The organism is Saccharothrix sp. CB00851, assembly GCF_001905065.1.
In the GTDB taxonomy this organism is placed as follows: domain Bacteria; phylum Actinomycetota; class Actinomycetes; order Mycobacteriales; family Pseudonocardiaceae; genus Actinosynnema.
Map to the genome: position 1 here is coordinate 1 of NZ_LWLC01000026.1, position 111,813 is coordinate 111,813.

Annotated in this window: 68 protein-coding genes and 1 pseudogene; 35 read left to right on the forward strand and 34 right to left on the reverse strand. The window is 72.7% G+C overall.

The window, feature by feature from the left end; all coding sequences use genetic code 11:
* Together A6A25_RS24760 and A6A25_RS24765 are read right to left on the reverse strand one after the other, a co-directional pair.
* Positions 1-1,455 (reverse strand): annotated as a pseudogene (locus tag A6A25_RS24760) (hypothetical protein); the annotation flags it as partial.
* Between the two features lie 37 nt (positions 1,456-1,492).
* Positions 1,493-2,710, reverse strand: coding sequence for an erythromycin esterase family protein (locus A6A25_RS24765; protein WP_073893864.1), 1,218 nt, complete (start codon positions 2,708-2,710; stop codon positions 1,493-1,495).
* A gap of 113 nt (positions 2,711-2,823) precedes the next feature.
* Between A6A25_RS24765 and A6A25_RS24770 the strand changes: the two genes are divergently transcribed.
* The 3 genes from A6A25_RS24770 to A6A25_RS24780 all read left to right on the forward strand — a co-directional run bounded on the left by A6A25_RS24770 (position 2,824) and on the right by A6A25_RS24780 (position 6,624).
* On the forward strand, positions 2,824-3,525 hold the full coding sequence (locus A6A25_RS24770; RefSeq protein WP_073893867.1) for a MerR family transcriptional regulator: 702 nt from the start codon (positions 2,824-2,826) through the stop codon (positions 3,523-3,525).
* Between the two features lie 297 nt (positions 3,526-3,822).
* Entirely contained in the window at positions 3,823-4,821 is a 999-nt protein-coding gene (locus tag A6A25_RS24775; RefSeq protein ID WP_198932852.1) for a 3-oxoacyl-ACP synthase III family protein, read from the forward strand.
* A 9-nt stretch (positions 4,822-4,830) separates the two neighbouring features.
* Positions 4,831-6,624 carry a thiamine pyrophosphate-binding protein gene (locus A6A25_RS24780; protein ID WP_073893742.1) on the forward strand — a complete coding sequence of 598 codons (1,794 nt, stop codon included), beginning with the start codon at positions 4,831-4,833 and terminating at the stop codon, positions 6,622-6,624.
* Between the two features lie 157 nt (positions 6,625-6,781).
* Here A6A25_RS24780 and A6A25_RS24785 read toward each other — a convergent pair whose 3' ends face one another.
* The 5 genes from A6A25_RS24785 to A6A25_RS24805 all read right to left on the reverse strand — a co-directional run bounded on the left by A6A25_RS24785 (position 6,782) and on the right by A6A25_RS24805 (position 11,121).
* Positions 6,782-7,492 (reverse strand): hypothetical protein, encoded by a 711-nt coding sequence (locus tag A6A25_RS24785; protein ID WP_073893745.1) that lies wholly within the window; start codon positions 7,490-7,492, stop codon positions 6,782-6,784.
* Between the two features lie 75 nt (positions 7,493-7,567).
* Positions 7,568-8,071 carry an ester cyclase gene (locus tag A6A25_RS24790; RefSeq protein ID WP_083668638.1) on the reverse strand — a complete coding sequence of 168 codons (504 nt, stop codon included), beginning with the start codon at positions 8,069-8,071 and terminating at the stop codon, positions 7,568-7,570.
* 35 nt (positions 8,072-8,106) lie between these two features.
* Positions 8,107-9,042, reverse strand: coding sequence for an SDR family oxidoreductase (locus A6A25_RS24795; RefSeq protein ID WP_073893748.1), 936 nt, complete (start codon positions 9,040-9,042; stop codon positions 8,107-8,109).
* A gap of 28 nt (positions 9,043-9,070) precedes the next feature.
* Positions 9,071-10,111, reverse strand: a complete 1,041-nt coding sequence (locus A6A25_RS24800) for a histidinol-phosphate transaminase (protein ID WP_073893751.1) — start codon at positions 10,109-10,111, stop codon at positions 9,071-9,073.
* A 56-nt stretch (positions 10,112-10,167) separates the two neighbouring features.
* Positions 10,168-11,121, reverse strand: a complete 954-nt coding sequence (locus A6A25_RS24805) for an AraC family transcriptional regulator (RefSeq protein WP_143193373.1) — start codon at positions 11,119-11,121, stop codon at positions 10,168-10,170.
* Between the two features lie 244 nt (positions 11,122-11,365).
* Between A6A25_RS24805 and A6A25_RS24810 the strand changes: the two genes are divergently transcribed.
* Complete coding sequence (locus A6A25_RS24810; protein ID WP_073893754.1) at positions 11,366-12,364, forward strand: hypothetical protein; 999 nt, start codon at positions 11,366-11,368, stop codon at positions 12,362-12,364.
* Positions 12,365-12,409: 45 nt separating this feature from the next.
* Here the strand turns inward: A6A25_RS24810 and A6A25_RS24815 are convergent, their stop codons facing one another.
* The gene (locus A6A25_RS24815; protein WP_073893757.1) at positions 12,410-13,516 is read right to left on the reverse strand and encodes a sugar ABC transporter substrate-binding protein; all 1,107 of its coding nucleotides are present in this window, start codon (positions 13,514-13,516) and stop codon (positions 12,410-12,412) included.
* Positions 13,517-13,908: 392 nt separating this feature from the next.
* Between A6A25_RS24815 and A6A25_RS24820 the strand changes: the two genes are divergently transcribed.
* Together A6A25_RS24820 and A6A25_RS24825 are read left to right on the forward strand one after the other, a co-directional pair.
* A complete protein-coding gene (locus A6A25_RS24820; RefSeq protein WP_073893759.1) occupies positions 13,909-14,367 on the forward strand; it encodes a DUF4383 domain-containing protein in 459 nt (152 codons plus the stop codon).
* A 10-nt stretch (positions 14,368-14,377) separates the two neighbouring features.
* On the forward strand, positions 14,378-14,785 hold the full coding sequence (locus tag A6A25_RS24825; protein ID WP_073893762.1) for a DUF6292 family protein: 408 nt from the start codon (positions 14,378-14,380) through the stop codon (positions 14,783-14,785).
* 306 nt (positions 14,786-15,091) lie between these two features.
* Here A6A25_RS24825 and A6A25_RS24830 read toward each other — a convergent pair whose 3' ends face one another.
* The gene (locus A6A25_RS24830) at positions 15,092-16,264 is read right to left on the reverse strand and encodes a glycosyltransferase (RefSeq protein WP_073893764.1); all 1,173 of its coding nucleotides are present in this window, start codon (positions 16,262-16,264) and stop codon (positions 15,092-15,094) included.
* 176 nt (positions 16,265-16,440) lie between these two features.
* On the opposite strand from A6A25_RS24830, the gene A6A25_RS24835 reads away from it, so the two are divergent.
* Both A6A25_RS24835 and A6A25_RS24840 read left to right on the forward strand, forming a co-directional pair.
* The gene (locus A6A25_RS24835; protein ID WP_073893766.1) at positions 16,441-16,683 is read left to right on the forward strand and encodes an acyl carrier protein; all 243 of its coding nucleotides are present in this window, start codon (positions 16,441-16,443) and stop codon (positions 16,681-16,683) included.
* 25 nt (positions 16,684-16,708) lie between these two features.
* Positions 16,709-17,200, forward strand: a complete 492-nt coding sequence (locus A6A25_RS24840) for a metallophosphoesterase family protein (protein WP_073893769.1) — start codon at positions 16,709-16,711, stop codon at positions 17,198-17,200.
* A 266-nt stretch (positions 17,201-17,466) separates the two neighbouring features.
* On the opposite strand, the gene A6A25_RS24845 is transcribed toward A6A25_RS24840, so the two are convergent.
* The gene (locus tag A6A25_RS24845) at positions 17,467-18,114 is read right to left on the reverse strand and encodes a class I SAM-dependent methyltransferase (protein ID WP_073893771.1); all 648 of its coding nucleotides are present in this window, start codon (positions 18,112-18,114) and stop codon (positions 17,467-17,469) included.
* A 46-nt stretch (positions 18,115-18,160) separates the two neighbouring features.
* Between A6A25_RS24845 and chrA the strand changes: the two genes are divergently transcribed.
* Complete coding sequence (gene chrA / locus A6A25_RS24850) at positions 18,161-19,309, forward strand: chromate efflux transporter (protein ID WP_073893773.1); 1,149 nt, start codon at positions 18,161-18,163, stop codon at positions 19,307-19,309.
* 52 nt (positions 19,310-19,361) lie between these two features.
* On the opposite strand, the gene A6A25_RS24855 is transcribed toward chrA, so the two are convergent.
* The 6 genes from A6A25_RS24855 to A6A25_RS24880 form a co-directional block, all read right to left on the reverse strand.
* Positions 19,362-19,553 (reverse strand): MbtH family protein, encoded by a 192-nt coding sequence (locus A6A25_RS24855; RefSeq protein ID WP_053721198.1) that lies wholly within the window; start codon positions 19,551-19,553, stop codon positions 19,362-19,364.
* Positions 19,550-20,770, reverse strand: coding sequence for an MFS transporter (locus tag A6A25_RS24860; protein ID WP_073893775.1), 1,221 nt, complete (start codon positions 20,768-20,770; stop codon positions 19,550-19,552). Before A6A25_RS24860 ends, A6A25_RS24855 begins: the two co-directional genes overlap by 4 nt.
* On the reverse strand, positions 20,767-39,621 hold the full coding sequence (locus A6A25_RS24865; protein ID WP_073893777.1) for a non-ribosomal peptide synthetase: 18,855 nt from the start codon (positions 39,619-39,621) through the stop codon (positions 20,767-20,769). The genes A6A25_RS24860 and A6A25_RS24865 overlap by 4 nt, the downstream gene beginning before the upstream one ends.
* Positions 39,622-39,627: 6 nt before the next feature.
* The gene (locus A6A25_RS24870; protein WP_158073808.1) at positions 39,628-47,274 is read right to left on the reverse strand and encodes a non-ribosomal peptide synthetase; all 7,647 of its coding nucleotides are present in this window, start codon (positions 47,272-47,274) and stop codon (positions 39,628-39,630) included.
* A gap of 93 nt (positions 47,275-47,367) precedes the next feature.
* Complete coding sequence (locus A6A25_RS24875) at positions 47,368-48,636, reverse strand: serine hydrolase domain-containing protein (RefSeq protein WP_073893781.1); 1,269 nt, start codon at positions 48,634-48,636, stop codon at positions 47,368-47,370.
* A gap of 662 nt (positions 48,637-49,298) precedes the next feature.
* Positions 49,299-49,913 (reverse strand): GTP pyrophosphokinase, encoded by a 615-nt coding sequence (locus A6A25_RS24880; RefSeq protein WP_073893873.1) that lies wholly within the window; start codon positions 49,911-49,913, stop codon positions 49,299-49,301.
* Between the two features lie 204 nt (positions 49,914-50,117).
* Between A6A25_RS24880 and A6A25_RS24885 the strand changes: the two genes are divergently transcribed.
* The gene (locus A6A25_RS24885; protein WP_143193374.1) at positions 50,118-50,960 is read left to right on the forward strand and encodes an EamA family transporter; all 843 of its coding nucleotides are present in this window, start codon (positions 50,118-50,120) and stop codon (positions 50,958-50,960) included.
* A 137-nt stretch (positions 50,961-51,097) separates the two neighbouring features.
* Here A6A25_RS24885 and A6A25_RS24890 read toward each other — a convergent pair whose 3' ends face one another.
* A complete protein-coding gene (locus A6A25_RS24890) occupies positions 51,098-51,598 on the reverse strand; it encodes a histidine kinase (RefSeq protein ID WP_073893785.1) in 501 nt (166 codons plus the stop codon).
* Positions 51,599-52,017: 419 nt separating this feature from the next.
* Positions 52,018-52,563 (reverse strand): YceI family protein, encoded by a 546-nt coding sequence (locus tag A6A25_RS24895; RefSeq protein WP_073893787.1) that lies wholly within the window; start codon positions 52,561-52,563, stop codon positions 52,018-52,020.
* A gap of 91 nt (positions 52,564-52,654) precedes the next feature.
* On the opposite strand from A6A25_RS24895, the gene A6A25_RS24900 reads away from it, so the two are divergent.
* The 5 genes from A6A25_RS24900 (at position 52,655) to A6A25_RS24920 (ending at position 60,159) form a co-directional block, all read left to right on the forward strand.
* Positions 52,655-53,149, forward strand: coding sequence for a MarR family winged helix-turn-helix transcriptional regulator (locus A6A25_RS24900; RefSeq protein ID WP_073893789.1), 495 nt, complete (start codon positions 52,655-52,657; stop codon positions 53,147-53,149).
* A gap of 121 nt (positions 53,150-53,270) precedes the next feature.
* A complete protein-coding gene (locus A6A25_RS24905; protein ID WP_073893791.1) occupies positions 53,271-55,448 on the forward strand; it encodes a hypothetical protein in 2,178 nt (725 codons plus the stop codon).
* 13 nt (positions 55,449-55,461) lie between these two features.
* On the forward strand, positions 55,462-56,448 hold the full coding sequence (locus A6A25_RS24910; RefSeq protein WP_073893792.1) for an AAA family ATPase: 987 nt from the start codon (positions 55,462-55,464) through the stop codon (positions 56,446-56,448).
* A complete protein-coding gene (locus tag A6A25_RS24915) occupies positions 56,445-57,608 on the forward strand; it encodes a DUF58 domain-containing protein (protein ID WP_083668640.1) in 1,164 nt (387 codons plus the stop codon). Before A6A25_RS24910 ends, A6A25_RS24915 begins: the two co-directional genes overlap by 4 nt.
* Positions 57,609-58,089: 481 nt before the next feature.
* A complete protein-coding gene (locus A6A25_RS24920) occupies positions 58,090-60,159 on the forward strand; it encodes a DUF3488 and transglutaminase-like domain-containing protein (RefSeq protein WP_073893794.1) in 2,070 nt (689 codons plus the stop codon).
* Here A6A25_RS24920 and A6A25_RS24925 read toward each other — a convergent pair.
* Positions 60,156-61,763 (reverse strand): serine/threonine-protein kinase, encoded by a 1,608-nt coding sequence (locus A6A25_RS24925; protein ID WP_158073809.1) that lies wholly within the window; start codon positions 61,761-61,763, stop codon positions 60,156-60,158. The two genes, A6A25_RS24920 and A6A25_RS24925, sit on opposite strands and share 4 nt — an antisense overlap.
* Before the next feature lie 133 nt (positions 61,764-61,896).
* On the opposite strand from A6A25_RS24925, the gene A6A25_RS24930 reads away from it, so the two are divergent.
* Positions 61,897-62,754, forward strand: coding sequence for a universal stress protein (locus tag A6A25_RS24930; protein ID WP_073893879.1), 858 nt, complete (start codon positions 61,897-61,899; stop codon positions 62,752-62,754).
* Positions 62,755-62,848: 94 nt separating this feature from the next.
* The gene (locus tag A6A25_RS24935; protein ID WP_158073810.1) at positions 62,849-64,075 is read left to right on the forward strand and encodes an MFS transporter; all 1,227 of its coding nucleotides are present in this window, start codon (positions 62,849-62,851) and stop codon (positions 64,073-64,075) included.
* Between the two features lie 50 nt (positions 64,076-64,125).
* Here A6A25_RS24935 and A6A25_RS24940 read toward each other — a convergent pair whose 3' ends face one another.
* The 3 genes from A6A25_RS24940 to A6A25_RS24950 form a co-directional block, all read right to left on the reverse strand.
* Entirely contained in the window at positions 64,126-64,341 is a 216-nt protein-coding gene (locus A6A25_RS24940) for an IMP dehydrogenase (protein ID WP_083668642.1), read from the reverse strand.
* Positions 64,342-64,416: 75 nt separating this feature from the next.
* On the reverse strand, positions 64,417-66,189 hold the full coding sequence (locus tag A6A25_RS24945) for a hypothetical protein (protein ID WP_073893800.1): 1,773 nt from the start codon (positions 66,187-66,189) through the stop codon (positions 64,417-64,419).
* Between the two features lie 72 nt (positions 66,190-66,261).
* Positions 66,262-67,542 carry a hypothetical protein gene (locus A6A25_RS24950; RefSeq protein ID WP_073893802.1) on the reverse strand — a complete coding sequence of 427 codons (1,281 nt, stop codon included), beginning with the start codon at positions 67,540-67,542 and terminating at the stop codon, positions 66,262-66,264.
* 308 nt (positions 67,543-67,850) lie between these two features.
* On the opposite strand from A6A25_RS24950, the gene A6A25_RS24955 reads away from it, so the two are divergent.
* Both A6A25_RS24955 and A6A25_RS24960 read left to right on the forward strand, forming a co-directional pair.
* A complete protein-coding gene (locus A6A25_RS24955; RefSeq protein ID WP_073893804.1) occupies positions 67,851-68,942 on the forward strand; it encodes a polysaccharide deacetylase family protein in 1,092 nt (363 codons plus the stop codon).
* A gap of 105 nt (positions 68,943-69,047) precedes the next feature.
* Entirely contained in the window at positions 69,048-71,777 is a 2,730-nt protein-coding gene (locus A6A25_RS24960) for an nSTAND1 domain-containing NTPase (protein WP_143193376.1), read from the forward strand.
* A gap of 37 nt (positions 71,778-71,814) precedes the next feature.
* On the opposite strand, the gene A6A25_RS24965 is transcribed toward A6A25_RS24960, so the two are convergent.
* Positions 71,815-74,970, reverse strand: a complete 3,156-nt coding sequence (locus tag A6A25_RS24965) for a S8 family peptidase (RefSeq protein WP_073893810.1) — start codon at positions 74,968-74,970, stop codon at positions 71,815-71,817.
* Between the two features lie 283 nt (positions 74,971-75,253).
* Between A6A25_RS24965 and A6A25_RS24970 the strand changes: the two genes are divergently transcribed.
* The 5 genes from A6A25_RS24970 to A6A25_RS24990 all read left to right on the forward strand — a co-directional run bounded on the left by A6A25_RS24970 (position 75,254) and on the right by A6A25_RS24990 (position 84,385).
* Positions 75,254-79,528, forward strand: coding sequence for a S8 family serine peptidase (locus A6A25_RS24970; RefSeq protein ID WP_083668643.1), 4,275 nt, complete (start codon positions 75,254-75,256; stop codon positions 79,526-79,528).
* Between the two features lie 340 nt (positions 79,529-79,868).
* Positions 79,869-80,408 carry a DUF1062 domain-containing protein gene (locus A6A25_RS24975; protein WP_241828898.1) on the forward strand — a complete coding sequence of 180 codons (540 nt, stop codon included), beginning with the start codon at positions 79,869-79,871 and terminating at the stop codon, positions 80,406-80,408.
* A 605-nt stretch (positions 80,409-81,013) separates the two neighbouring features.
* On the forward strand, positions 81,014-82,087 hold the full coding sequence (locus A6A25_RS24980) for a hypothetical protein (RefSeq protein WP_143193377.1): 1,074 nt from the start codon (positions 81,014-81,016) through the stop codon (positions 82,085-82,087).
* 389 nt (positions 82,088-82,476) lie between these two features.
* Positions 82,477-82,728 carry a hypothetical protein gene (locus tag A6A25_RS24985; protein WP_073893819.1) on the forward strand — a complete coding sequence of 84 codons (252 nt, stop codon included), beginning with the start codon at positions 82,477-82,479 and terminating at the stop codon, positions 82,726-82,728.
* A 457-nt stretch (positions 82,729-83,185) separates the two neighbouring features.
* Complete coding sequence (locus A6A25_RS24990; protein ID WP_073893822.1) at positions 83,186-84,385, forward strand: cytochrome P450 family protein; 1,200 nt, start codon at positions 83,186-83,188, stop codon at positions 84,383-84,385.
* 12 nt (positions 84,386-84,397) lie between these two features.
* On the opposite strand, the gene A6A25_RS24995 is transcribed toward A6A25_RS24990, so the two are convergent.
* The 3 genes from A6A25_RS24995 to A6A25_RS25005 all read right to left on the reverse strand — a co-directional run bounded on the left by A6A25_RS24995 (position 84,398) and on the right by A6A25_RS25005 (position 86,207).
* Positions 84,398-84,610 (reverse strand): hypothetical protein, encoded by a 213-nt coding sequence (locus A6A25_RS24995; RefSeq protein WP_143193378.1) that lies wholly within the window; start codon positions 84,608-84,610, stop codon positions 84,398-84,400.
* A 17-nt stretch (positions 84,611-84,627) separates the two neighbouring features.
* Positions 84,628-84,888: a hypothetical protein gene (locus A6A25_RS25000; protein ID WP_073893827.1), complete on the reverse strand. Its 261-nt coding sequence runs from the start codon at positions 84,886-84,888 to the stop codon at positions 84,628-84,630.
* Positions 84,889-85,103: 215 nt separating this feature from the next.
* Positions 85,104-86,207 carry a serine hydrolase domain-containing protein gene (locus A6A25_RS25005; RefSeq protein ID WP_073893830.1) on the reverse strand — a complete coding sequence of 368 codons (1,104 nt, stop codon included), beginning with the start codon at positions 86,205-86,207 and terminating at the stop codon, positions 85,104-85,106.
* A 145-nt stretch (positions 86,208-86,352) separates the two neighbouring features.
* On the opposite strand from A6A25_RS25005, the gene A6A25_RS25010 reads away from it, so the two are divergent.
* On the forward strand, positions 86,353-88,050 hold the full coding sequence (locus A6A25_RS25010) for a cholesterol oxidase substrate-binding domain-containing protein (protein WP_073893831.1): 1,698 nt from the start codon (positions 86,353-86,355) through the stop codon (positions 88,048-88,050).
* An 18-nt stretch (positions 88,051-88,068) separates the two neighbouring features.
* Here the strand turns inward: A6A25_RS25010 and A6A25_RS43310 are convergent, their stop codons facing one another.
* From A6A25_RS43310 to A6A25_RS25030, 4 genes are all read right to left on the reverse strand, one after another.
* The gene (locus tag A6A25_RS43310) at positions 88,069-89,157 is read right to left on the reverse strand and encodes a hypothetical protein (RefSeq protein ID WP_143193379.1); all 1,089 of its coding nucleotides are present in this window, start codon (positions 89,155-89,157) and stop codon (positions 88,069-88,071) included.
* Between the two features lie 65 nt (positions 89,158-89,222).
* Positions 89,223-91,307: a xanthine dehydrogenase family protein molybdopterin-binding subunit gene (locus A6A25_RS25020; RefSeq protein WP_073893835.1), complete on the reverse strand. Its 2,085-nt coding sequence runs from the start codon at positions 91,305-91,307 to the stop codon at positions 89,223-89,225.
* Positions 91,304-92,293 (reverse strand): FAD binding domain-containing protein, encoded by a 990-nt coding sequence (locus tag A6A25_RS25025; RefSeq protein ID WP_073893837.1) that lies wholly within the window; start codon positions 92,291-92,293, stop codon positions 91,304-91,306. The genes A6A25_RS25020 and A6A25_RS25025 overlap by 4 nt, the downstream gene beginning before the upstream one ends.
* A complete protein-coding gene (locus tag A6A25_RS25030) occupies positions 92,290-92,793 on the reverse strand; it encodes a 2Fe-2S iron-sulfur cluster-binding protein (RefSeq protein ID WP_073893839.1) in 504 nt (167 codons plus the stop codon). Before A6A25_RS25030 ends, A6A25_RS25025 begins: the two co-directional genes overlap by 4 nt.
* Positions 92,794-93,142: 349 nt before the next feature.
* On the opposite strand from A6A25_RS25030, the gene A6A25_RS25035 reads away from it, so the two are divergent.
* From A6A25_RS25035 to rhaS, 7 genes are all read left to right on the forward strand, one after another.
* Positions 93,143-93,988 carry a patatin-like phospholipase family protein gene (locus A6A25_RS25035; RefSeq protein ID WP_073893841.1) on the forward strand — a complete coding sequence of 282 codons (846 nt, stop codon included), beginning with the start codon at positions 93,143-93,145 and terminating at the stop codon, positions 93,986-93,988.
* Positions 93,901-94,806, forward strand: a complete 906-nt coding sequence (locus tag A6A25_RS25040) for a hypothetical protein (RefSeq protein ID WP_073893843.1) — start codon at positions 93,901-93,903, stop codon at positions 94,804-94,806. Before A6A25_RS25035 ends, A6A25_RS25040 begins: the two co-directional genes overlap by 88 nt.
* A gap of 134 nt (positions 94,807-94,940) precedes the next feature.
* Positions 94,941-97,259: a glycoside hydrolase family 95 protein gene (locus A6A25_RS25045; RefSeq protein ID WP_241828899.1), complete on the forward strand. Its 2,319-nt coding sequence runs from the start codon at positions 94,941-94,943 to the stop codon at positions 97,257-97,259.
* Between the two features lie 316 nt (positions 97,260-97,575).
* Positions 97,576-99,090, forward strand: a complete 1,515-nt coding sequence (locus tag A6A25_RS25050; protein ID WP_073893845.1) for a sugar ABC transporter ATP-binding protein — start codon at positions 97,576-97,578, stop codon at positions 99,088-99,090.
* Complete coding sequence (locus tag A6A25_RS25055) at positions 99,087-100,133, forward strand: ABC transporter permease (RefSeq protein ID WP_073893847.1); 1,047 nt, start codon at positions 99,087-99,089, stop codon at positions 100,131-100,133. The genes A6A25_RS25050 and A6A25_RS25055 overlap by 4 nt, the downstream gene beginning before the upstream one ends.
* Positions 100,123-101,157, forward strand: coding sequence for an ABC transporter permease (locus A6A25_RS25060; protein ID WP_083668645.1), 1,035 nt, complete (start codon positions 100,123-100,125; stop codon positions 101,155-101,157). The genes A6A25_RS25055 and A6A25_RS25060 overlap by 11 nt, the downstream gene beginning before the upstream one ends.
* 45 nt (positions 101,158-101,202) lie before the next feature.
* Positions 101,203-102,285 (forward strand): rhamnose ABC transporter substrate-binding protein, encoded by a 1,083-nt coding sequence (rhaS, locus tag A6A25_RS25065; protein ID WP_073893850.1) that lies wholly within the window; start codon positions 101,203-101,205, stop codon positions 102,283-102,285.
* Positions 102,286-102,297: 12 nt separating this feature from the next.
* Here rhaS and A6A25_RS25070 read toward each other — a convergent pair whose 3' ends face one another.
* Positions 102,298-102,861, reverse strand: a complete 564-nt coding sequence (locus A6A25_RS25070; RefSeq protein ID WP_073893891.1) for a TetR/AcrR family transcriptional regulator — start codon at positions 102,859-102,861, stop codon at positions 102,298-102,300.
* Positions 102,854-103,690, reverse strand: coding sequence for an alpha/beta fold hydrolase (locus tag A6A25_RS25075; protein ID WP_073893888.1), 837 nt, complete (start codon positions 103,688-103,690; stop codon positions 102,854-102,856). The genes A6A25_RS25070 and A6A25_RS25075 overlap by 8 nt, the downstream gene beginning before the upstream one ends.
* A 232-nt stretch (positions 103,691-103,922) precedes the next feature.
* Here A6A25_RS25075 and A6A25_RS25080 point away from each other — a divergent pair, with 232 nt between their 5' ends.
* Both A6A25_RS25080 and A6A25_RS25085 read left to right on the forward strand, forming a co-directional pair.
* Entirely contained in the window at positions 103,923-105,923 is a 2,001-nt protein-coding gene (locus tag A6A25_RS25080; protein ID WP_073893853.1) for a hypothetical protein, read from the forward strand.
* Positions 105,924-105,966: 43 nt separating this feature from the next.
* Positions 105,967-107,826, forward strand: a complete 1,860-nt coding sequence (locus tag A6A25_RS25085) for a HEAT repeat domain-containing protein (RefSeq protein WP_143193381.1) — start codon at positions 105,967-105,969, stop codon at positions 107,824-107,826.
* On the opposite strand, the gene A6A25_RS25090 is transcribed toward A6A25_RS25085, so the two are convergent.
* Entirely contained in the window at positions 107,823-108,140 is a 318-nt protein-coding gene (locus tag A6A25_RS25090) for a hypothetical protein (protein ID WP_073893859.1), read from the reverse strand. The two genes, A6A25_RS25085 and A6A25_RS25090, sit on opposite strands and share 4 nt — an antisense overlap.
* A 105-nt stretch (positions 108,141-108,245) precedes the next feature.
* Positions 108,246-110,336, reverse strand: coding sequence for a cellulase family glycosylhydrolase (locus A6A25_RS25095; protein WP_274534338.1), 2,091 nt, complete (start codon positions 110,334-110,336; stop codon positions 108,246-108,248).
* 389 nt (positions 110,337-110,725) lie between these two features.
* Here A6A25_RS25095 and A6A25_RS25100 point away from each other — a divergent pair, with 389 nt between their 5' ends.
* Complete coding sequence (locus A6A25_RS25100) at positions 110,726-111,772, forward strand: ABC transporter substrate-binding protein (RefSeq protein WP_083668646.1); 1,047 nt, start codon at positions 110,726-110,728, stop codon at positions 111,770-111,772.
* The last annotated feature ends 41 nt before the right edge of the window (positions 111,773-111,813 follow it).

A 111,813-nucleotide genomic window follows, 5' to 3' on the forward strand; every position in this document is an offset into this window, starting at 1 on the left:
CACCACAAGAAGGGCACCAAACCCCGCCGAACAGCTTAAACGGCAAGCTAAGAGCAGTTCGTGCACGGCCTGCAGGTCGTCGTCCCGCTCTTCCCTGGTCAAGTAAGCCAGCAGCGGCAGGGCCAAGCCGACGGCGGCGTCCACGCGGCGGGTCGCCGCGCTCTCCAGCAGGGACCGCAGGTTCTCCGCTTCACCGAGGAAGAATCCGCGACTGGTCCGCCGGACCACCTCGGACACCCGTACGTCGGTGCCCGGCGGGTGCTCGCCCAGCCACGCCGCCAGGGCCGACTCGGCGGCGTCGGCGTAGTGGTCCAGGACCCGGTCGAGGACCTGATCGGCCGGGCCGTCGGCATCGGTGAGCCACTCCCGCGCCGTCGACCGGAACGGCGCGGGCAGTTCGGTGGTGCCGCCGCGCCAGTGCTCGACCAGCAGGCCCTCGGCGATCATCGCCCGCTTGACGCCGTCGGGGTCCCGGTCACCGGTGACGGCTTGGACGGCCCGGTCGTTGACCGTCGCACCGGGGAAGACGCCGAGCCTGCGGAACGCCTGCCGCGCTCGTTCCGGCAACCGGCGGTAGGACACCGCCAGCGAGTCACCCAGCGACATCCCGTTGGCGGACAACGACGACAGCGGTACGCGGCCGTCCTCCACGAGGCCCGCGAGCCCTCGCGGTGAGTACGCGGTGCGGCGGAGGTGATCGGCCACGGCGATCAGCGGCAGTGGCAGGCCGCCGCACAGCCGGGCGAGCCGCTCGGCATCGTCCCCGTGCCAGTGGACGTCGGAGTCCGCCTCACGGCGCAGCAGGGCGATCGCGTCCGGCAGGTCGAGCGGGCGCACGTGCAGCTTGGCGACACCGCGCGGGAACAGCGGCGCACCACGGCCGGTGGCCAGCACCAGACCGGCGGGCGTGGTGAACACGTCGACCGTGGTCTCGTCCACGACGTTGTCGAGCACGACGAGCACCCGCCGGTCGGCGAGCGCGCTGCGGTAGGCGGACGCGAGGTGTGACGGATCGTCCGGGATGTCCTCCGCGGCCAGTCCCGACGAGCGCAACGCCCACCGCAGCGCTTCCTCCTGCGACACGGGGTTGTGCCGGTTGCCCCTGAGGTCCAGGTAGAGTTGACCGTCCGGGTAGCGGTCCGCGATCTCGTGCGCGAACGCGACGGCCAGCGCGCTCTTGCCGACCCACCGCGGCCCGCCGACACCGATCGCGGCCGGTGCGGTGTCGGCCAGCGAACGCAGTTCCGCGAGCTCGGTGCCGCGGCCGACCAGCTCGACCACGGGCGGCAGCTGCCTCAGGTGGGTGGCGGGCGGCCGGTAGTGCACCTCGAGGTGGTCGATGTGCCCGGCCTGCACGACAGGACCGTGCGCGGTACCCGAGAACTCGTTCACCATCCGGCGAACTACCTCCTGCGACCCCAAGGCGTTGACCGGCTCGCCGCACTGGTCCGCCATCCTCCCACGCGGGCCGCTGCCGCCGCGGCGAGAGCGGCTACCAGTACCGGTGCCGCTTCCCGTCGGTGTCGGCGACGAAGACGACCGCGTCGGCGCCCTCCAGGTCCGCCGGGGTGAGCGGGATGTGACCGGGCACGATCGGTTCTCCAGCGCGGATCGACGGCGGTAGCGCGGCGCGCAGGGCCAGTGCCGGGAACAGGGCACGTCGGGTGGTCGCCTCGGCCAACACGCGCTGCAGCGTCCCCGCGACGCTCTCAGGGTTCGCGTCGGTGGCCACGAACAGGTACCGCTCGCCGAGGGTCAGCGCGACGAGCGCACCGGCGCTGGCCCAGCTCACCTCGCCGTGATCATCCGACACGTGCGAGCGCGCGGGCTGGAGGTGCGCGTTGTGCAGGAACACCAGGCTCGGCCCACGTCGCCGTTCCCGCGCCACGATCGCGAGCACGTTGTCGGCCATCATCTCGGCGCGCACGCTCATCAGGGCCGCCATGCGATCAGGCGCGGGACTGGCCATGGCCGCGTGGTAGCGCAGCAGACCCAGAGCGGTGCGCGCGTGCGTGACGGCGTGGTCGTACCCGGTCGGATCGGCGGGACGCAGGGCGGGTTCCGCACGGCGCAGCGCGCTCGCGAGGTCGTCGGCGACGACGCGCAGAGCACGGGCACGGTCGGAGTCGCCGACGGACGCCGCCGGGTCGTACATGGCCGCCTCGGTCGTCCAGTCCGCGTCCTCGCCGAGCAGCACGTCGAGGGCACCGGCCGACGACGGCCGCAGCGCCGGGGGCAGGTAGTCGACGACCGAGGTCAGCGCACGTCGTGGGCTCGGCGCACCGGAGTACTCCACCGGCGCGTCGCAGCCGTAGAAGCGAACCCGGTCCGACGGTGCGCGCTTGGCGTTGTGCTCGCGGAGCCACTCGACCAGTTCGCGGTTGCCCGGCACGGCGCCGAACCCGTGGCTGAACCCGGTGGCGAGCACGGTGTCGATCTCCGCCGGCGCGCCCGCCACGTAGTCGTCCACCGCGGACGCGGCGAACACGTCGGTCTCCAGCACGACCGACCGGTACCCGCGTTCGACCAGGTGGCCGAGGACGTCGTTGCGCAGCAACGGGAACGCCTCGATCCCGTGCGTGGGCTCGCCGAGGGCGAACACGGTCGGCGGCTCGGACCGCGTGGCGAGCAGCTCGTCGAGGGTACGGCCCAGGTCGGCCGGGTGGTCGAGTGGGCGGCCGAGGGCACGCGGTGCGGCGGCAGTGGACATGGACAACCCCTTCCAGGCGAACACTGCACTTGACCGTATCGTTGAAGGTTCGAGTGAAACTTCCACGACTTCACCTGGTCTTTTCGCGCTCAAGCCTCAATCGGAGGTGCACCCTGCGCCCCATCGACCTCGCCCGGGAGCACGGGTTGTCCGCCCAGGCGATCCGCAACTACGACGCCGCCGGGATCCTCCCGCCGAGCGAACGCGGCGAGACCGGTTATCGGCGCTACACGACCCTGCACGCGCAGGCCCTGCGCGCCTTCCTGGCGTTGCGCGCGGGGCACGGGCACCAGCGGGCGGTGGAGATCATGCGGGCGATCAACCGGGGCGACACCGAGTCCGCCTACCGGCTCATCGACGTCGCCCACGTCGCCCTGGTCGCCGAACGCGACACCCGGACCGAGGTCGCGGCGGCCCTCGGCGCCCTGTCCACCGCGACCCCGGACCGGCTCCGGGGACGGCCGCTGACCGTGGGCGAACTCGCACGTCGGCTCGGCGTGCACCCGGCGACGCTGCGCACCTGGGAGGCCGCCGGCGTCCTGCGCCCCGGGCGCGACCGGGCGACGGGTTACCGCGAGTACGGGCCGGACGTCGTGCGTGACGCCGAGATCGCCCGCCAGTTGCGCCACGGCGGCTACCGGCTGCACCAGGTCGCGCGGTTCCTCGACGCGCTGCGCGAGGCGGGCGGCGCGGACGCGTTGAGCGCCTTCCTCGACTCCTGGCAGGACCGGCTGACCACGCGCGGCCGCACCCTGCTCGCCGGTGCGGCCCGGCTCGACGCCTACCTGTCCCTGCTCGACCGGGCGAAGCCCTGATACCTCCGTGCGCCTGAATCGATCGATGCGGAATGGACAGGGGATCGGCGGCGGTGGGAAGGTTGCCGTTCGGCGGCCGGTCAACCGTGATCAGGGTCGGCGTTAAATGTTCGTCCGTTCCGTTTAACAAACATCCAGTAATCCCCTCCGGTGCTGTGACCTGTCACACACTCGATTGATGGGGGCGTGGACCGTGCCAGAGCATCGACCGCAGCGATGACCGCTGCCCGGCGAACGTGTTAAGTTTTCAGGAATTTCCCTGGGGGGATCGTAGTGCCTGATGCGCAGGTAGTTGACGTGGTCAACGTCATGCCGGACCGCGTGGTGGTGAACGCCGACGCCGCCGGTTCGGATGACGAACTAAGTGGGAATTCATTCTTCCGAGGCGTGGCCGAAAGGCGGTTCGCCTCGCCCGACTTCACCTCGGCCGAACTCGGCGCCGAGGCGTGTCGCAAGTTGTTCGACCGCACGGGGGTCGCGGCCGAGGACATCGACCTCATCATTTACCACTGCATGTTCAACGACACGTTCTGGCCGGGGATCGGCCCGGCCGTGCAGTCGGCGGTCGGTGCGACGAAGGCGGCCGTGCTGCAGGTGGACACGAGCTGCTGCTCCTGGCTGTCGGGCCTGCAGACCGCGCGCGCGTTCATCGAGTCCGGCATCCACCGCAACGTCGTGGTGCTCACCGTGACCAACTTCGTCTCGCGGTTGCCCGAGTTCCAGAAGTCCCGGCGTTCCTGGGTCCTCGGCGACGGCGCCACGGCGACCCTGGTGGCACCGGGCGAGCGCAGCGTGCTGGCCGCGTACGAGGTCTCGCACGGCGAGAACTACGGGCTGCTGCGCTTCGAACCCGACGTCGTCGAGGGCGTTTTCAAGAACTACTGGGAACGCGGCTGCGGGCCGATCACGGTCAACTTCACCAAGGACCGGCTGGAGCGCATCCGCGACAACGCGATGTCGCTGGTCCCCGACGCGGTCGCCGAGGCCCTGTCGCAGGCCGGGCTGACCACCGACGAGGTGGCGTTGCTGATCACCCACCAACCGAACGAGTCCTACCTGCGGGAATGGCGTGAGCGCACCGGGATAGGGGAACCGCGCGCCCACGACACGCTCGCCAAGTACGGCAACCTGTTCGCCGGCTCGATCCCGGTCACCGTGGCCGACGCGCTGGACGAGGGCCTGGTGAAGCCCGGTGACGTGCTGGCGCTCGGCACGTTCGCCAACGGTGGGGACCTGGTGAGCGCGATGGCGCTGCGCTGGTCGGGCACGCACTCGCGCTACCGGCAGGGCGGCTGACCGGGGGACATGACAACCATGGGGGAGAACATGAAGGACGACGACCGGTTGACCTTGACGCTGGCCGACGCACTGGTGGGTGCACTGCGCGACTGGGACGTGCGGTACGTCTTCGGCGTCAGCGGGGCCAACGTCGAGCACGTCCACGACGCCGTGCACCGGCTCGGCGACGGCAGGCTGACCTCGGTCATGGCCCGTCGCGAGGACGGCGCCGCGTTCATGGCCGACGGCCGGGCCCGGGTGCACCGCACCCTCGGCGTCTGCTGCGCCACGTCCGGCGGCGGCATGATGAACCTCGCCGTGGGGCTCGCCGAGTCCTATGCCGAGTCGGTGCCGGTGCTGGCCCTGGTCGGCCAACCGCCGGCCGCGCTGGAGGGGCGCGGCGCGTTCCAGGACGGCTCGGGCATCGGCCGGGCGGTGGACGCGCGGGCGATGCTGGCGGCGATCACCAAGAAGACCGTCAAGGTCGATCCGGCGCGGTTCTGGGAGCAGCTGCGCGACGCGGTGGACACCGCGCTGTCCGGCCGGCCCGGACCGGTCGCGCTGCTGCTGCCGCGTGACGTCTACGAGCAGCCGGTGGGGCCGCGCCCGGCGGACTGGCCCGAGGACCTGGCCGACGTGGTCGTCACCGCGCCGCCGGACCCGGCGGCGGTGCGGCGGCTGTTCGACGCCGTGCGTGCGGCGAGCAAGCCCGTGCTGGTCCTCGGGCACGGCGTGCGGCGCAGCCCGGACGGCGCGGCGGTGGTCGACTTCGCCCGGCGGGCCGGTGTCCCGGTCGCCACGACCATGTCCGCGCGCGCCGAGTTCCCCAACGACGACCCGCTGTTCCTCGGCGTCGTCGGCGTCACCGGCCACCCGTCGGCGCACGCCGTCATCGGTGACGCCGACCTGGTCGTGGTGGCGGGCGCGGGGCTGAACGTGATGACCCGCGGCCCGTTGGGAGCGCTCGACCCGGCGCGGGTGGCGGTGGTCAACATCGACCCGGACGACCCTCGGCGCGCGGTGGACCCCGGAATCGTGGTGGCCGGTGACGTCGGTGCGGTGGCCCGGCTGCTGCTGGAGCACCTGGCCGCAGAGCCGTTCGCGAAGAGCCCGTTCCCGCGCTACGAGCTGAGCCGGTTCGTGCCGCGCCCGGCCGATCCGGTCGACCGCACGCCGCACCCGCGTGACGACGGCGACGACCTGACCCAGAGCGAGGCGATCACCGCGCTGTCCGCGTGGCTGCCGACCAACGGGCACATCGTGCTGGACGCGGGCAACTGCGCGTCGGCGGTCATCCACCTCAGCGACGTGCCGCCGGGCACGTCGTCGACGATCGCGCTCGGCGCGGGCGGCATGGGCTACAGCCTCGGCGCGGCGGTGGGCGCGCAGCTCGGCTCGCCCGAGGGTGCCCGGACGATGGTGTTCTGCGGCGATGGCGCGTTCCTGATGAACGGGCTGGAGGTGCACACCGCGGTCGACCTCGGCCTGCCCGCGCTGTACGTGATCTTCAACAACGGGATGCACGGCATGTGCGTGACGCGGCAGCAGACGTTCTTCGACGGCCGGATCGAGTGCGTGAGCTACACGCCGGTCGACATCGCGGCGGTCGCCCGCGGCCTCGGCGAGCCGGACCGGCTGTGGGTCGGCTCCGCCGGCACCCTGGCCGAGCTGCGCGAGCGGTTGGTCGACTACCACGAGCGGCACGGGGACCGTCCCGGTCTGCTGGAACTGCGGCTCCCGGCCGAGGAGGTGCCGCCGTTCACGCCGTTCCTGCCCGCGGACGAGGCGACCACTACCGAGTGGGCAGGCGCGGCCTCCTAGCCGGATCGGGGGCAGCGCGCCGGGCTCGGCCGGTGCGCTGCCCTTCCGGTGTGCACAAGCCTTCCGATGCGCACAAGACCGCTCCCCGGGAGTCGGAACTGGGTTCCAGTCCGACTCCCGGGGAGCGGTTCGGTGTCGCCCCTGCGAACAGCGGGGGTCAGCCGGGGCTGTGGCCCGAGGTGAAGCGGTGCTCCAGGATGCGCTTCAGGTTGCCGATCTCGATCTTGTGGATCGCATCGAAGTTCGGCCAGATGTCACCGACCCAGTAGCGGTCGGTGCGGTCGCGGCCCTCGGCGATGTAGTCCGGCACGTTCGTCACCGACCGGTCGTAGTACGGGTGCTTGCAGTTGGTCCACAGCACCACCGTCCCCGGCTTGCCCAGGGTCTTGCGGGCGTCGATGAACGTGAAGTAGTACCGCATCCACAGGTCGTGCCCCTGGTCCCAGGCGCACGGGTAGAACACCAGCCCGTGCTCGGGCCCCTTCATCACGTCGGCCCGGATGAAGATCTCCGTGTTGGGCTGGATCGCCTCGGTGCCGCGGTAGAGACCGCCGCCGACGTGCCGCAGGTCGCGCACGCTGAACGTCCACTCCTCCATGGAGTGCACGTTCGCCGCGTACTCGAACACGACGTCGTACGGCACGTCGATGTACTCGCCGAGCGAGCAGTACTGCCCGAAGATCTCCTCGTGGCTGTAGGTCTCCTTGGTCCCCTCGACCATGAGCCGGTGGCACTCCTCCTGGCTCACCGTCTCGCTGCGCACCAGGCCGTCGATCTTCGGCAGGTCCGAGCTGTCGAGCAGGAAGTTCTTCAGGTCACCGGAGTCGTCGGCCCGTCGCGAGCCGCCGGTGAACAGCGTTGCCGTCATGCATTCCTCCGCACCCTGTGGTGACGCGGGCCGGCGCACCGGTACCACCGGTGTGCCGACCCGCGTGCGTGTTCGTTATCCCCGGACCTGTTCCAAGAACTCGTCGATGTCTTCCCAGTGCCACGTGTAGGCGATCCGGTCGTCGCGGATCCGGTGCGTCTCCACCGCCCCGAACGACACGTACCGGTACGTCGCGGGCACGCCCGCGAACTCGGCCGAGTGCGTCCCGGAGTGCCGCACGGACAACGTCACCCGGTCACCCTCGACGTGGTAGTCGAGGATGTCGGTGCGCAGGTCCGGGAAGACGGTGCGCACCTGGCGAACCACCTGGCGGGCCGCCTCGTACCCGGTGCCGAGACCGGGCCAGGCCGGGTCGTCCACCCAGTCCTCGGTGACCGCCAAGTACATCAACTCGTCGCGCCCGGTGTTGAACGCCGCGTAGAACACGCCGATCGCCACCGCGCCGGGCACGTGCTGGTCGACCGCCGCGGGTGCGGTGTCCGCGGTCGCCGCCGGCGCCGCGGTGGTGACGAGGACACCCGCCACCACCGCCGCCAGCACCCCCTTGAAGATCCTCATGGTTCTCGTTGATCCCTTCCCCCTGGTGACCGCGCTCAGGTCCGTGTCGGGGCCTCCGCCCAGATGTGCCACGGCTGCGCGGAAATCCACTCGGCGAGCGGGGTGAGCGACACCCCGAGCGCCCGTTCGAGCCCCTGCGGGTCGCCGACCAGCGAGTCGGCGCCCTCCTCGGTGGCGGCCCACTTGTAGGTGCCGGCGATGCCCGCCGCCGTCTCCGGCCCGAACACCTGCGCCAACCCGCCCTCGAACTGCGCGGGCTCCAGCGGCACGTACTGAACCGGCCGGCCGAACGCCGCGCCGAACGCCTCGGAGAGTTCGGGACCGGTGACGACTTCCTTGCCGCCCAGGTCGAACACCCGGCCCGCCACGTCGGCCGCGGTGGTCAGCGCCGCCGCGGTGGCGTTGGCCAGGTCGACGTGCGGCAGCCACGCCACGCGGACGTGCGGCGGGAGCGGGAAGGCCAGCACGCCGTCACGCACCAGCGCGGGCCCGCTGAACGGGCTGAACAGGTTGTCCAGGTAGATCGGCGGCCGGACGAACACCGTCGGCACGCCCGACTCGGCGAGCACGGCTTCGGCGGCGCGCCGGGTCTCGAACCCGGAGAACGTCGTCCTGGTGGCCGGGATGCGGGTGTTGCCGTTGAACACCAGCCTGGTCACCCCGGCCTCGCGGGCCGCCTCGGCGACGTTGGTGGCGTGCGCCAGCACGGTGTCGTGGTCGTACACCTGCGGCAGCACCACCGCCGCGTGGGTGACGCCCTCGAAGGCCCGCTTGACGGCGTCGCGGTCACCCAGGTCGCCGAAGACGTGCTCCAGCCCTTCGACCGGCGGCGGGCTCGCCGGTGAGCCGCCCGCGGTCCGCGAGAAACCCCGCACCGGACGGCCCTCCGCCAGCAGCCGCCGCGCGATCGCACCGCCCTGGAAACCGGTGGCACCGAACACGAGGAACTTGCGCGCGTCGTTCTGCGTCACGCTGATCTGCCCTTTCTCACTACACGGTTCAAGCTGGAAGAGGTCGACGACCGGTGCGCAGCGCGTGCCGGAGGACCACCAGGAAGCGGTTGTTCTGGGCCGGGGTGCCGATGGTCATCCGCACGCCCTCCCCGGCGTACGCGCGCACCAGCACGCCTTCACGCGCGCACGCGCGGCCGACGTGCTCGGCGGCCTCGCCCAGCGGCAGCCACAGGAAGTTGCCCTGGCTCGGCGGCACGTCGGGCACCAGGTCGGCCAGCTCGTCGGCGACGCGCTCCCGTTCGGCGACGACGACCGCGACCCGGCGGGCCATCTCGACCTCGGCGTCGAGCGCGGCCAGCCCGGCGGCCTGCGCGACCGCGTTGGTGGAGAACGGGATGACGACCTCGCCGACCGCCGCCGCGACCTCCGGGTGCGCGATCAGGTAGCCCAGGCGCAGCCCGGCCAGGCCCCACGCCTTGGACAGGGTGCGCAGCACCACCACGTTGGGCCGGTCGCCGTAGGCGGCGAGCGCGTCGGGCACGTCGAGGTCGGTGACGAACTCGCGGTACGCCTCGTCGATGACGACCAGGACGTCCGACGGCACCCCGGCGACGAACCGGTCCAGCTCGGCCCGGCCGCACGTGGTGCCGGTCGGGTTGTCCGGGTTGCACACCACGACCAGGCGGGTGCGCGGGCCGACGGCGGCCGCCATCGCGGGCAGGTCGTGCCGGTGCTCCGGCGTGACCGGCACCGGCACGCTCGTCCCGCCCGAGGCCGCGACGAGCATCGGGTACGCCTCGAACGAACGCCACGAGTGGACGACCTCGCCGCCCACCGACGCCACCAGGTGCGCGAACAGTGCCGCCGAACCGCACCCCGTCACCACCCGGTCCGCCGTGACGCCGCACCGCCGGGCCAGCGCCTCGCGCAGCTCGACCGAGGCCAGGTCCGGGTACCGGTGGGCCTCGGCCGCCGCACCGGCGATGGCCTCGACCACGCCGGGCAGCGGCCCGAACGGCATCTCGTTGCCGGCCAGCCGGGCCGTCGTCGCGGGCGCGTCCGACGCCAGGTCGGTTCTGGTGTGCACACGGCCACGATCCACGGCCGCGTCGCGCGGATCATTAAAGCTCCGGCGCGGGTCGCTTAAGATCCCGCCACGGCCCACGCGTTCTGCCGGTACGCGCCCGGCGTGATGCCCAGCCAGCGGCGGAACGCCAGGTGGAAGCCGACCGCGCTCTGGTAGCCGACGCGCTCGGCGATGGCGTTCTGCGGGATGCGGGTCTCGGTGAGCAGCCGCGCCGCCTCCGCCATCCGCCTGCCCGCCAGGTGCCGGGCCGGTCCCTCGCCCACCAGGTCGCCGAACACCGACGTGAACGCCGACCGCGACATGCCCGCCTCACGGGCCAGCGTGTCGATGGTCCACGGCTCCTGGTACCGGGTGTAGATGATCACCAGGGCGCGGCTGATACCGGGGTGGCGCACGGCCTTGAGCGCGTGCGGGGATTCGGACAGCTCGCGCAGCATCGGGCGCAGGGTCAGCACCAGCGCCAGCTCGAACGCCCGCAGCGTGACCAGCTCGGCGCCCGGCGCGTGCTCCTGGCCGGGGCCGGCGAGCAGCTCCAGCGTCTGCCGCAGCAGCGGCTCGCGGTCCACCCGCGCGGCGTCGAGCACCAGCACCCAGGGCAGCACCTGGTACAGCGCGGACGACGGCTGCGGGTCGAAGTGCAGCCCGGCGCACAGCATGCGGGTCACCGGCCCCGTGCCGCCCAGTTCGACGGTGTGCGAGGTGCCCGCGTCCCGGGAGGGCAACACGCCCTGCAGCGGTACTGCTTGGCGGCCCGGTTCGTCCGACAGTTGGTGCGGCGCGCTGGGCAGGAACATCGCCACGTCGCCCGCGGACAACCGGATCGGGTCGACATCGCGGTCCCGCGAGGTGATCCAGCACGATCCCTCGCACACGTAGTGCAGGACCGCGCACTGCTCGGACGTGCCCCCCGTGACGGCCCAGGGCGCGCGGGCCTGCCAGCTGCTCTGGAACACCCCGGTGAGTCGGACCGGTCTGAGCAGTTCGCTGATCAGATCACTGTCACCGTTCATGGTCATCCCCCCGGTGCAAAACCACCTACGGGCGGTGCGATCCCGCCGCACCCCCGTAGCCCCCGGTGGTAAGTCTACAGGACCGTCGATTATCGTCCATTTTCTGAAACATGACTTCATCTCGCGAAAGAAAGGGCTCGTTCATCAATTCGAGTGAAATTGTCGGGCTTGGAAACGTCCGATGATCGACCGGTCGCCCACCGGAGGACCGAAAATCGCTGGCGCCGGTCCGCACACTGGTGTCGTGCGTGAGATCCACCGAGAGCAGGTCGTCGTCGAAGCCAGGGCGCTGGTCTGGATCGGCGGGCGGCTGTTCGACGTCGCCGCGGGCCGGCGGTCCGTCTCCTTCGACGGGTCACCGCCGTCCCAGCGCTTCGGGCCCTACGGCGCGCAGTTCGACGCCGCCACCATCTCGCCACGCGGCGACGTCATCGCCCTGATGGCGAGCACCGGCACGAAGGCCCTGCTCTTCACCCCGGACGGCGAGCTGATCCGCGAGCTGAACCGCAGCTACTACCAGGCGCAGTCCTACCGGTACCCGCTCGCGCTGTTCACGCTGCCGGACGGCCGCACCGGTCTGGCCCACTGCCCCGAGGAGTACAACCGGCTGGAGATCGAGGTCGCGGCGACCGGCGAGCGGCTCACGGCGGCGGACCGCGACACCACCGACGTCTTCCACTCCCGCCTCGCCGTGTCGCGCAGTGGCCGCTACCTGCTCAGCGCGGGCTGGGTGTGGCACCCGTGGGACTGCGTGGCGGTCTACGACCTGCACCGGGCACTCGCCGACGCCACCACGCTCGACTCGTGGCACGGCACGTTCGACATGCCCCGTGAGGTGGGTGCGGAGGTCAGCGGCGCGTGTTTCATCGGTGACGACGTCGTGCTGAACACGTCACCGGAGGAGTACGATCCGCAAAGCCCCGAAGAACTCGAGCCGAACACGGTGGCCCGGTGGTCGACCGCGACCGAGACGTTCACCTGGCGCAGGCGGCTCGACCGGACGGCGGGTGATCTCGTTCCGATCGGCGGCGACTTCCTCGCGCTGTACGAACACCCCCGTTTGTTCGACGGATCGACCGGTGAGCTCCTCGCGGAATGGCCGGACCTGCCGACGGGCACCGCGGCGAGCTCCATCGTGCCGGGCGAATCGTTCTCCGGACCGGCGCGGATCGCGGTGGACGAGGCCGGCTCGCGGTTCGCCGTGACCGACGGGACCAAGGTCACGGTCGTCCACCTCGGCTGACCGTCCCAACCCACGTTCCGCGCCGCCGCCCGGCCGACCCGGTGGTCAGTTGACCAGGATGCCCACCTCGCCGCACACCGGCGCGATGTCGTCGGTGCACAGGTCCTTCGCCTTGATCGCGTTCTCCGACGTGACGAGCCGGCGCACGTCGTCGCGGGTGATCAGGTCGGCGCCCAGCAGCACCGACTTGACGTCCCGGCCCGACGCGACGTCGTGGGTGTTGCCGGTGGCCAGGTCGTCCGCGCCGCTGACGTCACCCTTGGCCAGGGCGGCGGCGAGGCGCGCGGCGGCTTCGGCTTGGTCGCGGATCGGCTTGAACACGGTCATGCACTGGTCGCCGCGCAGGATCGCGCGCAGGCCGTCGAGGGTGGCGTCCTGGCCGGTGACCGGAACCCGTCCACCGGCCAGGCCCCTGGACCGGAGCACGTCGATCGCCGCGCCCGCCAAGCCGTCGTTGGCGGCGACCACGCCGTCGACCCGGCCGCCGTGCGCGTCGAGGATGCGGGTGAACGCCGCCTTCGCCTCCTCGACGGCCCACCCGGCGACCGCGTGGCTCTCCACCAACGTCAACGTGCCGTCGTCGTACAGCGGACCGAGCCGGCGGCGCTGGCCGTCCCGGAACAGGGTCGCGTTGTTGTCCGTCGGTGAGCCCTGGAGCTCGATGATCCGGGCGCCCGGGACGTCACCGAGGCAGTCGAGCAGACCTTCGGCCTGCAGCTCGCCGACGTCGATGTTGTCGAACGTGACGAGGTAGTCGGCGTGGCCGCCCAGGCTCAGCCGGTCGTAGTTGACGACCGGGATGCCGGCGGCCTCGGCCTTCGCCTCGACGGCGGCACCGCCCTCCGGGCTCAGGGGAGTGGTCATCAGTACGTCCACCCGTCGGTCGATCATGTCGTCGGCGATGCGCGCGAACGTGGCCTCGTCGTTGTCGGCGTCCTGGATCAGCGGCTCCACCCCGGCGAAGCGCAGGGCCTGGGCCAGCTTGGGGCTGTCCTGCTCGGTCCAGCGGGAGGACGGCTCGTCGTCGGGCAGGATGACGCCGACGACGGGCCTGGGCGCGGCGGTGGTGCGGACGTCCCCTCCCGGGTGGTCACCGCACGCTGCGGCGACCAGCACGACGAACAGTCCGGAGAGCGCTCTCCGAATGAGCATGAAAGCTCCCTGATGTGGCGGCGAAAGCGGAATGGACGAAATCCCATTCCTTGCGCCCGTCTCACGTCAAGGAGAAACACGTGCGGCGAGTGGAGGGTGACGTTACGGGGTCCCGGGATGTGCGGTCGTCTCGTGACCGGCGTGAATTGCCGTGGCAGACCGGGAATCCCGGTTCGCGGTGGGCGGTGTGGCGGAGCCTAGGGCGCTTTCCCGTTGTTCCCACCGCGTGACCAGATCCGGGTCTCGGTGGCCACGGCCAAGCGGTGGGCCGACCGCTACCGCGACCGGGGGATGCCGCACCGCTTCGAACCGCCCGCTGAGTCGTTTGCCCCTACCGACGCCGGGTAATCGATCCGCAACCGAGGTGTTCTTGCGAGGCGACGGGAGTCGACATGTCCAGGCCTGGCACAGCGACGGCACGCACACCGGTCCAAACGGCGGCCACGGTCGTGGGGGCGGTGTTCCTCGTGGTCGGGATCGCCGGGTTCATCCCCGGGTTGACCACCGACTACGACTCGATCCAGTTCGCCGGTCACGAGTCACAGGCCAAGCTGTTCGGCGTGTTCGTCGTGTCCATCCTGCACAACGTCGTGCACTTGGCGTTCGGCTTCCTGGGCCTGCTGATGGCGAAGACGGCGCGCAACGCGTTCCTGTACCTCGTCGCGGGCGGTGTGGTGTACCTGGTGCTGTGGCTCTACGGGCTCGTCATCGACCACGACAGCTCGGCGAACTTCGTGCCGGTGAACACCGCCGACAACTGGCTGCACCTGCTGCTGGGCGTCGGCATGGTCGCGCTCGGCTTCGCGCTGGGCCGTTCCGCGCCGCGCGACGACGGGCCGCGGACGAGGTGACCTGAGGACCGTGGACCTCGGTCCTGACGACACGCCGACCGGCGGCCTGCGGCGGTACCTGCGGGCGGTCGCGGTGGAGCTGGGGTTGGCGGGCCGGTGCTGGCGAACGGACCCCGGCCCACCGGCCACGGCGTACTTGGCGGTGGACGGCAACCTGCCCACCATCCCCGACCGCGACCTCGCCCTGCTGTGGGACGAGGAATACGGCTGGGCCGCCGCCGTGCGAACGGTACCGACCGACCCACCGGTAGTGCTGACGTACCGCGGCGGCGACGTCCTGCCACCACCTCCCTCGGTGGCTGATTACGTCGCCGCCCTCCGCCGCGGCGACCACCCGGGCGACCCACGCCCGATCCGCCTGCGCACCTACGGCACTCCGGACGACCTGACCGACCGCCTACGCGCCTACGCGCGATAACCACCCACCCACTCACACCCCGCCTGCCCGGACATCGCCCGCCCCGGGAGACCGTCCGCCCAGGAGACCGCCCGCCCGGATGCCGCCCGGACGCCACGTCCGAGCCGGCCCTGCCACGGGACGGCATTGCAGCAGGAATTGCATGGTTGCCTGATGTTCTGCACGGGTCCCTGGTTTTCCGCCAGTGTGCATCGCGGCGGGATCCTGGCGATGGCGGTCGGCGGGCGGCGGGATCGGCGCCGGTATCCGGCGTGCAGTGGGATTTGCAAGATTGCGTTTGAGGGGCGCGGTCGAGGTTGGGGTGGGTCAGGCTTCGTGGGCTGATGCGTCCACGGTTTCCGCGAGACCGGTGGCCTGGCGGTAGACGCGGATGGTCTCGGTGGCGATGCGGACCGTGCTGTACCTGGCCTCGACGCGGTCGGCGGCGGCGATGCCGTAGGCGTCACGGCGGGCGTCGTCGGCCAGCAAGGGGCGCAGTGCGCGAGTCAGCGCCCGCGGGTCCGACGGCGGCACGAGGAGACCCGTGACGCCGTCCACCACCGTGTCGATCGACCCGCCCACGGTCGCCGCCACGACCGGCACCCCGCACGCCATCGCCTCCAGCGGCGTGACGGCGGCGCCGTCCGACGCCGCGCAGACCACCACGTCCGCCGACCGGAGCAGCGCGGGCATCGCCACCTGCGGTACGCGGCCGACCAGGCGCACCCGGTCGCCGACGCCGGACACCCGCGAATGCTCGCGCAGCCGCCGCACGTCCTCCGCCCGACCACCCACGACCACCAGCTCGGTGTCCCACACCGCCCGCAACGCCGTGATCACGTCCTCGGCACCCACCGCCGACGACACCAAACGGTGCGCCATCGGGCGGTTGAGGCGTGGACCGTCCGGCTTGAACCGGTCGACGTCCACCCCCGGCGGCACGACCGCGATCCGCGTCCGCGGCGCACCCAGCCGCACGAGCTGCGCCTTCTCGTCCGTGCACTGCGCCACCACCCGGCTCGCCTGACGCGCGATCAGCCGTTCGGTCGACAGCCGCGCCTCCGGCACACCCTCGTCACCCGCCTGCTGCGCCACCACGCCCAACGAGTGGAACGTCTGCACCACCGGCACGTCCAACCCGTTGGCCGCCAGCACCGACGCCACACCGGACGTCCAGTAGTGCGCGTGCACGACGTCCGGCGGGTCGGCCCGCCACTGCGAACGCAGGAACCGGGTGAACTCGTCCAGGTGAGGTAGCAGCTCGTCCGGGTGAATCGGGCTCGGTGGCCCGGCCGGCACGTGCACCACGTCGTAACCGTGCCGAGTGCGCACCACCTCCGGCGACCGCGGGGAGTCACGCCGGGTGTGCACGACGACATCGTGCCCGGCGCCGACCAGGGCCGCCGCCAGGTCGGCGACGTGGACGTCCTGCCCGCCCTCCTCGGCGTCGCCGAGCACGGGCAACGGGCTGGCGTGCGCCGAGACGACTGCGATCTTCATGGGTTCCTCCAGCCGGCGAAGCGGCTCGCGGCAGACCAGGCTGTCGTCTCAACCCGGATTCGCACGCTACAAGCAACCCGGGGTGCGTGCCACTCAGCGCGACCACCGCCCGGGTGGTTGGCGGCGTGCCTGCCGGGTATGGCACAGGACGACCGACCGACCACCGAGGAGGGACCATGGCCACCGGGGAGACCGGCTTCGACGACGTCAGCTACGACCTGATCTCCGTGCAGTACCACGCGCTCAAGGCGGGTCACGACTACGGCCAGTACGTCCGCGACGCGGAGAACGCGGGCAAGCGGGAGATCGCCGACTTCTTCCGCCGCGTGATGGAGGAGGACTCGGCGCGGGCCAAGCAGTGCCACGAGTTCCTCAAGGAACTGGCCGCGAGCGGTGACGCGGGGCCGGCCGTGACCTGAGCCCGCGGAAGGTAGGTTCCGCACCATGCGGGTAGTCGTGCTGTCCGACACCCACGCGCCCCGGCGGTGGAAGTCGTGTCCCCCGGAAGTGGCGGAACACCTGCGCCACGCGGACGTCATCCTGCACGCGGGTGACGTCTGCGTGGCGTCCGTGCTGGACGAGCTGGCGCAGTACGCGCCGGTGACCGCGGTGTGCGGGAACAACGACGGGCCGGACGTGGTCGCGTGGGGCGCGCCGGAGACCGTCGAACTCGACCTCGCGGGACTGCGCGTCGCGATGATCCACGACAGCGGCCAGGCCACCGGGCGCACCGCGCGCATGCGCCGCCGGTTCCCCGAGGCGGACCTGGTGGTGTTCGGCCACTCCCACATCCCGATGGACGTCACCGGCGACGGCGTCCGGGTGTTCAACCCGGGCTCGCCCACGGACCGCCGCCGCCAGCCGCACGGCACCATCGGCCTGCTGGACGTCGAGGACGGCGAACTGCGGTCCGCCCGGATCGTGCCGGTGACCTGACCCGCCGCGCCCGGCCCGCCGCGCCCGGCCCGCCGCGCCCGGCCCGCCGCGCCCGGCCTGCCGGGCCTGATCCGCCGTGTCTGGCCTGCTGTGTCTGGCCCGCCGTGCCGGTCCCGGTGTGCCCGACCCGGTGTGCGCGGCCTGGTGTGTCCGGCGCGGTGTGCGTGGCCCGGTGTGCCCGACCCGCCAAGCCGGTCCCGCCAAGCCGGTCCCGCCAAGCCGGTCCCGCCGTGCACGGGTGCCGTTGGGCAGGTGCGGTCGGTTGATCAGGTTCCGGTCGGGGTGCGGGCGATGAGCATGCCGCCGGGCACTTCCTCGTCCGGGCCGATCAGGACCTGCGCCTCGACGGTGAAGCCCGCGTCGCGCAGCCAGCCCGCCACCCGCTCCACCGGCCGCCGGTGGACGTGCAGCGACATCGGGTGCCCGCCGTACCCCTCGGTCTTGAGCCGGACCCGGTCACCGACGTGGAAGCCCAGCATGACCACACCGCCCGGCCGCAGCACGCGGTGGAAGTGCGCCAACACCGTCGGCACCTCGGCGTCCGGGACGTGGATCACGGAGTAGAACGCCAGCACGCCGCCGACCGAGCCGTCCGCCAGGTCGAGGTCGGTCATGGAGCCGACGTCGAACCGCACCCCGGGGTGGTCGCGGTGGGCGATCTCGACCATCCGGGGTGAGAGGTCGATGCCGAACGCGTCCAGCCCCAGCCCGCGCAGGTGGGCCGTGATCAGCCCGGGTCCGCACCCGACGTCGGCCACCGGCCCGCCCACCTCCCGCGCCGCCTCGGCGAACAGGGCCAGCACACCGCGCAACAGCGCCGTCTTCGCCAACGCCTCACGCGTGATGTCGGAGTAGCTCTCGGCCACCGTGTCGTAGGACACCTTCGTGTCGGTCAACCAGTCCTGTGCGCTCACCGGTGGGACGGTAGCGGCCGGCTATCCTGCGCGTGGCTTCGACCGGATGGGTGGTGACGTGGTGGGCGACGCGCGCGCAGTCGGCTTGGCGACCATCGCCCGCGAGTGGGGGCGGATCGGTTGCGTCGGGTTCGGTGGGCCGCCCGCGCACATCGCGTTGCTGCGCGAGCTGTGCGTGACGCGGCGCGGGTGGCTGTCGGACCGGGAGTTCGAGGACGGCATCGCGGTCACCAACCTGCTGCCCGGTCCCGCTTCGACGCAGCTGGCGATCCTGTGCGCGTGGCGGTTGCGCGGCGCGGTGGGCGCGGTGGTCGGCGGGGTGTGCTTCATCGTGCCGGGGTTGCTGCTGATCCTCGCGCTGGCCGTGCTGTTCCTGGCCGACAACGCGCCCGCGTGGGTGACCGGGGCGGCGGCCGGTGCGGGAGCGGCGGTGCCCGCGGTGGCGGCGCACGCGGCGTGGGGCCTGGTGCCCGGCAGCTACCGGCGCGTCGGCACGGCGTGGGCGGCCCGCGTGCGATGGGCGTCGTACCTGGTGGTCGGCGGGGTCGCGGCGGCGGTGACCGGGCCGTGGCTGGTGCTGGTGCTCGTCGCCGCCGGTCTGGTGGAGGTCGCGGTGCGGGCGCCGTCCGGCCGCACGGCGCACTGGCCCGTCGTCCTGGCCCTGCCCGCGGTCGGGGGAGGGCTCGGCGCGGTGGCGTGGGTGGCGACCAAGGTCGGCGCGCTGTCCTACGGCGGTGGGTTCGTCATCATCCCGTTGATGCGGCAGGACGCCGTGCAGACGTACGGGTGGATGACCGACGCCCAGTTCCTCAACGCGGTGGCGCTCGGCCAGATCACCCCGGGACCGGTCGTGCAGACGGTCGCGGTCGTCGGCTACGCCGCCGCGGGCCTCGGTGGCGGGCTGCTGGCCGCGTTCGTCGCGTTCGCGCCGTCGTTCGTGATGGTCATCGCGGGCGGTCCGAGGCTGCAACGCCTGCGGGACAACGCCAAGGCGCAGGCGTTCCTCACCGGCGCGGGCGCGGCGGCGATCGGCGCGATCGCGGGCACCACGGTCCCGCTGGCCTGGTCGCTGCACGAGCCGTGGCAGTTCGTGCTGCTCGGCCTCGCCGCGTTGTGGCTGCTGGTCCTGCGCCGGGGCGTGGTCAGCGCGCTGGTCGGTGCCGGGGTCGTCGGCGCGTTGATCCCGCTGTTCTGAGCGGCTGTGCCGAGCGGCCCACGAGACCCGTGGGCCGCTCGGCACGGGGGCCTCAGTCCATCGCCGCGCGCAACGACGCGGGCCGCATGTCGGTCCACACCTCGTCGACGTGCGCCGAGCACTCGTCCTTGGTGCCCTTGGTGCCCTCGAACCGCCACCCGGCGGGCACGTCGTGGTGCGCGGGCCACAGCGAGTACTGGCCCTCGTCGTTGACCAGGACCTGGTAGGTGATGTCGTCCCTCATGATGCGTTGTTCTCCTCTTGTGCTTTCGCGTACCCGCGCAGAGTCGGGCTGACGGTGACGAAGATCGTGATCAGGACGATGCCCGCCGCGCACACCACCACGGCGGTCCGCGCGGACAGGGCCTCGGTCAGCACGCCGCCGACCAGGGGGCCGGCGGCACCGGCGCCGCCGACGACGACAGCCATCACCCCGCTGAGCCGTCCGCGCAGCTCGTCGGGGGTGAGCAGCAGTTGGTGGGTGCTGATCGTGGTGTTGGCGGTCGGGGCGAGGAAGCTCATCAGGGCGAACAGCGCCCCGAGCAGGTAGGGCGACTCGACCAGCAGCGCCACCGGCACCAGCGCGGACAGCACCCAGAACACCGACGCGATCGACCGGTGCGGCCCGAGCGCGCGGTGCAGCCACGGTGCCGCCAGTGCGCCGAGGACGCCGCCGACGCCGAGCATCGCCGCCATCACGCCGATCTGCGCGCCGGACGCGCCCCGGCCCTCCACCAGCACGATGACGACCACGTAGAACGCGGTGAAGAACAGGTTCAGCACCACCGCGCACAGCGCCGTCACCCGGATCTCGCGGCGGCTCCACACCCACCGCAAGCCTTCGCCGATCGACCGCAGCAGGTGCGGGTGCGACTCGACCGGCGCGGACGGCGGCACCCGGATGAACAGCAGCGCCACGAACGCCACCACGTGCGTGACCAGGTCCACCAGGAACGGCAGCCAGCGGGCCACCGCGAGCAGCACGCCGCCCAGCGCCGTGCCCGTCATCTGCCCCAACGACGACCGCGCGCCGTTCATCGCCACGGCGGTCGCCAGTTGCGACTCCGGCACCAGCCGCGGCAGGCACGCGTCCTCGGCCGGTTCGAACAGCGCCCGGCACACGCCGAGCACCGCGGCGACCGCCAGGAGGTGCGGGATCGTGACCGCGTCGACCCACACCGCGACCACCAACCCGCCCAGGGCGAGCACCTGGACGGCCTCGCAGCACAGCATGATCCGGCGGCGGTCCCACCGGTCGACCAGCGCACCGGCCGGCAGCCCGACCAGCAGCTGCGCGGTGGCGCCCACGGTGAGCACCAGCCCGGACAGCACCGGCGAGTCGGTCAGCACCAGCACCAGCAGCGGCAGGGCCAGCATCGAGGCGCTGAACCCGACCTCGGACAGCGCCTGACCGCCCCACAACAGGGTGTAGTTGCGGTTGCGCGCCAACGACGTCGTCACAGCGCACCCCGGCAGTCCGCGGCGATCGCCCGCAGCGCGGCGGCGAAGTCGGCGGCCACGCCCTCGATCTCCGCGGCCGAGTGCACCGACGGGTAGTAGTACCAGGTGAAGCCGAGCGTCTTGCCCGCCTCGCCCACGACGTCGAGCACGTGGTCACCGGCGTCGGCCGGGTAGTGCTCCTCGCCGACCGCGGGCCGCACCTCCCGGTACAGGCCGGTCGACTCGGCCGAACCGCCGTCGAACTGGCCCAGGTAGTTGAACGACACCGCGGGCCGCCCGCCGTCGGGCACCAGGCCGTGCTGCCGCAGCGCCCCGTAGCCGAACCCGTTGCCGGGCACGGCCCGCAGCTGCCGCCGCACGGCCTTCACCCGATCGCGCCACCCTCCCTCGGGCACCTCCAGCGTCACCGGGAACATCGTGGTGAACCAGCCGACGGTCCGGGAGAGGTCGACGTCCAGCACGTCCTCGCGCCCGTGGCCCTCCAGGTCCACCGCGACCCGCGAGGACCCCGTCCACCTCGACAGCGCCCACGCCATCGCGGCCAGCAGCACGTCGTTGATCCGGGTCCGGTAGGCGGCGGGCGCGCCGCGCAGCAACGCGTCGGTGTCCTCTTCGGAGAGCTCCACGGTCACCGCTTCCGGCGTCCCGGTCGGCTTCCGGAACGGCGGGAACGACTGGGTCCAGTGCTCGACCTCGTCGTCCAGCGCGCCGCCGAGCACGTGCGCCTCCAGCCGCCGCGACCACTCCTGGTACGAGGTGGTCTTGGCGCCCAGGTCCTCGCCCCGGTAGGCGGACTGCAGGTCGTCGAGCAGGATGCGCCACGACACCCCGTCGACCACCAGGTGGTGCGCGACCAGCAGCAACAGCGGCTGGTCGGACTGGAACAGCACGGCCCGCAACAGGGGCCCGGTCGCCAGGTCGAACGACGCGTGCACCTCGTCGGCGACCTTCTCCAGTTCGTCCACACCGTCCACGACGGTGAGCACGTCGACCTCGCCGACGTCGTCGTTGTGCTGCCGCCACACCCCGTCGACCGACGTGAACCGCAGCCGCAGCGCGTCGTGGTGCGCCATCAGCACGCCCAACGCCCGCCGCAACGCCGCCACGTCCACCGCCGGGTCCAACTCGACCAGGTGCGACTGGTTGAAGTGGTGCGGGCTGCGCCGCCCGGAGTGCAGGAACCAGTGCTGGATCGGCGTCAACGGCACCTCGCCCACCACCGGCGCCCGGTCGGCCGCCGAGGAGACCTCCACGGTGACGTGCGGCGCGAGCGACGCCACGGTCTGGTTCACGAACAGGTCGCGGGTGGTGAACCGGTACCCGGCCTGCCGTGCCCGCGCCACCACCTGCATGCTCAGGATCGAGTCGCCGCCGAGGGTGAAGAAGTTGTCCCGCGCACCGACCTTCGGCACCCCGAGCACGTCGGCCCACACCGCCGCCAGCGCCTCCTCCACCGGCCCTTCCGGCGCGACGTACTCGTCGCCGACGAGCGCGCCGAAGTCCGGGTCGGGCAGCCCGGCCCGGTCCACCTTGCCGTTGGGGCTGATCGGCAGGGCGTCCACCGGCATGAACACCGACGGGACCAGGTAGTCGGGCAGCGACTCGCCGAGGAACTCCCTGACCTGCTCGACCCGGAACCGGGCGGCCACCACGTACGCGACGAGCCGCTTGTGGCCCCGCGCGTCCGGCCTGGCCACGACGACCGCTTCCCGCACGTCGGGGTGCCGCAGCAGGGCCGTCTCGATCTCGCCGAGTTCGATCCGGAACCCGCGGATCTTCACCTGGTCGTCGGCCCGGCCGACGAACTCCAGCACACCGGCCGCGTTCCACCGCACCACGTCACCCGTGCGGTACATGCGGGAGCCCGCCGAGGAATCCGACTCGGTGCCGAACGGGTTGGCCACGAACCGCTGCGCGGTCAGCCCCGGCCGGTCCAGGTACCCGCGGGCCAGGCCGACACCGGAGACGTACAGCTCACCGGCCACACCGACCGGCACCGGCCGCAGCTCCGCGTCCAGCACGTGCACCCGCGTGCCGGGGATCGGCCGGCCGATCGGCGGTGCGCCACCGGGCTCCAGCGGTTCGCTCCACGACGTGACGACGGTCGACTCGGTCGGCCCGTAGGCGTTGATCATCCGCCGACCCGGCGCCCACCGGTCGACCAGGTCCGCCGAGCACGCGTCCCCGCCCACCACGAGCGTGCGGAGGGTCGGCAGCGCCACGTCCGGCACGGTGGCCAGCGCGACCGGCGGGATCAACGCGTGGGTCACGCCGAACCCGTTCACCACCTCGGCGAGCTGGTCGCCCAGCAGCGGTCCCGGCGGCGGCACGACCAGCGCCGCGCCCGCCGGCCACGCCATGCACAGCTCCAGCACCGACGCGTCGAAGCTCGGCGAGGAGAACTCCAGCACCCGGTCGCCCGGCGCCACCTCGAAGTGCGCGATCTCGGCCGCCGAGAAGGTGGCCAGGCCCGCGTGCGACACCACCACGCCCTTCGGCCGCCCGGTCGACCCGGACGTGTAGATCACGTACGCGGGCTGCTCCGGCCGCACCCGCACCCGCGGGTCGGTGTCGGGCTGCCCGGACACGTCGACCGGGCCGTCCAGCACGACCAGCGGCCGGGCGTCGTCGAGCATGAACGCGATCCGGTCGGCGGGGTAGTCCGGGTCGACCGGCAGGAACGCGGCACCGGCCTTGAGCACCGCCAGTTCGGACACCAGCAGGTCCACCGAGCGGGGCAGCCGCAGCGCGACGATCCGCTCCGGCCCGGCGCCGAGCCCGATCAGGTGGTGCGCCAACCGGTTCGCCCGCGCGTTCAGCTCCGCGTAGGTCACGTCCACCTCGCCCGTGAGCGCCAACGCGTCCGGCGTGCGCCGGACCTGCGCCTCGACCAGGTCCACGAACCCGGGCCCGTCGACGGCCGGGCCGGACGTGCCCCACGCCGCCAGCAGCTCCCGTTCGGCGTCGGGCAGCACCGGCAACGCCCACAGTGGACGGTCGGGGTCGGCGGTGACACCGGTCAGCAGCACGCCCAGGTGCTCGACCAGCCGCTCGACCGTGCCCGGGTCGAACAGGTCGGTGTTGTACTCGACCGAACCGTGCAGCCCGTCCCCGTCCTCGGTGAACTCCACCGTGAGGTCGAAGCCGGCGCTCACGGTCGGCTGCGCGACGTCCTCCGCCTCCAGCCCCGGGAAGCCCGGCGCCTGCGGCGTGTTCTGCAGCGCCACCACTGCCTGGAACAGCGGCGTGCGGCTGGTGTCGCGGTCGGGCTGCACCGCGTCCACCACCCGTTCGAACGGCACGTCCTGGTGCGTGAACGCGTCCAGCACGGTCTTGCGCGTGCGGGCCAGGAACTGCGGGAACGTCGCCGACGGCTCGATCCGCGCCCGCAGCGCGACCGTGTTGACGAAGAACCCGGCCAGGTTCTGCGTCTCCGGCCGGTCGCGCCCGGACGCCACCGTGCCGACCGCGAAGTCGTCCTGCCCGGACCACCGGTGCAACAGCACCTCGCAGGCCGCCACCAGCGCCATGAACAACGTGCCGTCCGCGGCCCGCGCCAGCTCCCGCAACCGTCGCGTGACGGCGGCGGGCACGGCGAACTCGGTCCGCGCGCCCGCCGTGGTCTGCACCGGCGGCCGGGGTCGGTCCGTGGGCAGCTCCAGCGCGGGCACCCCGGCCAGCTCCTCGCGCCAGAAGTCCAGCTGGTCGTCCAGCGGCTGCTCCCGTTGCCAGGCCGCGAAATCGCCGTACCGGATGGGCAGCGGCGGCAGCTCCTCGCCGCCGTACAGCGCGGCCAGGTCCGACATCAGCACGCCGCCGGACCAGCCGTCGGTGATGATGTGGTGCATCGTCAACGCCAGCACGTGGTCGTCCGGCCCGCGGCGGACCAGCACCGGCCGGAACAGCGGCCCCTCGGCCAGGTCGAACGGCTCCAGCGCGGGCAGCTCGTCCACCACCGGCAGCGTGACGTCGGCCGGCCGCACCACCGCCACCGGCAGCCCGTCCACCGCCGGGAACGTGGTCCGCAGCACGTCGTGCCGCTCGACCAGCGCGGTCAGCGCCCGCTCCAGCCGCGGCACGTCCAGCTCACCGCGCAGCCGCACGGCCAGCGGCGTCACGTACTCGGTCCCGCCGGGCTGGAACTGGTCCAGGAACCACAACCGCTGCTGCGCGAACGACAACGGCGCGTCACCGTCGACCCGGGGGATCACCGCGTCGTGCGACGCGGACCCGGACAGCCGGGCCGCCAGCGCCGCGACGGTCGGGTGGTCGAACAGGTCGCGCGGCGACACGTCGAACCACGACCGCAGCCGCGACACCACCCGGATGCTGGAGATCGAGTCGCCGCCAAGGGTGAAGAAGTTGTCCTCCGCGCCGACCTCGGACAGGCCCAGCACCTCGGCCCACACGTCCGCGACCCGCCGTTCGGCCTCGGTGCGCGGCGCGACGAACCCGCCGTCCGCCGAGGCGTCCCGGGCCGGTGCGGGCAGCGCGACCCGGTCCAGCTTGCCGTTGGCGCTGAGCGGCAACCGCTCCAGGATTACGTACGCGGTCGGCACCATGTACTCGGGCAGCTGCCGCCCGGCGTACTCGCGCAGCTCGGCGGCGGTCACGGGGCCCTCGGGCACGTAGTAGGAGACCAGGCGGTTGTCCCGCAGCACCACGGCGACATGCGCCACGGCGTCGTGCGCGGCCAGCACGGCCTCGACCTCACCCAGCTCGATCCGGAACCCGCGCAGCTTCACCTGCTGGTCGGCGCGGCCCACGAACGCCAGCTGACCGTCGTGGCGGATCCGGACCAGGTCGCCGGTGCGGTACATGCGCGAGCCGGGCTCGCCGAACGGGTCGGCGACGAACCGCTGCGCGGTCAGCCCCGGCCGGTCCAGGTACCCGCGGGCCAGGCCGACGCCGGTGACGTACAGCTCACCGGTGCCGCCGACCGGCACGGGCCGCAGCGCGTCGTCCAGCACGCGCACCGAGGTGCCGGGGATGGGCCGGCCGATCGGTGGCGTGCCACCGGGCTCCAGCGGTCCGCTCCACGACGTGACCACAGTGGACTCGGTCGGACCGTAGGCGTTGACCATCCGCCGGCCGGGCGCCCAGCGCCGCACGAGGTCGGCCGAGGTCGCGTCACCGCCCACCACGAGGGTGCGCAGGGTCGGCAGGCCGTCGTCCGGCACGGTGGCCAGCGCCGCCGGCGGGATCAGCGCGTGGGTGACGCCGCGGTCGGTGGCGAACGCGGCGAGCTGGTCGCCCAGCAGCGGTCCGGGCGGCGGCACGACCAGGGTCGCGCCGGTCGGCAGCGCCAGGCACAGCTCCAGCACCGAGGCGTCGAAGCTGGGCGAGGAGAACTGGAGCACCCGGTCACCCGGCGACACGGCGAAGTGCTCGGCCTCGGCGGCGGAGAACGCGGCCAGCCCGGCGTGCGTGACGACCACGCCCTTGGGCTTGCCGGTCGACCCCGACGTGTAGATCACGTACGCCGCGTGTTCCGGCCTCAGAGCCACGTCCGGCGCTTCGGCGGGCAGCCCCGACACGTCCGGCAGGCCGTCCAGCACGAGCGCCGGCCGAGCGTCGGCGATCATGTAGGTAATGCGCTCCTCGGGGTAGGAGACGTCGACCGGCAGGTAGGCCGCGCCGGCTTTGAGCGTGCCCAGGATCGCGACCACGAGGTCCGGCGACTTCGGGAGCTTCAGCGCCACCACCGCCTCCGGCCCGACGCCCGCCGCGACCAGGTGGTGCGCCACCCGGTTCGCCCGTTCGTCCAGCTCGCGGTAGGTCAGGGTGACGCCCTCGCCGAGCACGGCCACCGCGTCCGGCGTGCGCGCGGCCTGCGCGGCGAACAGCGACGGGAGGGTGCCGGACGCGCTGGACCCGGGGCCCTGCCACACCGCCCGGACCCCGTCGAGGTCGGCGTCGGACAGCCACGGCAGCTCGGACACGCGCCGGCTCGGGTCCGCGCCGATCGCGTCGAGCAGCCGCGACAGCCGGTCGGCCAGCGCCGCGACCGTGCCCGCGTCGAACAGCCGGGGGTCGTAGCCCAGTTCGACGCGCAGTGACTCGTCGTCCACGTAGGCGCGCACGGCGAGCGGGAACGTGGTGGTGTCCAGCCCGTCGACACCGTCGACCGACGGCCCGTCGTCCGGCCCGTCCTGGCCGACCGGGTAGTTCTCGAACGCGAGCAGGCTGTCGAACAAGCGGTTGGTGCCCGAGTCCGACCTGATCTCGGCCAAGCCCTGCACCTGCGCCAGTGACACGAAGTCGAACCGCCGCGACTCCATCTGCGCTTCCTGAAGGCCGCGCAACCACGTGACCACGTCGGCATCGGAGTCGACCGACACTCTGGTGGGCACGGTGTTGATGAACATGCCGACCATCGACTCGACGCCGGGCAGTTCGGCGGGCCGGCCGGACACCGTGCTGCCGAACACCACGTCACGCTGACCGGACGTGCGCGCCAACAGCACCGCCCACGCGCCCTGGACCAGGGTGTTCACCGTCAGGCCGTGCGTGCGGGCGACCGCGTCCAGCCGGTCGGCGGGCAGGTCGACCCGGACCCTCGCGGACGACTCGGCGCGGTGCGCCTGCGCGGGCGGCCGGTCGAACGGCAGGGGAGTGGGGTCGGCGAACCCGGCCAGCAGACCCCGCCAGTGCGCCTCCGCGGCAGTCGGGTCCTGCTCGGCCAGCCACGCCAGGTAGTCGCGGAACGGCCGGCGCGGAGCGGGCTCGACGCCCGCGTACTCGGCCAGCACGTCACCGAACACCTGCGGCGTGCTCCAGCCGTCCAGGACCAGGTGGTGCGAGGTCCACAGCAGGTCGACCTCGGTGTCGGACACGCGACCGATCACCAGCCGCATCAGCGTCGGCCCGGACAGGTCGATCCCGGCCGCGGCGTCGGCGGCGACCAGCTCCTCGGTCACGTCCGCGTAGGTGATCGGCACCCGCACGCCGCGCCGCACGACCTGCACCGGCTCGTCCAGCCCTTCCCAGACGACACCGGAGCGCAGCACGGGGGTGCGGTCCACCACCCGCTGCCACGCCTCGCCCAGCCGGCGCGGGTCGGTCACCCCGGTCAGCCGCACCCGCATCTGGTTGAAGTAGGCCGTGCTCTCGTCCACGAGGTCGTGGAACAGCATCCCCGTCTGGAGCGGGGTGAGCGCGTAGACGTCCTCCACGTCCGGGTCGACGATCCGGTCGACCTGCTCCTGGGTCAGCCGCGCCAGCGGGAAGTCCGACGGGGTACGACCCCAGGCGTCGGGCCGGGCGCAGAACTCCGCGATGCCGCGCAGCGCGTCGAGCATCCGGTCGGCCAGCGCCCGCACCTCGGTCTCGTCGTGCGCCTCGGTGGAGTAGTCCCACTCCACCACCAGCTCGCCGCCGGACACCGCGGCCGTGATGTCGAGCAAATGCGGGCGCACGAAGTCGTCCGGCACCTCCCGACCGTGGTCGGCCTCGGTGACCGCGCCGTCCCACTGGCCCAGGTAGTTGAAGCACACCCGGGGCAGGACGCCGGTCAGGCCGCGGTCGTCGTACCGCAGCGCCTCGTAGCTCAAACCCTTGTCGGGCACGGCGCGCAGCCGTTCCTTCACCGCCTTGAGCGCGGTACCCCAGTCACCCTCGGGCACGTCCAGCTCGACCGGGAACTGGGCGGTGAACCAGCCGACGGTGCGCGAGAGGTCCACGCCGTCGAACAGCTCCTCGCGGCCGTGGCCCTCCAGCGCCACCAGCGCCCGCCCGCCGAACGCCGAGGCGAGCGCGGTCAGGAGCACGTCGTTGACCTGCGTCCGGTATGCCTCGGGCACGTCCCGCAACAGCGCGTCGGTCTCGGCGCGGCTCAGCCGCGCCTCGACGGTGCGCGCCGTGTCCGCCCGGGTCGGCACGCGCTCCTCGACCGGCACCGCCGCCCAGTGCGGCAGGGCCGCGTCGAACCCGCCCTCGCGGACGTGCCGGTTCAGCCGCCGCGACCAGTCGGCGAACGCCGTGGACTTCGGGCTGAGCGTGCCGCCCGCCAGCAGCGCCCGCAGGTCGGACACGATGATCCGCCACGACACCGCGTCGACCACGAGGTGGTGGGCGGTCAGGAACAGCCGCCCGCCGGGAAACAGCACCGCCCGCAGCAGCGGGCCGTGCCGCGGGTCCAGCGACGCGCGGGCGCGTGCGCCTTCGGTGCGCGGGTCGTCGGTCGCGGTCCGGAACACCTCGGCGCCGGTCGTCCCGGGGCTCCCGACCTCGGCGACCTGCTGCCACCACGTGCCGTCCACCAGCGTGAACCGGGTGCGCAGCGCGTCGTGGTGGGCGATGAGGGCGTGCACGGCGTCACGCACCGCGTCGGGCTCGACCTCGCCCACGTCCACGACCACCGACATGGTGAAGTGCGCCTGCGGTTCTCCGTCGACCGCCACGCACTCGCTGAAGAACCAGCGCTGGACCGGGGTGAGCGGGACGGGACCGGTGACGGTTTCGTGGACCTGGCCGGTGTGCTCGGTGGCCACCACCGCCAGGTCCTCGACCGTCTGCCGCAGGAAGATGTCCTTCGAGGTCAGCTTCAACCCCGCCTGGCGAGCCCTGGACACCACCTGCATGCTCAGGATCGAGTCGCCGCCCAGCGCGAAGAAGTTGTCCCGCGCGCCGACCCGTTCGACACCGAGCACCTCGGCCCAGATCTCCGCCAGCCGCGCGGGCACGCCCGGCTCCGGCGCCACGTACCCGGCGTCGTCGGCGAACACCGGCGCGGGCAGAGCCCGCCGGTCCACCTTGCCGCTGGGCGTCAGCGGCAGCGCGTCCAGCGCCACGAACGCCGACGGCACCAGGTAGTCGGGCAGCCGTTGCTTCAGCCACGGCGACAGGTCGGTCGCACCGCCGACGGTGTAGGCGACCAGCCGCTGGTGACCGTGGTGCTCGTGGGCGACGACGGCCGCCTCGGCGACGTCCGGGTGGGCCAGCAGGGCGGCCTCGACCTCGCCGGGTTCGATGCGGTAGCCGCGGATCTTGACCTGGTCGTCGGTGCGGCCGAGGTATTCGAGGAGCCCCGACCCTGTCTGATTGTCGGCTCCGTCGACGGCTAGCCACCGCACGCGGTCGCCGGTGCGGTACATGCGGGCACCCGGCTCGCCGAACGGGTCGGCGAGGAAGCGCTGGGCGGTCAGGGACGGCCGGTCGAGGTAGCCGCGCGCCACCTGGGGACCTGACAGGTACAGCTCGCCCGGGACACCCACGGGCAGCGGCCGGAGGTCGTCGTCCAGCACGTACGCGGTGAGGTTGGCCGTCGGCCTCCCGATCACCGCCCGGTCGCCCACGACCCGCGTGGCGACCGAGTCGACGGTCACCTCGGTCGGGCCGTAGTAGTTGAACACCGAGGTCCGGGACCCGGCCAGCTCACGCCACAGCGGCGTCGGCAGCGCCTCGCCGCCGAGCATCACCACAGCGGGCACGTGGTCGCCGTCGAGCAGCCCGGCGGGCAGCAGCTGACCCACGTAGGACGGCGTCAGGTCGAGGAAGTCGACGCGGTGCCGCCGCACGTAGGCCACCAACGCGTCGGGCTCCAGGCGCACGTCGTCGGTGATCACGTGCAGCTCGTGGCCCGCGGCCATCAGCAGGGGCCCCTCCCACGACGTGTCGAAGGAGAACACGGCGGTCAGCGCGGCCCGCAGGCGACCGAAGCCGGCAAACGCCTCCCGGTGGTCGTGGAACAGGTTCGCCAGCTGCCGGTGCTCGACCACCACGCCCTTGGGCAGGCCGGTGGACCCGGAGGTGTAGATGACATAAGCGGCCTGGTCCGGCCGCACCGCCACCTCCGGCGCGGTGTCCGGGTACCCGGACAGGTCCGGCGTTTCGTCCAGCACCAGCACCGGCTTCGCGTCGGCGATCAGGTACTCGACCCGATCGCGCGGCAGGTCCCGGTCGACGGGCAGGTACACCGCGCCCGCCTTGTGCACGGCCAGGATCGCCACCACGGAGTCCGCCGAGCGCGGCAGCGACACCGCCACGACCCGCTCCGGGCCGGCGCCGTGCGCGAGCAGGTGGTGCGCCAGCCGGTTGGCGCGGGCGTCGACCTCGGCGAAGGTCAGCCGTGTCGGTCCGCACACCAGCGCGGTGGCGTCCGGGGTGCGGGTGGCCTGCTCCTCGAACAGCACCGGGAACGGCGTGTCCGGGACCGCCATCGGCTCGCCCCGCCCGTCCGGTTCGTCACCGAGCAGCAGGGGCACCTCGGCCAGCGGCCGGTCCGGGTCGGCGGTGACGCCCGCCAGCAACGCCACCAGGTGCCGGGACATGCGGTCGATCGTGTCGGCGTCGAACAGGTCGGTGCTGTACTCGACCGCGCCGCGCAGCTCGCCGCCCGACTCGCCGAACTCGAACGTCACGTCGCACGTGGAGGTCAGCAGCGGCGACCCGACCTCCTCGACCCGCAGGCCGGGCAGGTCCGGCAGCGCGCCGCCGGTGTTCTGCAGCAGCACCATCGCGTCGAACAGCGCGTTGCGGCTCGGGTCGCGGTCCGGCCGCACGGCGTCGACCACCCGCTCGAACGGCACGTCCTGGTGCGCGAACCCGTCGCGCACGGTGGTCCGCACGTCGGCCAGGAACTCGCCGAACGACCGGCGCAGGTCCACTGTGGACCGCAGCACGACGGTGTTGACGAACAGGCCGACCACGTCGTCCAGCTCGGCGCGGCCACGCCCGGACACCGCGGTGCCGACCGCGATGTCGTCCTGCCCGGTGTAGCGGGCCAGCAGCGCCTGCGTGGCGGCCACGAGCGCGGTGAACAGGGTGTCACCGCGGTGCGCGACCAGCGACCGCAGCGCCTCGGCGACCGGTGCGGGCACGGTGAACCCGTGCATCGCGCCCGCCGCGCCGCGGACCGCGGGCCGCGGCCGGTCGGTGGGCAGCTCCAGCGGTGGCACCCCGGCCAGCTGCCGGGCCCAGTAGTCGGTCGGCGGCGTCTCGTGCCAGGCCGTGTAGTCCACGTACTGCACGGGCAGCGGCGGCAGCTCCCGGCCCGCGTACAGCGCGCCGAGGTCGCGTGCCAGCACGCCGCTGGACCAGCCGTCGGTGACGATGTGGTGCAGGGCCAGCACGAGAACGTGCTCTTCGGGGGCCACCCGCACCAGCCGCGTCCGCAGCAGGGGACCCCGCCGCAGGTCGAACGGCGTGCTCACCTCCTCGCGGAGCACGTCCTGCCAGGAGCCCTCCTCGACGGTCAGCGGCACCTCGTACGGCTCGTGCACGATCTGCACGCCGTCGTCGAACGTGGTGCGCAGCGACTCGTGGCGGGCCACCAGGCCGTCGAGCGCGCGGCGCAGCGCACCGACGTCCAGCGGGCCGTGCAGGCGCATCGCCATCGGCGCGAGGTACTCGGTGCTGTTCGGCTCGAACTGGTCCAGGAACCACAGCCGCTGCTGGGCGGGCGACTGCGGGTGGACGCCATCACGCGGGATCACCGGGATGGCGTCCACCGCTGTCGTTCCGGAGATCGCGGTGGCGAGTCCGGAAACCGTGGGGTGTTCGAACAGCGCGCGCGGCGAGAGTTGCACCCCGAACGCCGCGCGCAACCGGGAGGTCACCCGGATGCTGAGGATGGAGTCGCCGCCGAGCGCGAAGAAGTCGTCCTCGGCGCCGACCTCGGCCACGCCCAGCACGTCGCCCCAGACCTCGGCGACGATCCGCTCGGCGTCCGTGCGGGGCGCGACGTACTGCCGCACGCGGGTGGGCTCGGGGTCGGGCAGTGCCCGGCGGTCGACCTTGCCGTTGCGGCTCAGCGGCAGCTCGTCGAGCACCACGAACGCCGCCGGGACCATGTAGTCGGGCAGCTCGCGCGCCGCCGTCTCCCGCAGCTCGGCCACCTCGACCGCCCCGGCGGGCACGACGTAGGCGACCAGCCGCTTGACGCCCTGCTCGTCCTGGCGGGGCACCACCACGGCCTCCGCGACCGCCGGGTGCCCGGCCGTTACGGCCTCGACCTCGCCCAGCTCGACCCGGAAACCGCGGATCTTGACCTGGTCGTCGGCCCGGCCGACGAACTCCAGTTCGCCGTGCGCGGTCCACCGCGCCAGGTCGCCGGTGCGGTACATGCGCTCGCCCGGCACGCCGAACGGGTCGGGCAGGAACCGCTGCGCGGTCAGCCCGGGTCGGGCGAGGTAGCCGCGGGCCAGGCCGGCGCCCGAGACGAACAGCTCGCCGACCACACCCGGCGGTACGGGCCGCAGGTCGTCGTCCAGCACGTAGGCGCGCATGCCGTCCAGCGGCGTGCCGATCGGTACCGGGTCCGGCACCGGGTCGGCCGCGGTGAGCACCCGGCGAGTGGCGAACGTGGTGGTCTCGGTGGGGCCGTAGCCGTCGACCACGACGAGGCCGGGGCAGGCGTCCAGCACCCGGCGCACCGCCGCGGCGGGCACCACGTCACCACCGGTCCACACCTCGCGCACGGTCGCCAGGCAGTCCGGTGCCTCCTGGGCCACCGCGCGGAACAGGCCGGCGGTCAGCCACAGGGCCGTGACGCCGCCCTCGGTCACGACCCGGCGCAGCGACTCGGCGTCGAGGTCCTCCGGCGGCGCCACCACCACGGTGCCGCCGCGCAGCAGCGGCACCCACAGCTCATAGGTGGACGCGTCGAACGCCGTGGGCGAGTGCAGGAGGACCCGCTCGTGGCCGCGGTCGAACGCGCGGTCGGACGCCAGGGCCACCACGTCCCGGTGCCGCACCGCCACGCCCTTCGGCGTGCCGGTCGAGCCGGACGTGTGCATGACGTACGCCAGGTTCTCCGGGTGCACCGCGACGCCCGGGTCGGTGTCCGGCTCGTCGGGCGACTCTCCCAGCAGCACCACCGGCCCGTCGTGGACCTCGCGGGCCACGTCGACCCAGCCGGCGTCGGCCAGCAGCACCGAGGTCGAGGTGTCGGTCAGCAGCAGTCGCAGCCGTTCGCGCGGCGCACGGACGTCCAGGGGCACGTAGGCGCCGCCCGCCTTGGCCACCGCGAGGTGGGCCACCACCAGGTCGACCGACCGGGCGGCCAGCAGACCGACCCGGTCATCGGGACGTACGCCCCGCCGCACCAGGGCGTGCGCCAGCCGGTTGGCCCGCGCGTCCAGTTCGGCGTAGTCGAGGGTGACGTCCCCGCACACCACCGCGGGCGCGTGCGGTGTGCTGCGGACCCGGGCGGCGAACAGGGCCGGGACGGTCGTCACCGGGCCGCCCGCGCCGGTGTCGTTCCAGTCGACCAGGACCGCGCGCAGCTCCTCGTCGGTGGCCATCGGCAGCGCGCGCACAGGTCGTTCGGCGTCCTCGGCGATCCCGCGCAACAGCACACCGAGGTGGGTGACGAGCCGTCGCGCGGTGGTCTCGTCGAACAGCGCGGGGTCGTACAGCAGCCGGGCACCGAGGCGGTCGGTCAGGTGCGCCACCAGCGTGAGGGCGAAGTTGGTGCCGTCCTCCACGTGCACCTCGCGCACCCGCACGCCGGTGGTCTCGGTGACCTCGCTGAGCGGGTAGTTCTCGAACACCACCGCGCTGTCGAACAGCCGCGTGCCCACCCACTGGCGCACCTGCGCCAAGGACACGAAGTCGAACCGCCGCGACTCGCTCTGCTCGGCCTGCAGCTCCCGCAGCCACGCCACCGCGTGGGCGTCGCCGTCCACGCCCACCCGGACGGGCACGGTGTTGATCAGCATGCCGATCATCGACTCGACGCCGGGCAGCTCGGCGGGCCTGCCGGACACGGTGCCGCCGAACACGACGTCCCGCTCGCCCGAGTGCCGCGACAGCAGCAGCGCCCACAGGCCCTGCACCACCGTGTTGATGGTCAGCCCGTGACGCCGCGCCGTGTCGCGCAGCGCCGCCGATTCCTCGGCGGTCAGCTCCAGCCGCACCACTTCGGTCCGTTGCGCGCGGTGCTCCTCGGTGGGCAACCGGTCGAACGGCAGCGGCGTCACACCGTCCACACCGGACAGCGACGAGCGCCAGTGCGCCTCGGCCTCGGCCGGGTCCTGCTCGGCCAGCCAGCCCAGGTAGTCGCGGAAGGGCCGGCGGGCCGGCGGCGCGGGCACGTCACCGGTGGTGATCGCCCGGTAGTGCTCCAGCACCTCGGCGAACACCTGCGCGGTGCTCCAGCCGTCCAGCAGCACGTGGTGCGAGGTCCACACGACCTCGACCCGGTCGTCGGCCAGTGGGGTGATGCCCACCCGCATCAGCGGCGCCACCGAGAAGTCGAACCGGTCGGACGGCTCGTCCCCGCCCGTCACCGCGAGCTCGACCCGTCGGTGCACCACCTGGACGGGCTCGTCCACGCCCTCCCACACCACGGAGGTGCGCAGGACCGGCGTGCGGTCGACCACCCGCTGCCACGCCCGCGCCAACGCCCCCGGGTCGCCCACGCCGTCCAGCACGAGCCGCATCCGGTCCACGTAGGCGCCGGGCTCGACCAGGCTGTGGAAGACCATGCCCGCCTGCAACGGGGTGAGCGGGTAGATGTCCTCGACCTCGGGGCCCGCGATGGCGTCGACCTGCTCCTGGGTGAGCTTCGCCAGCGGGAAGTCCGACGGCGTGCGGCCGCCGACACCGGGCTGGGCGCAGTGCGCCACGATCTCCCGCAACGCGTCGAAGGTCCGCTCGGCCAACCGCCGCACGGTCTCCTCGTCGTGGACGTGCTCGGAGTACTGCCAGCTCAGCTCCAGCTCGCCGCGTTCGACGAGACCGGTCACCTCCAGCAGGTGGGTGCGCTTGGCGTCGGCGGGCAGGTCCGCGCCCACCGCGTCGCGCCTGGCCCGGTAGAAACCGCCGTCGGCCACGTCGAACCGGCCGTGGTAGTTGAACGAGACCTGCGGCAGCTCACCGCCGCCCAGCGCCTCGAAGCTCAGCCCCCGGTGCGGCGCCGCGCGCAGCGACTCCTTGACCGACTTCAGCGTCCGGCCCCAGTCGTCGCTCGTCGGCAGCACCACCGGGAACTGCGTGGTGAACCAGCCGATCGTGCGGTTGAGGTCGACGCCGGCCAGCAGTTCCTCGCGGCCGTGGCCTTCCAGCGCGACGGTGACCGCGTCCCGCCCGGTCCACTCGGCCAGCGCCCGCCCGAGCGCGCTGAGCAGCACGTCGTTGACCTGCGTCCGGTACACCGGCGGCACGGCGGTCAACAGCGCGTCCGTGGTCTCCCGGTCCAAGCGCACCGACACCACGCGCGCCGAACCGGCGGTGTTCGCGCCGTCCCGGTCGACCGGCAGCGCCTCGGGCGCGGGCAGCGCGTTCCAGTGCTCCCGCGCGCCGTCCAACGCCCCGGACCGCACGTGCTCGGCCAGCCGGTGCGCCCACTGCGTGAACGGCGTGCCGACCGGCTCCAGGGGCACACCCCGGTAGGCCTGCTCCAGGTCGCCGAGCAGGATCCGCCACGAAACCCCGTCCATCGCCAGGTGGTGCACGGTGAGCAGCAGCTTCGGCCGTGCGCCGGGGAAGAACACCGCCCGCAGCAGGGGGCCGGAGCCCAGGTCGAGGCTGCGCTGTGCGTCCAGCGTCGCGGTCTCGACGTCCGTGTCGGCCTCGACCCGGAACACGTCGGCCTCGCTGCCCGCGACCTCCTGCGTCCACTGCCCGTCGGCATCGCGGAACCGCAGCCGCAGCGCGTCGTGGTGCCCGACCACGGTCCGCACGGCGTTCCGCAACGCCTCGGCGTCCACCGCCGGCTCCAGCTCGACCAGCAGCGACATGGTGAAGTGCGCCAACGGGCCGTACTCGGTGAAGAACCACCGCTGGATCGGGGTGAGCGGTGCCGGGCCGGTGAACACGGGTTCCGGCGCGGTCTCGGTGGCCGCCGACACCACCAGCGCCAACTCGGCCACGGTCTGGTGCCGGAACACGTCCCGCGAGGCCAGGTGCAGCCCGGCCTGCCGAGCCCGGGACACCAGCTGGATGGATAGGATCGAGTCGCCGCCCACCGTGAAGAAGTTGTCCTCGACGCCGATCCGCGTCACGCCGAGCACCTCGGCCCAGATCCGGGCCAGTTCGGCTTCCACCGGCGTGCGCGGCGCGACGAACTCGCCTTCGGAGGTCGCCTCGGGCGAGGGCAGCGCGGCCTTGTCCAGCTTGCCGTTGGCGGTCAGCGGTAAGCGATCCAGCTCCACGAACGCCGAGGGCACCGAGTACTCCGGCAACGAGCGCCGCAGGTGGTCCCGCAGTTTCGCGGGCCCGGTCGTGACGACGTAGGCGACCAGCCGGGTGTGACCGTTGTCCTGCCGTGCGACCACCGCGGCCGCCCGCACCTCCGGGTGGCTCAGCAAGGCGGCCTCGACCTCGCCGGGCTCGATCCGGAACCCGCGGATCTTGACCTGGTCGTCGGTGCGGCCCAAGTATTCGAGGAGCCCCGACTGTGTCTGATTGTCGGCTCCGCCGACGGCCAACCACCGGACCTTGTCACCCGTGCGGTACATCCGGGTGCCGGGTTCGCCGAACGGGTCGGCCAGGAAGCGGTCGGCGGTCAGGCCGGGCCGGTCCAGGTAGCCGCGGGCGACCTGCGGTCCCGCGATGAACAACTCGCCGGGCACGCCGATCGGCAACGGCCGCAGGTCCTCGTCCAGCACGCGGGCGGTGAGGTTGGCCAGCGGTCGGCCGATGACCGGGCGGTGGCCGGTGATCAGGCAGGACACCGCGTCGACCGTGGTCTCCGTCGGCCCGTAGAAGTTGTAGGCCTCGACGTCCGCGCGGGCCAGTTCCCGCCACAGCGCCGCGTCCAGCGCCTCGCCGCCGAGCATCAGCACCCTGGGCCGGTGCGCGCCGTCGAGCAGCCCGGCGGGCAGCAGCTGCCGCACGTACGACGGGGTGAGGTCGAGGAAGTCGATCCGGTGCTCCCGCACGTACCGCACCAGCTCGGTGGGCTCCAGCCGCACCTCGTCGGTCAGCACGTGCAGCTCGTGGCCGTCGGCCATGAGCAGCGGGCCCTCCCACGACGTGTCGAAGGAGAACACGGCGGACACCGCGACCCTCATGTGCTCGCGGGCGAAGTCCTCGCGGTGGTTGTGCAGCAGGTTCACCAGCTGCCGGTGCTCCACCACGACGCCCTTGGGCTTGCCGGTGGAACCGGACGTGTAGATCACGTACGCCGCGTGGTCCGGCCGCGGACGCACGTCCGGCGCGGTGTCGGGCAGGTCGGAGGTGTCGACCGGGGCGTCGATCACGTGCACCGCCCCGGAGTCCTCCAGCAGGTAACGCCGGCGTGCCTCGGGCAGCCCCGGGTCGACGGGCAGGTACACCGCGCCCGCCTTGAGGACGCCCAGGATGCCGATGACCGACTCGACGCCGCGCGGCAGCGACAGCGCGACGACCTGCTCGGGGTCGACGCCCTCGCGCAGCAGGTGGTGCGCCAGCCGGTTCGCCCGCGCGTCGACCTCGGCGAAGGTGAGCCGGGTCCCGGCGCAGACCAGCGCCGTGGCGTCCGGCGTGCGGCGGGCCTGTGCCTCGAACAGCGCGGGGAACGTGGTGTCCGGCACGGCGACCGCCGCGCCGCGACCGTCGGGCTCGTCGCCGATCAGCAGCGACAGCTCGGCCATCGGCCGGTGCGGGTCGGCGGTGATGCCCGCCAGCAGCACGAGCAGGTGCCGCGTCAGCCGGTCGACCGTGGCGGCGTCGAACAGCTCGGTGCTGTACTCGACCAGGCCGTGCAGGCCGTCGTCGGTCTGGGTGAAGTCGATGCTCAGGTCGAAGTTGGCCCACTCGCGGGTGAGCGGGTACTCCTCGACGTGCAGGCCCGGCAGTTCCGGCATCGCGCGGCCCGCGTTCTGGAGGACCACCATCACGTCGAACAGCGGGGTCCGGCTCGGGTCGCGGGACGCGCCCACCGCTTCCACCACCCGGTCGAACGGCACGTCGTCGTGCGCGAACGCGTCCAGCGCGGTGCGGTTGACCTGGGCCAGGAACTCGGCGAACGACCGGGAAGTGTCCACAGTGGATCTGAGCACCACGGTGCCGACCAGGAAGCCGACCAGCCCGGCCAGCTCGGGCCGATTCCGGCCGGTGGTGACGGTGCCGATCGCGATGTCGTCCTGCCCGGTGTAGCGGGCCAGCAGCAGTTGGCAGGCGGCGGTCAGCGTGGTGAACAGCGTGGTCTCGTTCACCCTGGCCAGTTCCGCCAGGTCACCGGCCAGCCGGGCGGGCACGGTGAACTCCAGCGTCGCGCCCGCCGACGTGCGCTCCGCCGGCCGCGGCCGGTCGGTGGGCAGGTCCAGCGGCACGACACCGGCCAGCCGGTCGACCCAGAACCCGGTGTCCACCGGCCGCCCCCGCTGCCAGACGGCGTAGTCGGCGTACTGCAACCGGGGCTCGGGCAGTGTCTCGCCGCGGTACAGCGCACCCAGTTCCTCGGTCAGCACGCCGAGCGACCAGCCGTCCACGACGATGTGGTGCGAGGTCAGCAGCAGCACGTGCGCGTCGGCGGACTCGGTTGACAGCGCGGCCCGGAACAGCGGGCCGCGCCGCAGGTCGAACGGCTGGTCCAGCACCGCGCGCAGGTCCTCGGTGGGCACCAGGTCGAGCGGGACGTCGTCGTGCACGACCTGCACCGGGCGCCCGTCCATCTGGTCGAACGTGGTGCGTAGCGATTCGTGCCTGCGCACCAACCCCCGTACGGCCTCGGCCAGCCGGGCGACGTCCAGCGGACCGGTGAACCGCAACGCGATCGCGCTGGTGTACTCGGTGCTCTCGGGCTGGAACTGCGCCAGGAACCACAGCCGCTGCTGACCGGCGGACAGCGGCAGCGGCTCGTCCCGCGGCGCGGGAGGGATGACGTCGACCTTCGGCGCGGCGCGGCCGGCGAGCCGCTGGCGGAGCTTCTCGCGCAGGTGCTCCGGCAACGCGGAGATGCGGTCGTTCTTGGAGGTGGTCATGTCCGGTCACGCCTCCGTGTCGGCAGCGAGTGCTTCGAGGTCCGCGAGCACCAGTTCCTCGACCAGTTCCGCGAGGGAGGCGATGGTGCGCGTGGTCAGGACGTCCCGCGGGGAGAGGTCGACGCCGAACGCCGCCTTGGTGCGCGAGGTGATGTGCAGGCTGCGGATCGAGTCGCCGCCCAGGGTGAAGAAGCTGTCCTCCACGCCGACCCGCTCGACGCCGAGCACCTCCGCCCAGATGGCGGCGATGGCCTCTTCGGTCTCGGTGCGGGGAGCCACGTACTCGTCGGACGTGACCGCGTCGCGCTCGGGCGCGGGGAGCGCGACGCGGTCGAGCTTGCCGTTCACGGTCAACGGCAGGCTTTCCAGTGCGACGAACGCCGCGGGCACCATGTGGTCGGGCAGGACCTCGGCCGTGTGGCGGCGCAGCTCCGAGGCCGTAGTCGGCTTGTCCGGCACGAAGTACGCCACCAAGCGGTGTTCGTTCACCACTACAACGACCTGGGCCACGGCAGGATGCGCGGCGAGCACCGATTCGACCTCGCCGAGTTCGACCCGGAAACCGCGGATCTTGACCTGCTGGTCGTTGCGGCCCAGGTAGTCCACGGTGCCGTTGTCGTTCCACCGGGCCAGGTCGCCCGTGCGGTACATGCGCGTCCCCGGCGGGCCGAACGGGTCGGCGACGAACCGCGACGCGGTCAGCCCGGGCCGGTCGAGGTAGCCCCGGGCCACGGCGGGTCCGGACACGTACAGCTCACCGGGCACCAGGGGCGGCACCGGGTTCAGGTCGTCGTCCAGCACATAGACCCGCAGGTCGGGCATGGCCACGCCGATGCTGCCGTCGACCTCGGTGTAGGTGACGTACACGGTGGTCTCGGTCGGGCCGTACATGTTGACCAACGTGCCGGGGCCGTGCCAGCCGTCGAGCTTGCGGACCTCCAGCGCCTCACCGGCGAAGACCACGCACCGCAGGCTGAGCCCGGCCGGCTGCTCCGGGATGAGCTGGTAGAACGCCGACGGCGTCTGGCACAGCACGGTCACGCCCTCGTCGACGAGCAACCGGGCGAAGTCGCGCGGCGTGCGCGCCACCGCGTGCGGCACGACCACGAGCCTGCCGCCGTGCAGCAGCGGTGCCCACAGCTCGAACACCGACACGTCGAAGGAGTAGCTGTGGAACAGGGTGACCACGTCGCCGGGGCCGAACCCGAACCAGTGGTCGGTGGCCGAGAACAGCCGCACCACGTTGCCGTGCGGGACCACCACGCCCTTGGGCCGTCCGGTGGAACCCGAGGTGTAGATCACGTACGCGGCGTTGCCGGGCAGCAGCGCCGTCGTCGGCGCCGTGGTCGGCAGACCGGTCAGGTCCGGTATCTCCGACAGCGTGGCCACCGGTTTCGCGTCCGCGATGGTGGCGGCGATCCGCTCGGCCGGGTAGGCCACGTCGAGCGGCAGGTAGGCCGCGCCGGACTTGAGCACGCCCAGCATCGCGACCACCTGGTCCAGCGAACGGGGCAAGCGCAGCGCGACGATCCGCTCCGGTCCGGCGCCCCGCCCGACCAGGTGGTGCGCCAGCCGGTTCGCGCGCTCGTCCAGCTCCCGGTAGGTCAGGTGCTCGCCCTCGCACGTCACCGCCACCGCGTCGGGCGTGCGGGCGGCCTGGGCGGCGAACAGTTCGGGGATCGTGGTGGTCGGCTCGCCGACCGTCGTGCCGTTCCAGTCGAACAGCACCCGGCGCACCTCGTCGTCGGACAGCCACGGCACGTCGGCCACCGACCGGTCCGGGTCGGCGACCAGGCCGACCAGCAGGCGGCGCAGCCGTTCACCGAGCCGTTCCACGGTGGCCCGCTCGAACATCGCCGGCTCGTAGCCCAGCAGCAGGCCGAGCCGTTCGTGCGGGTAGACGGTGGCGCTGAGCGGGAAGCTCGTGGTCTCGACCGCGGACAGCTCCCGCAGCCCCATGCCCTCGGCGACCTCGACCGGGTAGTTCTCGAACACCACCACGCTGTCGAACAGGTTCGTGCCGCGCTCGACCGCGCTCCAGCCCTGGATCTCGGTCAGCGGCACGTGCTCGAACCGCCGTGACTCGACCTGGGCGTCCTGCAACGCGCGCAGCCAGTCGGCGACCGGCGTGGCGCCGTCGACCCGGACCCGCACCGGCAGCGTGTTGATGAAGATGCCGGTGATCCCGTCCACCCCGGGCAGCTCCGCGGGCCGACCGGAGACCGTCGCGCCGAAGCACACGTCACGCCGGCCGCTGGACCGCGCCAGCAGCAGCGCCCACGCGGCCTGCACGATCGCGCTGGGCGTGACGCGGTGCTTGCGGGCGAACTCGTACACCCGCCGCGACTCGTCGTCGGTCAGCTCGACCGACAGTCGTTCCGAGGACGTGCCGTGCTCGGCCGGGTGGTCGGCGGGCAGCGGGGTGGGCGAGTCGAAGTCGCCCAGCGCCGCGCGCCAGTGCGCCTCCGCCGCGGCTTGGTCCTGCTCGGCCAGCCAGGCCACGTAGTCGCGGAACGGCCGCCGCCGCACCGGCTCGCCGTCGCCGAGCACCTCGGCGAGCACGTCGGAGAGCACGTGGAAGACGCTCCAGCCGTCGAGCAGCACGTGGTGGAACGTCCACAGCACCTGGACGCTGGTGGGTGACAGCCGGGCGATCGCGACCCGCATCAGCGGCGGCACGGCCAGGTCGATGCCCTGGGCGCGGTCGTGCTCGAGCAGCTCCCGCAGCCGCTCGGCGCGGGCGGGCTCGTCGAGATCGCTCCAGTCCAGGAACGCAACCGGCACGCGGACGTGCTCGTGCACGACCTGCAACGGCTGCCGCACGCCCTCCCACAGCACGCTGCTGCGCAGCACGGGCGTCCGGTCGACCACCCGCTGCCAGGCGGCGGCGAACCCGGCCGGGTCGGTGACGCCGTCGACCACGAACGTGGTCTGCTGGAAGTACACGCCCCGGTCGCCCAGGCCGTGGAACACCATGCCCGCCTGCATCGGGGTGAGCGGGTAGGCGTCCTCGCCGGTGATCCGGTCCACCTCGGCCTGGGTGAGGTCGGCCAGCGGGAAGTCCGACGGTGTGCGTCCGCCCGCGCCCGGCTCGGCGCAGTGCGCCACGATCCCGCGCAGCGACGCGGCGAACGAGTCGGCCAGCAGCGCGACCGTGGCGTGCTCGTGGGTGTTCTCGCTGTAGTAGAAGGTGAACTCCAGTTCGTCGCCGCGCACCTGGCCGACCACGTCCAGCAGGTGCGGGCGCGGTGCGCGGGGGTCGGCGGACAGCTCCAGGTCGCGCTGGTCGGCGGCGAACCGGCCCAGGTAGTTGAACGACACCCGCGGGTCGCAGGCGGGCGCGGTGCGGGCCAGGTGGCGCAGCGCGCCGTACCCGATGCCACGCCCCGGCACGGCGCGCAGCTGTTCCTTCACCGACTTCAGCGCCTCACCCCAGCCGCCGTCGGGCACGTCCAGCGCGACCGGGAAGACGGTGGTGAACCAGCCGACCGTGCGGGACAGGTCCACGTCGGCGAACAGCTCCTCGCGGCCGTGGCCCTCCAGGTCCACCAGCACCCGCGACCGGCCCGTCCAGTCGGCCAGCACCCGGCCGAGCGCGGTCAGCAGCACGTCGTTGACCTGCGTGCGGTACACGGCGGGCACGTCGCGCAGCAGCGCCGCGGTCTCCTCGGCGGTGAACCGCACGGTGACCTCGCGCTGGGACTCGACCGTGTTCGGTCCGTGCCGGTCCACCGGGACGTCGGTCGGCGTGGCGGCCACGGCCTTCCAGTGGTCCAGCTCGGTGTCGAAGCCGTGCAGCGCGTGCTCGGCCAGCCGGGTCGCCCAGTCGCGGAACGAGGTGGTCTTGCGTCCGATGTGGACGGTTTCGCCCGCGCGGGCCTGGCGGTAGGCCGTGGTCAGGTCCTCCACCAGCACGCGCCAGGACACGCCGTCGACCACGAGGTGGTGCGCGGTGAGGCGGACCGAGCCGCCGTCGAGGACTTCCGCCCGCAGCAACGGCCCCCGGCTGAGGTCGAAGTGGTCCAGGGCCAACGGGCCGGCGTGCGTGACGGGGCCGACCACCTGGCGGTCGCCCTCGAACCGGGTGCGCAGCGCGTCGTGGTGCTCGACCAGCGCGGCCAGGGCGGTGCGCAGCGCGGCCACGTCGAGCGCGGTGTCGAGATCGACCACAATGGACTGGTCGAAGTGCTCGGGCCGCACGCTGTGGCTGTCGAGGAACCACCGCTGGATCGGGGTGAGCGGCGCGTCACCGGTGACCACGCCCTGGTGGGCGGCGGGCGGCAGGTCACGGGTGACGTGCGGCGCGATCGCGGCGACGGTCTGGTGCGCGAAGATGTCCCGCGAGGTCAGCACCAGGCCCGCGCGGCGGGCTCGGGTGACGACCTGGATGCCCAGGATCGAGTCACCGCCCAGGGCGAAGAAGTTGTCCCGCACACCGACCCGGGCCGCGCCGAGCACCTCGGCGAACACGTCCGCGAGCACCGCCTCGACGGGTGTGCGCGGTGCGACGTAACGGACTTCGGCGCGTTCGTCGGGCGGCGCGGGCAGCGCGGAGCGGTCGAGCTGGTCGAGGCCGACGACCGTCGTGGGCACGGCGTGCGCGGGCAGCACCTGGCCCACGAACGCCTGCAGCGCCGAAGGGTTGACCGGCGGGGTCACGTACGCGACGAGCCGCTTGTCCGCCACGACCACGGCCGCGTCGGTCACCTCCTGGTAGCGCAGGACCGCCTGCTCCACCTCCGCCAGGTCGACCCGGAAACCGCGGATGCGCACCGTCTCGTCGGGCGGGAAGTCCAAGGGCACCAAGCCGCGCAACGGCCGGTCCGGGTCGTCCGCCACCAGGCGCAGCAACGCTTCCAGGTCGTCGCCCAGCGACTCGATCGTGGCCGCGTCGAACAGGTCGGTGTTGTACTCGACGGTCAGCGCCAGGTCGTCACCGCGCGGCCAGAACTCCACCACCAGGTCGAACCGGGCCACCGGCCGGGGCAGGTCGTGCTCGACGGCGGTCAGCCCGCCGAACGCCGGGGTGCGCAGCAGCGGCTGGTGCAGCGCCACGACGGCCTGCACGAGCGGCGTGCGGCTGGGGTCGGGGTCGGGCCGCACCTCCTCCACGACCCGGTCGAACGGCACGTCGTCGTGCGCGAAGGCCTCCAGCGCGGTGTCCCGCACCTGGTCCAGGAACGAGGTGAACGGCAGGTCCGGGTCGACCCAGGAGCGCAGCACGAGCGTGCGGACGAAGAAGCCGACGGCGCGCTCCAAGTCGGCCCGGTCACGGCCGGAGGAGACCGTGCCGACCGAGATGTCGCGCTGCCGGCCGCGTGCCGACAGCAGCACCTGGACCGCGGCGGTGAGAGTCATGAACAAGGTGGCGTCATGGGCACGGCCGACGGCCGCGAGCCGCCCGACCAGGTCGGCGGGCAGCGGACGGCGCAGCACCGCGCCGGAGGTGGTGCGCAGCGGCGGCCGTGGCCGGTCGGTGGGCAGGTCGAGCGCCTCGATGCCGTCCAGCCGGGCACGCCAGTACGCCGGGTCGCCCTCGGGCCTGGCCCGGTCCCACGCGGTGAAGTCGGGGTACTGCACGGCGGGCTCGGCGCGTCGCCCGCCCGCGTACAGCTCGGCCAGCTCCTCCAGCAGCACCTGCACCGACCAGCCGTCGGTGACGATGTGGTGCTGCACCAGGACCAGCAGGTGCTCGTCCGGGCCGAGGGGGCTGAGCACGGCGCGGGTCAGCGGGCCGTGCCGCAGGTCGAACGGCTCGTCCAGGCCGAGGTCGGCGGTAATGGCCCGCTCGGTCAGCACCCGCAGCGGGATCGTGCCGCTGGGCGCGACCACTTGCACCGGCTCGTCGCCCACCACGTCGAACGTCGTGCGCAGCGCGTCGTGCCGGCAGGCCAGCGCGTCCAGCGCCCCGGCCAGCCGCAGCACGTCCAGCGGCCCGGTCAGCCGCACGCCCACGGCCGTGTTCTGCTCGGCCGTGCCGTCCAGCGAGAACAGCCGGCGCTGCGCCGACGACAGCGGCAGCGGCCCGGTCCGCGGCACGCGGGGGATCGGGGTGCCGTCCTGGTCGGGCAGGGCCGCGGCGAGCGCGGCGACCGTGCGGTGGTCGAACATCGCCCGCACCGGCAGCCCGCCGAGCCGGGACAGCGCCCGCACGGCCAGGATCGAGTCCCCGCCCAGGGCGAAGAAGTTGTCGTGCGCGCCGACCCGGGGCACGCCGAGCACCTCCGACCACACCGCGGCGACCCGGTGCTCGGCCGGGGTGCGCGGCTCGACGTGGTCCTCCGGGACGTCGCCGACGACCGGTTCGGGCAGCGCGTCGCGGTCCAGCTTGCCGTTCGGCGTGAGTGGGAACGCTTCCAGCGCGACGAAGGCGGAAGGCACGAGGTAGTCGGGCAGTCTCGCGGCCAGCCGCTCGCGCAGGCCCGCGGTCTCGCCGACCACGTACGCCACGAGCCGCTTCGGCTCGCCGCGGGCGACGACGACGGCGTGCTCCACACCGGGCTGCCGCCGCAGCACCGCCTCGATCTCGCCGGGCTCGACCCGGAAGCCGCGGATCTTCACCTGGTGGTCGGCCCGGCCGACGAACTCCAACTGCCCGTCGCCCCGGGAGCGGACCACGTCACCGGTGCGGTACATGCGGGAGCCGGGCGGCCCGAACGGGTCGGCCACGAACCGCTGCGCGGTCAGCCCGGGACGGCCGAGGTAGCCGCGGGCCAGGCCGACACCGGTCACGTACAGCTCGCCCTCGGCGGCCGGGCGCAGGTCGTCGTCGAGCACGTGGACGGTGGTGCCGGGGATGGGGCGGCCGATGGGCGGGGTGCCGCCGGGTTCCAAGGGCTCGCTCCACGACGTGACCACAGTGGACTCGGTAGGTCCGTAGGCGTTGATCATGCGGCGGCCGGGCGCCCACTTCGCCACCAGGTCGGGCGGGCAGGCGTCACCGCCGACGATCAGCGTGCGGAACGCGGGCAGCTCGACGTCGGGCACGGTGGCCAGCGCCACCGGGGGGATCAGCGCGTGCGTGACGCCGAACTCCTCGATCACCCGGGCGAGCTGGTCGCCGAGGAGGGGACCGGGCGACGGCACCACGAGCGCCGCACCGGCGGGCAGGGCCAGGCACAGCTCCAGCACCGACGCGTCGAAGCTGGGCGAGGAGAACTGCAGGACCCGGTCGCCCGGTCGCACGTCGAAGTGGTCGATCTCGGCGGCGGCGAACGCGGGTAACCCTCTGTGCGGCACCACCACGCCCTTCGGGCGGCCGGTCGACCCGGACGTGTAGATCACGTACGCCGGGTCCTCCGGCAGGATCGTGACGTCGGGTGCCGCGGCGGGCTGGTCGGCGAGGTCGGGCAGGGCGTCGAGCACGAGCAGCGGATCGGCGTCGGCGACCATGAACGCGATCCGGTCGGCCGGGTAGTCCGGGTCGATCGGCAGGTACGCGGCGCCGGTCTTCAGCACCGCGAGCCGGGCCACGACGTTGTCCACCGACCGCGGCAGGGCCACCGCCACCACCCGCTCCCGCCGCGCCCCCTTGGCGCGGAGCAGGTGCGCGAGCCGGTTCGCGCGTTCCTCGAGTTCCCGGTAGCCGACCACACCGCCGGGTGATATGACCGCGGGTGCGTCCGGAGTGCGCAGCGCCTGCGCGGCGATCAATTCCGGCAGTGTGCGGGCGTGCGTCATCGCGAGTGGTGCCTTTCTGGCTCAAGGGCGCGGCCTACCCATTCCGTGGAGGTTCAAACGTGTGTTTCAGACCACTTTCGTGACCTGCCTGCGGGCGAGCCGACCGCCGATCTGGATCCAGCGGATCCCACCGTCGCCCGGGTCGCGCAGGAAACGCCCGGTCTGGTTGGTGTCGCCCGTGTCGGAATCGCGCATCGCGAACACCAGGCCGTCGAACAACGACAGGTCCGCGAACGGCTCGCCGTCCACCGTCAGCGCCAGCCGCTCCCGGTCCACGGCCCGCACCGCGTATTCGACGTCCCCGTTGCGGAAGTGCCCGGTGCAGTCCGGCGGAGGGGCGATGGGGCGGCTCAGGCCGCGCATTCCGTCGTAATCGGCCACCGGCAGGCCCGCGGCGACCAATTCGGGCACGAGCTCGCGCCACAGCCCGAAGCCGCTGCTCCCGTTGGTCGTCAGGGCCACCGCGGTGCCGTCCGCCGGGTTGATCCGCAGGTGGCACGAGGTGCCGTCGGCGTTGCCGTCGTGGCCGACCCAGCGCACGCCGTCGCGCTGGAACAGCGCCAGCCCGAGGCCCCAGCCGTCGGCCATGCCGAACGGTTCGGCGTGCCGGACGGGTTCGCGCATCGAGGCGAGCTCGTCGGGGCCGAGCAGGTGCGGTGCGCCGCCGCCGAGCATTCGGCCGAACGCCACGAGGTCCGTCGCGCTGGCGGCCAGGGCGCCCGCCGGTGCCTCGACCGGCGCGAGCGACTGCGCCACCGGCACCACGCGGCCCGTGGCGGTGTTGACCGCGTGGCCGCTGACCACGTCGGGGTCCGGGCTCGTGGTGAACCTGGCGCGCACCCCGAGCGGGCGCAGCAGGACCGCTTCCACCGCCTCCGACCAGGACATCCCGGTCGCCACCTCGATCAGGTGGCCGATCAGGAGGTAGCCGATGTTGGAGTAGGAGAAGCCCGCGCCCGGCTCGTGCAGGGGGTGCAGCTCGCGCAGCGCCTGCCGCACGTGGTGGCGCAGCGACGTGGTGCGCACGTCCTCCGGGTCCGACGGCAGGCCACCGGTGTGGCTCAGCAGATGGCGCAGCGTCAGCTCGTCGGCGATCCCGGGCAGGTGGTCGGACAGCGGCGCGTCGAGGTCGAGGTCCCCGTCGGAGACCAGGGCCATGGCGACGGTCGCGGTGAACGTCTTGGTGATCGAGCCGATGGGTACGGCCGCGTCCGCGGGCAGTCCCACCTCGCACGTCCAGGTGCGTCCCGCGTGGTGCACGGCGAGCTGCGCCCCCGGCACCAGGTGCGCACGAGTGAGCGCGGCTAATCGAGTGGAGATCCGGTCGGTGTCCATGCGTGATCCTCTGAGAATGAGCCGCCGCGTGAATGAGTGCTGGGGCGCGAGCCCAACGTTGACGGTCGCCCCTAGATCGTCGCGACCGCCGAACGGAGCATTCGCCGAAAGGTCATTCCCTATTTTGAGGGACGTGTGACATTCGGTTAGAAGCCGTACTTCCGCAGTTCACTCGATCGGCTGGTTTGGACCGGCTGGTCTCGTAAAGACGCGCAGTACGCGAGGGTTATTCGCAGTCGGGTGTCAACGGCCTGGCGGGGCGCCGAAGGTCTGCCCATCACAAGGGTATGAAATATCTTCGTGCTCCGTTCAGCTGCATTTCGACGATATTTGTGAGACGGCCGTAACCTTCGCCGGCAAGCGTCGTTTGACGTTACTCGGGCGTAGCGGTCGTCGGCTGTTGTCGCGCGTCGGCAGTGCCGCGCCGCGCGAGCCCGATTACCGCGCGCTGGAGAGCACCACTCGCGCCTCGGTCGGGCCTTCGGTCCGGCACGTCGTGGAGTGTCGGCGGGGTCGTTGTGGTGCGGGGCGCGCTGAGGCCGGGTGGACGCGCGGTCTCGGCCACGGTTGCCCGACGTCCCGGTCCGTCGCGCTGGGGCTGCGTCGGTCAGCGGGGCGGGCGAGGCGCGGCTGTCGGGGCGTCCGGGGTTGCGCGGTCGGTCCTAGTCCCGCTGCACCTCGTGGTGCAGCGACTCCATCCGGGCGTCCAGCTCGGCCGCGATGGCGGCGGTGGCGGTCAGCTCCTCGACGAAACCCGCGGGCACCTGGTCGTCGTACTTGTAGTAGAGCTTGTGCTCCAAAGTGGCCCAGAAGTCCATCGCGATGGTCCGCAGCTGCACCTCGACCTTCACGTGCTCCACCCGGTCGGACAGGAACACCGGGATGCGCACGATCAGGTGCAGGCTGCGGTACCCGTTGGGCTTCGGCGCGGCGATGTAGTCCTTGGTCCGCAGGATCTCCACGTCGTTCTGCCGGGCCAGCATGTCCCGCACTCGGTACACATCGGACACGAACGGGCACACCACCCGCACACCCGCCACGTCGTCGAGGTGCTCGGCGGCCAGCGACAGGTCCGCCGGCAGGCCCTTGCGCCGGAGCTTGTCGAGGATCGCGTCGGGCCGCTTCACCCGGTGGGTGACGTGCTCGATGGGGTCGTGCCGGTGGACGAGGTCGAACTCCTCGCTGAGGATCCGCAGTTTCGTCATGAGCTCGTCGACGGCGAACTTGTAGACCACGAGCGACCGCCGCAGCAGGTCGTCCGCGACGCCGGTGTCCATGATCCCCACGATACCGGGGTGCCGTTGGTCTAGGATGCCGGTCGTGAACACCCACTGGCACGTGGTCCTTCCGCCGCCGTGCGCCTGACCGGGCGCACTCGCTGACGCACACCCGCACGCCTGCCTGATCCTCATCGCGCAGTGCGCCCGTTCGCGTCCTCTTCCTCTCGTCTCGCGAACGGAGACCTCGTGTCGACCTCTGCCGTGGAAACACGCGCTCGTTCTGATTCCCGTTCCACCCGCGGACCGCTGCCGATCCTGGCGGCGTGCGTGCTGTGGGGCACCACAGGTACCGCCAGTTCGCTGGCACCCGCCTCGGCACCGGCGGCGGCCGTCGGCGCGGCGGGTCTGGTCGTCGGCGGCTGCTTGCTGTTCGCCACTTCCCGGGGCACGCGTGCCGTCCTGAGGACAGCGGATTGGAGGCTGCTGTTGCTCGGTGCGGTGACCGTGGCGGGCTACGTGCTCGCCTTCTACCCGGCGGTCGCCCGCACGGGGGTGGCGGTGGGCACCACGGTGGCGTTGGCCACCGCGCCGATCGTGCTGGGCCTGCGTGCCCGGCCGCTGCTCACGTCGGCCGCGGTGGTCGGCTGCGCGGCGCTCGTGCTGGGCGGCGGTGACACCCGGGTCGATCCGGTCGGGGTGGCGTTGGCGCTGGTCGCGGGCCTGTCGTACGCCGTGTACTCGGTGGTCTGCGCGCACCTGATCGGGCTGGGGCACCCGTCCCGGGCCGTGGTGGGCGTGGTGTTCGGCGGCGCGTCCGCGGTGACGCTGCCGGTGGTGCTGGTCGTCGGTGTCGGGTGGGTGGCGAGCCCGTCGGGCCTGGCGGTGACCGCGCACCTGGCGGTGTTCACCACGTTCGCCGCGTACCTGCTGTTCGCCCGCGGGCTCCGGCACACGGGCGCGGCGGCGGCGACCACGTTGACCCTGGCCGAGCCGGCGGTGGCGGCGGTGCTGGGCGTCGTCGTGCTGCACGAGCGGTTGTCGCTCGTGTCGTGGTGCGGCATGGCCGTGCTGGCGGTCGCGCTGGTGGCGCTCGCGCGGCGGTGACGTGGGTGGGCCGGTGCTCCGACCAGGGGCGCCGGCCTCGCGCGTTCACCCGTGCCGGCTTTGTCCGTGGTCGACACGGGGTGAGCCGTCGCGGTACCGCCCGGGCGGGCGGTCCGCGATCCCCGGCCGGCCGGGCGCTAGTCGGGCCGGTGAGCTCCGCCACCCAGGCCGTAGAGGATGCGCTGGATGACCTCCGGGTCCACGTCCGGCTCGTCACCGAGCCGCTCGGCGGCGGGGGAGCGGCGGGGTTCGCGGCGGGGCAGCGGCACGGAGGAGGCGTTCATGCCCGACGGCAGGGCCAGCTCGCACCAGGCCAGGTGGCCGCCCGCGGTGAGGTCGACCAGGCCCGCGCGGGAGCCGGCCAGCTCGGGCGGCAGCGCGACCCGGTTGCCCTCGACCTCGACCACCAGGTACGTGCCGGTCAGCCGGAGGCGCACGAGCAGGAAGCCCGGTGCGCGCCGGTCGGCCACGTCGACGGCGGCGGCGACCAGGCGACGGACCGTCTGCGCGGCCTCGTCCTGCATCGCCCGCAGGCGCCACTCGCCCAGCGAGAAGCGCACGAACATGTCCGCGACGTTCACCGCGGTGGGCAGCGCGACGAGTCGAAGGTCGTCGACCTGTTCGGTCTGGGCGTTCACACCGATCCTCCTCGCCTGCGTCCGGCGCGTGCTGCGCCAGATGGTGCCATGAGTGCGTCCGATATCACCCACGTGGTCTACGACCGTGAGCGGACTGTGTCCGCATCGAGTTCTACAGCTTCAGTGTGGACCGAAGCAAAACCTTGGCTTCACGACCTACTACGGGTGGAGACGGTGCACGGTTCAGACAGGTTGCGGCGGCGGGCCGAAACTACCGAAAGGCGCGGTGAAATGGAATGACGGTCATGGTTCACCCGGTCCAGTGACGTGACCTACACAGCGTAGGGCCTGTCCGGCGTGGGGCCCGCACCGCCCGAAGCGGCACGGCGAAGGGCCCGCCGGTGTGGTCCGGCGGGCCCTTCGTGATGCGGGGGGAGGCTCGGGGCGACCGTGAAGTCGGTGCCCCGTCGGACCTCGGGTCAGGACTGCTTGACGGCCTCGATCTCCAGCAGGATGGTGATCTTGTCGCCGACCGCCGCGCCCGCCGGGCCGCCGGTCACGCCGAACTCGTGGCGGCTGATCTGCGTGGAGGCGGAGAAGCCGGCGACCTTCGCGCCCTCGAAGCCGTCGCCGAAGCCGTTGATCTCCAGCTCCAGGGACACGGTCTTGGTCACGCCGTGCAGGGACAGCTCGCCCTCGACGAGGAAGCCCTCGCCGTTCGCGCGCACGCCGGTGGAGGTGAAGGTCAGCTCGGGGAACTTCTCGACGTCCAGGAAGTCCTCGCCCTTGACGTGGGCGTCGCGCTGGTCGTTGCGGGTGTTGACCGAAGCGGCGTCGATCTTGGCCGTGACCGTGGACTCCAGCGGGTTCTCGGCGGTCACGATCGTGCCCTCGAAGGTGCCGAAGTGGCCGCGGACCTTGGACACGCCGAGGTGGCGGACCACGAACGAGACGTCCGAGTGCACCGGGTCGATCGCCCACGTGCCCGCGAGGTAGCCGGGGATCTGCACAGTCTGCGAGGTCATGGATGGTCCTTCTGGGTTGGTCTGGTTGAACTCTCAACTGAACATAGCGCATCCTGGTTGAAGGTTCAACAACGGCCGTATGATGGGGGACATGAGCGAAGTGCGGTGGCTGAACGGCGAAGAGCAGCAGGTGTGGCGTGCCTTCATGACCGCCGTGACCAAGTTCACCGAACACCTGGACCGGCAGCTGCAGCGCGACTCCGGCATGCCGATGGCCTACTACGAGATCCTCGTCGCCCTGTCGGAGGCACCGGGACGGGCGCTGAGGATGAGTGAGCTGGCGTCGGTGTGCCACTCGTCACGGTCCAGACTCTCCCACGCGGTGGCCCGGCTGGAGAAGGAGGGCTGGGTCGAGCGGCGGGCGTGCCCGTCGGACCGGCGTGGCTCCATCGCGGCGCTCACCGAGACCGGGTTCGGCGTGCTGGAGGCCGCCGCGGCGGGTCACGTGACGGCCGTGCGGGAGCACCTGTTCGACGTGTTGACGCCGGAGCAGCTGCGGTCGCTGGCGGAGATCAGCCGCGCGGTGGACGCGGGGTTGACCACCGAGTGCGCGAACGCGCGCCGCGAGGAGTTCGCGGACCTCTAGTGCCGCGACTGCCCCCCTCGCGGTCCGATGTGGACGCATCCGGCGGAGCGCGGGTGGGCCGACCGGAGCACGGTCGCCGGTTGTGTCGGAAATGTCATACGCGGTCGTTAGCATCCCGGCCGTGGGAGCGAAGCTGGGCAGGGTGGCGCGCCGGGTCGTCGGCGCGGGCCGGCGCGAGTCGGCCAGTGTCAGCGCCGCCGCGTTAGGGCTGTTATTGCTGGTCGGAGCCGCTGTCGGCGACGGCATCTCGCGCACGGCGGTCGAGGTTTCCGACGGGCTCACGTGGCTGGGCGACGACCAGCGCGGCGAGGTCGTGCAGGTGAACCCGAGCGCCGGGAAACCGCAGACCCGGTTGCAGGTCAGCGGCGCGGACGCGCAGTTGGAGATCGCGCAGTCCGACGACAAGCTGATCGTGCTCGACCGCCGCACGGGCCAGATCACGGTGATCGACCTCGCCACGTTGCTGTCCTCCGGTCGCAGGCAGGCACCCGCCGGACCGTCGGCGAAGGTGCTCATCGCGTGGGACTGGGTGTTCGTGGTCGACCGCGCGGCGGGCTCGGTGCACAACGCGGACCCGGTGACGCTGGTCGACATCGGGTCGCCGTGGCTCGCGGGGCAGCCGCTGGCGGATGTCGTCGTCGATGACGAAGGCGTGATCTGGGCCGTGGACCACGGCGGCAACCTGCACGCGTTGGAGTGGTCCGACGACGAGCTGGAGTTCGTGGAGCGGTCGGACAAGCCGGTGGCCGGTGCCGGGCCCCGCACGGCGTTGGTGCCGCACGAGCGGGGCGTGACGTTGCTCGGGTTGGAAGGCGGCGTGGTGGTGCGGGACGGCACCGGGCGCGACCTCACCACGAGCACGGAGGCGTTCGGTGGCGAGGTGCTGGCCGCGCAGACGAGCCCGACGGGCCTGGTGCCCGCGGCGATCCCGGACGCGTCGGCGGTCGTGCTGCTGAGCGGTGACCAGGTGGTGCGGGTCGACCTGGGGCCGCTCGGCTGCCCCAAGCCGGGGCGCCCGGCGGTGTTCCGCGAACGGGTCTACGTGCCGTGCCGCGGTTCGGGCAAGGTCGTGGTGCTGGACCGGTCGGGCCGGCGTGGCGCGGAGGACGTGCGCACGGGCGGTTCGGGTGATCCGGCGCTGGTGTTCGACGACGGCAAGCTGTTCATCAACACGCCGGGCCAGGGCTCGGGCGTGATCGTGGACGCGGACGGTCGGACGCGCGACGTGGTGATCCGCAGCCCCGAGCTGCCGGTGCTGGACCCGGAGCGGACGCCGATCCCCAGCGTGCCGCCACCGCCACCGCCGCGTCCCGACCCGCCGGCTCGTGACAACCGCGGCAACGGGCAGAACCCGCAGCGCGAGGAGACCAAGCCCGTCGCGCCGACGACCACGACCACGCCGAGCGCGAGCGTGTCGGGTGCGGTGCCGGGGCGTCCGGCGGGTGTCACGGTGTCGCAGCGCAGCAACAACGGCACGTCGGTGGTCGTGTCGGTGAGCTGGAGCGCCGCGCCCGACGGCGGTGAGCCGATCACCGGGTACACGGTGACCGGGACCGGCGCGTTCACCGGCGGTACGCGGGAGACGCGGGTGACGGGCACGTCGGCCGAGTTGGTGTTGCCGTGCGCGGGTTCCATGTTCTGCGCGAGCGGGAGGTTGGACGTCGCTGTGGCGGCGTACAACCGGTTCGGCACGGGTGAGGCGGGGGCGGGGTCGTTGACGGTCCGGCCAGCCGCCGGGTCGTCGACCCCGCCGCCGCCGACGGTGACCACCACGTCGACACCGCCGCCGCCTCCTCCGCCTCCTCCGCCACCGCCTCCTACGACGACGACCACGACGACGCCTCCTCCGCCTCCTCCGCCACCGCCGCCTTCGTTGCCCACCGCGGGCGTCGTGGTGATCAGCTCGGTCGGCGGTGGCATGTACGAGAGGCTGGTGACGACTTCGCCGCCCGCGGACTGGGCGAGCCACAGCGGACCGTGTGAGGTCGTCAACAAGACCTGGGGCTACACGGCGCCGATCCCGTGTTCCGGTGGCTCGGCGAGCATCACGGTCGAGATCGGCGCGAACGCGCTCGTCGTGCGGGCCTACGCGGCGTCCGGGTCGCAATCGGTGGATTCGGCGGTGCGCAGCTCGCCCGTGCGGGACACCGAGACCTGCGGTGGCCGGCTCTGCCGGCCGCGCAGCCTGCCCGCGTCCGAGGAGAGCAACCAGCTCGTCGGCGGCGGCATCGGGTTGTTGGCGACGGCGTGGCTGTTGACGTTGCGCAACCGGCGCATGCGGCGTGAGTCGGGCGAGTGATGAAGGGCGTGGCGTGACGAGTACGGCGGTGCCGGCGATCGGCGAGGACGAGATCGCGGCGTTCCGCGCCCTGCACGCGCGGCTCGGTGATGCGGTCGAGTCGGCGGTGCGGGGCAAGCGGGACGTGGTCGACCTCGTGCTGGTCGCGATGTTCGCCGGTGGGCACGTGCTGCTGGAGGACGTGCCGGGCACGGGCAAGACGACGTTGGCGCGGGCCGTGGCGGGCGCGTTGGGCGGGGTGTCGCGGCGGGTGCAGTTCACGCCCGACCTGCTGCCGTCGGACGTCACGGGCACGTCGGTGTACGACCCGCAGACCGGTCAGGTGCGGTTCCGGCCGGGTCCGGTGTTCGCGAACATCGTGCTGGCGGACGAGATCAACCGTGCGGCGGCGAAGACGCAGTCGGCGTTGCTGGAGGTCATGGAGGAGCGGACGGTCACGGTGGACGGCGTCGCGCACGCCGTGCCCGCCCCGTTCCTGGTGGTGGCCACGCAGAACCCGATCGACCTGGACGGCACGTACCGGCTGCCCGAGGCGCAGCTGGACCGGTTCATGCTGCGCACGTCGATCGGGTATCCGGCGGTGGAGCACGAGATCGACGTGCTGCGGCCCGGCAGCGGCGCGGGGCAGGTGGGCGCGGTGCCGACGGTGACGAACCCGCACGTGGTCGCGGAGCAGGGCCGTCGGCTGGCGACGCTGCACGTGGCGGACCCGTTGCTGCGCTACATCAGCGACATCGGGGTGGCCTCGCGCGGGGACAGCCGGTTGCGGTTGGGTGCGAGCACGCGTGGTCTGCGTGCGTTGGTGCGGTGCGTGCAGGTGTACGCGGCGGCGCAGGGCAGGCACTTCGTGGTGCCGGGTGACGTGCAGGCGCTGGCGGTGCCGGTGTTGGCGCACCGGTTGGTGTTGACGCGTGAGGCGCAGCTGGCGGGTACGACGACCGAGGAGGTCCTGGCCGACGTCCTGGCGGGCGTGGCGGTGCCGCGACCGGCCGCGCGATGACCAGGGTCCGGCTGACCGCGCGGGGGATGGGCGCGGTGCTGCTGGGTGTGCCCTTGGTGGTGCTGGGGGTGTGGTGGCGTTATCCCGGTGTGGCCGGGTTGGGCATCGCGTTGGTGGTGCTGGCGGGCGCGGGCGTGGTGTCGGTGCTGTCGCGGGCGCAGGTGGCGCCGAAGCGGACGGTGCGGCCTCGGACCGTGCAGCGGTTGGGCGCGTGCACGGGCGTGGTCGAGCTGACGGGCACCAGCCGGAGGTTCCCGGTGGTGTTCGACGCGACCGACGAGGTGGCGGGCGAGGCGGTGGCGGTGGACATCCCGCTGCTCGCGCCGGGGCAGCGGGTGAAGGTCGAGTACCCGATCCCGACGCACACCCGCGGCCTGCTGCGCGTGGGTCCGCTGACGTTGAGCCGTCGTGGCCTGGCCGGCTTGGCACATGCCCGGACCGTGGTGGGTGACGTGGTGGAGGTCCGCGTGGTGCCGCGCGTGCTGCCGGTGCGCGGGTTGCCCGGTGGGGTGCGGCGGGGGCACGTCGGCGCGGATGAGCGGGTGGAGCGCGGCGGGACGGACCTGGTGGGGCTGCGGGAGTACGTGCCCGGTGACGACTTGCGGCGACTGCACTGGGCGACGTCCGCGCGCACCGGGACGTTGATGATCCGGGAGGACGCCGACCCGGCCCGTCCGCACCTGGCCGTGGTGCTCGATGATCACGCGGAGTCCTACGCGGAGGCCAAGGATTTGGAGGACGCGGTGGAGGTGGCGGCGTCGCTGGTGACGGTGGCGGTCGCCGAGGGGCACCCGGTGCGGCTGGTGTCGTCGTCGGGGGCGGTGGACGTGGAGCTGCCTGCGGGTGCGGTGGACGCGGACGCGTCCGTGGTGCTGGCGGCGTTGGCGGACTTGAAGGCGGCGGAGGCCGACTCGGCCGCGGGCGACTCGGCCGCACGGCCGTTGCCGATCCGGGAGCTGGACGTCGTGGCGGTGGTGTGCGGAGCGCGGGCCGACCTGTCGGCGTTGATGCTGGAGGCGGGTCGGGCGTCGGTGGGCGTGGTGCTGGCCGTCGATCCCGCGCCGACCCACCCGATCTCGGCGGTCGGATCGGTGCTGTTGCTGCGCGACGCGAAAGCCGAGGGCTTGTTGGACGCCTGGAACACGGCGGTGTCCCGGTGACCGCGCCGCCGGCCGAAGATCACCCGATCGTGATCGTGTGTCCGGGGATGAATGGAAGCGCCGATTTTGTTGCCGGAAGTATGGAGGCGCGGCGCCCCGGCCTCGAGTGTGTCGGGGTGGTGGCTGCGTGAGGGCGAACGAGCCCGCCAGTGCTGGCGCTGGCGCTGGCGCGGATGCGGGTGCTGGTGCGGATGCTGGTGCTGGCGCGGGCGCGGGCGCGGGTGCCAGCACTGGTAGTGGTGGTGCCGGTGGCCGAGTTGGTCGTGCCAGCGCTCGCGGCGGTGGTGCCGGTGGGGCCAGCCCTCGCGGTGGTGCTGGCGCTGGCGGCGGTACCAGCGCTCGCGAGGGTGCTGGCGCTCGCGGTGGCGGTGCTGCTGGCGGTGGCGGTGGTACCAGCGCTCGCGGGGGTGCTGGTGGCGCCAGCGCTGGCGGCGGTGGTGGTGCTGCTCGCGGTGGTGCCGGTGCCGGAAGACGTGCCCGCGTGGCCTGGGCGGCGCTGCTGGTGGTGGTGGCGGCCCAGCACCTGGGCTCGGGGTGGCAGGGGTACGTGGCGCCGTTGGTGTTCGTTGGCGCGGCCGCGCTCGGGTTCGCGTGCCTGCCGTTGTTGCGGTGGCGGAGGATGCCGACGGGGCTGGTGGCGTTCTCGTTGGTGGTGCTGGCGCTGGTCGGCGGTTATTGGGTGGCGCGGGATTCGGCGATCGACTCGACCGACCCGTGGGGGGTGCTGCTGGACCTCGTGCCCCGCCTGTTGACGGCGGCGCGGCCGGCGCCCGCGACGCCGGAGCTGTTGGTGCCGGGTGTGTTGCTGGTGTTCGGCGTGTCGTTGGTCGTCGTGCTGGCGGTGGGGCGGGGGCGGTCGTTGGTGGCGCCGGTGGTCGGTGCGGCGGTGCTTTACACGTGCACGGCGTTGCTGACGGCTGGGCGGGCGGATCGGTACGGGCTGGTCGCGGTGGGGTTGATCGCCCTGGTGGCGGTCGGGTGGTTGTTGGTGGATCGGCTGGAGGCCGGTGGGCGGGTGCTGCTGGGGTTGCCCGCCGTGCCGGTGGCGGCGTTGGCGGCGTTGGCGGTGGTGTTGCCGGCGGGTGATGCGTTCGAGCCGCGGGAGCTGGTGGAGCCGCCGGTCAGCGACCTGGGTGTGGCGAGCCCGTTGCCGCAGTTGGCGTCGTGGGCGAACCTGGGCGACACCGAGCTGTTCCGCGTGCGCGGGCCCGAACGGGCGGTGCGGTTGGTGGCGTTGTCGGACTACTCGGGCGCGGCGTGGCGGGCGGCGTCGTTGTACGGGCCGATCGGGGCCGTGGCGGAGCCCGACCTCCCGCCCGGGGCACGGGTGGACGAGGCCGAGGTGGAGATCACCGTCGGCGAGCTGGCTGGTCGTTGGCTGCCGACGGTCGGGCGGCCGACGGCGGTGACGTTGGACGGGGCGATGGTCGACCCGGACTCCGGGTCGCTGGTGCTGCGCACCGAGTTGACGCCCGGCCTGTCGTACCGCGTGCGGGGTGTGCTGGACGTGCCCGACGACGCCGACCTGCTCGACGCCACCGTGCCGACGACGGCCGACCGCTACCTGGAGCTGCCGGGGTTGCCGTACTCGTTGGCGGAGTACGCGCGGCAGATCGTGCGGAACGCGCGGACGCCGTACGAGCGGGCCGTGGCGATCGAGCAGGTGGTGAAGCAGGGCCGTACACCGGACGCGCAGGCACCGGTCGGCTCGTCGTACGCGCGGCTGGAGCGGTTCCTGTTCGGCAACCCCGGCGAGCCGGGGGCGAACGCGGGGACGGCGGAGCAGTTCGCGTCGGCGTTCGCGGTGCTGGGGCGGGCGGTCGGGTTGCCGACCCGGGTGGTGGTGGGCTTCCAGCCCGGTGCCGGTGAGGAGCGCGTGGTGCGCGGCAGCGACGCGACCGCGTGGCCCGAGGTGTACTTCGCCGGGTGGGGCTGGGTGCCGTTCGACCCGGTGGCGGGCGTGTCGTCGGGCGGTTCGAGCGCGGCGCAGAAGCGCGAGGTGCTGGACCGGTTGGCGTCGGTCACGGCCACGCCGACGAGCACCCCGCTGTCCGCGCCGCCGCCGCCGTTGGTGACGCCGTCGAGCCCCGTGGCCGCGCAGGCGACGTCGGGCGGGTCGCAGCGGTGGATCGGGTACGCGGTGCTCGGCGCGGTGCCGGCGCTGGTGTTGGCGGTGCTCGGCCTGGCCCGGTTGGTGCGGCGCAGGCGGTTGCGGGCGGCCGGTGCGACCGGCGCGTGGGCGTACGTGCTGGACGGTCTGCTGCTGGCGGGTCGGACACCGCCGGCCGACCGGACCGCACCGGACGTGGCAGCGGAGCTGGGGTCGGCTCCCGCGGTGGAGTTGGCCCGTCTGGCGGAGTACGCCGCGTTCGCACCGAAACGTCCGGCGGTGGCCGCGAGCGCGGGCCACGCGCGGCAGCAGGTGGCGGGCGGTTCCGGCGAGTCGGCGTGGCGGTTGGCGAGGCAGGTGAGGGTCGGGTTGCGACGCGGGGTCCGGTGGTACCGCAGGATGTTCTGGGCGGTGGACCCGCAGCCCCTGTGGCGGCGTTAGCCGTTGCGCACGGCGCACGTGCGGGCGGACGCGCCGCGTTGCGCGGACGGGTCGTCGAGGCCGATCGCGAGCACCTGGAAGCAGTACTGCGGCGCCTTCGGCTCCAGGCCCTCCAGCACGTGTGACGTCGCACCGGCCGCCACCGTCACCAACGGCCTCGGCGACGAGCCCGTCACGTCCACGATCACGAACTGGGCCTTGCCCTCGCTCGGATCCGTCCAGAACAGCTCGATCCGGTCACCGTCGTCCTCCAGCCGCTTGAGCACCGGGGTGAACGCCGGGACGCCGCCCTCGGGCAGGCTCGCCGTGGTCGTCGTCGGGACCACGGTCGTGGTGGTGACCGGGGTGGTGGTGGCAGGTGGTGACGCGGCCTCGTCGGACCTCCCGGGCAGGCTCAACGCGACCCCGATCACCACCCCGACGAACACGGCGCTCACCGCCGCCGACTTCCACGAGCGCCGCGGCCGCGACGGTGGCGGTTCGGGCAGCTCCACCAGCGGTGGCGGCGGTGGGGGCACCGGCGGGCGGCGCTCGGTGTTGTGCCGGACGGTCAGGTCGGCGAGGTCCTCGGTCCACGTCTTCACCGGCTCCGCCGCCGCGGCGACCGGTTCCGGTGGTGCCTCGACCACGGGTTTCGGGCCGAAGTCCGGCAGTTCCGTCGGGCCTTCCGGGTAGCGCTCGGGCACCTCCTGCCGCACGGCCGCCGTGTGATCCGGGTCCACAGTGGACTGCGCCGCCCACGTCGGCACCGCCGCCAACGCCGCCCGCAACGACGCCGCGTCCGGGAACCGGTCCTCCCGCGCCTTGCGCAAGCACCGCAGGATGATCGCCACCAGCTCGACCGGCACGTCCCGCCGCAGCAGCGACCGGGGCGACGCCTCACGCACCCGCCCGAGGTAGCCGAGCATGGTGTCCTCGCCGGGGTTGTCCGACGCGAACGGCGGCTGCCCGTCCAGCAGGGTGAACAGCGTGGAACCCAGCGACCACAGGTCGTCGGCCGCGGCGGGCGGTCGGCCGTCCACCATCTGCGGTGCGGCGTGGCGGTAGCTCACCAGCTGCAACGACGCCGTGTGTGCCGCGTCCGCGCCCCGCGCGATGCCGAAGTCGGCCAGCACGTACGACGTGGGCAGCACCAGGATGTTCTGCGGCTTCACGTCCCGGTGCAGGATGCCCTGGCCGTGCGCGAACGACAGCGCGTCGGCCACCGCGATCCCGGCCGCGACCACCTCGTGCACCGGCAGCGGCCCGCGCTGCCGCAACCGGTCGTGCAGCGAGCCGAGGTCGTAGTACTCCATCACGATGCACGGCCGGCCGGCGATCACGCCCGTGTCCAGCACGGTCACGATGTGCGGGTGCTGGCGGCCGAGCCGGACGGTGATCTCCAGCTCGCGGTGGAACCGGCTGACCGTGTCCTCGTCGGTCACGTCCAGCACCTTCACCGCGACGTCACGGCCCAGCCCGTCCTGCGTGGCCCGGTACACGGTGCCCTCGCCGCCGTGCGCGACGAGCCGGAAGTCGCTGTAGCCGGGCAGCGCGACGGCCTGCGCGGCACCGCCCTGCCCCGGCGGGGGCGCCCAGGCCAGCAGGTCGTCGGCGGGATCCACGACGCCGATCGTATCCGGCGCCCCCGACACCGGAGGACACCTCCGAACGGGGTAGGCGGTCGAGGTGCGGACGGCCGCCCGGCATCGGAAGGTGGGTGTGTTCGGTGACGTCGTCGGTCGGAGGGAACCTGTGATGAGTGGCCCGATCGTGGTCGGAGTGGACGGCTCGGAGTCGGCGTTGACGGCCGTCAGGTGGGCGGCGGAGGAAGCCGTGCGGCACCGCGTGCCGCTCCGGCTCGTGCACGCCTACCTGCTGCCCACGCGCGGCTACCCGGAGATGGTGCTGACCGGCCACGAGGTGCGGGACGCGTTCGAGCGGCAGGGCAGGCAGTGGCTGGAGGACGCGGCGGCCGGCGTGCGCGACCTCGTGCCCGAGGTGGAGACGTCGGTGGTGGTCGAACGACCCGCCGCCGCGATGATCGCCGCTTCCCGGGACGCCCGGCTCGTCGTGCTCGGCTCGCAGGGGCTGGGCGGGTTCACCGGGTTGGTCGTCGGGTCGGTGGCGGTGGCGGTCGCCGCGCACGGCGAGTGCCCGGTGGCCGTCGTCCGCGGTCCCTACCCGGCGGAGGGCCCGGTCGTGCTGGGCGTGGACGGCTCGACCGCGGGCGAGGCGGCGATCGGGTTCGCGTTCGAGGAGGCGTCGGTGCGGGGCACCACGCTCACCGCACTGCTCGCGTGGACGGCGTTGCTCGCCGAGACCCCGTACGCCACGCGGCTGCGCGTCGACTGGGACGAGGTGCACGAACAGCAACACCAGATACTGGCCCAGCGCCTGGCCGGTTGGCAGGAGAAGTACCCGAACGTGGCCGTCGACCGGCAGGTGGTCCGGGAACGCCCGGCGAAGGCCCTGCTCGCCGCCGGCCGCGACGCGCAGCTGCTGGTCGTCGGCAGCCGCGGCCACGGCGGCTTCGCCGGCATGCTGCTCGGCTCGACCAGCCAGGCCCTGGTGTACCACTCGCCGTGTCCCCTGGTGGTCGTGCGACCGGACTGACCGGTCCGCCCGCCGGCCGAGGTGATCTTCGGGCATGATCGGCACCGCGAGGTGGACGCCTCGGTCCGTACCGGCGACGCGGCGGGGGAGCGGAATGGTCGCAGTGCTCGGCGGTCTGCGGGGTAACCGGGACCTGGCGGTGCTGGTGGTCGGGTCCGGGGTGGCCGGGTTCGGCGCGCAGCTCACGCTGATCGGGTTCACCACCGCGCTGGCCGGGTCCGGTGCGTTCGCGGTGGCCGGGTTGTTCGTGGTCGTCGCGTTCGGCGCGGTGCTCGGTGCGCCCGTCGCCGGGTGGGCGGTCGACCGGTTCCCGTATCGGCTGCTGCTCAGCGTGGCGGTGTTCGCGCAGGTGTTGCTGCTGGTAGGGCTGCTGTTCGGGCACGCGCGGCTGCCCGTGCTGTACGGGCTGGTGGCGCTGCTCGGCGTGTGCGGGAGCGTCGTGCGGACGTGCGTGTCCGCGCTGATCCCGCTGGCCACCGACCCGGCCGACGGGCACGCGGCGTTGTCGTCGGCGCAGAACACCGGCTCCCTGGCGGGCATCGTGCTCGGCGGCGTGCTCGCGGTCGGGCCGGGGGTCGAGTGGGCCGTCATGCTCGACGCGGTGTGCGCGTTCACGCACCTCGCGCTGGTGGTGCTGTGGCTGCGGGTCGACCGCGACCCCGGGCAGGACGACGGTGGCGTGGCGGCGAGCGGCCAGTGGAGCGGCTGGGTGCTGCTGCGCAGCGACCGGGTGCTGCTGGGACGGGTCGTCGCGCAGGCCGTGGTCGGTGTCGCGGTGGCCATCGCGCTGGTCAACGAGGTGTTCCTGGTCTTCGGCCCGATCGGCGGCAACGCGTTCACCTACAGCGCCGTGCTCGCCTGCTGGACCGCGGGCCTGCTGCTGGGCGCGAACGTGAGCCGCCGCTTCACCACCGCGCGGGCGCTGATCGTCGCCTTCGCGGTCGGGAACCTGGTGCTGGCGCTGGCGTTGGCCGCACCCGCGCAGGTGCCGCACGTGGTGGTGAACGCGGTCGCGTGGCTGGTCGCCGGCGCGTGCGGCTCGGTGCAGAACGTGACGCTGAACGGCCTGGTCCAGGCCCGGACGTCGGAGGCGGTCCGGGGACGCGTCTTCGCCACCGTCGGCGCGGTGACCGCCTGCTCGGGCGTGGTCGGCATCCTGGTGGCGGGCGCGGTCGTCGGCGCGGCCGGCCCGCTCTCGGCGTTGACCGTCGCGTCGGCGTTCGCGTTGGTGGCCGCCCTGATGGCGGTCCTCGCGGTGCTCCGCCGTGATCACCGGCGCGCGTCCGTGGTGTCACCGGACTTCGACCACGCGTCGCTCTGACTCCAGCGGGCACCGGGCCCGCCCCGTCACGCGCGATCACGACACCTCGATCAGCCCAGGTAGCCGTCCACGCCCTCCTCGAAGTGCAGCTTGTCCTCGCCCTGGTCGTAGCGCTGCCAGTTGCGCGCCCGGCTGGAGCCCTCGCCCCAGTACTCCTTGGAGACCGAGCCGCCGATGCGCACCTTCTTGCCCGGCGACTGGTCGAACCGCGCGAAGCCAGGCCGGTCGTCACCGGCTACGCCTTTGGTGGGCGCAGCCTCCCACACCGGCCTCGGCGGTCGGTTCCGCCGGTACGTCCGAACGGGCGGCGCGCGGCTGCCCGTTCGGACGTACCGGTGGGGTCAGGACACCTTCGGGTGGATCTGGACCTCCCTGCCGGTGACCGCGTCGATCGCGAACACGCGCTCGATCCGGGGGTTGTCGCGCAGCGTCGGGAAGTCCGCCAGTTCGACCGGGTCGCCCTCGGCGCGGTTGGGGCCGACGAGGACGTAGACATCGCCGCTGGCGCTGCGGGCGGGGCTGGCCGCGACGGTGTCCGAGACCTCGCGTCCGGGTTGGACGGTGGCGTGGACGGCCTCTTCGCGTCCGGGTTGGACAGCCGCCCGGACAGCCTCCTCAGGGCCGGGCTCGGTGCGGGCGTCCAGGTTGGTCATGAACTCGGCCAGGTCCATGAGGGAGTGCCGCTGGCCCTCGGCGTCGATGGTGTCGCCGGCCCAGAAGAAGGACCCCTCGCCCTTGGTGGCGAGGATGTCGCGAATCTTCTCCTGCCAGCGCTCGCCCTCCTCGGCCGGGAGGTCGCGCAGGTCGAGGCACGGCTTGCCGTCCACCTCGGTGACGGGGAAGCCGTGCTGGTCGGGCAGCGGCCGACCGTCGTCCTCGCCACCACCTGCGCCACCGCCACCGCCGTGCTCGCCGCCGTGTGCGCTGTCTTCGGGATCACGGGTGGGACGTTCCTCGCCCGAGGGGGCGCGGTCGCCCCGGTCGCCGGGACCGTCGCCGGTGGGCTGCGTGCCGCCCGCCGACGGGGTCCCCGCGCCGCCACCCGTGTCGAGGTCGGGGATCGTCGGCTGCTTGAACAGGTCTTTGGGCACTTCGGGGATGGGTGGCATCGGCGGTGGGGTCGTGCCGCCGGACGGCGCGGTCGCGCTGCCGCCCGGAGTGCCGGAACCGCCCGGAGCACTGGAGCTTCCGCCGGGCGTGCCCGAGCCGCCGCCGGAGGAGCCGTGGCCGTCTCCGCCGCCGGTGATTCCGGTGGTGGGGTCGGTGATGGTGGGCTGCTTGAACAGGTCTTTCGGTACTTCGGGAATGGGCGGCATGGGCGGTGGGGTCGTGCCGCCGGACGGTGTGGTCGCGCTGCCACCAGGTGCGCCCGAACCGCCGCCCGAACCGACGCCCGAGGAGCCGTCGGGGACCGGCGGCGGGTCGGGGATCTTCGGGAACTCGGGCACCGGCGTGGGTTGCGGTGCTGCTTGCTGCTGAGGGTTGCCCGACGCCCCGGCGGACGCGGTTTGTTCCGGCGTGCCGCCGCTGGGGACGGGCGGAGACGTCGGCGCACCGCCGGTGGGCGCGCCGGAGCCCGTCGGTGCCGGGGGCACCTGGCCGGTCGGAGCACCACCGCCCGCGCCGGTGGACTGCGAGGTCTGGGTGGTGCTGTCGGCGCCGGGGGCGTTCTCGACCGGTGGGACGGGGGGACCCTGGGATGGCGCACCACCGCCGGCACCGCCCGCGGGAGCACCGGGCAGGCTCGGCGCCGGCTCACCGGTCTCGATCTTGGTGAGGTGATCGGCGCTGGAGAGGTCGGCCTCCTGCTGGGTCTGCGCGGTGGCCCTCAGGCCCTCGCCGACGAGTCCCAACGTCGAGGCGGCCTTGCCCGCCAGTTCGACCGACGTGCGGAGGGAGGCGTTGAACGCCTCGGTGGCGAACGTCCCGGCGGTGCCGAGCGCGTTGCCCGCCAACGTGTGGCCGGACAGCGACGACGAGACGTCCTGGTAGCCGGTGCGCAGTTCGTCGGCCTGCTGCTGGAGCCCTTCCATCGCGGCCGAGTCCATCGTGAAGCCCGGGCCGCCGCCGGGTGGGGGCGTGCTGATCGTGGTGGGTGAGAAGTTGGTGACCATGGCGTTGCCTCCGCGGAACGCAGGGGGGTGGAAGGTTTTCGGCGCGGGCGATCGGGAACCGACCGCCTCGGCCTACTCGACCTCGTCGACCCTGCGGACCGTCGCCGGTTCGGCGGGTTGGTACTGGGGGACGGGATTCTCGGCGTAGGTGGCCTGCAGCGGTTGGACTTCGCGGTACAGGGGCGCTTCGGCGCGGGTCGCCTGCAACGGCTCCAGCTCGCGGTACAGGGGCGCTTCCGCCCGGGTGGGCTGCAGCGGCTGGACTTGCTGGTAGAGAGGTGCCTCGGCCCGGGTCATCTGCACCATGTGCTCTGCTTGCACGGCTGGACGCGCGTGGACCACGTGTTCGGCTTGCACGGCCGGCTGGGCTTGGACGACGTGCTCGCGCTGGACCATCATCGCCGGTTCGGCCTCGACGGTGACCCGCTGAGCCCTCATCATCGGTTCCGCCTGGACTGTCTGCTCGCGCTGGACCATCGTCTCCGGCACGGCTTGAGCGGTGACCCGCTGGGCCCTCATCATCGGTTCGGCCAGGGCGTCGCGCTCGCTCACCGCCATCCTGGACACGGCCTGGGCCGACTTCATCGCCGTGCCGCCGGCCGCGGCCTCGAACCGCTCCCAGCCCTGCGCGACCTCGTCCGAGATGGTGTCGAGCATCTTGGTCCGGTCGACCTGGCGGGTCAGCGCCGCGTTCAGGGCATCCATCTTGGCCGCCATGGACATGCCGAGCTGCTTCGCGCTGTCCACCACCGAGGCCAGGAACATCGCGATCGAGACACCGAACGTGACCGGTGCGAACGCGTAGGCGAAGATCGCGCCCGGCGCCAGCGAGTTGGAGTACTGGTCGACCGTGTACAGCAGGGCCTCGCGCAGCGCCTGCACCATCGCACCGGTGTTCTCGACGACCACGCCCTTCGCCGCCATGGCGTTGGCCAGCGAGTCCAGCTCGTCGCCGAGGCGTTCCATGCTGGTCTGGTAGGCGTCCCGGGCCGTGCCGGTCCACCCCTCGGGCTTGGCCAGCGTCTCGCGCTGGGTCGAGGCCAGCTCACGCATCCGGTCCGCGGTCGAGCGGATCGCGTCCACGGTGGCCTGCACGCTCGGCTGGTCGCCCTTGAGCTGTTCGATCGGCTCGAGCAGGAAGGTCACGTAGTCGACCGCCCACCCGGCGACGCCGCGCAGGGCCGCGAGCGGGTCGTCGGGGACCTGGGCGCCGGTCGGCAGGCCCACCACGGACTGCGGCTCGGCCTCCGCCTCCTTGGCGATCGTCTCGATCCGCTGGTCGACGTCGGCCCCGACCGAGACCTTCCTCTGCAAGGTGTGCGCGGGTGCCACCTCGGCGGTGCCTGTTGCCATGAGCAGGGCCTTCCTCAACGTGAAACGCCTGACCCTGGCAGTCAAATGACCACCACCAACGCCGCGCCAACGTCCAGCTAACGATCAACACGGAATCCCGGCTACCAGCCCATGAGTGTCGAAACTTTCGGACACCGGGCCCGCTGCTGCGAATAGTCCTATCGCCGGCGTCTGCCTGCTGTCTTGCGTCTCTATAGGTGAATTGCCAGGTTGACGCGGTCGATCATCCGACCTACTTTTGCGAAAGACTCAGGCTGAGCGATCGCAACTTTCGGTCACTCTTGCCGGTTCGACCCTTGGAGGAAGTGATGTCCAGAACTGCTGTCACCGTCGCCGGCAGGCCGGTGGCGCACGGTGCGCGGCGACGTCTCGCGGCGCTGGCCGGCGCGGTCGGGTTGTTGGGCGCGCTGGCCGTGGTGCTGCCGCAGACCGCGGCCAGTGCCGCCGACTGCTCCGGCGGCTACGTCGCGCTGACCTACGACGACGGCCCCAAGCCCGGCACCACCACCCAACTGCTCACCGCGCTGCGCTCGGCGGGCCTGCGCGCGACGTTCTTCAACCAGGGCAACGCCGTGCAGGCCAACCAGGCACTGGCGCGCAGCCAGCGCGATGCCGGGATGTGGGTGGAGAACCACAGCTGGTCGCACCCCCACATGACCCAGCTCAGCCAGGCCCAGATGACCTCCGAGATCTCCCGGACCCAACAGGCGATCCAGTCCGCGACCGGCGTCGCGCCCAAGCTGTTCCGCCCGCCCTACGGCGAGACCAACAGCACCCTCAAAGCCGTCGAAGCCCAGTTCGGGCTGACCGAGGTGCTCTGGAACGTCGACTCCCGCGACTGGGCCGGCGCGAGCACCGCCCAGATCGTCCAAGCCGCGTCGACGTTGCAGAACGGCGGCGTCATGCTGATGCACGACGGCTACCAGACCACCATCAACGCCGTCCCCCAGATCGCCGCCAACCTCGCCGCCCGCAACCTCTGCGCCGGCATGATCTCCCCGTCGACCGGCCGGGCCGTCGCACCGACCGACAACCCGCCGGGCACGACAACGACAACGACAACGACCACCACCACTACGACCACGACCAGCACCACGACGCCGCCGACCGGTGCGTGCGCCGCTTCCTACCGCACGGTGAACTCGTGGCAGGGCGGCTACCAGGGCGAGGTCAAGGTGACGGCCGGTTCGGCGATCACCGGCTGGACCGTGCGCTGGTCACTGGGCTCCGGGCAGATCACCCAGGTCTGGGGCGGTGTGCTCGTCGGGACGGGCCCGGAGGCCGCGGTGCGCAACGCGGCGTGGAACGGCACCCTCGCGCCCAACGCCTCGACCACCTTCGGCTTCATCGTCAGCGGGAGCAACCCCACGGCCGGTGCCCTGACCTGCACCAGCCCCTGACCGTGAACCGCGCCGGTGTGCCCCTCGAAGCACGAGGGCACACCGGCGCGTCCGTTGGTCCGGATGGCGGCCCTCGCCCCGCGATCTCCAACCGGGAGAATCGAGGTGTCGAAGGGGGTACGGGTGCCGCGCCTGGAACGTCCGCTGGTCGAGGAGGACACGCCGCTGCTGAGGTTCGCCGGTGACCTGCGGCGGCTGCGGCGCGCCGCCGGGCTGCCGTCCTACCGCGAACTCGGCCGCCTGGCGAACTACTCGCCCGCCGCGCTGTCCGAGGCGGTGTCCGGGCGCAGGCTGCCGAGCCTGGCGGTGACCAGGGCGTTCGTCCGCGCCTGCGGGGGAGACGTCGAGGAGTGGACGGCCCGCTGGCGTGAACTGGCGGCGGAGACCGCGGACCACGGCGACGCGCCGTACGTGGGACTGGCCTCCTACCAGGTCACCGACGCCGACCGGTTCTTCGGCCGCGAGGCCGAGGTGGGCAGGCTGCTCGCGCTGGTGCGCGAACGGCCCTTCGTCGGGGTGTTCGGCGCGTCCGGTGCGGGCAAGTCCTCCTTGCTGCGCGCGGGTCTGGCCGCGCGGTGGGGCGAGCACGTGATCATCACGCCGGGCTCGGACCCGATCACCGAGCTGGCGGCGGCACTGGCCGGCCGCCGGTCGCCGGTCGACGTCCGCGCCGAACTGGCCGCCGACCCCGAGCACCTTCGGGTGTTGCTGCGGCGGGCCGCGGACGACCTGTTACTGGTGGTCGACCAGTTCGAAGAGGTGTTCACGCTCTGCGCGGAGCCCGACCGCCGATGGCTGGTGCGGGCGCTCACCCACGCCGCCGGTGCCGCCCGCGTCGTCCTCGGCGTGCGCGCCGACTTCTACGGCCACTGCGCCCGCCACCCCGAGCTGCTGGACGCCTTGCACCGCTCCCAGTCGCTCGTCGGCCCGATGAGCCCCGAACAGCTGCGCCGCGCCGTCATCGAGCCCGCCGCCCGCCGGGGCGTCTCGCTGGAGAACTCGCTGGTGGCCCGCCTGATCGCGGACGTCGCCGCGCACCAGGGCGCGTTGCCGTTGGCCTCGCACGTGCTGGTCGAGACGTGGCACCGCCGCCGCGGCGCGGTGCTCACCCTGGCGGGCTACGAGGACGCGGGCGGCGTCGAACACGCCCTGGCCCGCACCGCCGAACAGGTCCACGAAGCGCTGCCCGAGCCGGACAAGCAGGCGGCACGGCAGGTGTTCCAGCGCCTGGTCACCCCCGGCGACGGCACCGAGGACACCCGCCGCCGGGTGTCCCGCGCCGAACTGCCCGCGAGCGACGCGCTGCTCGACCGGCTCGCCGCGGCCAGGCTGATCACGCTCGACCGCGACACCGTCGAACTGACCCACGAGGCGCTGCTGCGCGCGTGGCCGAGGCTGGTGGACTGGCTCGCCGAGGACCGCGACGCGTTGCGCGCCCACCGCAGGCTCACCAGCGCCGCCGACGCCTGGCGCGCGCACGACCGCGACCCGGACGCCCTCTACCGCGGCGTCCACCTGGAGCAGGCACGTCGCCTGGCACCCCGGCTCAACGAGGCCGAACGCGAGTTCGTCGACGCGGGCCTGGCCGCCGAACGGGACCGGGAGGCGCTGCGCCGGCGGGGCGTGCGGCGGTTGCGGCGTCTCGTCGCCTGCCTCGCCGCGGTCGTCCTGCTGCTCGCCGTCACGACCGCCTACGCCGTCAGCACCCAGTTCGCCGCCACCCGTGAGCGCAACCAGGCACTGTCGCTGCGCGCCGCCGACGCCGCCCTGGACCTGCTGGCCCGCCCGCGTGACGCGGCGGCGCTCGCCCTGGCCGCCTACCGCGTCGCGCCCACCACCGAGGCCCGCGACGCCCTGCTGCTGGCGCGTGCCGCGAGCACCGCCACCACCCTGGGCAAGGGGCACGCGCGCTTACCCGGCCGCTTCGCCGTGACGCACGACGAGTACGACCGGGCATCCGACGAGATCACCTACCGCCTCTGGGTCGGTGACGGTCCGGACCGGCGGCAAGCCGGTGGGATCATCGTGCCGCCCAATGGTTTCCTCAACCTGGTCAGCGCCGACGAGAGCACCGCGGTCACGGTGGTCTTCCCCGACCACTTCGAGATCTGGGACCTCGCCGATCCCGACGCACCCCGCCGGACGTCCGCCGTGACCGGTTGGCCGTTCCCCCAGGGCATCGACGCGGCGGGCACCCTCGTGGCCGGCTTCAAGGACGGGGCCGCGGTCTACTGGCGACCCGGTGACACCACACCCACGCGCCTGCCCGGCGACGGCGTCGAGAACGCCATGCCGTTGCAGGACGGCACGGGCGTGGTCGTGGTCCGCCGTGACGGCGACCGCCGCGACGTGGAGGTGCGGTACCTGGACGGCCGGGTGGCCCCGGTGCTCAGCCGCTCCACCCGGCTCGGGCTGGTGACCGGTCCGGCAGGCGCGCTCGCCGTCTCCGACCTCGACCGCGCGCACCTCACCGTGCTCGGCCCCGCGGGCGGGACGACGCCGGTGCTGGAGGCGGACGCGATCCCCGGGCAGGCCCTGGTCGAGTTCTCCCACGACAGCCGAGCCGTCTCGGCGGTGCACCGCGACTCGGTGTGGCTGTGGGACCTCACCGGCGGACGGGAACCGCTGTCGCTGCGGGCGCCGGGCGTGGAGTTCACCTCCTCCCGCTACGACCCCGCCACCGGCGAACTCCTGCTGCTCACCACGCGCGAAGGCGCGCTGTGGCGGCTCGCGGTGGACCTCGACCGCGTGGTGCGCGACGTGTGCGCCGACCCGGCCGACGTCGACTGGGCGGCGCACTTCCCGGGGCTGTCGCCACGACCGCTGTGCCCGTGACGGCGCCGGTGGCCCACCCGGCGCCGTCACGGACCCGTCAACGCAGCCGGTAGGCCCGGATCACGGTCTGGCTCAGCTTCCGGTACCGGCCGTCGTCGGCCTGCACGCGCAGGGAGACGAACGTCCCCGGCTCGGCGCGGTTGCCCACCAGCGCGGCGCGGCCGAACACCGGCAGGCTCGTCCAGCTCTGCCCGTCGTCGTAGGACACGTCCACCCGGAAGTGGCGCAACGGCGGGTTGTCCACACCGCGCTGCCGGTCCACCACCAGCGGCACGGTCAGCGGCTGGTACGCGGGCGCGCTGCCCGCGTGGTCCAGCGCGGGGGTGAACCGCACCACCGACATCGGCAGCCGCTGTTCCCGGGTGGTCGTGTCCGAGCGGAACGTCCAGTCGACCACGATGTGCGTGCTGAGGTCCGAGACCTCCGGCGCACGTGTCACCTCGGCCCGCGCCCGGAACAACCCCGGACCCCGCGGCACCCGGAACACGCCGTGCCCGGCGCTGTCGTTCTCGCCCACCAGCTCACCGTCGCGGTACAGCGCCGTCCGCGCGGACGTGGTCCGGGAGTAACCCTCGTTGCCCTCCCGGTCGCCGAACAGCGACAGCGACAACGCGATCTCGTTCCCGGCGCGCGTCAGGTTCGGGTAGTCACCGGAGTACATCACCGGGCCGATGACGGGCGCGCCGAACGACCTGTCGTAGGTCAGGCCCGCGCCGTACCGCTCCTCGTTACCGCTCATCAAGAACCTCTCGTCGAAGAACAACGCCCGCCAGCCGATGTCCGGCGTCGTGTACCTCGTGGCAACCGGGGTCGAGGTGACGTCGGTGAAGAACATCGGACCGGCCCTACCGGACGGCGTGACCACGTGGCCGCCGAGGTCCCGCGGCCCGCCGGAGGACTTCAGGGCGATCGTGGTGCGCACCTTGGCCAGGTCGGATTCGCGCGGCCGGCGCACGAACCCGTCGGGCACCCGGCCCTGCACCGCCCACCCCAGCCAGTAGGCGGCCGAAGGGCTCGCGGACTGCGCGGCCACGAACACGTCCAACTCGCCCGCGGGCAGCGACGGCCCCGCGTGGCCCACCCGCGTGCCGGGTGGGAAGCCGCCGGGGTGGTGCACGGCCACGCTCGCGGTGTGCTCGCCGAGCCTGCGCTCGACCACCAGGCGGTGCAGGTCCGGCGTCGCCGTTGGGTCGGGTGCGACGACTTCCAGCGGCCCGGCCGTGCGCGCGTCGAGGACGACGTGCGTCGCGGCCTCCACCCGCAGGTGCGGCCGGAAGACCATGGTGTGCGGGCCGCGTTCCGGGCCCAGCAGCGCCTGCACCACGTAGTCGCCCTCGGGCAGCCTCGCGGTGCCGTCCCGCACGTAGGTCTGCGCGCCCGTGACCATGTTCAGCAGCAGCGTCAGCTGCCTGCCCTCCGGCGCGCCGGGGTAGGCGAAGGTGACCGGGTGGCTCTTCACCTCGCGGTGCAGCCCGACCGGCGTCCGCAGCACCACCGCGCCGCCCGCCTCGGTCGCCACCACCGAACCCGAGTACGCGCCGTCCACGGACCCCTGCCGCGCATCACCGGTCACGGCGACCTCGGCGGTGCCGCCCGCCGGGACGGTGACCCGCGTCGGGGACACCGAGAACACCGGCTGTTCCGCGCCGGCCGGTCCGCGCGCCTGGACGGCCAGGTCGAGCGTGACCGGCTGTGCCCCGTCGTTGCGGTAGGCGAGGGGTTTCGTGGTGGGCACGTCGTCGTCGTGCGGCCACTCGTGCCTGCCGAGGACGACCGACGTCGGCTCGCTGGTGACCGTCGCGGCCAGCGCCGCGGCGATGTCCAGGCGACCCGAGCCCTGCTCGTGCACGCCCAGCGCCGGGTTCGGCCGGGCCGACGCGGTCAGCGCCGCCTTCAGCCGAGCGCCGGTCCAGTCCGGGTGCCGTTGAGCCAGCAGCGCCGCCGCGCCGGCGACGTGCGGTGCGGCCATGGACGTGCCGGACAGGGCCATGTGGTGCTCGCCGACCGGTGTGCCGAGGACCTGGGTGCTCGGCTTGGCGGCGACGATGTCCACACCGGGCGCGGTGATGTCGGGCTTGACCGCGCCGTCGGCCGGCCTCGGGCCGCGGCTGGAGAAGTCGGCGAGCGACTCGTCGCGGTGCACCGCGCCGACGGTCAGCGCGGAGTCGGCCGTGCCGGGGGAGAGCACCGTGGCCGCCTGGTCACCGGTGTTGCCCGCCGAGACGACGAACAGCGTGCCGTGGCTGGCCGACAGGGCGTCCACGGCCGCCTCCACCGGGTCGACGTCGTCGCTGGCGACCAGGCCGAGGCTGACGTTCACCACGTCCGCGCCCTGCTCCGCGGCCCAGCGCATCCCCTCGATGATCGTGGACTCCGGGCAGAAGCCCCGGCGGTCGCACACCTTGGCGTCGAGCAGCCGCGCGTCCGGGGCGACTCCCCGGTAGGGCGCGCGGTGGCCCGCGATGGTGGCCGCGACGTGCGTGCCGTGGCCGTAGTGGTCGATCCCGTCCTGCTCGTGGGTGAAGTCGCGCCCGGCGACCTCCCGCCCGGCCAGGTCCGGGTGGTCGCCCTCCACACCGGTGTCGACCACCGCGACGGTCACGCCCGCGCCGGTCAGCCCCGCCGCCCACGCCACCGGTGCGCCCACCTGCGCGGTGCTGCGGTCCAGCAGCGGGCGGGCCATCCCGTCCAGCCACACCTTGCCCGTGCCCTCGGGCAGGTCCCGCCACCCGGTCGCCTTCGGCACCTCGGCCGCCACCGCGTCCACGGTCGGCAGCGCGTCGGCCACCCGCGCACCCGACGGCGGGCGGCCACCGGAGACGATCACCGGCACGGTGTCGCGGTGCGCGTCGTCGTACCCGGCCTCGACCAGCCCGGTGACGTCGAACAGCCGCCGGTCCACCCGACCCTCGGCCAGCTTGCCCGCCACGTCGGCGGGGACGACGTGCAGCCTGCCCCCGTGCCGGGTGACCTGGAACGGGACGTTCCCCCGGTGCGCGGCGGGGGTGATCGAGAGGAGTCGGTCACCGGCCAGGACGACCCGGTCGCCGGTGACGAGCGTGACCGTCTTCCGATCGGTCGGCGACGCCTCGCCCGGCCCGCCGCCGTGCCGCGTCCGGTCCGGTGCGGCGTGCGCGGGCACTGCCGCGACCAGTGCGGCGGTGAGTGCGAGCGCCACTGCTCTTCGCGCCACGGAGCCTCCGTATTTCGTGGGGGAGGGGCTCGTGGCGCCGGCGGTGTTCGCGCCACGAGCCCCGTGGTGAGGCCGCCAGTCAAGCGGCGCGGCGCGTGTTCAGGTTCAGCCCGAGCGAGCTGAACAACGTGTTGTGAACACCGTCCGGCCTCGATGTCGCGCGCGACCGGGTGCGGCGGGATGTGGCATTCGGGTCCGAACGTAGCGCCGGGCGATCTCTTGACCGAAAGTGAATTTCAACCATCGTCTTAGGGGTAAAAACTTCACACCTAGGAGACGCCGGATGCGCCACCTGCCCCTGCCCGAGCACAGACGTTCTCCGAGACGCTGGACGAGACCCGGGCTCGCCCTCGCGACCGCCGTGGGTCTGTTCGCCGCGCTCGCCCCGACCTCCGCGCCACCGGCCGACCCCACCTCCGCGACCGTCGCGCCCGAACTCGTCGCCGAAGTCCGCGCCACCGCCGCGGGCGAGCCGGTGCGGGCGCTGCTGATGCTCCCGAACGCCGAACTGTCCGGCGACCGCGACGAGGTCCTCGCCACCCTCCGCGACCACGCGGCCGACACCCAGGCCGAGGTCGCCGAGGCGATCGGCGAGACCGCGACCGTGGTCAACCGCTTCTGGCTCACCAACATGCTGCTGGTCGAGTTCCCCGCGGACGTCGACACGCTCGACTCGCTCGCCGCCGTGTCCGGCGTGGAGCAGCTGATCCCGAACTTCGAGCTCACCGCGCCCGACCCGGTCACGAGCACCGCGGAGGTCACCCCGGCCGCCGAGCTCACCTGGGGCCTGCAGAAGATCGAGGCGGCCCGGGTCTGGGGCGAACTCGGTGTCGACGGCAGCGGCGTGCGCATCGCGACCCTGGACACCGGCGTGGACATCACCCACCCGGACCTGGCCGGCAAGATGGTCACCGACGACCCGGCCGACGCCAAGCACCCCGGCGGCTGGATGGAGTTCGACTCGACGGGCAACCTCGTCGCCTCCGCGCCGCGTGATTCCGCCTACCACGGCACCCACGTGGCGGGCACCATCCACGGCGGCGCGACCTCCGGCACCGCGATCGGCGTCGCACCCGGCGCCGAGATGATGCACGGCCTGGTGATCCCCGGCGGCAGCGGCTCGTTCGCGCAGGTCGCGGCGGGCATGCAGTGGGCCATCGCGCCGGTCGACGCGGCGGGCAACCCGGCCGGACGCCCCGCGGACATCGTCAGCATGTCGTTGGGCGGCAACGGCTTCCAGGCCGCGATGGTCCAGCCGACGCGGGCCATCCGCGCGCTCGGCTCGTTCCCGGCCTTCGCCATCGGCAACAACTGCGGCTCTCTCGGCACGGCCAGCCCCGGCAACGTGTTCGAAGCCGTCGGCGTCGGCGCGACCGACAGCTCCGACAGCGTCGCGTCGTTCTCCTGCGGCGCCGTCGTGCGCAAGGACCAGTGGACCAACCCGCCCGCCGAGTGGCCGACGAGCTGGGTGAAGCCGGACATCTCCGCACCGGGCGTGGACGTCCACTCGGCCTCGCCGGGCGGCGGCTACCGGACCCTGTCCGGCACGTCGATGGCCACCCCGCACACGGCGGGCACCGTCGCGCTGATGCTGTCGGCCGCCGGTGACCTGCCGGTGTCCGAGGTGGTGGACGTGCTGGCGGACACGGCGTTCTGGGACGACCGGTACGCGGGCGCCCCGCCGGACACCCGGTTCGGCAAGGGCCGCATCAACGCCTACGAGGCGACCCGGTTCGTCGCGCTCGACTCGGGCGTGCGGGGCGTGGTCACCAACGCCGCGTCCGGCTCGCCGGTCGCCGGCGCCACCGTCCGGGTCGAGCCGGGCGGCCGCACCGTCACCACCGGCGCGGACGGCTCGTTCACCAGCAGGCTCGAACCCGGTGACTACACCGTCACCGTCGAGGCGTTCGGGTTCGGCAAGACCACGGCGAACGCCACGGTCGCCCCCGGCTCGTTCACCGCGGTCGACGTCGTGCTCACCCCCGCGCCCTACGGCCGGGTGACCGGTGTGGCCAAGCTCGACGGCTCCGGCGCCGGGATCCCCGGCGTCACGGTCAAGGTGCTCGGCGTGCCCGCCGACCTGTCCGCGGTCTCCGGCGCCGACGGCACGTACACGATCAACGGCGTGCCCGCGGGCACCTACCGGGTGGCCGCCTCGTACCCGACGTTCCGGGCGCCCGGCGAGGTCGAGGTGACCGTCGTCGCGGGCGAGGCCACCACCGCCGACTTCACGTTCGGCCCACCGGCGCGCAAGGTGGCGATCGTGGACAGCTCCGAGACGCGGGCGAACCAGTACCGCGACGTCGTGTTCGCGCCACGCGGGGTCGAGACCGCGTACTACAACTGGAACGAGCTGGACAAGGCGGCGCAGCACGCGACCGTCGTGCTCGGCTACGGCATCCTGACCTCGAACTACGACCCGGTGAGGTTCCAGGCGTTCCTGGACGCGACCGACGCCAACGGCACCGGCGTGATCTTCACCGACCACGCCAACACCACGGGCAACGGCATCCGGCAGCTGTCCAAGCACACCGGGCAGCCCGTGTCGACCGGGTACAACTCCGGCGGCAGCACGTCGGCCGTGTCGTACTACGAGGTGACCGCGGCGCACCCGATCTTCGAGGGGTACGCGGTCGGCGACCGCATCCCGCTCGACGACAGCACCAGGGCGAAGTGGGTCGCGTGGTTCGACGGCTACTCCGGTGAGGGCAGGCAGACCATCGCGGGCCTCGGCCGGACGGTCGACGGCGTGATGGGCGGCGGCATCGGCGTCGACCAGCGGGCCAAGAACCGGCACGTGCTGCTGTCGCTGCACGGCGTGTCGGCGACCAGGGGCCCGGCCGACTGGACGACCCAGGCGACCGACCTGTTCCTGCGCGCGATCGACTGGGCCTCGCCCGCGCCGGACCCGGACCAGCCCTACTACGCGCTGCACGACCTGAAGGTGTCGCCGGGCCTGGTGAAGGCCAGCGAGAACGTCACGGTGACGGTGCAGGTCAAAAACGTCGGTTCGTCGGCGGGCACCTACAACGCGGTGCTCAAGGTCGGCGGCACGGCCCACACGACCACGCCCGTGCAGCTGGCGGCCGGCCAGTCGAAGACGGTCACGTGGACCGTCGACCCCGACAAGCTGGGCACCTTCACGGTCGAGGTCGGGCACCTGACCGGCTCGTTCCGGGTGCGCGCGCCGCGCGTCGACCTCGCCGTGTCCACGGTGGACGCGCCGGGTGCGGCGGCGGTCGGCCCGCTGGCCGGTGCGGTGGTCGAGCTGATCAGCGGTGGCCAGGTCCGCGGGCTCGGCAAGACCGACGGCGCGGGCAGGCTGTCGTTCGAGATCCCGGACACCGTCGGCCGGTACACGCTGGTGGTGCGCAAGCCGACGCCCGAGGGCGGCGGCGACGCCTACCTGCTGCACCGCCAGATCACCGTGATCGACGACGACGTGGTCACGTTCGCACCGCGGGTGCTCGCCGGTGGTGTGCGCACGTCGTCCATCGGCGAGAACTTCGCCGTGCGGGCCGACATCGCGCTCGACGCCGCCGACGCGCGGCACACCGGCTCGGTGTTCCTGCGGCCCGCGGGCACCGCGCCGCACGGGTACCGCTACGAACCGGGCACCCTGGTGGCGACGCTGGACCGGTACGAGGCGGTCACCGTGCACTCGGTGCGCCACCTGGAGCAGGACTGGTTCCTGCCCAGCACGACGGTCGGCGGGCTCGACTGGACCACCCCGTACGACGTCCCGTTCGTGTTCGGCGGTCCGGCGAAGGTCTCGCTCGGCGACGTCGTGGTCGGTGAGGACGGCAAGGCCACCGTGGACTGGTCGGTGACCGACGCGCACGGCGTGCCGTTCGCCACGGTGATGGCCTCGGCCGTGCGGCCGTTCCTGAACCTTCCGGAACGGGCGGCGCTGGAGGACGTCGAGGGCCTGGTCCGGGCGGCGGCGCCGAACGAGCTCAAGCCGATCCTGCGGCTGTTCGCGCCGGACGGCACCCCGGTGCGGGCCGGTTCGATCAACTGGAACGCGCGGCCCTACGCGTTCACCCTCGACCCGGGCACCGCGCACGGGTCGTACCGGTTGGCGCTGGACGTGGACACCGGCGGCTACTCCGGTGACCTCACCGGCGAGGCGCGGCTGCGGGTCGGGCCGGAGCCGGTGGCCGACGTGGTCGTGACCGACACGCGCGGCACGTTCGCACCGGGCACGCACACCCAGTACGACGTTCGCGCGGTCAACCGCGGCACCGCCGACTCCGGGCCCCTGTCGTGGACGGTGCGCGTCGCGGCCGACCGGGCACTGGCACCGAGCGACGTGGTGCTGCGGCTGAGGGTCGGTAGCACGTGGCAACGCGTGGCGCTGACCCGCGACGGCGGCGCGTTGACCGGCACCGTCGTGGCCGACGCGGCGGTGGCCGCCGGGGCGGAGCACACGTGGCGGATGTCGCTGCTGGTGCGCGCGACCGGCACCTACACCGTGTCCGACACGTTCACCGGCACCGGTATCTCGGTCACCAACGCCGATGAGCTGGTCGTGGCCGAACCGGTGGGCGTCAGGTAGTCAGGACGTCCGGTCCTGCGGCCGCATGGTCGCGGGACCGGACCCACCGGACTGAAAACCCGTTGCCCGACGGCCTTCGGGTGAACATCATGGCGAGCATGGACCAGTAGGCACGGACTTCCCGCACGCGACGTGATCTGCGACGTCGCGCCCCACGGCGGTGCACCGGGTTCCCGGCGCCCGCCGCCTGCCACTGGATCCGGGAGGCGACTCGCGGCGCGGTGAACCGCTGCCGCCCGGCGCCTCCCCGTGAGTCTTGGAGTTCACCGAAACCGTGAACCACTTCCGCAGTACCCGTGTGCCCCGCTCAGCCGACGTCGACCGCAAATCCCTGTGGGTGGTGAGGGAGCTCGGCCTGCCCGCCATCGTCAAGCCCTGCGTGTCGTGCAGGTCCGCGCGACACCACCCGACCGGCAAGTTCCGGGTGAACGCCGGCGGCAAGCTCCTCGACGTCTGGCTGCTGGTCGGCTGCGAGCTGTGCGGCCGCACGTCGAAGATCCCGGTCCACGAGCGCGTCCACGTGCGGGCACTGGACCACCGACGGCTGCTGATGTTCGAGGACAACGACCCGGCCGCGGTGCGCGAGGTGGCCATGGACGCGGCGTTGGCGGGCAGGTCCGGTTACCGGCTCGACTGGGGCGGCACCTGGGAGCTGGAGACCGACCTGCCGTTCTACGACCTGGAGCACGACGACCCGGTGTCGTTCGAGGTCTTCGTCAGGTTCGAGCTGCCCGCGCCCGTCCGGGTCGGGAAGCTGCTCACGACCGGGTTCGGCCTGAGCCGGTCCGCGGTGCGGGCCGAGGTCGACGCCGGACGGCTCCTCCTGCCCGTGGACCTCGACGCGAAGGTGCGCGCGGACTTCGGCTTCTCCGTCCGCTGAAGTCGTCGTCACGCGGGTGGCAGTGGTGGCGGTCTCCTGGGCCAACAGGAGGCCGCCGGACCCCGGTCGTCGGCTGCACGGCGAGCGATCGGGGTCGAAATGCGGTTGCCCGACGACCATACCGGGGCCCAGGGGCGTGGGATCAAGCCGTTGGACGCCGTGGGATCGCTGTCAACTGGGCAAACACCGGATTCGTCGGTGGTCGGGGGTGCGGACGGGACCGGGCGCGGTGGCGGGCCGGGGTGCCGGGCGTGGACGCCGCTGGATGCGGTGGGACGGGCGGTGGACGCCGTCCCGCCGTGAGACGGAGGGCCGTCACCAGCGAACCCGTCGTGGTCGATGGAAACGACGAGGTGGTGGTGGTAAGCGTTGTGCGTCCGGCGAGGTGGCCGGACGTCGTGCGGTCCAGGGCCAACTGGCCGTGCGGGAGCGGTTCCTCGGATTGGGCAAGAAGATTCGGCTGCACGGCGTCGTCGACTGTGGTGACCAGAACACCGAAGCACGCGACGACGTCCTCACCCCGGAGGGCGAGTCATGGGTTTGTCGTGGTTATCCGACAGTCGGGCGCACACGTGTCGGTGGACCGGGCAGGGCAGGTGCGCGTCATGACGGCACCGGAACCGTCCGGCCGCGAGCACGACATCTCGGCGATCGCGTTCCTCGGCGCCGTCCGCGTCGAGCTCAGACGGGCCGGCCTGTCGGTCCAGGATCTCGCGCAGGACCTCGGCCGCTCCACCGAGGCCGTGCGCGACGGCGTGCAGCAGCGGGTCCGGGAATGGTCCTTCTACCAGCGGGTCCTGACCGCCTGCGCGGCCGACCGGGCGACGGTCGAGCACCTGCGCGACGCGTGGCGCCGGCTGGACGCCGCGAAGCGGACCACACCGTCGAGGCCCGCGAACGTCGTGCCGATCTCGCGGTACGTCGCCGAGGCGCGCAAGCCCGAGCCGCGGGCCGTGCCGGTGCCGGACGGCGAGCTGGAGGCGAGCACCCCGGGGGAGTTCATCTCGCTGCTGCGCAAGGTCCAGGTCCGGTCCGGCCTCACCCCGGCCGAGATCGCCGCCCGCGGGGGCATCCCGCGCAGCACGGCCTACCGGTTCGTCAACGACCAGAAGAACACCGCGCTGCCCACGAAGATGGAGCAGGTCCGGGCGTTCCTCGTGGCGTGCGGGCTGCCCGAGCCGCAGGTCGAGAAGGTCATGGTCGTGTGGTGCGAGCTGCAGGGCGGAGCCGCGTCGGTCAGCGTGCCCGCGCCGGCGAGCCCGCCCGTCGAGCAGGCCGACCCCGAGTCACCGGATCCCGCGGTGGAGGGCCGCCAGGAACCGGAGAGCGCGCTGCACCTGCGTGACGTCGTCCTACCCCTGTTGAGGGGCCTCGCCCGGCCGGTGCTGGCCATGGCCGCCGTCCTGTTCACGACCGCGATCACCGCGGCCGTGGTGATCTTCGCCAGCGGCTGGTCCGGCGCGCAGCAGGCAACCGTCGTGCTGATGATGGCCCTGCTCTTCACGATGATCGCCGTGTCGTGGTGCGTGGGCGCCAACCAGCGCGACGACACCGACCGTTGGCACCGCGGCCCGTCGCCCGACGGCGGGCTGATGGTCGAGGAGGTCGTCGGCGCACCGGCCGTGATCGGACTGGACGACGAGAGCGAACCGCACCCGGCGGGCTCCGCGCGCCGGTAGGGCGGCGGGTGGTGCCGGCTCGACGCACTCCGAGGCCGGATCACCCGTGAGCTCGGCATCGCGTCGAGGGTCGCGCGGCCGTGGCGCTGGTCAGCGGGACATCACACTGAACGTGTGCCGGTCGAACCGGCACGGTCTGGGCGAAGGCCGAACCACCGGTGTCGAGCCGGTCCCGTCCGGGGGTGGGGACCGGGCCGACCCGATCGCCGTCGCCAGACCCGTCCGGGTGCAGGGGGAGGGGGCCACCCGGACGACGGTGCGGGGCCGGTCGAGCCGTGTCGCTTCAGGACACGGCTCCCGGCCCCGTCACGGACAGTGCTGAACGATAGCCATCCGTGCGCGAATCGGTCAGCGGAGCAAGGAGACCGCAGAGTCCGACGGCTGCCGCCGTGCGCGACCGGTTCGCCGATCACGCCGACCCGCTGGAGATGCACCTGGTGCACCGCAGCGCGGCCGGCGCCCTGCTGGTGATCGGCGTGCCGCTGCGCGTCGGCATACCGTCCACCGTGGACAAGGTGCTGGCGCACCTCGCCGGTCACGCCGACCTGAACACCCTGCTCCCGACGAACCGCGCCACCGCCCGCGCGTCCGGTGCAGCCCCTGAACGGCCGCACGGTCCTGTCGAACTGCCACACATCTAGACCGCCGCCAGTGGCACGCGCGGGAGCCGCCGGCGAGCGCGAGGTCGAACGGCGTCGGGGCGGTGCGGCCGCGATGCGCTTCCGCTTTTCACCGGTAGGGGTTCGTGTCATCCCGCCGACCTGGCGCAGCCCTACCGCACGTGTCAAGGGGGCACCTTCCGGCATGACCGGCGCGTCGGGCTGGAACCGCCCCCTTGACGCGTGTGGTAGCCCGGAGGGAGGTCGGTGGGATGACACGCACCCCGGGACCACCAACCCAACGGGCGTCCCAACGGAACAAGACGGAGACGGAACCGGGGGATGTCATCCTGCTGATCTGCCCGTCCGGCGAGGACGCTCTTAATCTTTTCCAGCTCTACAGCTCTACAGCTCTACAGCTGCACAGCTCTACAGCTGCCACTGCACAACCCGCACAATCACCTTGTACTCACAGTGATCATGCGGTAACGATGGGTACATGGAAGCCTACGTACTGGACCCCACCGGCCGCGACATCCAGGCCGAGGCGGCGATGTTGCGCACCCTCGGACCGGCGACCAAGGTCGCGTTACCCGGCGGGGTGGAGGCGTGGTCGGTCGGTGACCTCGACCTGCTGCGCGGCCTGCTCGCCGACCCGCGGGTGTCCAAGGACGCCCGCCGGCACTGGCCCGCGCTGGCGGGCATCAGGCCGGACTGGCCGCTGTACCTCTGGGTCGCGGCGCACAACATGTTCACCGCCTACGGCACCGAGCACCGCCGGCTCCGGACGTTGATCTCGAAGGCGTTCACGGCCCGCCGGACCGAGACGCTGCGGCCGCAGGTGCAACGGATCGCGGCCGACCTGGTCGACCGGCTCGCCGCCGGACCGGACCTGGTCGACGTGCGCGCCGGGTTCGCCTACCCCCTGCCGATCGAGGTCATCTGCCGGTTGATGGGCGTCCCCGACGACGCGCGCCCCGAGCTGCACCGGATCGTGGACAGCCTGTTCGCCACCACGACGACGCCCGAGGAGGCGATCGCGAACCAAGTCCGGCTCTACGAGATCCTGAACGACCTGGTCGCCGCCAAGCGGGCCGCGCCGGGCGACGACCTGACCAGCGGCCTGATCGCCGCCCGCGAGGAGGACGGCGGCAGGCTCACCGAGGCCGAGCTGGCCGACACCCTGATCCTGGTGATCTCCGCCGGGCACGAGACCACGGTCAACCTCCTCGACCAGGCCATCACCGCCCTGCTCACCCACCCCGACCAGCTCCGCCTGGTCCTGTCCGGCGAACGCACGTGGACCGACGTGATCGAGGAGTCGCTGCGGTGGCAGGCGCCGGTGGCGAACCTGCCGCTGCGCTACGCCGTCGAGGACATCGAACTGGACGGCGTGACGATCCGCCAGGGCGAGGCGATCCTGGCGGGCTACGCCTCAGCGGGCCGCGACCCGGCGCACCACGGCGACACGGCCGACGAGTTCGACATCACCCGCGCCGACAAGACGCACCTGTCGTTCGGCCACGGCGTGCACTTCTGCCTGGGCGCGCCACTGGCCCGCATCGAGGCCGAGGTGGCGTTGCCCGCGCTGTTCGGCCGCTTCCCCGACCTCGCGCTTGCCGTGCCCGCGGACGAGCTGGAGCCGGTCGCGTCGTTCATCTCCAACGGCCACCGCACCCTGCCCGTCAGGCTGGGGTGACCCGGCCCGCCACTACGTCGGCGACAGCGACACCGTCACCCGGGCGTGACCGGTGCCGACCGCGGACCGGGCCTTGATGAAGTTCTTGTCGATGCGCGATTCCAGCAGGTCCACCACGTTCTTCTTGCGGGTGTGCCCGAGGAGCAGCGCGCGGAGCCCGCTGTCCGCGACCGACGCGACGACCTGGACCTCCGGCGTGAACCCCCGTTCGACCAGCGTGTCCACCTGTGCCACCACGGCACTCAGCAGCGCCAGCCGTCACGCACCTCCCTGCCGTACCGACTGGAGTAGGAGGTGGTGGACTCGAACTCGTCCGTGGCCATCAAGGGCAGCCCGTCGTCCTCCTCGTCCTCTTCCTCGTCGTCGGAGACGCGCTGCACCGGGACGTGTGCCGTCGCAACGGCGCCGTGCGCTGCGGGTGCCAGGTCGTGCACGTGGCCGGACACCGCTGCCGCCGCGGTGGACTCGGCCTGCCGCTCGAACTCGTCCGCCGGGTCGGACACGCGCGGGCCGTCACCCCTGTTCCGCGACCCGTCCGGGCACTCGGTGAACCCGCATGTCGTTCCCCTCCGCCCCTCCGCCCCTCCGCCCCTCCGTCGAGCCGCCCCTCCGTCGAGCCGGCACGCCACACCAGCTTCACCGGACGCGGCCGACCGGGGAACGACCCTCAGGACAACGGCGGGGCACGACCCTCGCCCCATCGGGCAAGGAGACGCGCTCAGGCCGCGGCAGCGAGCCCGCCGTAGGCGGCCAGCACGAGGCCGAGACCGCGGCTGTCGCCCAGCGCGCCCTGGTCCAGCATCTGGTTCATCACGTACGACACCGTCATCCGGGTGTCCAGGTCGGCCACCACGACCGAACCGCCCCACCCGCCCCAGGAGCACGTCCTGCCTTCCACCCGGTAACCCAACCCGTACCGGATCGGCACGTCCAGGTAGTGGTCCACGCCCCGGAACTGCTCCTGCAGCACCCGTCGGCACCCGGCCTCCGACAGCAGCCGCACGCCGCCGACCTCACCACCGCACGCCAGCACCGACTGCACCAGCGCCACCGACCGCGCGTTGCCGTGCCCGCCCGCGGACGGGATCACCGCCCGTCGCCACGCCGCCGTGTTCGCGTCCTGCGCCACGATGGTCGGGTTGGGCCGCTCACCGGGCAACCCCGGCGCCGCGCTGTCCGACGTGCCCGGCGGCGGGATCACCGGCGCCACCCGGTGGTCGTGCTCGACGGCCAGGCCGATGTGGAAGTCGGCGCCCAGCGGCCCGGCCACCTCCTCGGCGAAGAACGCGCCGACACCGCGCCCGGTGACCCGGCGGATCACCTCGCCGATCAGGAAACCCTGCGTCAACGGGTGGTAGCAGCCGACCGCCCCCGGCTCCCACCGGGCGGGCTGCGCGGCGAGCCGTGCCGTCGCGTCGTCCCAGTCGAACAGCTCCGGCACGGTGATCGGCTCGGTCCACGTCGGCAGACCGGCGGTGTAGCCGAGCACGTGCCGCACCAGCACGCCGTCCTTGCCCGCGGCGGCGAACTCGGGCCAGTACCGGGCGACCGGCGCGTCGAGGTCCAGCACGCCGCGGTCGGCGAGGATCAACGCGCACAGCGCCACCATCGTCTTGGTGGTGGACCAGACGTTGACGATCGTGTCGCGCTCCCACGGCCTGGTGCGGGCCGCGTCGACGTACCCGCCCCACAGGTCGACCACCGGCTCGCCGTCCACGTGCACCGCGACCGACGCGCCGACGTCGTCCCCGTCCAGTGACGCCGCGAAGGCGTCCCGCACCGCGTGGAACCGGTCGTCGCACGTGCCGCTGATCTCCGCCACCGAAGGAACGTAACGCCACCGGCCCGCGCCGGGCGACCGGATTCTTGCCCGATGAAGAACCAACCGAGACGACCCGGCTGCGCTGTTCGGCCCAACCTCCCTCCGGCAACGGGCAGCCCGCGACAGGCGCACTTATGGTCGGCTCATGAGCCACTTCGGCGATTCCTTCTCCCGCCGCCGTTTCCTCGGTGCCTCCGCGGTCGCCTGGTTACCGGTCGGCGTGCTGTCACCGGGCGAGGCCGCCGGTGACCCGCCGCCCGCCTTCCCGCCGGCGATCGACCTGTACCGGCAGGCCTACCAGAACTGGGCGGGGGAGATCCGCACCGACGACCTGTGGACGTGCGCCCCGCGGACCCCGGCCGACGTGGTGCTCCTCGCGAACTGGGCCCACGGCCAGGGTTTCACCTTGCGGCCCAAGGGTTTCCGGCACGGGTGGGCGCCGCTCACCGTCACCCCGGGCACCACCGGCGCGGACCGCGTCGTGCTGGTCGACACCACCCGGCACCTCACGGCCATGACCGCGCTGCCGAACGCGGTCCGGGCGCAGACGGGCGCGTCGATGGACCAACTGCTGGCGTTCCTGGAGGACGCGGGCCTCGGCGTGACCAACACCCCCGCGCCGGGAGACCTGACCGTCGGCGGCGTGCTCGCGATCAACGGCCACGGCACGTCCGTGCCGGCCGTCGGCGAGACCCGGCCGCCCGGCCACACCTACGGTTCGCTCAGCAACCTGATCATCTCGCTGACCGCCGTGGTGTGGGAGGGCGGCGAGTACCGGTTGCGCACGTTCCGGCGCGACGAGCCCGAGTGCGCCGCGCTGCTGACGCACGTGGGCCGCGCGTTCCTGACCGAGGTCACGCTGCGCGTCGGCGCCAACCGGAACCTGCGCTGCGTGAGCCGGGTGGACATCCCGGCGAGCGAGTTGTTCGCGCCGCCGGGCAGCGGCGCGACCCGCACGTTCGCGAGCTTCCTCGACCAGGCCGGTCGGATCGAGGCGATCTGGTTCGCCTTCACCGACCGCCCGTGGCTCAAGACGTGGAGCGTCGCGCCGACCAAGCCGCCGACCTCGCGGCAGGTCTTCACGCCGTACAACTACCCGTTCTCCGACAACGTGCCCAAACCGGTCTCCGACCTCGCCGACCTGCTCATCACCGGCGCGTGGGCGCTCACCCCGACGTTCGGGCAGTTGCAGTACACGACCGCCGCCACCGGGCTGACCGCCACGCTCAGCGCGGACCTGTGGGGCGCGTCGAAGAACCTGATGCTGTACGTCAAGCCGACGACCCTGCGCGAAACCGCGAACGGGTACGCGGTGCTGACCAGTCGCGCCGAAGTCCAGCGCGTGGTCAGCGACTTCGCCGCGTACTACCAAGACCTGCTGGCGGCCTACCAGCGGCGCGGGCTGTTCCCGGTCACCGGCCAGGTGGAGATCCGCGTCGGCGGCCTGGACGACCCGGCGCACGTCGATGTGCCCGGCGCGCGGACACCGCTGCTGTCGGCCGTGCGGCCACGCGAGGACCACCCCGAGTGGGACGTCGCCGTGTGGTTCGACGTGCTGACCTTCCCGACCGCGCCGGGCGCGGCGGCGTTCTACCGCGAGCTGGAGCAGTTCTTCTTCACCCGGTACACCGGCGGGTACGCGGCGACCCGGGCCGAGTGGTCCAAGGGCTGGGCCTACACCGACCAGGCGGCGTGGGCCGACCGGACCATGCTCACCTCCACCGTCCCCGACACCTACCGCCAGGGGCCGAACCCGAGCTGGGACGCCGCGCTCACCGCGTTGAACGCCTTCGACCCGCACCGGGTGTTCAGCAACCCGTTCCTGGACGTGCTGCTGCCTTGACGCGCTCGACGGGACGGCTCAGGTGGTGGTGTCTTCGGTGGTAGCGGCGGCGGCGGTGGTCGTTGTCGTGGTCGTTGTCGTGGTCGTTGTCGCGGGTTCGGTCGTGATCGTGCCTGCCTTGATGGCCACCAGGTACTTGTACGCCAGCCCCAGCTGGGCCGTGGTCATGGTCGACGCCAGCTCTTTGACCGCCCGGCCCGCACTCAACCCGTGGTCCGGCGGTGGCGGCGCGACCTTGGCAGCGACGTCCGTGTCGGTCCGGAGGTTCTTGTTGCGCTTGTTGTTGCACCCCTGGTGGGTGGCCCGCAGGTTGTCCAGGTCGTTGTAGATCTTGCGGATGTCGTTCGGGGTCTTGGGCGTCTCGTAGTCGGCGAAGTCGTCCGCGACCAAGTCCGCCCAGGCCTTGATGTGGTCTGCGGAGAAGTGGGCTTTCCGGGTGTACTCCAGGCAGATCGCGCACTGGTAGACCGTCGCCTGCTTCTTCTCCGAGTACCGCTGCGGCGTCGTCTTCAGGATCTCCTTCAGGCTGGCGCGGTGGACCTGCTCCTTTCGGATGGCCTGGGCCGACCTCTTCCGGGCTTCCCGGTCCGGCAGCCGGACGAGCGACGAGTTCTTGGGCGTCGGCCACACCGGGATCGTGCGCGGCGACTTCCCCCCGGGCGCGATCAGGGGCGGCAGCGTCGTGGCGGGGGTGGTGGTCGTGACCGAGGTGGGACTCGGGGTCGTGGTTGTGGTCGTCGTTGTCGTTGTCGTGGCGGTCGGTGTCGGGGCAGGAGGCGCCGGTGTGGTTCTCGCCCGTTTCGTCGGTGGACCGGGCGTCGGGCTCGGCGTCGGTGCCGGTCGTCCGGGTGGTGGCTGCCGTCCGGGTGCCTGCTGACCCGACGGGACCGGTGGGGCTGACGGGACCGGCGGGAACGGTGGGTACGGGGTGTCACGGTCACCGGAGGCGTTCCACTGCCGCTTCATCCGCTGGACGAGGTGGGTGACCGCGTGGTTGCCCGCGGCCTGTTGCAGGCCGACCAGCCCGCCCGGCCCGACCCCGGCCGCGGGTGGTCGGGCCGGGTTCTTCTCGTGTCGGCCGTCGCCGAACTCCTCGTGTTCTCGCATCACCCCATCGTGGCCCGGGAGCGCGAGCGCGGACCGGAAGTCGACCCGAGTGGGTGACGGCGTCGTCAGGCGCGGTCGAGGAAGTGGTCCAGCGTCAGGGGCAGGTCGCGGACGCGGACGCCCGTCGCGTGGTGTGCCGCGTTCACGATGGCGGCGGCGGTGCCGACGATGCCGATCTCCCCGATGCCCTTGGTACCCATGGGGTTGGTGTGCGGGTCGTGCTCCTCGACCCAGTGCGCCTCCACGCGCGGCACGTCGCTGTTGGTGGCGATGTGGTACTCGGCGAAGTCGTGGTTGACCACGTGCCCGAACCGCTCGTCCACCACGCTGTGCTCGTGCAGCGCCATGGACAGGCCCATGGTCATGCCGCCGACGAGCTGCGACCGGGCCAGCCGCGGGTTCACCACCCGGCCGACCGCGAACACGCCGAGCAGCCTCGGCACCCGCACCTCCCCGGTGTCGACGTGCACCCGCACCTCGGCGAACTGCGCGCCGAACGCGTGCATCGCGTACTCGTCGCTCGCCTCGGGCATCTGCGCGCCCGCCTCGTCGCCCTCGGCGGGGTCGTCGCCGAACTCCTCGCGGAACGCCTCGGCCGCGGCCACCACGGTCGAGCCCCACGACGTGATGCCGGACGAACCGCCCGCCACCGACGCCTTGGGCAGCGACGTGTCGCCGATCAGCAGCTCCACGTCGGCGAAGTCCACGCCCAGCGCGTCGGCCGCGACCTGCGCCAGTGACGTCCACGTGCCGGTGCCGAGGTCGGCGGCGCCGATCCGCACCCGGTAGCGACCGGGGCCCGTGCAGCGGATCGTGGCCGACGAACCCGGGGTCCGGGTCACCGGGTACGTCGACGCCGCCACGCCCGTGCCGACGAGCCACCCGTCCTCCTCACGGGCTCGCGGCGCGGGATCGCGGTGCTCCCAGCCGAACCGGCGGGCGCCCTCGCGCAGGCACGCGACCAGGTTGCGGCTGGAGAACGGCTTGCCCGACTCCGGCTCGACGTCCGGCTCGTTGCGGACGCGGAACTCGACCGGGTCGACGCCGCAGGCGTTCGCCAACTCGTCCACCGCCACCTCGGGCCCGAACATGCCTGGGCACTCGCCGGGTGCGCGCATCCACGCCGGGATCGGGACGTCCAACGCGGCCAGCCGGTGGGTCGTGCGGCGGTTCGGCGCGGCGTACATCATCCGGCTGGGCACCGCGGTCTGCTCGGCGAACTCCTTGATCCGGGACGTCTGACCGATCGCGTCGACCGCGATCGCGGCCAGCCGCCCGTCCGCGTCGCAGCCCAGCCGGACCCGCTGGATGGTGGGCGTCCGGTAGCCGACGAGGGAGAACATCTGCTGCCGGGTGAGCGCGAGCTTGACCGGTGTGCCGGGCACCGCTCGGGCGGCCAGCGCGGCGATGACCACGTGGACGTGCGCCGTGCCCTTGGACCCGAAGCCGCCGCCGACGTGCGGCGAGATCACGTGCACGTGCCGCGGGTCGAGCCCGAACACCTTCGCCGTCGCCTCACGGGTGGTGTGCACGCCTTGCGTTGAGTCGAACAGGGCCAGGTCGCCGTCCAGCCACAGGGCCGTGGTGGTGTGCGGCTCCATCGGGTTGTTGTTGTACCAGGCGGTGGTGTAGGTCTGGTCGAGCGTGAACGGCGAGTGCGCGAGGCCCGTGGCGACGTCACCCCGCTCGGTGTCGGTCGCGGCGCCGGTGTTGACCTGCTCCGGTGCGTACAGGTCGTCGCGGTCGGCGCTCAGGTGCACGTCGTGCGGCTCGTGGTCGATCTCGACGTGCACCAGCGCCGCGGCCTGCCGGGCGATCTCCCGCGTGCGCGCGACCACGGCCGCGACGACCTGGCCGCGGAACGCGATGTCGTGCGACTGGAAGGCAGCCAGCTCCGCGTCCTCTGTGGACGCCAGGCGCGGCGCGTTGTCGGGTGTCAGCACGGCCAGCACGCCGTCCACGAGCCGCGCGGCGCTCACGTCCACCCCGGTCAGCACGCCACGGGCGACATCGGCCTGCACCAGGTGCACGTACGCCGGGTCCACCGCGTGCTGGTCGCCCGCGTACCGCGCGGTGCCGGTCACCTTGGCCGGGCCGTCCACCCGGCGCGGCGACGTGCCGAGCACGCGCGGTCGCAGCAGGCCGGTCATCGTTCCTCCCGGCTCAGCTCGCGCAGCGCGGACACCACCGTGTTGCGGGTCAGCGGCACCTTGAAACCGTTGCCCTCCAACGGCGCCGCGCCCGCGAGCTCCGCGTCGATCGCTCGCCGGAACGCCTCCTCGTCGGCCGGTTCCCGGCGCAGCACGTCCTCCGCCCGCCGAGCACGCCACGGCTTGTGCGCCACACCACCGAGCGCGATCCGCACGTCCTCGACCACGCCGTCCTCGACCCGCAGCACGGCCGCGACGGACACCAGCGCGAACGCGAACGACGCCCGGTCGCGCACCTTCCGGTACAGCGAGCGCGTGCCCGGCGGCAGCGGCGGCAGGTCCACCGCCGTGATCAGGTCCGACGGCGCCAGCACGGTGTCGCGGTGCGGCTCGTCGCCGGGCAGCCGGTGCAGCTCGACCAGCGGGACCACCCGCCGCCCGGCCGTGCCCAGCACGGCGACCTGCGCGTCCAGCGCCGCCATCGCCACCGCCATGTCCGACGGGTGCGTGGCCACGCAGTGCGCGGACGCGCCCAGGATCGCGTGGTGCCGCGTGTAGCCGCCGATCGCCGAACACCCCGTGCCCGGCTCACGCTTGTTGCACGGCGTCGACAGGTCCTGGAAGTACACGCACCGCGTCCGCTGCAGCAGGTTCCCGCCGGTCGTGGCCAGGTTCCGGATCTGCCCGGACGCGCCGGACAGCAGCGCACGCGCCAGCACCGGGTAGTCCCGCCGGACCACCGGGTGCGCGGCCAGGTCGGCGTTGCGCACCGTCGCCCCGATCCGCAGCCCGCCGTCCGGCAACTCGTCCACCTCGTCCAGCGGCAGCCCGGTGATGTCCACCAGCACCTCGGGCGAGGTGAGGCCGAGCTTCAGGTGGTCGACCAGGTTCGTGCCGCCGGCCAGGAACGCCACTCCGGCCCACCCGGTCGCGGCGGCGACGGCGCTCTCGGGATCGGGCGCGCGGCGGTAGTCGAACGGCATCACCGCGCACCGTCCCGCACCGCGTCCACGATGTTGACGTACGCGCCGCACCGGCACAGGTTCCCGCTCATCCGCTCGCGGATCTCGTCGTCGGTCAGCTCCACCGGGCCGGTCAGGTCCGCCGTGACCGCGCTCGGGTGACCGGCCGCCACCTCGTCCAGCACGCCGACGGCCGAGCACACCTGGCCGGGCGTGCAGAACCCGCACTGCAACGCGTCCCGCTCCAGGAACGCCTCCTGCACCGGGTGCAACCGGTCACGGTGGGCGAGCCCTTCCGCCGTGACGACCTCCGCCCCGTCGTGCGCCACCGCCAGGGTGAGGCAGGTGATGACCCGGCGTCCGTCGAGCAGCACCGTGCACGCGCCGCACTGACCGTGGTCGCACCCCTTCTTGGGCGCGGTCGCCCCGACCCCGTCGCGCAACGCGTCCAGCAACGTCGTCCTGGTGTCCACGCGCAACCGCCTGCGCCGCCCGTCCACGCGCAGCTCGATGTCACCGTCCACGGCCCCGGCTCCTCCGACTCGGCACGCCCTGGGGCTTCCCGCCCGGGGCGGCCCCAACCCAAGTCCCGGCCAACGGGTGACACCGGCGCTATTCGGCTGAATCCGCCTCGTTTCCGACCCGAATTCCCGCATTATTGCGGCCGCCTGATTCTATTCCGGGTGGACTCGACCGACGACCCTCCTGAACGGACCCGTGATCCGCTACCGTGTGCACACCGGACGACTTCGGAGGCGTTGTCCCATGGTGCGGCCGAATGGTGTGCCCGGATGGTGGGCGGTATTCCCCATCAGACGCGGTTTCCCTTCGACCACCACTCGGGCGAGTTCGTATTGGGCCGCGGACCACCCGGTGCGCGAAGTGCTGCACCGGCGCCGGGCGAGCGGCAGCAAGCCCGGTCGGCGGGACGACGGGTTCAAGGTCGGCCTCGCCGTCGAGGGCGGTGGCCTGCGCGGGGTCGTCTCGGGTGCGATGTTGACCGCGCTGGAGGACCTGGGGTTCGCGGACGGCTTCGACGACGTGTACACGTGCTCGTCCGGCGCGGTGAACGGGGCGTATTTCATCACCCGGCGGACGTGGTTCCCGTTGTCCATCTATTTCGACGACTTGACCAGCAAGGTGTTCCTGGACTTCAGCCGGGTGCTGCGCGGTGTCGGGCCGATGAACCTCGACTACGTGTTCGAGGAAGTGCTGGCCCATCGCAAACCGCTGGACTACGCGGCGATCATCGCGGCGGCGCAGCGGCTGCACGTCATGGTCACCAGCGTGGACGACCTGCGGACCCTGGACGTGAGCGAGTTCCACTCGCCGGACGACCTGCGGTCGGCGTTGCGCGCCGGCACGTGGTTGCCCCTGGCGATCCGCGGCACCGCCGAGTTCCGGGGTCGACGCGCGATCGACGGGGGAGTGCCGCGGTTCCACCCGTTCCGCGCGGCCGTGCTGGACGGCTGCACGCACGTCCTGTCGTTGAGCACCCGGCCGATCGCGCCGCAGCGCACCGGCGGCGGCACACCGCTGGTCAACCGGGTCGTCGCACGCCACCTGGAACGCCTGCGCCCCGGCCTCGGCACGTGTCGCGCGAACCGAAGCGGCGTCGGCGCATCTACCGCATGCGCAAGCAGCAGGGCGTGCTGTCGGACCCGCGCAGGTCGATGCACGCGCGGTGGTTGCTGTTCTTCTCGGTCGTGTCGTCGCTGAGCTACTTCGTCAGCGCCACGGTGTGCGTCCTGTGGTTCCTGCGGGACATCGGCATCGACGTGCTCGGCCCGCCGGTGCAGCTGCTGTTGCGACCGCTGGACGTGCGGCCCGACGTGATCCCGCTGGTGGACGACCTGCGCGTGCCGGACTACCGGTTGGGCCAGGTGTGGGAGAACCTGCCCGCCCGGATCATCGGCCTGAGCTTCGCGCTCGCGTCCGTGCGGTACTACCAGAACATCCTCGGTGGTCTCACCACGCTGGTGGCGAGGTCACCGGCCCTGCCCGGGGCGCCGCTGCGGGTCGCCGCGGAGATCGCGATCCGGCTCATGGCGCCGTGGGCGTCGTGGTTGATCCTCTGGGTGAACCTGGTCGACGCCCGCACTTGGCCGCTCGGCACCGCCATCGGGTACACGGGCGTGATGTTCTCCAACGTGCTGTGCGCGGTTTTCGCGACGACGTACCTCGCGCGGGCTCGGCGAGCCCGGCTCAGCACCGTGCCACCGGGTCACCAGAAGGTCGTCGGCCTCGACGCGTTCCGGCAGTGGGGGCCGACGACCACCCTGTACACCGGCATGGTGTGGATCTTCGCCGTCCTGATCCTGAACGGCACCCTTCAGGACACCTACGTGTACGCCCTGACCGTGGCACTGGTGAACATCGGCCTGTTCTACGTGATCAAGACCGGGATCAACGCCCTGGACGTCCGCACCGGCCTGAACCGCTGCTTCCTGGGCGCCGAACGCCTCCGCTACGAAGCCGAAGCCACCGCCGCGCGCCCGTCCCGACCGAAGGACCCGGCGCTGGTCGCGCAGACCTGATCCATCCGATGTCTGTTGGCGACTCACCCGAACAGTCGGCGGATTTCGCGACAGGGGTGCCCTACAGGTCGGATCTCTTGTTACCGTCACGCATGCACGGGACGGATGCGCGGCACTGTGGCGGGGAGGAGGCGGTGGCCGAGGTGGACCAGCGGACGCTCACGCTCTGGTACGACGAGCCCGCCACCGACTGGGAGACCGGGTCGTTGCCCATCGGCAACGGCGCGCTCGGCGGTGGTGTGTTCGGCACGGTGGCGTGGGAACGGGTGCAGCTCAACGAGAAGACCCTGTGGACCGGTGGCCCCGGCTCGGCGCAGGGCTACGACTTCGGCAACTGGACCAGCCCGCGGCCGGACGCCCTCGCTCACGTCCGGGAGCTGATCGAGCGCGAGCACCGGGTCGCACCGGACACCGTCGCGGCGGCGTTGGGGCAGCCGCGACGGGGCTTCGGCGCCTATCAGCCGTTCGGCGAACTCGGCCTGGCGCTCACCGACCCGCCCACCGGGGTCACCGGCTACCGGCGCGACCTCGACCTGACCCGCGCGGTCGCGTCGGTGTCCTACCGGGCGGACGGCGTGCGCTACACGCGGGAGTACTTCGCCAGCGCCGTCGACGACGTGATCGTGGCCAGGCTCTCCGCGGACCGGCCCGGCCGGATCGGCTTCACCGCCTCGATCGCCGCGCCCGACAACCGCTCGCGGCACACCACGGCGACCGGCGGCCGTGCCACGTTCACCGGAGCGCTGCACGACAACGGGATGCGCTTCGAATCGCAGCTCCAACTGCTCAACCAGGGCGGCACGCGCACCGACAACCCCGACGGCACGGTGACCGTGGCCGACGCGGACCTCGCGGTGCTGGTGTTCGCCGCGGGCACCGACTACGCCGCCGACTACCCGACCTACCGGGGCCCCGACCCGCACGAACGCGTCCAGCGGACCGTCGACGCCGCTTCCGCCAAGGGCTGGCACCGGCTGCTCGACGCCCACCTGCGCGACTACCGGGCGTTGTTCGACCGGGTGCGCCTGGACCTCGGGCAGCGGCCGGCGGACGTACCCACCGACGAACTCCTGCGTGGTTACGCCACCGCGCCCGCCCCGGCCCGTCGGGCGCTGGAAGCCCTGTACTTCCAGTACGGCCGCTACCTGCTGATCTCCTCGTCCCGGCCCGGCTCGCTGCCCGCGAACCTGCAAGGCGTGTGGAACAACTCGGTCACGCCGCCGTGGAGCGCCGACTACCACGTGAACATCAACCTGCAGATGAACTACTGGCCCGCCGCGACGACGAACCTCGCCGAGACCACCGGGCCGCTGTTCGACTTCGTGGACGGGCTGCGCGAACCGGGCGCCGTCACGGCCCGGGAGGTGCACGGCAGCCGCGGCTGGGTGGTCAACAACGAGACCAACCCGTTCGGCTTCACCGGTGTGCACGACTGGGCGACGGCGTTCTGGTTCCCCGAGGCGGGCGCATGGCTCGCGCAGCACTACTTCGAGCACTACCTGTTCACCGGCGACCGCCGGTTCCTGCGCGAACGGGTGTACCCGGTGCTGAAGGAACTGGCCCGGTTCTGGCTCGACGGGCTGGTGGTCGACCCGCGCGACGGCAAGCTCGTCGTCGCGCCCAGCTACTCACCCGAGCACGGCGACTTCTCCGCGGGTGCGGCGATGTCGCAGCAGATCGTCCGGCAGCTGTTCGCCCACGTCGTCTCCACCGCCGACGACGTGGGCGGCACCGCGTTCGGTGCCGAGGTGCGCAAGGCGCTCGACCGGCTCGACCCCGGCACGCGGATCGGCTCGTGGGGTCAGCTGCAGGAGTGGAAGCAGGACTGGGACGACCCAGCCAACACCCACCGGCACGTGTCGCACCTGTTCGCTTTGTTCCCCGGCAACGGTATCAGCCCGCGCCAGACCCCGGACCTCGCCGCCGCCGCGAAGACCTCGCTGACCGCGCGCGGCGACGGCGGCACCGGGTGGAGCAAGGCCTGGAAGATCAACTTCTGGGCACGGCTCCTCGACGGCGACCACGCGCACAAGATGCTGGCCGAGCAACTGATCGGCAGCACCACCGCCAACCTGTGGGACACCCACCCGCCGTTCCAGATCGACGGCAACTTCGGCGCGACCTCGGGTGTGGCGGAAATGCTGCTGCAGAGCCACGACGGCGCGGTGCACGTGCTGCCCGCGTTGCCGGGGGAGTGGCGTGACGGCTCGTACACCGGCCTGCGGGCACGCGGCGACGTCACGGTCGACGTCCGGTGGTCCGACGGCAAGGCCCGGGAGATCACCCTGGCCACCGGCCACGACGGCACCGTCACGGCCCGCAGCACCCTGTTCGAGGCCGACTTCCGCCTGGTCGACACCCGAACCGGTCGCGAAGTCCTGACCCGCACCGACGGCGGCTCCACCACCTTCACCGCCCGCGCCGGCCACCGTTACCTGGCCACGGCTCGGTAAGCCAGGTGGTGGACCACCGGGCCGCGCGTGGAGGTGCTTGACGGGTCGGAGTGAGCCGGCTACGGTCGGCCACGTGGAATGAAACGTTTCATGCCCACCCTCGGGGAGCGAGGTCAGCGTGAGCCCACTGCTCCAGCTCCGCGACGTCAGCAAGTCGTTCCAGGCCGCGCGGGTACTGCGCGGCGTCGCGCCCCCTGCAGTTGGGCGAGGTGCACGCGCCGGCCGTCCACCAGGAACCCGTGCAGTCCCCGACCTCGGCGTGGCGCGCGGGTTCGCCGATCCAGCGAACTGAAACATTTCAGTCGGGAGGTGCCGGATGCACGGAGAACTCGGGACTCCACTGCTGGAGGTGCGGGGTGTCTCCAAGTCGTTCGGCGCTGTGGCGGCCGTGCGCGACGTGTCGTTCCCGCTGCACGGCGGCGAGGCGCACGCGCTGGTCGGGGAGAACGGTGCGGGCAAGTCGACGATCGTGAAGATGCTCGCCGGTGCGCACGAACCGGACACCGGCGTGATCGTGATGGACGGCGTGGAGCAGCGGTTGGCCGGGCCCGCCGCGGCGCAGGCGGCCGGGATCGCGGTGATCTACCAGGAACCGACGCTGTTCCCCGACCTGTCGGTGGCCGAGAACATCTTCATGGGGAGGCAGCCGCTGGACCGGTTCCGGCGCATCGACCGGGCCGCGATGAGGGCCGAGGCGGTGCGGCTGTTCGAACGGCTCGGCGTCCGCCTGGACCCGGACCGACCCGCGCGTGGCCTGTCGATCGCCGACCAGCAGCTGGTCGAGATCGCGAAGGCGCTGTCGCTCCAGGCGCGCGTGCTGGTCATGGACGAGCCGACGGCCGCGCTGTCCGGTGTCGAAGTGGAGCGGCTGTTCACGGTGGCACGCGCCCTGTGCGAAGAAGGCGCCGCGGTCCTGTTCATCTCGCACCGCTTGGACGAGGTGTTCTCGCTGTGCCAACGGCTCACCGTGATGCGCGACGGCACGTGGGTGTCCACCGATCCGGTCGCCGACCTGGGCGTCGACCAGGTCGTGCGGCGGATGGTCGGGCGCGACGTCTCGACGTTGTTCCCCAAGCAGGACGTCGAGCCCGGTGACGTCGTGCTGGAAGTCGACGGCCTGACCCGTGAAGGCGTGTTCTCCGACATCGCGTTCTCGGTGCGGGCAGGTGAGATCGTCGGCTTGGCGGGCCTCGTCGGTGCCGGTCGCAGCGAGGTGGTGCGCGCGGTGTTCGGGATCGACCGCTACGACGCGGGAGAGGTCCGGGTGGCGGGCGAGCGGCTCGCGGCCGGCTCGCCGTCCGCCGCGGTGGCCGCCGGGATCGCGCTGGTGCCGGAGGACCGCCGCCAGCAGGGCCTGGTGATGGAGATGTCGATCGAGCGCAACGCGACGCTCACCCGCCTGAAGCCGCTGTCCCGCCTCGGCCTGCTCGGTGGCGGGCGCGAACGCCGGTCCGCTCGCGAGTGGACGAAGCGGTTGCGGGTCAAGTACGGGCGGCTGGCGGACGCGGTCGGCACGTTGTCCGGCGGCAACCAGCAGAAGGTCGTGCTGGCCAAGTGGCTGGCGACCGGTCCGAGCGTGCTGATCGTCGACGAGCCGACCCGCGGCATCGACATCGGCACGAAGGCCGAGGTGCACCGGCTGCTCTCGCGGCTGGCCGCCGACGGTGTCGCGGTGGTCATGGTGTCGTCCGAGCTGCCCGAGGTGCTGGGGATGGCCGACCGCGTGCTCGTCATGCACGAAGGGCGGATCACCGCCGAGCTTTCCCATGACGAGGCGACCGAGGAAGCGGTCATGTTCGCGGCCACCGGCCGGAAGGAGGCGGCTGCGTGAGCACCCGACCGGCGGTGTCCGGCGCGCCACTGCTGGAAGCGGACGTGAGCAGGACCCGGTTCGTCCACAAGCTGTGGTCGGCGCGGGAGTTCGGCATCGTCGTGGCGTTCGTGCTGCTCGTGCTCGTGACCACGTTGGACAACCCCGCCTTCCTGTCTCCGCAGAGCCTGCGGGACCTGCTGCTCGGTGCGGCGGTCCTGGTGGTCCTGGCGGTCGGGCAGACCGTGGTGATCATCTCCCGCAACATCGACCTGTCGGTCGGCGCGGTGCTCGGCCTGGTCGCGTTCGCGACCGGCGAGTTGCTCAGCTCCGCGCCGGGGACGCCGACGGCGGTCGCGATCGGAGTCGGCGTCGGGTTGGGCGCGGTGTGCGGTGTGGTCAACGGCGTGCTGGTGGCCGCGGCGCGCGTGCCCGCCCTGGTGATCACCCTCGGCACGCTCTACGCGTTCCGCGGCATCGACCACTCGTGGGCCCAGGGCCGGCAGATCAACGCCTCCGACATGCCCCGCTCGTTCCTCGGCCTGGGCACGGGGACCGTGCTCGGCATCCCCGTGCTCGCCGTCATCGCCGTGGTCGTGATGCTGGTCGTCGGCTTCTACCTGCGGTCCTACCGCAGCGGGCGCGAGCTGTACGCGATCGGCTCGGAACCTGCCGCCGCGCGGCTGTCCGGCATCCCGGTCGGGCGCCGGGTCTTCACCTCCTTCGTGCTCTGCGGCGCCCTCGCAGGCCTCGCCGGTGTGCTGTACGCGGCGCGCTTCGGCACCGTTGACGCCACCGTCGGCACGGGCATCGAACTCCAGGTCGTCGCCGCGGCCGTGGTCGGCGGCGTGGCCATTTTCGGCGGCAGCGGCAGCGTCGGCGGCGCCGCCCTCGGCGCGCTCCTGCTGACCACCATCGGCAGCTCCCTGGCGGTGCTGCGGATCAACCCGTTCTGGCAGCAGGCCGTCGTGGGCGGTCTCATCCTCGCCGCGATCGGACTGGACCGGCTGCTGGCCGTCCGGGCGGCGAACCGCTTGCGAGGGAGGTCGTCCCATGGCGCGTGACCTGGCGGCGGTGGACGTTCCGGCTCCACCGACCGAAACGACCTCGGGGGTGCTGCGTTCGGCGTTGGTCCGGTGGGACACCGCGCTCCTCGTGGTGCTCGCCGCGGTCGTGGTGCTCGCCGGGGTGCTGGTCGAGGGGTTCGCCAGTGGGCGGAACCTGCAGTTCCTGCTGCTGGACGTGGTCGCGATCGCGTTGATCGCGCTGCCGTTGACGCTGATCGTCATCACCGGTGAGATCGACCTGTCGGTGGCCAGCACGCTCGGGCTGTGCAGTGCGGTGATGGGGCAGCTGTGGGTGGCGGGTCTGCCGCTGGAGCTGGTGGTGGTGCTCGTCATCGGTCTCGGCGCGGTGCTCGGCGCGGTGAACGCGGTCTTCGTGACCAAGTTCGCGCTGCCCTCGCTCGCGGTGACCATCGGCACGCTGGCCGCGTACCGGGGCTTGGCGTTCGTGGTGCTTGGCGACCAGGCGGTGGCGGACTTCCCGTTCCGGTGGACCGACGCCGCGAGCAGCACCGTCGCCGACGGCGCCGTGCCGTGGGCCGCGGTGGTCACGGTCGTGCTCGCGGTCGTGTTCGGCGTGGTGCTGCACGCGACGCCGTTCGGTCGGTCCCTCTACGCGATGGGCAACAACGCCGAGGCGGCGACGTTCGCCGGCATCCGCGTCGCCCGCGCGAAGTTCTGGCTGTTCGTCGCCTCCGGCGCGGTGTCCGGCCTGGCCGGGGTGTACTGGACGCTGCGGTACGCCAGCGCGCGGGCCGACAACGCCGCGGGCCTGGAGCTGGCCGTCGTCGCCGCGGTTCTGCTCGGCGGTGTCTCCATCTTCGGCGGTCGCGGCACGCTGCTGGGCGTGCTGCTCGGCGTGCTGCTGCTCGGCGCCGTCCGCAACGCCCTCCAACTCGCCGACGTCGCCGCCGACACGCTCAACATCGTGACCGGCGGACTGCTCATCGCCTCGGTCGTCGTGCCCAACGTGGTCGCGATGAGCCGCACACGCCTGCGACGCCGACCACGGCACCCGGCTTGACCCACCGCACCCCCGACTGCGAGATCCGCCGTGAAAGGAACGCCGATGTCCCAGCTCACGCGCACCCTGCGCCTCGGCTTGATCACCGCCACCGCGATGACCGTGCTGGCCGTCTCCGCCTGCGGCGGCACCACCCGCGGGTCCCAAGAGAACGCCAACCCCGCAGGCAACCAGGCTACCGGCCAGGCCAACCCCGACGCGCCTCTGACCGAAGGGCTGGACGTGGCCTTCCTGCCCAAGCAGGTGAACAACCCGTACTTCACCGTGGCCGACGGGGGCGGCAAGAGCGCGGTCGAGGAGTTCAAGGGCAACTACAAGGAAGTCGGCCCCTCCGAGGCCAGCGCCTCGTCCCAGGTCAGCTACATCAACACGCTGTCGCAGCAGCAGACCGACGTCATCGTGACCTCCGCCAACGACCCCAACGCGATCTGCGGGGCGCTCAACAGCGCCCGGCAGGCGGGCGCCAAGGTCGTCACCTTCGACTCCGACACCAAGCCCGAGTGCCGCGACGTGTTCGTCAACCAGGTGACCGCCGAGGGCATCGCGGAGAACCAGGTCGAGCTGATCGCCGAGCAGATCGGCGGCGAGGGCAAGATCGCGATCCTGTCCGCGACGCCGAACGCGACCAACCAGAACGCGTGGATCGAGCTGATGCGCGAGCAGTTGCGGAAGCCCGAGTACAGCAAGATCGAGATCGTCACGGTCGCCTACGGCAACGACGAGGACCAGAAGTCGTTCCAGGAGACCCAGGGCCTGCTGCGCTCCTACCCCGACCTGAAGGGCATCGTCTCGCCGACCACGGTCGGTGTCGCCGCCGCGGCGCGTTACCTGTCCAGCTCGGAGTACAAGGGCAAGGTCGCGCTGACCGGCCTCGGCACGCCGAACCAGATGCGCGAGTTCGTCAAGGACGGCACGGTCAAGGCGTTCGCCCTGTGGAACCCCGCCGACCTCGGCTACCTCGCCGCCTACGCCGGCGCCGCACTGGCCTCCGGGCAGATCACCGGCGCGCAGGGCGAGAAGTTCAAGGCGGGCAAGCTCGGCGAGTACACCATCGGCGAGGACGGCGTGATCGTGCTCGGCCCGCCCACCGTGTTCGACCAGGCCAACATCGACCAGTTCGACTTCTGAGCCCGTGGGCGCTCACGTGCGGCGGAGGGGAGTGCGGAGTCCGGTGACCACCATGTGGATCAGCAGGTCGTAGGTCTCGTCCAGCTTCTCGGGTCGTTGGAACGCGTTCTCCGCTTGCAGCACGGCGAAGCCGTGCATGGCCGCGCGCAGGCAGCGGGTCGCGTGGATGGCTTCGGTGTCCTCCATGCCGTACGCGCGCAGGGCGGCCAGCATGATGTCGACCAGCCGCTGCCCGGCCCGCGCCACCATCGGTTCGGGTGCCTGGACGAGCGCGGAATAGCGGTGCGGGTACTCCACCACGTACTCGCGCCAGCTCGTCATGAGGGCGCGGATCGCGTCGTCGGCGGACCTGCCGAGCACCGCCGCGCCGATCCGCTCGGCCAGGTCGTCCATGACCTGCACCGACATGAGTGCACGCAGCTCGGCCAGGTTGCGGACGTGCTTGTAGAGCGACGGCGTGGCCACGCCCGCGCGGGAGGCCACGGCCGCCAAGGTCAGCGCGGCCGGGCCCTCTTCGTCGACCAGGCGCAGCGCGACGTCGACCACCGCGCCCGCGGACAGCGCCGCCCTAGCCACGGGTGCCCGCACCGAGGAAGGCCAGGACCGCCGCGGCGACCTCGGCCGGGAACTGCACGTGCGGGTAGTGGCCCGCCCCTTCGATCACCTCGACCCGGCCCAACCCTGGCGGCATGGCCGCCACGATGCCTTCGCCTTCGGCGCGGGCATCGGTCCAGTCGGGGTCCAGGGAGCCCTCGACGACCAGCGCTGGGCAGCGGATGTCGCCGAGCCTGGCGCCCGCGTCGGTGGGCGGGGACATGCCCATGCGGCCCACCACCGCCATCCGGCCGGGCCTGCGCAGGTCCGCGTCGAGCGCGGCGACGTGTTCGGTGAAGCCCGCCGGCTTGACGCCGGGGTAGGCGTGGTCGAGGTAGCGCTTCCACAGCCCGACGCTGCGGAACACCCCCGCGCCCATGAGCAGTGCCATCCCCTTGCGGTAGCGGGGATTGGAGAGCAGGCCGCCGAAGTCGACCTGCTGAGCCCGGGTGAACGGGCTGATCTGCACGATGGCGCTGACCGACTCGGGCTCCCGCGCGGCCGCGATGGTGACGGAGCCGCCGGTGAACGAGTGGCCCACGAGCACGGCCGGACCGCCCAGGTGCCTGACCACGGCGAGCAGGTCGGCCGCCGAGTCGGTACGGCTGTAGGAGGTCCAACCGGCGCTGGACTCGCCGTGGCCGCGCTGGTCCACGCTCGCGACCCGGTACCCGGCGTCGGCCAGTCGGACGGCCATCTCGCGGTAGGCGGCCCGGTTGTCGCCCATGCCGTGTGCCAGCACGATCAGCGGCCCTTCGCCGATCACGTCGTAGGCGAGCCGACCGCCGTCGACCTCCAGGAACTGCGTCATGTCCATCCCCTCACCGCTAATGGCTGTAGCTCAAAAGCTAATGTCATTAGCCACAGTTGTCAACCGACCGCGAAGGAGGGACCAACCCCGCCCGCGCCCGCGGTAGGCCACTGATCACCTCGACATGGACATGACGAGGCGTCCGGTGCCGGTCGCGTGCGGGGGTGGGGGTCAAGTCGATCGATCCACCAATCCGACCGCTGACCCGTCGTCGGTTCACTACTCTCGCCGGGTGGACCTCTTCGTCGGGTTGGACGACGTCGACTGGAGTTCGTTGACCCACGCGTACGGCCCGGCGGTGGAAGTGCCGGAGTTGGTGCGCGGGTTGGTGTCGGGCGACCCGGCGGTGCGCGAGTCGGCGTTGGACGACATGTACGGCGCCGTGCACCACCAGGGCAGCGTCTTCGACAGCACGATCGCCGCGATCCCGTTCCTGCTGGAGGTGGCCGGTCGCCCCGGCCTGCCGGGACGCGCCGGGGTGGTCGAGTACCTGGCGAGCATCGGCGACCCGGAGGAGGCGTACGACGAGTGGGGTCGGCGCGCCGTCGATGCCGTCGCCGACGCGTTCGGGCTGCTCGCGCCCCTGCTGGAAGACCCGGAACCGGCTGTGCGGAAAGCCGCGTGCGAGGTGTACGCGGTGTGCCGGGCGGACGCCGGGTGGATCGCCGACGCGCTGGGCGAGCGCCAGTCGCTGGAGACCGACACCGATGTGCAGACCGCCATCGTGGCCGCGTTGGGTCGGCTCGGCGCGCGACTGCCCGTGCCGGCGTTGGTCGAACGGCTGTCGGACGCGGCCGCCCGCCACCCCGATCCGTCGGTGCGGCTCACCGCGCTGGTCCAGCTGGCCGAGTTCGCGCCGGACGCCCTGCCGGACGACGTGCCGACCGTCGCGCTGGCCGAGTTCACCCGGTTCTACGCCGCCGGCACCCCGACCACCGAACCTGCGGGCTTCACCACCCCGACGCTGATCGGCGAGTTGCGCGTGCGCGCGGAAGAGGAGGCGTCCGGTCGGCGCGCACCCGGCGCGTCCCGCCTGCTGGCCGACCTGAGCGGGCGGCTCGGGGACCGCGTCGAGGACCGCACCCGGCTGCTGGTGCCGCTGCTGGAGTCCGCCGACTGGGAACCGCGGCTGGACGCGGTCCGGGTGGCGAGATACCTGGTCGAGGCCTGGCGTGGTGATCACCGCGAGGTGGTCCGGCTGATCGGGGAGCAGCTCCTGGCCCCGGAACCGCGGCTGCCGCCGGCCGCCGCGTCCGCGCTGAAAGACCTCGGTCCCGTCGCCGCGCCCGCCGCCGACTCGCTCGCGCGCAGCATCGAAACGGCACCGCCGGAAGCCCCGCACACCAGGGAAGAGGGGCCGCCTGCCTGGATCACGACGTGGGAGTCCGGCTCGTCCAGCACGGGGCCGACGGTGCGCGCGTTGGCCGCGTTGGGCGACCCGAGGGCGTTGGTGCCGGTGCGGTGGGCGCTCGAGCGCCGTGAACCACCCGACGACATCGGTCACGTCGTGCGCTCACTCGGCCCGCTCGCGGTCGGGTTGCTGCCGCTGGTGCGGGCCCGGCTGCGTCGCGACTCCTGCCGCGGCGGCCTGCTCCTGGCCCTGGGTGAGCTGGGGGAGGCAGCGGCTCCCGCCGTGCCGGACATCGTGCGGTACCTGCCCGAGTCCGGTTCCCTGAACGCGCTCCGCGCACTCGGCGCACACGCGACCCGGGCCGCACGCCCGCTGCGCCGCCTGCTCGACCACGACCGCGACTGGATCGCGATCGCCGCCGCTGCCGCGTTGTGGCGGGTCGAAGGGGACGCCGACCGCGTGCTGCCGACGTTGCTGAGCCGCCTCGACCATCCCTCGGCGCTGGAACTGATCGCCGAACTGGGTCCGGCCGCCGCCCCGCACCTGCCCGCGCTGCGGACCCTGCTGGACCGGTTGGACCCGAACGGGTGGTACGTGGTCCACGTCGCCGAGGCGTTGTGGCGGGCGGCGGGCGACGCCGAGGCCGCGCTGCCGCTGCTGACCGCGGCGTGGCACAACCACGTCCACATCCGCGTCAGGGTCGCCCGCTGCCTGGCCGAGATGGGCCACGCGGCGGCACCGGCGGCGCCGTTGCTGCGCGAGGAACTGGCGCGGCCACGGCGGCACACGACCGCCTTCGGCCGGTGGGGCAGCGACCGGGTCCTGGCCGACGAAGAGCTGCTGCGGCTGTGCCGTGACGTGCTCGCGGGCTTGGCCTCCTGACTTGTCCCCGGCGGTGGAAGTTCCGGAGTCGGTGCGCGGGTTGGTGTCCGAGGATCCGGCGGTGCGCGAGTCGGCGTTGGACGACATGTACGACGCGTTGCACGACCAGGGCGGCATCCTCGCGGTGATCCCGTTCCTGCTGGCGGCGGCGGGGCGAGCCGACCTGCCGGGACGGGCCGAGGTGGTCGAGCTCCTGGCCGCCGTCGGTGCGCGGGACGGGGAGCCGGGGCCTGCCGAGGAGCGGGTCGTCGAGGCGGTCCGGGCCGCGTTCCCGCTGTTCGCGAGCCTGTTGCACGATCCGGAGCCGGCCGTCCGGGCCGCCGCGTGCGAGGCGCTGGCGGTGTGCCGTGGGGATGCCGCGCGTGCGGTCGGGAAGTTGGGCGAGCGGCTGCCGGTCGAGACCGATGCCGACGTGCGGGCCGCGATCGTGGTGGCGCTCGGGACGATCGGTGCGAGCGGCGGGCTCACGGCGGAGGCCGGGTCGCGTGTGGCCGCGCGGCTCGCGGGCGTAGCCGTGGAGCACGCCGACCCGGCGGTTCGGCTCGCCGCGTTGGCCGAGCTGGCCGGGTTCGCCCCGAAGGCGCTGCCCGACGACGTGCCGTCGGTCGCGGTGGAGGGGTTCGCGCAGCTCTACGCCGAGGACGCCCCGACCGTCGGACCCGCGGGGCGGGAGGTGGCCGATCGGCGCGCGTACCGCCTGCTGACGAGGCTCAGCGGGAGGCTTGAGGACCGGGTCGAGGACCGCACCCGGTTGCTCGTCCCGCTGCTGGAGTCCGCCGACTGGGCGGCGCGGCTGGACGCCGTCCAGGCCGCCGAGCCCGTCATCGAGCACTGGCGCGGTGACCACCGGGAGCTCGTCCGTCTGATCGGGCACCAACTCCTGTCCCCGGAACCACGCTTGCCACCGGTCGCCGCGACCGCGTTGCGTTACCTCGGTCCCGTCGCCGGGCCCGCCGCCGACGCGCTCGCGCGCAGCATCGACGCGGCACCACGGGAAGCTCCGCACACCACTCGGGACGGCCCACCGGCGTGGATCACGACCTGGCGCCCCGGCTCGTCCACGACCGGGCCGACGGTGCGCGCGCTGGCCGCGTCGCGCGACCCGCGTGCGGTGGAGCCGGTGCTCTGGGCGCTCGAACGCCCGGAACCACCCACCGACATCGGTCACGTCGTGCGCGCCCTCGGCCCGCTCGCCGCCGGCTTCGTGCCGCTGGTGCGGGCCCGACTGCGTGACCGGTGGACTCCTGACTCGGCGCACGACGGTCTACTGGTGGCGTTGGGAGAGCTGGGTGAGGCCGCGGCGTCCGCCGTGCCGGACATCGTGCGGCACCTGCCCGAGCGCGCGGCCCTGCGGGCGCTGCGGGCACTCGGCGCGCACGCCGCTGTGGCCGCGCCGGCGTTGCGGGACCTGCTCGGCCACGCCGAGCCCCGGGTCGCGGTCGATGCCGCGGCCGCTCTGTGGCGGGTGGAGGGCGACGCGGACCGCGTGCTGCCTACCCTGCTGGGCCACCTCGACCGCGTCACCGCGGTGGAGGTGATCGCCGACCTCGGGCCTGCCGCCGCCGGATACCTGCCCGCGCTGCGGGCGCTGCTCGACCGGCCGGACCCGGCCGGGTGGCGGGAGCTGCACGTGGCGCGGGCGCTGTGGCGGGCCGCCGGTGACGCCGAGGCCGCGTTGCCGCTGCTGACCGCCGCTTGGCACAGAAACCCCCACGTGCGGGTCGCGGTCGTCCGCTGCCTGGCCGAGATGGGCCCGGCGGCGGCCCCGGCCGCGCCGATGCTGCGCGAGGAACTGGCGCGGCGCAGGCGGCACACGTCGACGGGCAGCGGGTGGAGCAGCGACCAGGTCGTGGCCGACGAAGAGCTGCAGCGGCTGTGCCGGGACGTTCTCGCGGCCTTCTAGGACCTCATCTGCGACCAGGCGACCAGCACCCACACGACGAACGCGACCAGGAGCACGAAGCCCAGCGTGCCCGCGATCACCAGCCCGGTGCCGACCGAGTTCCACGGCGGCCCGAAGAACTTGATCACCAGCCCCACCACGACCGAGACAGCCGCGATCCCGATGAACGCGTCCGCGTACTCGCCGGATTGCCAGCCGGCGTCCGCGAGGTAGTCCGTCCGGAACGCCGCCACCAGTGCCACCTGCAGGGCGAACGACACCAGGAAACCCGCGAACGCCACTCCCGGCCGCTTCCGCCGCTCGACTTCGATCACGCGGCCAGTCTCGCTCGACCGGCGGAGGCGCCGCATGAGTAGCACTACGCGAAAACCGCGCGGCCCGTGCTCCGGGCCGCGCGGTCTTCCGCAGGGCAGGACGGGTCAGGCGGTGGTGCCGGTGACCGACGTGCCGGACTTGGTGACGTAGTAGGTCACCTTGGCGCCGCTCCAGTAGTGGAACGTCAGCGTCACCCGCGAGCCGTCCGTGACCTCGGCGAAGAACTCCGGCTTCAACTTCGTGGCGTTCGCCGCGTAGTCGGGCGCGAACGTGACGTCGAACTCCTTGTACGACGTCCAGTTGTGCGGCCCGGCGTTGCTGCCGTCCGCGTACTTGGCCTCCATCGTGGCCAGCTGGTCGCCGCGGAACTGGGTCGGCACGGCGAACGCGCTGGTCGTGCCCGTCGCGTTCGACAGCACCGGCGTGTCGTAGGTGACCAGGTCGATCCGCCACGGCACGCCCGCCGAGAACCGGGCCGACAGCGACGCGTTCACGCCGTACGGCCGCGACCCGCTCAACCGGGTGATCGTCGCCGCCTTGATGGTCAGCTGGTCGCCGCTGACGGTGTAGTCGGTGCCCCGCACCAGGTCGGTGGTGCCGTGGCGCAGCCCGGCGAAGGATGTGCCGTTGAGGTTGAGCGTCAGCGTCTTGTCGGTGACCGCCGAGGACTTGGCGCTGAACACCTGGTCCGACGACGCCGTGCCGGACCGGGTGGTCCAGCTCGACTTGATCTGTGCGATCAGCTCCGGGTCGCTCCACTGGAACGAGGTGCGGCCGAAGTGCTGGCCGTTGTCCCAGAGCATCGTGGTGATCTTCTTCGCACGGGCGTAGTGGCCGAGGAACTCGAAGAACTTCAGCTTCTCGCCCTGCTGGACGGTGCCGGTGTGCCGGTCGAAGCCCAGCAGCCCGTACTCGCCCAGGATGACCGGGATGCCGCGCGCCACGAACGCGTTGGCCACCCGGTCGAACGAGTCGGTCAGGTCCTTCTGCACGGTGGCGTCGAACTTCGTGCCGCCCGCCACGTTCACGCTGAACGGCCAGTAGCCGTAGAAGTGGAACGTGGCGATGAGGTTCGGGTCGTTGAGCGCGTTGAACGTGGCCACCAGCTCGTCCACCCGTGCCTGCTCCGACGACGTGTGCAGGGTCGGCAGGACGAGCAGCCGGGTGGCGTTGTTGCCGCCCGAGCCGCGCACGATCCGGTGGAACGACTTGTTGAGCTCGTCCAGCAGCTGCGCGTTCTGGGCGTCACCGGAGCTGTTGGCGAACTGCGGCTCGTTGACGCTCTCCAGCATCAGCTTCGGCGAGGCGTCCCGGAACGCGGAGGCGATCTGCGTCCACGCCGCGTTGTAGCGGGCCAGCACGTTCGTGCGGTCGGTCGGCATGGCGTTGATCCACTGCCACGAGTCGTGGTGGATGTTGATCATGACGTAGAAGCCGTCCGCCAACGCCCAGTTCACGACCTCCTTGACGCGCGCCATGTACGCCGCGTCGATCGTGTAGTTCGGTGCGCTGCCCTGGTGCGCGCTCCACGTGACCGGGATCCGGATGCTCTTGAAGCCCTGGGCCCGGACGTTGTCCAGCAGCGCCTCGGTGATGCGCGGGTTGCCCCACGCGGTCTCGTCGCTGCCGACGGCGTCGAGCGAGTTGCCCAGGTTCCAGCCCGGCTGCATCTCCGCGACCCGCGCCATGGCGTCGCCCACGGGCGGGTTGGTGGTCGTGGTGGTGGTGGTCGTCGTGGTGGTTGTCGTGGTCGTGGTGTCACCGGTGCAGGTGACGCCGTTGAGCGCGAACGACGACGGGGCCGTGTTCGAGCCCGTCCACGAGCCGTTGAAGCCGAACGACACCGAGCCGTTGGTGGGGATGTTGCCGTTGTAGCTGACGTTGGTCGCGGTGACCTGGCCGCCCGACGCGGTCACGGTGGCGTTCCAGGCCTGGGTGACCGTCTGGCCCGACGGGAACGCCCACGTGAGCCGCCACCCGCCGGTGATCGGGTCGCCCAGGTTGGTGACGTTGACGTTGCCGGTGAAACCGCCCTGCCACTGGCTGGGCACCGAGTACACCACCCGGCACCCCGCCGCCGCTTGGGCGTCGGTCACCGCGACAACACCCATGCCCGCGAGCAACGAGGCCATTCCGGTGGCCAGCAGGCCAACCCGCCAACGGATTTTTCTCAGCTTGTCGCGCATATCGGCCATGACGCTCCTCGTAATCGCGTGCGGCAGCGGGAGGGGGTGGGAACCGAACGCGCGCGGGCGATCGGACCGGCCGCAGTGGGAAATCCGGATGCGCCGGTCGCCGCCCGGCGCATCTGCCCGCCACGGCCGGCTGACCGGGCGTGGCGGCGTGTTCCAGCGCTGCCTCGCCATGATGTTGGCGGTAACGGATGGGTGACGCAAGGGTTTCGACGGTAATCGACTCGGCGACCCGGTCGGCCAATTCGGAATCATCGCCGGAAGTCGACCCCATTCGACCGCGCCGGGTGCGTCGTTCGACAAAACCGTCGAACGAATTCGACGTCGGGTCGTCGAAACGCGGGCGGGGGATCGCCCGATCGTGGCACGGGTGCCGTCGCTAGGTTGCCGCTGTGGCACGCCAGAAGATCGGAGTAGTCCTCGCGACGACCGGACGCCTGTCGCCGCTCGGCGCGCCGCTGGAGTACGTCGCCGGCGCGCTGCCGTGGCCCGTGGAGGTGGTGTTGCGCGACAGCGGCTCGACGGCCGAGGGTGCCCGTGCGGCGACCCGTTCGCTGGTCGAGGCCGGGGTGCGGGTCGTGGTGACGTTGGGCGGCACGACGACGTTGCCCGCCGTGGTGGACGCCTGCGCCGAGCACGACGTGCCGTGCGTGTCCACGACGTTGCCCTGGCAGGTGTTCGACGCCGGTCGGCGGCCGGGTCCGGCGTTCCACTTCTGCTGGGGCCTGGACGACATCGCGACCGTGTTCGCCGACCTGTGGGAGCGCCTGGGCCCCGCGCGGACCGTCGGGTGCGTGTGGAACGACGGGCCGCAGGGCGTGGCGCTGCGGCGGTGGTTCGCGCCCGTCGCCGCGGCGCGCGGGCACCACCTGGTCGACCTGCCGTACCGGGAGTCCAGTGGCGTCGTGCCCGCCGTGGGCGAGGTGGAGGTGGTGACCAGCGCCGCGACCGCCGCCGACCTGGCCGCCGTGGTGCACGCCCGGCGGCCCCGGCTGGTGACGTGCTCGCGGTGGCTGACCTACCCGTTCGGCGTGGCCCGGCACAGGCTGGACGGGGTCGCCACGATCGTGTCGTGGACGCCGGAGCACGAGCACGTCGGCCGCGGCGGCCGGACACCGCGCGACCTCGCGCGTTCGTACGAGGAGGCCACCGGTTCGCCGTGGCTGCAGCCGCTCGGCCTGGCGCACGCGTTGTTCGAGGTGGCCGTGCACGCGGTGAGCGAGGCCGACTCGCCCGCCGCGGTCGCCGACGTGCTGGCGGGGACCAGGCTGGCGACGATCGCCGGCGTGCTCGACTGGACCCGCGGGCCCGTGCCCGGCGTGGCCACGATCCCGTTGGCGGGCGGGCAGTGGCGGGGCGGTCCACGACCGTCGCCGGCGGTCGTGGACAACCGCCGCTCACCGCTCGTCCCGGTGTCCGGCGACCTCGTGATCGACTAGGGCGTGTCTCCAAATCTTCGGCCTGGTAGTAGGTCATGATT

Bases quoted from the DNA above. Each gene is read 5' to 3' on its own strand.
- A6A25_RS24990 (WP_073893822.1), top strand. From the start codon at position 83,186: ATGGAAGCCTACGTACTGGACCCCACCGGCCGCGACATCCAGGCCGAG.
- A6A25_RS24935 (WP_158073810.1), top strand. From the start codon at position 62,849: ATGGTCGCAGTGCTCGGCGGTCTGCGGGGTAACCGGGACCTGGCGGTG.
- A6A25_RS24785 (WP_073893745.1), bottom strand. From the start codon at position 7,492: ATGACGGCAACGCTGTTCACCGGCGGCTCGCGACGGGCCGACGACTCC.
- A6A25_RS24930 (WP_073893879.1), top strand. From the start codon at position 61,897: ATGAGTGGCCCGATCGTGGTCGGAGTGGACGGCTCGGAGTCGGCGTTG.
- A6A25_RS25060 (WP_083668645.1), top strand. From the start codon at position 100,123: ATGGCGCGTGACCTGGCGGCGGTGGACGTTCCGGCTCCACCGACCGAA.
- A6A25_RS24865 (WP_073893777.1), bottom strand. From the start codon at position 39,621: ATGACCACCTCCAAGAACGACCGCATCTCCGCGTTGCCGGAGCACCTG.
- A6A25_RS24875 (WP_073893781.1), bottom strand. From the start codon at position 48,636: ATGGACACCGACCGGATCTCCACTCGATTAGCCGCGCTCACTCGTGCG.
- A6A25_RS24970 (WP_083668643.1), top strand. From the start codon at position 75,254: ATGCGCCACCTGCCCCTGCCCGAGCACAGACGTTCTCCGAGACGCTGG.
- A6A25_RS24945 (WP_073893800.1), bottom strand. From the start codon at position 66,189: ATGGTCACCAACTTCTCACCCACCACGATCAGCACGCCCCCACCCGGC.
- A6A25_RS25050 (WP_073893845.1), top strand. From the start codon at position 97,576: ATGCACGGAGAACTCGGGACTCCACTGCTGGAGGTGCGGGGTGTCTCC.
- A6A25_RS24880 (WP_073893873.1), bottom strand. From the start codon at position 49,913: ATGGACACCGGCGTCGCGGACGACCTGCTGCGGCGGTCGCTCGTGGTC.
- A6A25_RS25075 (WP_073893888.1), bottom strand. From the start codon at position 103,690: ATGACGCAGTTCCTGGAGGTCGACGGCGGTCGGCTCGCCTACGACGTG.
- A6A25_RS24790 (WP_083668638.1), bottom strand. From the start codon at position 8,071: ATGAGGATCTTCAAGGGGGTGCTGGCGGCGGTGGTGGCGGGTGTCCTC.
- A6A25_RS25020 (WP_073893835.1), bottom strand. From the start codon at position 91,307: ATGACCGGCCTGCTGCGACCGCGCGTGCTCGGCACGTCGCCGCGCCGG.
- A6A25_RS24765 (WP_073893864.1), bottom strand. From the start codon at position 2,710: ATGTCCACTGCCGCCGCACCGCGTGCCCTCGGCCGCCCACTCGACCAC.
- A6A25_RS25040 (WP_073893843.1), top strand. From the start codon at position 93,901: ATGCGCAAGCAGCAGGGCGTGCTGTCGGACCCGCGCAGGTCGATGCAC.
- A6A25_RS25095 (WP_274534338.1), bottom strand. From the start codon at position 110,336: ATGGCCGATATGCGCGACAAGCTGAGAAAAATCCGTTGGCGGGTTGGC.
- A6A25_RS24900 (WP_073893789.1), top strand. From the start codon at position 52,655: ATGAGCGAAGTGCGGTGGCTGAACGGCGAAGAGCAGCAGGTGTGGCGT.
- A6A25_RS24830 (WP_073893764.1), bottom strand. From the start codon at position 16,264: ATGAAGATCGCAGTCGTCTCGGCGCACGCCAGCCCGTTGCCCGTGCTC.
- A6A25_RS24835 (WP_073893766.1), top strand. From the start codon at position 16,441: ATGGCCACCGGGGAGACCGGCTTCGACGACGTCAGCTACGACCTGATC.
- A6A25_RS25010 (WP_073893831.1), top strand. From the start codon at position 86,353: ATGAGCCACTTCGGCGATTCCTTCTCCCGCCGCCGTTTCCTCGGTGCC.
- A6A25_RS24815 (WP_073893757.1), bottom strand. From the start codon at position 13,516: ATGCTCATTCGGAGAGCGCTCTCCGGACTGTTCGTCGTGCTGGTCGCC.
- chrA (WP_073893773.1), top strand. From the start codon at position 18,161: ATGGGTGGTGACGTGGTGGGCGACGCGCGCGCAGTCGGCTTGGCGACC.
- A6A25_RS24855 (WP_053721198.1), bottom strand. From the start codon at position 19,553: ATGAGGGACGACATCACCTACCAGGTCCTGGTCAACGACGAGGGCCAG.
- A6A25_RS24955 (WP_073893804.1), top strand. From the start codon at position 67,851: ATGTCCAGAACTGCTGTCACCGTCGCCGGCAGGCCGGTGGCGCACGGT.
- A6A25_RS43310 (WP_143193379.1), bottom strand. From the start codon at position 89,157: ATGCGAGAACACGAGGAGTTCGGCGACGGCCGACACGAGAAGAACCCG.
- A6A25_RS24840 (WP_073893769.1), top strand. From the start codon at position 16,709: ATGCGGGTAGTCGTGCTGTCCGACACCCACGCGCCCCGGCGGTGGAAG.
- A6A25_RS24980 (WP_143193377.1), top strand. From the start codon at position 81,014: ATGACGGCACCGGAACCGTCCGGCCGCGAGCACGACATCTCGGCGATC.
- A6A25_RS24950 (WP_073893802.1), bottom strand. From the start codon at position 67,542: ATGGCAACAGGCACCGCCGAGGTGGCACCCGCGCACACCTTGCAGAGG.
- A6A25_RS24895 (WP_073893787.1), bottom strand. From the start codon at position 52,563: ATGACCTCGCAGACTGTGCAGATCCCCGGCTACCTCGCGGGCACGTGG.
- rhaS (WP_073893850.1), top strand. From the start codon at position 101,203: ATGTCCCAGCTCACGCGCACCCTGCGCCTCGGCTTGATCACCGCCACC.
- A6A25_RS24780 (WP_073893742.1), top strand. From the start codon at position 4,831: ATGACAACCATGGGGGAGAACATGAAGGACGACGACCGGTTGACCTTG.
- A6A25_RS24915 (WP_083668640.1), top strand. From the start codon at position 56,445: ATGACCAGGGTCCGGCTGACCGCGCGGGGGATGGGCGCGGTGCTGCTG.
- A6A25_RS24820 (WP_073893759.1), top strand. From the start codon at position 13,909: ATGTCCAGGCCTGGCACAGCGACGGCACGCACACCGGTCCAAACGGCG.
- A6A25_RS24805 (WP_143193373.1), bottom strand. From the start codon at position 11,121: ATGAACGGTGACAGTGATCTGATCAGCGAACTGCTCAGACCGGTCCGA.